General features: G+C 63.4%; 109 protein-coding genes, 3 tRNA genes, 1 rRNA gene and 1 pseudogene (1 of these 114 running past the window's edge). 70 read left to right on the top strand and 44 right to left on the bottom strand.

Going from position 1 to position 112,289, the window contains the following annotated elements; translation table 11 throughout:
- The 3 genes from ABE528_RS00570 to ABE528_RS00560 form a co-directional block, all read left to right on the top strand.
- Positions 1-1,264: the end of an efflux RND transporter permease subunit gene (locus ABE528_RS00570; RefSeq protein WP_346651844.1), read on the top strand. It extends 1,829 nt beyond the left edge of the window; the window shows 1,264 of its 3,093 coding nt (coding positions 1,830-3,093); its start codon lies off the left edge, out of view; its stop codon occupies positions 1,262-1,264.
- Between the two features lie 366 nt (positions 1,265-1,630).
- A tRNA-Leu gene (locus tag ABE528_RS00565) sits at positions 1,631-1,715 on the top strand.
- Between the two features lie 220 nt (positions 1,716-1,935).
- Positions 1,936-2,349 (top strand): DoxX family protein, encoded by a 414-nt coding sequence (locus tag ABE528_RS00560; protein WP_152957088.1) that lies wholly within the window; start codon positions 1,936-1,938, stop codon positions 2,347-2,349.
- A 1-nt stretch (position 2,350) separates the two neighbouring features.
- Here the strand turns inward: ABE528_RS00560 and ABE528_RS00555 are convergent, their stop codons facing one another.
- A complete protein-coding gene (locus tag ABE528_RS00555) occupies positions 2,351-2,545 on the bottom strand; it encodes a hypothetical protein (RefSeq protein ID WP_152957089.1) in 195 nt (64 codons plus the stop codon).
- Between the two features lie 618 nt (positions 2,546-3,163).
- Here ABE528_RS00555 and ABE528_RS00550 point away from each other — a divergent pair.
- Entirely contained in the window at positions 3,164-3,838 is a 675-nt protein-coding gene (locus tag ABE528_RS00550; RefSeq protein WP_152957090.1) for a polysaccharide lyase family 7 protein, read from the top strand.
- A 150-nt stretch (positions 3,839-3,988) separates the two neighbouring features.
- The gene (locus ABE528_RS00545; protein ID WP_346651843.1) at positions 3,989-4,621 is read left to right on the top strand and encodes a polysaccharide lyase family 7 protein; all 633 of its coding nucleotides are present in this window, start codon (positions 3,989-3,991) and stop codon (positions 4,619-4,621) included.
- A gap of 232 nt (positions 4,622-4,853) precedes the next feature.
- Here ABE528_RS00545 and ABE528_RS00540 read toward each other — a convergent pair.
- Positions 4,854-4,927 (bottom strand) — tRNA-Cys (locus tag ABE528_RS00540).
- A 154-nt stretch (positions 4,928-5,081) separates the two neighbouring features.
- Positions 5,082-6,101, bottom strand: coding sequence for a protease SohB (gene sohB, locus ABE528_RS00535; protein WP_346651842.1), 1,020 nt, complete (start codon positions 6,099-6,101; stop codon positions 5,082-5,084).
- Between the two features lie 195 nt (positions 6,102-6,296).
- Here sohB and ABE528_RS00530 point away from each other — a divergent pair, with 195 nt between their 5' ends.
- From ABE528_RS00530 to ABE528_RS00515, 4 genes are all read left to right on the top strand, one after another.
- A complete protein-coding gene (locus tag ABE528_RS00530) occupies positions 6,297-7,007 on the top strand; it encodes a histidine phosphatase family protein (protein ID WP_346651841.1) in 711 nt (236 codons plus the stop codon).
- Between the two features lie 54 nt (positions 7,008-7,061).
- Positions 7,062-7,379, top strand: a complete 318-nt coding sequence (locus tag ABE528_RS00525) for an SCP2 sterol-binding domain-containing protein (protein ID WP_152957092.1) — start codon at positions 7,062-7,064, stop codon at positions 7,377-7,379.
- Positions 7,380-7,563: 184 nt separating this feature from the next.
- The gene (locus ABE528_RS00520) at positions 7,564-8,631 is read left to right on the top strand and encodes a phosphotransferase family protein (protein WP_152957093.1); all 1,068 of its coding nucleotides are present in this window, start codon (positions 7,564-7,566) and stop codon (positions 8,629-8,631) included.
- A 23-nt stretch (positions 8,632-8,654) separates the two neighbouring features.
- The gene (locus ABE528_RS00515) at positions 8,655-9,422 is read left to right on the top strand and encodes an SDR family oxidoreductase (protein WP_152957094.1); all 768 of its coding nucleotides are present in this window, start codon (positions 8,655-8,657) and stop codon (positions 9,420-9,422) included.
- Between the two features lie 71 nt (positions 9,423-9,493).
- Here the strand turns inward: ABE528_RS00515 and ABE528_RS00510 are convergent.
- A pseudogene (locus tag ABE528_RS00510) lies at positions 9,494-9,832 on the bottom strand (hypothetical protein); the annotation flags it as partial.
- 104 nt (positions 9,833-9,936) lie between these two features.
- Here ABE528_RS00510 and ABE528_RS00505 point away from each other — a divergent pair.
- The 5 genes from ABE528_RS00505 to ABE528_RS00485 all read left to right on the top strand — a co-directional run bounded on the left by ABE528_RS00505 (position 9,937) and on the right by ABE528_RS00485 (position 14,533).
- Positions 9,937-10,230 (top strand): RcnB family protein, encoded by a 294-nt coding sequence (locus tag ABE528_RS00505; RefSeq protein WP_346651840.1) that lies wholly within the window; start codon positions 9,937-9,939, stop codon positions 10,228-10,230.
- A gap of 113 nt (positions 10,231-10,343) precedes the next feature.
- A complete protein-coding gene (locus ABE528_RS00500; protein ID WP_152957097.1) occupies positions 10,344-10,526 on the top strand; it encodes a hypothetical protein in 183 nt (60 codons plus the stop codon).
- Positions 10,527-10,600: 74 nt separating this feature from the next.
- Complete coding sequence (locus tag ABE528_RS00495; RefSeq protein WP_152957098.1) at positions 10,601-10,993, top strand: glycine zipper domain-containing protein; 393 nt, start codon at positions 10,601-10,603, stop codon at positions 10,991-10,993.
- Between the two features lie 153 nt (positions 10,994-11,146).
- The gene (locus ABE528_RS00490) at positions 11,147-12,976 is read left to right on the top strand and encodes an SLC13 family permease (RefSeq protein ID WP_346651839.1); all 1,830 of its coding nucleotides are present in this window, start codon (positions 11,147-11,149) and stop codon (positions 12,974-12,976) included.
- 138 nt (positions 12,977-13,114) lie between these two features.
- Entirely contained in the window at positions 13,115-14,533 is a 1,419-nt protein-coding gene (locus tag ABE528_RS00485) for a diguanylate cyclase (RefSeq protein ID WP_346651838.1), read from the top strand.
- A 1-nt stretch (position 14,534) separates the two neighbouring features.
- Here ABE528_RS00485 and ABE528_RS00480 read toward each other — a convergent pair whose 3' ends face one another.
- Complete coding sequence (locus ABE528_RS00480; protein WP_152957101.1) at positions 14,535-15,293, bottom strand: TSUP family transporter; 759 nt, start codon at positions 15,291-15,293, stop codon at positions 14,535-14,537.
- A gap of 99 nt (positions 15,294-15,392) precedes the next feature.
- Here ABE528_RS00480 and ABE528_RS00475 point away from each other — a divergent pair, with 99 nt between their 5' ends.
- Positions 15,393-16,313: a LysR substrate-binding domain-containing protein gene (locus tag ABE528_RS00475; protein ID WP_346651837.1), complete on the top strand. Its 921-nt coding sequence runs from the start codon at positions 15,393-15,395 to the stop codon at positions 16,311-16,313.
- A gap of 116 nt (positions 16,314-16,429) precedes the next feature.
- Here ABE528_RS00475 and ABE528_RS00470 read toward each other — a convergent pair whose 3' ends face one another.
- Positions 16,430-16,624, bottom strand: coding sequence for a hypothetical protein (locus ABE528_RS00470; RefSeq protein WP_152957103.1), 195 nt, complete (start codon positions 16,622-16,624; stop codon positions 16,430-16,432).
- Between the two features lie 578 nt (positions 16,625-17,202).
- Between ABE528_RS00470 and ABE528_RS00465 the strand changes: the two genes are divergently transcribed.
- Positions 17,203-18,246, top strand: a complete 1,044-nt coding sequence (locus ABE528_RS00465; protein WP_346651836.1) for an alpha/beta hydrolase — start codon at positions 17,203-17,205, stop codon at positions 18,244-18,246.
- A gap of 17 nt (positions 18,247-18,263) precedes the next feature.
- Here the strand turns inward: ABE528_RS00465 and ABE528_RS00460 are convergent, their stop codons facing one another.
- From ABE528_RS00460 to ABE528_RS00450, 3 genes are all read right to left on the bottom strand, one after another.
- Positions 18,264-18,980 carry a glycosyltransferase family 25 protein gene (locus ABE528_RS00460; protein ID WP_152957105.1) on the bottom strand — a complete coding sequence of 239 codons (717 nt, stop codon included), beginning with the start codon at positions 18,978-18,980 and terminating at the stop codon, positions 18,264-18,266.
- Between the two features lie 24 nt (positions 18,981-19,004).
- A complete protein-coding gene (locus ABE528_RS00455; RefSeq protein ID WP_152957106.1) occupies positions 19,005-20,378 on the bottom strand; it encodes an oligosaccharide flippase family protein in 1,374 nt (457 codons plus the stop codon).
- Positions 20,379-20,466: 88 nt separating this feature from the next.
- Positions 20,467-21,849, bottom strand: a complete 1,383-nt coding sequence (locus ABE528_RS00450) for an LLM class flavin-dependent oxidoreductase (protein ID WP_346651835.1) — start codon at positions 21,847-21,849, stop codon at positions 20,467-20,469.
- 290 nt (positions 21,850-22,139) lie between these two features.
- On the opposite strand from ABE528_RS00450, the gene ABE528_RS00445 reads away from it, so the two are divergent.
- The 7 genes from ABE528_RS00445 to ABE528_RS00415 all read left to right on the top strand — a co-directional run bounded on the left by ABE528_RS00445 (position 22,140) and on the right by ABE528_RS00415 (position 29,364).
- The gene (locus ABE528_RS00445) at positions 22,140-23,093 is read left to right on the top strand and encodes an ABC transporter substrate-binding protein (protein WP_346651834.1); all 954 of its coding nucleotides are present in this window, start codon (positions 22,140-22,142) and stop codon (positions 23,091-23,093) included.
- Positions 23,090-24,238 (top strand): aminoglycoside phosphotransferase family protein, encoded by a 1,149-nt coding sequence (locus ABE528_RS00440; RefSeq protein WP_346651833.1) that lies wholly within the window; start codon positions 23,090-23,092, stop codon positions 24,236-24,238. Before ABE528_RS00445 ends, ABE528_RS00440 begins: the two co-directional genes overlap by 4 nt.
- A 12-nt stretch (positions 24,239-24,250) precedes the next feature.
- Positions 24,251-25,129, top strand: a complete 879-nt coding sequence (locus ABE528_RS00435) for a rhodanese-like domain-containing protein (RefSeq protein ID WP_346651832.1) — start codon at positions 24,251-24,253, stop codon at positions 25,127-25,129.
- 67 nt (positions 25,130-25,196) lie between these two features.
- The gene (locus ABE528_RS00430) at positions 25,197-27,362 is read left to right on the top strand and encodes a TonB-dependent siderophore receptor (RefSeq protein ID WP_346651831.1); all 2,166 of its coding nucleotides are present in this window, start codon (positions 25,197-25,199) and stop codon (positions 27,360-27,362) included.
- An 18-nt stretch (positions 27,363-27,380) separates the two neighbouring features.
- Complete coding sequence (gene pnuC, locus ABE528_RS00425; protein ID WP_346651830.1) at positions 27,381-27,977, top strand: nicotinamide riboside transporter PnuC; 597 nt, start codon at positions 27,381-27,383, stop codon at positions 27,975-27,977.
- The gene (locus ABE528_RS00420) at positions 27,974-28,762 is read left to right on the top strand and encodes a GntR family transcriptional regulator (RefSeq protein WP_152957113.1); all 789 of its coding nucleotides are present in this window, start codon (positions 27,974-27,976) and stop codon (positions 28,760-28,762) included. Before pnuC ends, ABE528_RS00420 begins: the two co-directional genes overlap by 4 nt.
- The gene (locus tag ABE528_RS00415; protein WP_346651829.1) at positions 28,759-29,364 is read left to right on the top strand and encodes an HAD family phosphatase; all 606 of its coding nucleotides are present in this window, start codon (positions 28,759-28,761) and stop codon (positions 29,362-29,364) included. The genes ABE528_RS00420 and ABE528_RS00415 overlap by 4 nt, the downstream gene beginning before the upstream one ends.
- Positions 29,365-29,406: 42 nt before the next feature.
- Here ABE528_RS00415 and metC read toward each other — a convergent pair whose 3' ends face one another.
- From metC to ABE528_RS00385, 6 genes are all read right to left on the bottom strand, one after another.
- Positions 29,407-32,106, bottom strand: a complete 2,700-nt coding sequence (metC, locus tag ABE528_RS00410; RefSeq protein WP_346651828.1) for a cystathionine beta-lyase — start codon at positions 32,104-32,106, stop codon at positions 29,407-29,409.
- Between the two features lie 76 nt (positions 32,107-32,182).
- On the bottom strand, positions 32,183-32,773 hold the full coding sequence (locus ABE528_RS00405) for a cysteine dioxygenase family protein (RefSeq protein WP_152957116.1): 591 nt from the start codon (positions 32,771-32,773) through the stop codon (positions 32,183-32,185).
- Between the two features lie 29 nt (positions 32,774-32,802).
- The gene (locus ABE528_RS00400; RefSeq protein ID WP_346651827.1) at positions 32,803-33,621 is read right to left on the bottom strand and encodes an amino acid ABC transporter ATP-binding protein; all 819 of its coding nucleotides are present in this window, start codon (positions 33,619-33,621) and stop codon (positions 32,803-32,805) included.
- The gene (locus ABE528_RS00395) at positions 33,611-34,291 is read right to left on the bottom strand and encodes an amino acid ABC transporter permease (protein ID WP_346651826.1); all 681 of its coding nucleotides are present in this window, start codon (positions 34,289-34,291) and stop codon (positions 33,611-33,613) included. The genes ABE528_RS00400 and ABE528_RS00395 overlap by 11 nt, the downstream gene beginning before the upstream one ends.
- Positions 34,281-35,015 (bottom strand): amino acid ABC transporter permease, encoded by a 735-nt coding sequence (locus ABE528_RS00390; RefSeq protein ID WP_152957119.1) that lies wholly within the window; start codon positions 35,013-35,015, stop codon positions 34,281-34,283. Before ABE528_RS00390 ends, ABE528_RS00395 begins: the two co-directional genes overlap by 11 nt.
- Positions 35,015-35,854, bottom strand: coding sequence for a transporter substrate-binding domain-containing protein (locus ABE528_RS00385; RefSeq protein WP_152957120.1), 840 nt, complete (start codon positions 35,852-35,854; stop codon positions 35,015-35,017). The genes ABE528_RS00390 and ABE528_RS00385 overlap by 1 nt, the downstream gene beginning before the upstream one ends.
- Before the next feature lie 245 nt (positions 35,855-36,099).
- Here ABE528_RS00385 and ABE528_RS00380 point away from each other — a divergent pair, with 245 nt between their 5' ends.
- Complete coding sequence (locus ABE528_RS00380; RefSeq protein ID WP_178120099.1) at positions 36,100-36,957, top strand: LysR substrate-binding domain-containing protein; 858 nt, start codon at positions 36,100-36,102, stop codon at positions 36,955-36,957.
- A 195-nt stretch (positions 36,958-37,152) separates the two neighbouring features.
- Positions 37,153-38,400, top strand: coding sequence for an MFS transporter (locus ABE528_RS00375; RefSeq protein WP_152957122.1), 1,248 nt, complete (start codon positions 37,153-37,155; stop codon positions 38,398-38,400).
- Positions 38,401-38,527: 127 nt separating this feature from the next.
- Here ABE528_RS00375 and ABE528_RS00370 read toward each other — a convergent pair whose 3' ends face one another.
- The 7 genes from ABE528_RS00370 to ABE528_RS00340 all read right to left on the bottom strand — a co-directional run bounded on the left by ABE528_RS00370 (position 38,528) and on the right by ABE528_RS00340 (position 43,368).
- Entirely contained in the window at positions 38,528-39,301 is a 774-nt protein-coding gene (locus ABE528_RS00370; RefSeq protein ID WP_346651825.1) for a Fic family protein, read from the bottom strand.
- Positions 39,298-39,561: a hypothetical protein gene (locus ABE528_RS00365; protein WP_152957124.1), complete on the bottom strand. Its 264-nt coding sequence runs from the start codon at positions 39,559-39,561 to the stop codon at positions 39,298-39,300. Before ABE528_RS00365 ends, ABE528_RS00370 begins: the two co-directional genes overlap by 4 nt.
- A gap of 151 nt (positions 39,562-39,712) precedes the next feature.
- Positions 39,713-39,788 (bottom strand) — tRNA-Gly (locus ABE528_RS00360).
- 63 nt (positions 39,789-39,851) lie between these two features.
- Positions 39,852-40,412 (bottom strand): CDP-diacylglycerol--glycerol-3-phosphate 3-phosphatidyltransferase, encoded by a 561-nt coding sequence (pgsA, locus tag ABE528_RS00355; RefSeq protein WP_028626065.1) that lies wholly within the window; start codon positions 40,410-40,412, stop codon positions 39,852-39,854.
- A 33-nt stretch (positions 40,413-40,445) separates the two neighbouring features.
- Positions 40,446-42,269: an excinuclease ABC subunit UvrC gene (gene uvrC / locus ABE528_RS00350; RefSeq protein ID WP_346651824.1), complete on the bottom strand. Its 1,824-nt coding sequence runs from the start codon at positions 42,267-42,269 to the stop codon at positions 40,446-40,448.
- A 6-nt stretch (positions 42,270-42,275) separates the two neighbouring features.
- Positions 42,276-42,914, bottom strand: a complete 639-nt coding sequence (gene uvrY / locus ABE528_RS00345) for a UvrY/SirA/GacA family response regulator transcription factor (protein WP_054884910.1) — start codon at positions 42,912-42,914, stop codon at positions 42,276-42,278.
- A gap of 64 nt (positions 42,915-42,978) precedes the next feature.
- Positions 42,979-43,368 carry a helix-turn-helix domain-containing protein gene (locus ABE528_RS00340; RefSeq protein ID WP_346651823.1) on the bottom strand — a complete coding sequence of 130 codons (390 nt, stop codon included), beginning with the start codon at positions 43,366-43,368 and terminating at the stop codon, positions 42,979-42,981.
- Between the two features lie 525 nt (positions 43,369-43,893).
- Between ABE528_RS00340 and ABE528_RS00335 the strand changes: the two genes are divergently transcribed.
- The 11 genes from ABE528_RS00335 to ABE528_RS00285 all read left to right on the top strand — a co-directional run bounded on the left by ABE528_RS00335 (position 43,894) and on the right by ABE528_RS00285 (position 58,127).
- Positions 43,894-45,201 carry a UDP-glucose/GDP-mannose dehydrogenase family protein gene (locus ABE528_RS00335; protein ID WP_152957127.1) on the top strand — a complete coding sequence of 436 codons (1,308 nt, stop codon included), beginning with the start codon at positions 43,894-43,896 and terminating at the stop codon, positions 45,199-45,201.
- A 91-nt stretch (positions 45,202-45,292) separates the two neighbouring features.
- Entirely contained in the window at positions 45,293-46,822 is a 1,530-nt protein-coding gene (locus tag ABE528_RS00330) for a glycosyltransferase (protein ID WP_178120100.1), read from the top strand.
- A 16-nt stretch (positions 46,823-46,838) separates the two neighbouring features.
- The gene (locus tag ABE528_RS00325) at positions 46,839-48,002 is read left to right on the top strand and encodes a PilZ domain-containing protein (RefSeq protein ID WP_152957128.1); all 1,164 of its coding nucleotides are present in this window, start codon (positions 46,839-46,841) and stop codon (positions 48,000-48,002) included.
- A 21-nt stretch (positions 48,003-48,023) separates the two neighbouring features.
- Positions 48,024-49,475: a sel1 repeat family protein gene (locus tag ABE528_RS00320; protein ID WP_346651822.1), complete on the top strand. Its 1,452-nt coding sequence runs from the start codon at positions 48,024-48,026 to the stop codon at positions 49,473-49,475.
- A complete protein-coding gene (locus tag ABE528_RS00315; RefSeq protein ID WP_346651821.1) occupies positions 49,472-50,926 on the top strand; it encodes an alginate export family protein in 1,455 nt (484 codons plus the stop codon). Before ABE528_RS00320 ends, ABE528_RS00315 begins: the two co-directional genes overlap by 4 nt.
- Before the next feature lie 14 nt (positions 50,927-50,940).
- The gene (locus ABE528_RS00310; protein ID WP_346651820.1) at positions 50,941-52,368 is read left to right on the top strand and encodes an MBOAT family O-acyltransferase; all 1,428 of its coding nucleotides are present in this window, start codon (positions 50,941-50,943) and stop codon (positions 52,366-52,368) included.
- 9 nt (positions 52,369-52,377) lie between these two features.
- Positions 52,378-53,472: an alginate O-acetyltransferase gene (locus ABE528_RS00305; RefSeq protein WP_346651819.1), complete on the top strand. Its 1,095-nt coding sequence runs from the start codon at positions 52,378-52,380 to the stop codon at positions 53,470-53,472.
- Between the two features lie 18 nt (positions 53,473-53,490).
- Positions 53,491-54,120: an alginate O-acetyltransferase AlgF gene (locus ABE528_RS00300; RefSeq protein ID WP_152957132.1), complete on the top strand. Its 630-nt coding sequence runs from the start codon at positions 53,491-53,493 to the stop codon at positions 54,118-54,120.
- Between the two features lie 27 nt (positions 54,121-54,147).
- Positions 54,148-55,551 (top strand): alginate biosynthesis protein AlgX, encoded by a 1,404-nt coding sequence (locus ABE528_RS00295; RefSeq protein WP_346651818.1) that lies wholly within the window; start codon positions 54,148-54,150, stop codon positions 55,549-55,551.
- Positions 55,542-56,669 carry a polysaccharide lyase gene (locus ABE528_RS00290; RefSeq protein ID WP_346651817.1) on the top strand — a complete coding sequence of 376 codons (1,128 nt, stop codon included), beginning with the start codon at positions 55,542-55,544 and terminating at the stop codon, positions 56,667-56,669. The genes ABE528_RS00295 and ABE528_RS00290 overlap by 10 nt, the downstream gene beginning before the upstream one ends.
- Positions 56,670-56,672: 3 nt before the next feature.
- Positions 56,673-58,127 (top strand): right-handed parallel beta-helix repeat-containing protein, encoded by a 1,455-nt coding sequence (locus ABE528_RS00285; protein WP_346651816.1) that lies wholly within the window; start codon positions 56,673-56,675, stop codon positions 58,125-58,127.
- Between the two features lie 64 nt (positions 58,128-58,191).
- Here ABE528_RS00285 and ABE528_RS00280 read toward each other — a convergent pair whose 3' ends face one another.
- Complete coding sequence (locus ABE528_RS00280; RefSeq protein WP_346651815.1) at positions 58,192-58,623, bottom strand: GNAT family N-acetyltransferase; 432 nt, start codon at positions 58,621-58,623, stop codon at positions 58,192-58,194.
- Between the two features lie 116 nt (positions 58,624-58,739).
- Here ABE528_RS00280 and ABE528_RS00275 point away from each other — a divergent pair, with 116 nt between their 5' ends.
- The gene (locus ABE528_RS00275; protein WP_346651814.1) at positions 58,740-59,219 is read left to right on the top strand and encodes a hypothetical protein; all 480 of its coding nucleotides are present in this window, start codon (positions 58,740-58,742) and stop codon (positions 59,217-59,219) included.
- A 111-nt stretch (positions 59,220-59,330) separates the two neighbouring features.
- Here the strand turns inward: ABE528_RS00275 and ABE528_RS00270 are convergent, their stop codons facing one another.
- On the bottom strand, positions 59,331-59,723 hold the full coding sequence (locus ABE528_RS00270; protein WP_152957137.1) for a DUF488 family protein: 393 nt from the start codon (positions 59,721-59,723) through the stop codon (positions 59,331-59,333).
- 121 nt (positions 59,724-59,844) lie between these two features.
- On the opposite strand from ABE528_RS00270, the gene ABE528_RS00265 reads away from it, so the two are divergent.
- The gene (locus ABE528_RS00265; RefSeq protein WP_346651813.1) at positions 59,845-61,461 is read left to right on the top strand and encodes an inorganic phosphate transporter; all 1,617 of its coding nucleotides are present in this window, start codon (positions 59,845-59,847) and stop codon (positions 61,459-61,461) included.
- Here ABE528_RS00265 and ABE528_RS00260 read toward each other — a convergent pair whose 3' ends face one another.
- The 3 genes from ABE528_RS00260 to ABE528_RS00250 form a co-directional block, all read right to left on the bottom strand.
- Entirely contained in the window at positions 61,462-62,157 is a 696-nt protein-coding gene (locus tag ABE528_RS00260) for a glutathione S-transferase N-terminal domain-containing protein (RefSeq protein ID WP_346651812.1), read from the bottom strand.
- A gap of 74 nt (positions 62,158-62,231) precedes the next feature.
- Positions 62,232-62,732 (bottom strand): hotdog domain-containing protein, encoded by a 501-nt coding sequence (locus ABE528_RS00255; protein WP_346651811.1) that lies wholly within the window; start codon positions 62,730-62,732, stop codon positions 62,232-62,234.
- Positions 62,733-62,789: 57 nt separating this feature from the next.
- A complete protein-coding gene (locus ABE528_RS00250) occupies positions 62,790-64,172 on the bottom strand; it encodes an amino acid permease (protein ID WP_152957141.1) in 1,383 nt (460 codons plus the stop codon).
- Between the two features lie 267 nt (positions 64,173-64,439).
- Here ABE528_RS00250 and gcvA point away from each other — a divergent pair, with 267 nt between their 5' ends.
- Positions 64,440-65,339, top strand: a complete 900-nt coding sequence (gene gcvA / locus ABE528_RS00245; RefSeq protein WP_152957142.1) for a transcriptional regulator GcvA — start codon at positions 64,440-64,442, stop codon at positions 65,337-65,339.
- A 102-nt stretch (positions 65,340-65,441) separates the two neighbouring features.
- Positions 65,442-66,692 carry an aspartate aminotransferase family protein gene (locus ABE528_RS00240; RefSeq protein ID WP_152957143.1) on the top strand — a complete coding sequence of 417 codons (1,251 nt, stop codon included), beginning with the start codon at positions 65,442-65,444 and terminating at the stop codon, positions 66,690-66,692.
- A gap of 3 nt (positions 66,693-66,695) precedes the next feature.
- Here ABE528_RS00240 and ABE528_RS00235 read toward each other — a convergent pair whose 3' ends face one another.
- Entirely contained in the window at positions 66,696-66,998 is a 303-nt protein-coding gene (locus ABE528_RS00235) for a hypothetical protein (RefSeq protein ID WP_152957144.1), read from the bottom strand.
- A gap of 131 nt (positions 66,999-67,129) precedes the next feature.
- On the opposite strand from ABE528_RS00235, the gene ABE528_RS00230 reads away from it, so the two are divergent.
- A complete protein-coding gene (locus ABE528_RS00230) occupies positions 67,130-67,555 on the top strand; it encodes a hypothetical protein (protein WP_346651810.1) in 426 nt (141 codons plus the stop codon).
- Between the two features lie 73 nt (positions 67,556-67,628).
- On the top strand, positions 67,629-69,740 hold the full coding sequence (gene fusA, locus ABE528_RS00225; protein WP_346651809.1) for an elongation factor G: 2,112 nt from the start codon (positions 67,629-67,631) through the stop codon (positions 69,738-69,740).
- 66 nt (positions 69,741-69,806) lie between these two features.
- Here fusA and ABE528_RS00220 read toward each other — a convergent pair whose 3' ends face one another.
- Together ABE528_RS00220 and ABE528_RS00215 are read right to left on the bottom strand one after the other, a co-directional pair.
- A complete protein-coding gene (locus tag ABE528_RS00220) occupies positions 69,807-71,249 on the bottom strand; it encodes a SulP family inorganic anion transporter (protein WP_152957146.1) in 1,443 nt (480 codons plus the stop codon).
- Positions 71,250-71,340: 91 nt separating this feature from the next.
- Positions 71,341-72,501 (bottom strand): hypothetical protein, encoded by a 1,161-nt coding sequence (locus ABE528_RS00215; RefSeq protein WP_346651808.1) that lies wholly within the window; start codon positions 72,499-72,501, stop codon positions 71,341-71,343.
- A 144-nt stretch (positions 72,502-72,645) separates the two neighbouring features.
- Between ABE528_RS00215 and ABE528_RS00210 the strand changes: the two genes are divergently transcribed.
- The 16 genes from ABE528_RS00210 (at position 72,646) to nuoN (ending at position 91,378) form a co-directional block, all read left to right on the top strand.
- Positions 72,646-73,410 carry a secretin N-terminal domain-containing protein gene (locus ABE528_RS00210; protein WP_346651807.1) on the top strand — a complete coding sequence of 255 codons (765 nt, stop codon included), beginning with the start codon at positions 72,646-72,648 and terminating at the stop codon, positions 73,408-73,410.
- Between the two features lie 490 nt (positions 73,411-73,900).
- On the top strand, positions 73,901-75,226 hold the full coding sequence (aceA, locus tag ABE528_RS00205; RefSeq protein ID WP_009684219.1) for an isocitrate lyase: 1,326 nt from the start codon (positions 73,901-73,903) through the stop codon (positions 75,224-75,226).
- Between the two features lie 141 nt (positions 75,227-75,367).
- Positions 75,368-76,030 (top strand): lysoplasmalogenase, encoded by a 663-nt coding sequence (locus tag ABE528_RS00200; protein ID WP_152957149.1) that lies wholly within the window; start codon positions 75,368-75,370, stop codon positions 76,028-76,030.
- Between the two features lie 381 nt (positions 76,031-76,411).
- A complete protein-coding gene (locus tag ABE528_RS00195; RefSeq protein ID WP_011534614.1) occupies positions 76,412-76,825 on the top strand; it encodes an NADH-quinone oxidoreductase subunit A in 414 nt (137 codons plus the stop codon).
- Between the two features lie 10 nt (positions 76,826-76,835).
- Positions 76,836-77,513 carry an NADH-quinone oxidoreductase subunit B gene (locus tag ABE528_RS00190; protein WP_027920598.1) on the top strand — a complete coding sequence of 226 codons (678 nt, stop codon included), beginning with the start codon at positions 76,836-76,838 and terminating at the stop codon, positions 77,511-77,513.
- A gap of 79 nt (positions 77,514-77,592) precedes the next feature.
- Positions 77,593-79,374 carry an NADH-quinone oxidoreductase subunit C/D gene (nuoC, locus tag ABE528_RS00185; RefSeq protein WP_027920599.1) on the top strand — a complete coding sequence of 594 codons (1,782 nt, stop codon included), beginning with the start codon at positions 77,593-77,595 and terminating at the stop codon, positions 79,372-79,374.
- A 2-nt stretch (positions 79,375-79,376) separates the two neighbouring features.
- Entirely contained in the window at positions 79,377-79,874 is a 498-nt protein-coding gene (gene nuoE / locus ABE528_RS00180) for an NADH-quinone oxidoreductase subunit NuoE (RefSeq protein WP_003251433.1), read from the top strand.
- On the top strand, positions 79,871-81,235 hold the full coding sequence (nuoF, locus tag ABE528_RS00175; protein WP_152957151.1) for an NADH-quinone oxidoreductase subunit NuoF: 1,365 nt from the start codon (positions 79,871-79,873) through the stop codon (positions 81,233-81,235). The genes nuoE and nuoF overlap by 4 nt, the downstream gene beginning before the upstream one ends.
- Positions 81,236-81,367: 132 nt before the next feature.
- Entirely contained in the window at positions 81,368-84,082 is a 2,715-nt protein-coding gene (nuoG, locus tag ABE528_RS00170; protein ID WP_346651806.1) for an NADH-quinone oxidoreductase subunit NuoG, read from the top strand.
- Positions 84,079-85,086, top strand: coding sequence for an NADH-quinone oxidoreductase subunit NuoH (gene nuoH, locus ABE528_RS00165; protein WP_027920602.1), 1,008 nt, complete (start codon positions 84,079-84,081; stop codon positions 85,084-85,086). Before nuoG ends, nuoH begins: the two co-directional genes overlap by 4 nt.
- An 11-nt stretch (positions 85,087-85,097) precedes the next feature.
- A complete protein-coding gene (nuoI, locus tag ABE528_RS00160) occupies positions 85,098-85,646 on the top strand; it encodes an NADH-quinone oxidoreductase subunit NuoI (RefSeq protein WP_003251442.1) in 549 nt (182 codons plus the stop codon).
- 10 nt (positions 85,647-85,656) lie between these two features.
- Positions 85,657-86,157 carry an NADH-quinone oxidoreductase subunit J gene (gene nuoJ / locus ABE528_RS00155; RefSeq protein ID WP_152957153.1) on the top strand — a complete coding sequence of 167 codons (501 nt, stop codon included), beginning with the start codon at positions 85,657-85,659 and terminating at the stop codon, positions 86,155-86,157.
- 3 nt (positions 86,158-86,160) lie between these two features.
- A complete protein-coding gene (nuoK, locus tag ABE528_RS00150; RefSeq protein WP_008096201.1) occupies positions 86,161-86,469 on the top strand; it encodes an NADH-quinone oxidoreductase subunit NuoK in 309 nt (102 codons plus the stop codon).
- Positions 86,466-88,319 (top strand): NADH-quinone oxidoreductase subunit L, encoded by a 1,854-nt coding sequence (gene nuoL / locus ABE528_RS00145; RefSeq protein WP_152957154.1) that lies wholly within the window; start codon positions 86,466-86,468, stop codon positions 88,317-88,319. Before nuoK ends, nuoL begins: the two co-directional genes overlap by 4 nt.
- Before the next feature lie 49 nt (positions 88,320-88,368).
- Positions 88,369-89,901, top strand: a complete 1,533-nt coding sequence (nuoM, locus tag ABE528_RS00140) for an NADH-quinone oxidoreductase subunit M (RefSeq protein WP_152957155.1) — start codon at positions 88,369-88,371, stop codon at positions 89,899-89,901.
- A gap of 7 nt (positions 89,902-89,908) precedes the next feature.
- Positions 89,909-91,378: an NADH-quinone oxidoreductase subunit NuoN gene (gene nuoN / locus ABE528_RS00135; protein ID WP_152957156.1), complete on the top strand. Its 1,470-nt coding sequence runs from the start codon at positions 89,909-89,911 to the stop codon at positions 91,376-91,378.
- Between the two features lie 43 nt (positions 91,379-91,421).
- On the opposite strand, the gene ABE528_RS00130 is transcribed toward nuoN, so the two are convergent.
- Complete coding sequence (locus ABE528_RS00130) at positions 91,422-91,727, bottom strand: ogr/Delta-like zinc finger family protein (protein ID WP_346651805.1); 306 nt, start codon at positions 91,725-91,727, stop codon at positions 91,422-91,424.
- Positions 91,728-91,928: 201 nt separating this feature from the next.
- Here ABE528_RS00130 and ABE528_RS00125 point away from each other — a divergent pair, with 201 nt between their 5' ends.
- On the top strand, positions 91,929-92,315 hold the full coding sequence (locus ABE528_RS00125; RefSeq protein WP_152957157.1) for a helix-turn-helix domain-containing protein: 387 nt from the start codon (positions 91,929-91,931) through the stop codon (positions 92,313-92,315).
- Positions 92,316-92,317: 2 nt separating this feature from the next.
- Here ABE528_RS00125 and ABE528_RS00120 read toward each other — a convergent pair whose 3' ends face one another.
- Genes ABE528_RS00120 through ABE528_RS00110 form a run of 3 tightly spaced genes read right to left on the bottom strand, consistent with a single transcriptional unit; the run spans position 92,318 to position 93,301 of the window.
- A complete protein-coding gene (locus ABE528_RS00120) occupies positions 92,318-92,680 on the bottom strand; it encodes a hypothetical protein (RefSeq protein ID WP_110639131.1) in 363 nt (120 codons plus the stop codon).
- Positions 92,673-93,044 (bottom strand): head completion/stabilization protein, encoded by a 372-nt coding sequence (locus ABE528_RS00115; RefSeq protein WP_346651804.1) that lies wholly within the window; start codon positions 93,042-93,044, stop codon positions 92,673-92,675. The genes ABE528_RS00120 and ABE528_RS00115 overlap by 8 nt, the downstream gene beginning before the upstream one ends.
- Before the next feature lie 11 nt (positions 93,045-93,055).
- Positions 93,056-93,301, bottom strand: coding sequence for a helix-turn-helix domain-containing protein (locus ABE528_RS00110; RefSeq protein ID WP_152957159.1), 246 nt, complete (start codon positions 93,299-93,301; stop codon positions 93,056-93,058).
- A gap of 230 nt (positions 93,302-93,531) precedes the next feature.
- On the opposite strand from ABE528_RS00110, the gene ABE528_RS00105 reads away from it, so the two are divergent.
- Positions 93,532-95,592, top strand: a complete 2,061-nt coding sequence (locus tag ABE528_RS00105) for a TonB-dependent receptor (protein ID WP_346651803.1) — start codon at positions 93,532-93,534, stop codon at positions 95,590-95,592.
- Positions 95,593-95,599: 7 nt separating this feature from the next.
- Here the strand turns inward: ABE528_RS00105 and ABE528_RS00100 are convergent, their stop codons facing one another.
- Positions 95,600-96,664, bottom strand: coding sequence for an AI-2E family transporter (locus ABE528_RS00100; protein WP_346651802.1), 1,065 nt, complete (start codon positions 96,662-96,664; stop codon positions 95,600-95,602).
- A gap of 129 nt (positions 96,665-96,793) precedes the next feature.
- Between ABE528_RS00100 and yegQ the strand changes: the two genes are divergently transcribed.
- The 6 genes from yegQ to ABE528_RS00070 all read left to right on the top strand — a co-directional run bounded on the left by yegQ (position 96,794) and on the right by ABE528_RS00070 (position 102,588).
- The gene (yegQ, locus tag ABE528_RS00095) at positions 96,794-98,128 is read left to right on the top strand and encodes a tRNA 5-hydroxyuridine modification protein YegQ (protein ID WP_346651801.1); all 1,335 of its coding nucleotides are present in this window, start codon (positions 96,794-96,796) and stop codon (positions 98,126-98,128) included.
- Between the two features lie 78 nt (positions 98,129-98,206).
- A complete protein-coding gene (locus tag ABE528_RS00090) occupies positions 98,207-99,898 on the top strand; it encodes a copper resistance system multicopper oxidase (RefSeq protein WP_346651800.1) in 1,692 nt (563 codons plus the stop codon).
- Positions 99,891-100,634: a copper resistance protein B gene (locus ABE528_RS00085; protein WP_152957164.1), complete on the top strand. Its 744-nt coding sequence runs from the start codon at positions 99,891-99,893 to the stop codon at positions 100,632-100,634. Before ABE528_RS00090 ends, ABE528_RS00085 begins: the two co-directional genes overlap by 8 nt.
- A gap of 14 nt (positions 100,635-100,648) precedes the next feature.
- On the top strand, positions 100,649-101,077 hold the full coding sequence (locus ABE528_RS00080) for a DUF411 domain-containing protein (RefSeq protein WP_152957165.1): 429 nt from the start codon (positions 100,649-100,651) through the stop codon (positions 101,075-101,077).
- Complete coding sequence (locus ABE528_RS00075; RefSeq protein WP_152957166.1) at positions 101,077-101,514, top strand: YqaA family protein; 438 nt, start codon at positions 101,077-101,079, stop codon at positions 101,512-101,514. Before ABE528_RS00080 ends, ABE528_RS00075 begins: the two co-directional genes overlap by 1 nt.
- Positions 101,515-101,589: 75 nt before the next feature.
- A complete protein-coding gene (locus ABE528_RS00070; protein WP_346651799.1) occupies positions 101,590-102,588 on the top strand; it encodes an alpha/beta hydrolase in 999 nt (332 codons plus the stop codon).
- A 27-nt stretch (positions 102,589-102,615) separates the two neighbouring features.
- Here the strand turns inward: ABE528_RS00070 and ABE528_RS00065 are convergent, their stop codons facing one another.
- From ABE528_RS00065 to ABE528_RS00040, 6 genes are all read right to left on the bottom strand, one after another.
- Complete coding sequence (locus ABE528_RS00065) at positions 102,616-103,197, bottom strand: DinB family protein (RefSeq protein ID WP_346651798.1); 582 nt, start codon at positions 103,195-103,197, stop codon at positions 102,616-102,618.
- Between the two features lie 12 nt (positions 103,198-103,209).
- On the bottom strand, positions 103,210-104,319 hold the full coding sequence (gene zapE, locus ABE528_RS00060) for a cell division protein ZapE (RefSeq protein WP_346651797.1): 1,110 nt from the start codon (positions 104,317-104,319) through the stop codon (positions 103,210-103,212).
- Positions 104,320-104,411: 92 nt separating this feature from the next.
- Positions 104,412-105,560: a PQQ-dependent sugar dehydrogenase gene (locus ABE528_RS00055; protein ID WP_346651796.1), complete on the bottom strand. Its 1,149-nt coding sequence runs from the start codon at positions 105,558-105,560 to the stop codon at positions 104,412-104,414.
- Between the two features lie 20 nt (positions 105,561-105,580).
- The gene (locus tag ABE528_RS00050; RefSeq protein WP_152957171.1) at positions 105,581-105,898 is read right to left on the bottom strand and encodes a hypothetical protein; all 318 of its coding nucleotides are present in this window, start codon (positions 105,896-105,898) and stop codon (positions 105,581-105,583) included.
- Positions 105,899-106,034: 136 nt separating this feature from the next.
- Positions 106,035-106,997: an agmatinase gene (gene speB, locus ABE528_RS00045; protein ID WP_346651795.1), complete on the bottom strand. Its 963-nt coding sequence runs from the start codon at positions 106,995-106,997 to the stop codon at positions 106,035-106,037.
- A gap of 25 nt (positions 106,998-107,022) precedes the next feature.
- Positions 107,023-108,102: an extracellular solute-binding protein gene (locus ABE528_RS00040; protein WP_152957172.1), complete on the bottom strand. Its 1,080-nt coding sequence runs from the start codon at positions 108,100-108,102 to the stop codon at positions 107,023-107,025.
- 102 nt (positions 108,103-108,204) lie between these two features.
- Here ABE528_RS00040 and ABE528_RS00035 point away from each other — a divergent pair, with 102 nt between their 5' ends.
- Positions 108,205-109,101 carry a LysR family transcriptional regulator gene (locus ABE528_RS00035; RefSeq protein WP_346651794.1) on the top strand — a complete coding sequence of 299 codons (897 nt, stop codon included), beginning with the start codon at positions 108,205-108,207 and terminating at the stop codon, positions 109,099-109,101.
- 94 nt (positions 109,102-109,195) lie between these two features.
- The gene (locus ABE528_RS00030) at positions 109,196-109,684 is read left to right on the top strand and encodes an LEA type 2 family protein (protein WP_152957174.1); all 489 of its coding nucleotides are present in this window, start codon (positions 109,196-109,198) and stop codon (positions 109,682-109,684) included.
- Positions 109,685-109,692: 8 nt separating this feature from the next.
- Here ABE528_RS00030 and ABE528_RS00025 read toward each other — a convergent pair whose 3' ends face one another.
- A complete protein-coding gene (locus ABE528_RS00025) occupies positions 109,693-109,956 on the bottom strand; it encodes a hypothetical protein (protein WP_152957175.1) in 264 nt (87 codons plus the stop codon).
- A gap of 128 nt (positions 109,957-110,084) precedes the next feature.
- On the opposite strand from ABE528_RS00025, the gene ABE528_RS00020 reads away from it, so the two are divergent.
- On the top strand, positions 110,085-110,405 hold the full coding sequence (locus ABE528_RS00020) for a DUF883 family protein (RefSeq protein ID WP_346651793.1): 321 nt from the start codon (positions 110,085-110,087) through the stop codon (positions 110,403-110,405).
- 4 nt (positions 110,406-110,409) lie between these two features.
- Here ABE528_RS00020 and miaE read toward each other — a convergent pair whose 3' ends face one another.
- Positions 110,410-111,027, bottom strand: coding sequence for a tRNA isopentenyl-2-thiomethyl-A-37 hydroxylase MiaE (gene miaE / locus ABE528_RS00015; protein WP_346651792.1), 618 nt, complete (start codon positions 111,025-111,027; stop codon positions 110,410-110,412).
- A 154-nt stretch (positions 111,028-111,181) separates the two neighbouring features.
- Between miaE and ABE528_RS00010 the strand changes: the two genes are divergently transcribed.
- Positions 111,182-112,045, top strand: a complete 864-nt coding sequence (locus tag ABE528_RS00010; protein ID WP_152957178.1) for a universal stress protein — start codon at positions 111,182-111,184, stop codon at positions 112,043-112,045.
- A 66-nt stretch (positions 112,046-112,111) separates the two neighbouring features.
- Here the strand turns inward: ABE528_RS00010 and rrf are convergent.
- Positions 112,112-112,227 (bottom strand): 5S ribosomal RNA (gene rrf, locus ABE528_RS00005).
- Positions 112,228-112,289 lie beyond the last annotated feature (62 nt).

Raw genomic sequence — 112,289 nt, 5'->3', positions numbered from 1 at the left:
AATGGCTCCGGAATTGCCAGATCCATCTTTCGCCAAGATTGTCGTTCTGACCCAAAACCAAGAGGCTCGTGAGGTCCTCAAGTACCGTCTGCGGGAAGCCGCTGCCGAAGGCCTGGCGCCCGAAGCTCAAGTGCGTGTAACCCAACTGGTCTTCGGCCCCTACTCTCCTTATCCGGTCGCTTATCGCGTCATGGGCCCCGACCCTGCGCAACTGCGCCAGATCGCTGCGCGAGTTCAGGGCGTGCTGCAGGCAAGCCCGATGATGAAGACTGTCAATACTGACTGGGGTCCGCTTGTACCGACCCTTCACTTCGCACTGGATCAAGATCGCCTGCAGGCGGTGGGGCTGACTTCCACCTCGGTATCGCAGCAGCTGCAATTCTTGCTGACCGGGGTGCCGATCACTTCAGTCAGGGAAGATATCCGGTCTGTTCAGCTCGTAGGCCGTGCCGCTGGTCGAGCCAGACTGGACCCTGCCCAGATCGAAAACTTTACCTTGGCAGGCTCAAACGGCCAGCGTGTTCCTGTTTCACAGGTCGGCAAGGTGAGTATACGCATGGAGGATCCGATCCTGCGTCGCCGAGACCGCACGCCCACCATGACAGTGCGCGGTGATATCGCGCAAGGGCTCCAGCCGCCCGATGTTTCCACTGCGATCTGGAAGGAGCTGCAGCCAATCATCACATCGCTGCCACCTGGATACAAAATCGAAATGGCAGGTTCCATCGAGGAGTCGGGCAAGGCCAGCCAGGCGATAGTTCCACTCTTGCCGATCATGATTGCCCTGACCTTGCTGACCATCATTTTGCAGGTGCGCTCGATCTCCGCAATGGCCATGGTGTTCCTGACGTCCCCACTGGGGTTGATTGGTGTAGTGCCAGTATTGCTGCTATTCGGGCAACCGTTCGGGATCAACGCACTGGTCGGACTGATTGCGCTTTCGGGAATTCTGATGCGCAACACGCTGATCCTTATTGGACAGATTCACCACAACCAAACCGAAGGTCTTGAGCCTTTCGACGCCGTGGTTGAAGCAACCGTGCAACGAGCACGCCCCGTCTTGCTGACGGCATTGGCGGCCATCCTGGCGTTCATCCCTCTTACCCACTCAGTATTCTGGGGCACATTGGCCTACACCCTGATCGGGGGCACCTTCGTGGGCACGATCATGACCTTGGTGTTTCTGCCAGCGATGTATTCGATCTGGTTCAAGATTCGCCCCATACAGCGCAAGCACAACCTGGAAGCTGGGCAGCGCGCCTGAGTTCGGGCTTTTCTCTTGTCGCTTTCCGGTAAACGGATAGTTGTACGGGTCAAGCTGTGCAGTTTTTTCGGGCGCATATAAAGCAAAAAGAAAGTGTTAGCTAACAAGCACATTGTTCCCAAGTAAAGCCCCCTCTGCAAAGTGGTAAGGCGTGTCGCTGCCAGCAATATTGATGATGTGCGAAAGAGGCAAACAGGCCGCCCCCCCCTTACAACTCCAGATTTCAGACTTGCCCTCAGGGCAAACCAGCTCGCGAAGTGCGTGCTTTGTAAGATTAATGTTCAAAGCCACAGGCACATTTCTGCACAGCTTCTAAACCGTTGATTTCCGCATAATTTTCGTGTCTAATGCGCAACTTGCTATCGTGCCCCGATGGTGAAATTGGTAGACACATCGCACTTAAAATGCGCCGCCGCAAGGTGTGCCGGTTCGAGTCCGGCTCGGGGCACCAAGCATTGCGCACCCCCTCCCTCTGGCCATCAGCGCCACACTCCATCTGATCTTTCTCTCGCGACTAAGCCTTAAGGCCTTGGCATGCGCTTAGGCGCCAAAAAACGATCAGTGCGTCCGCCTGGACAGCTTGGCAGCTTGCGACGCCTTTTTGCTGCCCGGCAGCAACCTTCTGCGCAACTGCTAAAGTGGAGCTTGTCCCCAGCCACCGGTACGCCGCCATGCGCTACTCCCTGTTCGATGGTCAACGCGACATCATCCTCCTGATCGCCCGCGTGCTGCTCATGATCCTCTTCGTCCTTTCCGGCTGGGCCAAACTGACCGGCTTCGAAGGCACGGTCGGCTACATGACCTCACTGGGCGCCCCTGCCCCGATGCTGGCAGCAGCGGTTGCGGTGATCATGGAATTCGTTGTCGGCATCCTGCTGATCCTGGGCTTCTACACCCGACCGCTGGCCTTCCTGTTTGCCCTGTTCGTGCTGGGGACCGGGCTGCTTGGCCATCCGTTCTGGAACATGGTCGACCCCGAGCGCGCCGCCAACATGACCCAGTTCCTGAAAAATCTAAGCATCTGCGGCGGCCTGCTGGTGCTGGCAGTCAGCGGCCCTGGGCGCTTCTCGGTCGACGGGCGCTGACTCAGTCGTCCAGGTCGTCGTGCCAGGCGGGGTGATCGCGCTCTTCGTCATCGAGGTCATCCAGCAGCGCTTCGTCCTCCTCGACTTCGTCCTCGGCGCCTTGGGCATCTGCTTCAGGGTCGAAGCCCTCATAGAGGAATTCGTGATCGAGCAGGTGATCGTGCTCGGGTTCGTGCAGGTCGTCTTCGTCGCGCATGGTGGCTCCTGGAAATCTGGCACGCCTGTATAGGCGTATCGTTGCCCGTGGTCAATGGATGGCGGTTAATGCTGACTTAACCAGCAGGCCTGAGGCTGTAATCTCTCCCTTCAAAACGTTCGTTGCCCGCCTTCATGGCGGGCTTTTTTTGTGCTCATCAAGGGTATCGACACGCCGTCAACGTGAACTTCACGAGTTTATGACATCCACTTTGGCAATCTGACCCTGCTCCTTATGTTCTTTAGACCCGCCACTGGTTGGCGGGTTTTTCTTTTTTCGGGTATCTGAAATGTGTACGGAAGGTTGACGCATCATTTGCCTGACCGCACCCAGGCGAAATCATCATCGCCAGTAGAACCTGAACACAGCCCGGCCCTGAGCCGGGCTTTTCTTTGCCCGCCAGCCACAGACCTGAGCCACTTTCTTACCCGTCATCACGCTTTACATGATTGCAGGGGTTGAAAAAAGATCACCCCGAGATACTGTATATCCATACAGCATTCATGAACTCCAAATCCTCCTCCTGTGCACTTACGAGTGCCCAGCCGGACGCGGAGGAACACACCTCGGCCGGAAGGCAATCCTGCCAGGCCAATGATTTTATCGTCAGGAGTATTTATGACCGTAAACATCAGCAACCTAACGATCGCTACCCCGGTGGCAGTCTCTTCTACAAACCCCGTCGCGCTTGAGCTCAATGGCGCCGAGGCCATCGCTGAATTCCCTAGCGTGGTTAAAGTGCTCAGCGACGGGTCGGTTCAGTTCACGGCACCGACCAAAGGAGCCTCGAGCAAGAGCACCCACAGAACCCGTTGCGAGTGGTCGGAAACACAGAGCTGGACGCTCGGCAGCGCCCCGGACCACTGGAATCGCCAGACAATGACCCTGACCAAGGTCAACTTGGCGCAGAAGGTAGTCGTCAGCCAGATGCACGTCAGGGGGGATGACAGCCCTCCGGTGAAAGTGTTCTGGAACAAGGGCAACATTACCATGGGCTTCCGGGCGTCCTACAACCAGACCAACCCGGTGAACAGCACCCTCCTGCAAGGCGTGCCGCTCGGTACGAAATTCGACGTGATCATTCACGCCACCTCTGCGGGCGTGGTCAAGGTAACCGCCAGGTGCAACGGCGTCTCCAAGTCATCGCCTGAACTGCAACTCGATGACACCTGGGACACGCGCCTGTTCGAATTCCATGGCGGGATCTACAACCAGGTTGACTACACCGATGCTACGCCGGCTGATGACGGTTCGGTGTGCATCATCAGCGAGCTGTCGCTCAGCCATGGCTGAATGGCAGGCAAAATGAAAAACCCCGCAGATTTTCATCTGCGGGGTTTCTCGAATGGTGGAGGCCGAGGTCGGAATCGAATCGGCGTAGACGGATTAAGTATCCACGATGAACGCTACCCGGCAAGGGCGGCGCCTACTCTGGAGAAAACCATGAAGACTTTTGGCAATATCACCGCGAACGGAAAGGTCTATCTTTATCCAGCTGAGGCGCCAGCAGATCGGCTCTGGATAGACCAGAACGGCCACACCAACTACTGGTGTTCAGTCCAGGACGACACAACGGGTAGCTCCAACTATCCGCGCACAGAGGGCCGGCAAACGCTGCCTGACTCCTCAGCATCGTTCAACTGGGTGCCAGGGAGCGCAAGGCACTCCATGGCAGGCCGGGTACGCGTTGAAGCCGCGCCATCGAGCGGTAAGGTCATCATCGGACAGATTCATGCAGTCAACTCGCCTAACCCATTCCTCATGGTGACCTGGTGGAGCGGAGCGGTGCGAATCGAGTCACGCAATGTGCCGCTCGGGAGCGCACGAACGCTGATTGATAAAGCGGTCCCACTGGGCCAGCCCTTCGACTACAGCGTGCAGGTGGATGAGCTCGGGGAACTGAGTGTTGCTCTCGACGAACTGCTTAGCGCTTCAGCAGTGAGCAGCTCCTGGAAGAAACTACAGTTCTTCTTCAAGGCCGGTGCCTATGTGATCGACAACAAAGGCGCGGCAACCGAGGGAGGGCTGGTTGTGTACGAGACCTTCGACGTATTTAACGGCGCGATGAAGGCCTGAAGTTGAATTTACCCAGGCCGCGCAAAGCCGCCTGCCCCTCCGGCGCTGCCCGCCAGCTCTGGTTTATAGCCGACTATAGAGCCTTTATAGATCGCCTATCGCATGAGCTGGCCGATGTTGCGCAACCGATGGGCAGATGCCCGAGAGGAAGCCAGGGTGAAGGCGAACTCTTGGCTTTTTTGACGCGCAAATAAAAACCCCGCAGACGTTAATCTGCGGGGCTTTCGAATGGTGGAGGCCGAGGTCGGAATCGAACCGGCGTAGACGGATTTGCAATCCGGAGCATAACCACTTTGCTACTCGGCCTCAAAGTTCGGATCTAGCAGCTTGCGCTTCACTATCTCCTTGAAACACTGCACCTTTTTCAAAGTTTGCTGCGTTTCGATGGGCGCCATTATGTCCGCATTCCTTTCACCTTGCAACCCCCTGAACGAAAAAAAATTTCAACGGGTTCAAGGTGTTAGCGCAAGCGCCCGAGTTTACTCCACAAACCTACCAAGGTGTTCTCAACAGTGCCGCTGGCCGCCATGCCGATACGCTCCTGCAAACTCTTGCGCTCGGCATAGTGCAGGTGGAACAGGTTGGCCGTGCGGGCGCGGTCGCTGAGGTACTCGTCACTGGTCTGCAGTGCATCGACCAGCTTGCGGTTCAATGCGGCAACCCCGAGCCAGACTTCACCGGTGGCCACCTCGTCGATGTGCAGCTGTGGGCGGTAGCGGGCGACGAAGTCCTTGAACAGCTGGTGGGTGATGTCCAGGTCTTCCTGGAACTTTTCCCGGCCCTTCTCGGTGTTCTCGCCAAAGACGGTCAGGGTACGCTTGTACTCGCCGGCGGTCAGCACTTCGAAATCGATGTCGTGCTTCTTCAGCAGGCGGTTGACGTTGGGCAGCTGTGCCACCACGCCGATCGAACCCAGCACGGCGAATGGTGCGCTGACAATCTTCTCGCCGATGCAGGCCATCATGTAGCCGCCGCTGGCCGCGACCTTGTCGATGCACACCGTGAGCGGGATGCCGGCCTGGCGGATGCGCGCCAGTTGCGAGGCGGCCAGGCCATAGCTGTGCACCAGGCCGCCGCCGCTTTCCAGGCGCAGCACCACTTCATCGCGTGGGGTGGCGAGGGTCAGCAGTGCGGTGATCTCGTTACGCAGGCTTTCGGTGGCGGAGGCCTTGATGTCACCGTCGAAGTCGAGCACAAACACTCGGTCCTTTTCTTCGGCCTTGCCCTTCTTCTGCTGTTTTTCCGCCTTGGCCTGCTGCTTGCGCAGGGCCTTGAGCTGGGCTTTGTCGAGCAGGCCGCTTTCCAGGCGCTCGCGCAACTCTTTATAGAATTCGTTGAGGCGGGTGACCTGCAACTGCCCACCGGCCTTGCGCCGCCCCTTGCCGCGCAAACCGGCAATGGCGGACAACACCACCAGGATGGCAATCACCAGGGTGGCGGTTTTGGCGAGAAAGCTTGCGTATTCGGCAAGAAACTCCACGTTGACTCCTTATGAACCTGCGCCAGATCGGCGCGAAACTGATGCAAGCATACCGTTGCTCCCGTGCCCTCGCCAGCCGAGGTAAACGCTGGCAACACAGTTCAAACAACCTTTTCAAACGCTTGTATGTTTTTTCGTTGACAGCCTGTCTGGCGCATCCTAACCTCGCAGCAACCCTCAACGCCGGATACCTCAGTGGGCAATCTCTACCTGATCCGACATGGCCAGGCTTCCTTCGGTGCAGACGACTACGACGTCCTCTCGCCCGTTGGTGTGCGCCAGAGCCAGGCCCTGGGCGAACACCTCGCCCAGCTCGGCCTGCGCCTGGACCGCTGCGTGGCCGGTGATCTGCGCCGACAGCAGGACACTGCCCGGCACGCCCTGCAGGCGCTGAACGCCGGGGGGTGTGCGGTACCGGCGATTGAGACCGACCCGGCGTTCAATGAGTTCGATGCCGATGGTGTAATCCGCGCCCTGCTGCCCGGCCTGCTGGCTGAAGAGCCGCATGCCCGGGAGATCCTGCGCAACGGCGCGCAGAACCGCAGCGAGTTCCAGCGCCTGTTCGCCCTGATGGTGCAGCGCTGGCACGCCGGCGACCATGCCGATGACGGCCTGGAAACCTGGCAGGCCTTCACCGCACGGGTCGACGCCGGCCTGCAACGTGTGCTGGGCACTGCTGGCAGTGGCGACAATATCGCCGTGTTCACCTCCGGTGGCACCATCGCCGCCCTGCTCCACCTGGTTACCCGAATCACCCCCAGTCAGGCCTTTGCGCTGAACTGGCAGATCATCAACACGTCGCTCAGCCAGCTGAAGTTCCGCGGCCGCGACGTGGCACTGGCTTCCTTCAACAGCCAAGCCCATGTGCAGCTGTTGAGGGCGCCGGAGCTCATCACCTACCGATGAGCCCGGCCCGTTGTGTCCTTGCGGACGCGAATATCACTTAACAAGGAAAACACCATGAGCGATGTAGCTAAAGCCGTCGAAGCGATGAAAGCAAAATTCAACCCAGCGGCTGCTGAAGGCCTGGACCTGGTGTTCGGCTTCAACATCACTGACGAAGACAAGCACTATGCGCTGCTGGTCAAGGACGGCACCTGCGAAATTCAGGAAGGCGAGAACCCGGATGCCAACTGCACCCTGGTGCTGGACAGCGAAACCCTGAAGGGCATCGTCTCGGGTGAAACCGATGGCATGCAGGCCTTCATGGGCGGCAAGCTGCGCGTCGAAGGCGACATGATGCTGTCGATGAAGCTCAGCGAGCTGTTCCCTTCCTGAGTGAAGGGCACAACGCACGATGAGAAACCGAAGCCTGACCGGCTTCGGTTTTTTTTTGCCTGGCATTCGGTGCGGTGATCGACCAGCAACACCCGCACCTATATGGCGCCTGGCACGCTTGTTCCACAGCCGCCAGGCCATTAGATTAGCCAATAATCCTTGCGCCAGATAATAAGGAAAACGCATGACGCTCACCGACCAGTCCACCCAGGTACGCCCCGGCGAAGAACTCGATGCGGCCGTCATCGATCCTTATCTGAAAGGCCACATCGCCGGCCTCGAAGGCTCGCCGACCATCAGCCAGTTCCCGGGTGGCGCGTCCAACCTCACCTACCTGGTCAGCTACCCGGGCCGTGAGTTTGTCTTGCGCCGCCCGCCGTTCGGCCAGAAGGCCAAGTCGGCCCATGACATGGGCCGCGAGTTCCGCATCCTCAACCAGCTCAACAGCGGTTTCCCGTATTGCCCCAAGGCCTACGCCCACTGCACCGACGCGTCGCTGATCGGTGGTGAGTTCTACGTGATGGAGCGGGTCAAGGGCGTGATTCTGCGCTCGGACATTCCCACCGAGCTGGGCCTGGACGCCAACCGCACCGAGGCCCTGTGCAAAAGCTTCATCGACCGCCTGGTCGAGCTGCACCAGGTGGATTATCACGCCTGTGGCCTGGCCGACCTGGGCAAGCCGGAAGGGTATGTGCAGCGCCAGATCGAGGGCTGGACCAGCCGCTACGAAAAAGCCCTGACCCCCGATGCGCCACGCTGGGAGCAGGTGATCGCCTGGCTGCACGAGAAGATGCCCGCCGACCACCCGCGCCCTGGCATCGTGCACAACGACTACCGCTTCGACAACGTGATCCTCGACGCCGACAACCCCATGCGCATCATCGGTGTGCTGGACTGGGAGATGGCTACGATTGGTGATCCGTTGATGGACCTGGGCAACAGCCTGGCCTACTGGATCGAGGCCAGCGACCCGGCGCCGGTGCAACTGATGCGCCGCCAGCCGAGCAATGCCCCGGGCATGCTCACCCGCCGCCAGTTCGTCGACTACTACGCCGAGCGCGCCGGCATCCGCCTGGACAACTTCGATTACTACTATTGCTACGGCCTGTTCCGCCTGGCCGGCATCGTCCAGCAGATCTACTACCGCTACTACCACGGCCAGACCCAGGACAAACGCTTCGCCCAGTTCATTCACATGAACCGGCTGCTGGAGCAAATGAGCCTGCAGGTCATCGGCAAGTCCACGCTCTGACGCCAGACAACAAGGAAAACAGCATGTCCAAGACCCAACTGTTCGACCTCGACGGCAAGATCGCTTTCGTCTCCGGCGCCAGCCGTGGCATCGGTGAAGCCATTGCCCATCTGCTGGCCCAGCAGGGTGCCCACGTGATCGTCTCCAGCCGCAAGCTGGAGGGTTGCCAGCAGGTGGCCGAGGCCATCATCGCAGCAGGCGGCAAGGCCACACCGGTCGCCTGCCATATTGGCGAACTGGAGCAGATCCAGCAGGTATTCGCCGGCATCCGCGAACAGTTCGGGCGCCTGGATATCCTGGTCAACAACGCGGCCACCAACCCGCAGTTCTGCAACGTGCTCGACACCGACCCGAATGCCTTCCAGAAGACTGTCGACGTGAATATCCGCGGCTACTTCTTCATGTCGGTGGAAGCCGGCAAGCTGATGCGTGAAAACGGTGGCGGCAGCATCATCAACGTGGCCTCGATCAACGGCGTGTCGCCGGGCCTGTTCCAGGGCATCTATTCGGTGACCAAAGCCGCGGTGATCAACATGACCAAGGTGTTCGCCAAGGAATGCGCGCAGTTCGGTATTCGCTGCAATGCCTTGCTGCCGGGCCTGACCGACACCAAGTTCGCCTCGGCCCTGGTGAAGAACGACGCCATCCTCAATGCCGCCCTGCAGCAGATCCCGCTCAAGCGCGTGGCTGACCCGAAGGAAATGGCGGGCGCCGTGCTGTACCTGGCCAGCGATGCTTCCAGCTATACCACCGGCACCGCGCTGAATGTCGATGGTGGCTTCCTTTCCTGATCATGGCTGGCCGGGCTCATAGCGGGGGGAACCCCGCAAAAGCCGGGACAGACAACCAAATAAAAAAACGGTGCCGCCGCCGCCCCGCGCTGCAAAACCACGCCGTCATTCTTCTGCGCGTAGTAATCCACCCGCGTCCCACCCGCCTGCGGATACACATCCACGAACGACTCCGCCTCGCGGGTATAAACAGTCAACCCGCCCTGCTTGCGCGGCTCCAGGTAGCCACTGGCGTCGTCGCCGAACACATCCTCTTTCTGCCAGCTGAACTGAATGCACTGGGCCACCAGCTCCGGCGCCTTGCGCGAGTCGAGCTGGACTGTCGGCTTGCCACCCCGCGCCGCATCCATGGTCGCGCTCGCGCAACCGACCAACACCAGCGCCGCAGCCATCGGCAGAATTGCTCGCATGTTCCATCCTCGGGGCAAAAAAGAAAGCGACTCTAGCACCGCAAATGAATTGTCCCAAGCTGGTTGGTGTCGCATCTATTGCATACCACCTCAAGGAGATTGCCATGAAAGCCCACCACCTTCTGCCAGCACTGCTGCTCGCCAGCCTGCCGATGATGACCCTGGCTGCCCCTTCGGCCGAAGAAAGCGTCAAGGCACCGGAAACCCACAACCGCGAACTCAAGGTCGGCGACAAGGCGCCCGACCAGTACAAACGCGACGACGCGGCCCTGAGTGACTGGAAAGCCAAGGGCCTGCCCGCACCGGAAAAAGAAAGCCACTGGGTGCGCATGGGGGATCACTATGTGCTGGTTCAGACCACTAATGGCGTAGTGCTTGCCATCCACCCTGCGTCCTGAGCGCCATTCATCGCTCACGCAGCAAAATCTTGCGGGTCAAGGAAACCAAATGGATCGATCCCAGTCTCAATAAGTGTCCCGTAAACCTATGCGGATCAAGGACCTATATCGAGATGACCCGCCTTGCAAGCTTTTCGCTGATCGCCGCCTTCCTGCTGTTGTCGGGCTGCTATCACCACCACTACCGTGATGACGATGGCTGGCGCGATGATGACCGCGGCCACCGTCACCACCACCGCCATGATCGCGACGATGACGACGACCGCCAATGGCGCGGTGACCGTTACGATCGCTGAAGCGTCTCCCCTACCCTGACCCGCCGCCCAACCGTGCGGCACCTTAACCTGATGATTCCTTTGAGGTTCCAATCATGCGTCTGACTCTACCTTCCCTTGCTCTTGGCCTGCTGCTGTGCCAGGGCGCTTTCGCCGGTGACGGTACTGCCGCCATTGGCGGTGGCCTGGGTGGTGTTCTGGGCAACGTTGTCGGCCAGCAAATGGGTGGCCGCACTGGCGCAGCCATCGGCGCCGGCGTCGGCGGTGCAGCCGGTAGTGCAGTAGCGGCGAAGAAAGGCAACCGTACCGAAGCCGCCATCGGCGGTGGCCTGGGCTCGGCCGGTGGCTCGCTGCTGGGCGGCGCGGTTGGCGGCAAGACCGGCTCCACCATCGGTGCCGGCCTGGGCGGCGCGGCCGGTGGTGCCCTGGGCAACCACATGGGCGACAACGGTGGCAGCAACAAGCACCACCATCACCGTCGCCACTGAGTGACGACAAGGAAAGGGCCGCTTCGTGCGGCCCTTTTCATTTACCCCACGGGTGCAAACCCTGCAGCACATCAACACCACCTTCACCGCAAGCTGCCAAACTGGCTGCTACTGTCTTTCGTGCCCCCTTGAGTGAAGGAACACCCCCGCCCCATGAACCAGGAACTGCTCTGGGTACTCGGCCTGCTGGCTGTCGTCGTCGTCCTCTTCGTCATCAACCGCCCGCGCATGGACGTGGTCGCCCTGCTGGTGATCCTCGCCCTGCCGCTGTCGGGCATCCTCACCGTGGAACAGGCCCTGGCCGGTTTCAGCGACCCCAACGTGGTGCTGATCGCCGCGCTGTTCGTGATCGGCGAAGGGCTGGTGCGCACCGGCATCGCCTACCGTATCGGTGAATGGATGAGCGAACGGGCCGGTAACAGCGAGGCAAGGCTGCTGGTCTTGCTGATGGTTTCGGTGGCCGGGTTGGGCTCGGTGATGAGCTCGACCGGCGTGGTGGCGATCTTCATCCCGGTGGTGCTCAGCATTGCCGCACGCCTGAAGCTGTCACCCAGCCGGCTGATGATGCCGCTGAGCTTCGCCGGCCTGATCAGCGGCATGCTCAGCCTGGTGGCCACGCCCCCCAACGTGGTGGTGCACAGTGAACTGGTACGCCATGGCGCGCCCGGTTTCAGCTTTTTCAGCTTCACCCCGTTCGGCCTGGTGGTGCTGGTGCTGGGCATCGGTTACATGCTGCTGACCCGCCACTGGCTCAATGGCGAAGTGCGCAAGGACGGCCGCGTGGAAAGCCGCCGCACGCTGCTCGACCTGGTGCTCGACTACAAGCTCAACGGCCGCGAACGGCGCCTGCGCATCCGCCCGCACTCGCCACTGATCGGCCATACCCTGGGCGAACTGGAGCTGCGCACCCGGCACGGCGCCAACGTCATCGGCATCGAGCGCCAGCACAAGTTCACCACCCGGGTGATCGCCGCCGACTCAGGCACCGTCCTGCACCAGGGCGATGTGCTGCTGCTCGACCTGTTCGCCAAGCGCGACGACCTGCGCACCCTGTGCCAGACCATGCAACTGGAGCCGCTGCATTTCAAGGCGGCCTACTTCATCGACCAGTCCCAGGATCTGGGCATGGCGGAAGTGTCGCTGCCGCCGGGCTCGCAACTGATCGGCAAAAGCATTCTGGAACTGGCCTTCCGCACCCGCTACGACCTCAACGTGGTCGGCCTGCGCCGCGAGCAGGCGGCCATTGAAGAGCAACTGGTGGAAGAGAAGCTGCGCCTCGGCGATACCCTGCTGGTGGTCGGCCCGTGGAAGGCTGTGCGCCAGCTGCAGACTCAGCCAAAGGACTTCCTGGTCTTGAGCCTGCCGGCCGAAATCGATCAGGTTGCCCCAGCCCGCACCCGTGCCCCGCATGCCCTGGTCAGCCTGGCGGTGATGGTCGGGCTGATGGTCAGCGGTGCGGTCCCCAATGTCATCGCCGCGCTGATCGGCTGCCTGCTGATGGGTGCCGGGCGTTGCATCGACATGAACAGCGCCTACCGGGCCATTCATTGGCAGAGCCTGGTGCTGATCGTCGGCATGCTGCCGTTCGCCCAGGCGCTGCAGAAAACCGGCGGCATCGACCTGGCCGTGGGCGGCCTGGTCAGCCTGCTGGGCGGTGCCGGGCCGCTGGCCATGCTGGCCTGCCTGTTCGCGGTAACGGCCGTCATCGGCCTGTTCATTTCCAACACCGCCACCGCCGTGCTGATGGCTCCGGTGGCGATCAGCACGGCAACGCAGCTGGGCATGTCGCCCTACCCGTTTGCCATGACCGTGGCCCTGGCGGCATCGGCGGCGTTCATGACGCCGGTGTCTTCACCCGTCAACACCCTGGTGCTCGGCCCGGGCCAATACCGCTTTGGCGACTTCGTGAAAATCGGCGTGCCCTTTACCGTGCTGGTGATGCTGGTGACCGTGCTGATGGTGCCCTGGTTCTTCGGTCTTTAGGCAATCTGGCAAGGAATGGAGGCTATTTGACATCAACTTGCACGATTACGGCAGATTGACATCAAGCACCCGGTGCCAACACACTGACGCGTCAATGTCCCAGGTGCTTATAGCCGTTGTCCTGGATTTCGTTTCCGCTTGTCGGTCGAGCCTATGGTTTTTCCAGCACAGTCGCGCTTGTTGCCCTACCTTGCCTTGTTCGGCCTCACCTTTGCCCTGACCCTCGGCGGGATCCTGGCCCGGCCGATCGAATCGTTATCGCTGTTCTGGCCGGTCAATGCGGTGCTGGCCGGCGTGCTCTTGCGTTACCCCCGCCAGGCCAGCTTCGTCGGCCTTGCCCTGGTGTGGCTGGCGATGGTCGCCGCCGACCTGGCTTGTGGCAGCGCCTGGGCGCCAGCCCTGTGGTTCAACCTGTGCAACCTCAGCGTGGTGGTGACGGTGTGGTGGCTGCTGTCACGCCTGCCCCGCCCGCATCGGCGCATGCGTACCCCGCATGGCGTGCTCAGTGTGTTCGGTGCCTGCGCGGCGGGTGCCGTGGTGGCGGCCAGCATGGCCTGTGTGATGGCCGCACCGTGGTTCGAGAAGTCGCTGCAGGCCACCTGGCTGGCCTGGTTCAGCGAACAGTTCTCGACCAGTGTGCTGGTGCTGCCGGTGCTGCTCACTGCGCCTTCGGCGCGCGTACTGATGCGCAGCGGCGCACAGGCCATCCGCCTGGCGCCCTTGCTGGTGCTGCTGGCCTCACTGGCCTTCAGCATCGCCTTCGGCGGCCCAGGCGCCATCGCCTTCCCGATTGCCGCGCTGCTGTGGTGTGCCTGGACGTACTCGCCCTTCCTGGTGTCGTTGCTGGCACTCACCGCGGGCAGCACGCTGATCGTGGCGGTGGCGCAAAACCTCATGCACTTCAGCGTGCCGCAGAGCGAACCCGGGGTCACCACCCTGATGTCGGCGCGCCTGGGTATCGCCATGCTGGTACTCGGCCCGCTGGTGGTCGCCTGCGTCAGCCAGGCCAATCGCAGCCTGTTGGCGCGCCTGGCCCACCAAGCCACCATCGACCATCTCACCGGCCTGCTCAGCCGCAGCGCCTTCACCCGCCGCGCCAATGCCCTGCTCGACAGCCGTCAGCAGCAGGCGCTGCCGCTGACCTTGATGATGCTCGACATCGATCATTTCAAATCGATCAACGACCGCCATGGCCATGCGGTTGGCGACCAGGTCCTGCGCCAGTTCGCCCGCACCCTGCAGGACCAGCTGCACGAAGAAGAACTGCTGGCTCGCCTGGGCGGCGAAGAGTTCGTGGTCGTGCTCCCGGGGTTGCCACCGGAGCAGGCCAAGTTCACCGCCGAGCGCCTGCGCCGCGCCGTGCAGGACCTGCACGCGGCCCAGGGCGATGCGCGCCTGCAGATCACCGTCAGCATTGGCCTGGCCGGCTGCGCCGCGGACGAAACCGCGCCCAGCCTGGACGAACTGCTGGCACGCGCCGATCAGGCGCTGTACCGGGCCAAGGCGCATGGCCGCAATCGCGTCGAGCAGGCCGAGGCGCAGCGCCAGGCAATCTGAGTCAGGCCAGCAGGTCCCAGGACAGCTTGGCGATCAGTACGCACAGCAGGATCAGGAACAGCCCGCGCACGAAGCCTGCGCCCTTGCGCACCGCCAGCCAGGTCCCGGTCAGGGCACCGAGGATATTGCACGCGGCCATCGGCAGGGCGATGGCGTAAAGCACATTGCCCGACGGCACGAAGAACACCAGGGCTGCCAGGTTGGTGGCAATGTTGACCACCTTCGCCGACGCCGAGGCATGCAGGAAGTCGAGGGCAAAGAAGCGGATGAACAGGAAGATCAGGAAGCTGCCGGTGCCCGGGCCGAACAAGCCGTCATAGAAGCCGATCGCCCCGCCGATCAGCACTGCCAGGCACTGCTCCCGGCGGCCGATTCTGGCCGGCTTGTGCAAGGTGCCGAAGTCTTTCTTGCAGAAGGTGTAGATCGCCATCAGCACGATCAGCACCAGCACCGCCGGGCGCATCACGCTGGGTGGCACCCGTGAAACCGTGGCCGCTCCGGCGAACGACATGACAAAGGCGCTGAGCGCCGCCGGCACGATCAAGCCCCAGTCCAACGTCACCTTGCGAATGAACGAGCGAGCGGCAAAGGCCGTGCCGCATACCGAAGCCAGCTTGTTGCTGCCCAACAATGCCGCCGGCTGCGCCGTGGGCAGCACGTTGAACAGCGCCGGGATCTGAATCAGCCCGCCACCGCCGACGGCGGCATCGATCAGGCCGGCAGCGAAAGCGAACAGGGAAAGTACGGCGATATCCATCATGGCGCGGTTCCGGGCAGTGAAAACAGACGGCAAGGCTAATCAAAACGGCGCGCGTGTGTTGAAATGCCATATTGCGAAAACTGCAACAAGGAGCCCTAGATGGCATTGGACATGCTGCGCGAAATCCAGGCGTTCGTCAGTGTTGCGCACAAGCGCAGTTTCGTCGCCGCCGCACGCGCCCTGGGCCGCTCACCCAGCGCGGTAACCCGTGCGGTGCAAACCCTGGAAGACAACAGCGGGTGCAAGCTGCTCAACCGCAACGCCAGCGCGGTGACCCTCACCGAAGCCGGTGAGCGCCTGCTGCCCCACGCCGAACGCTTGCTGGATGTGCAACGCGACGCTGCTGATGAACTGGCTGCACTCACCGGCAGCGCGCAAGGTTGGGTGCGATTTGCCGCGCCGCAACTGCTCGGCGAGCACATATTGCCTGGCGTGCTGGCCAGCTTCAGCCAGCGCCACCCGCAAGTGACCCTCGACGTGCAGTACAGCGATGCGGCCCTCGACCCGTTGCACGGCAAGCTGGATTTCGTGGTCCGCGGCGCCTTTGCGCAGTCCAGCGAGCTGATTGGTTATCCACTGTGGCGCTACCACCGCCACCTGTATGCCAGCCCGGCCTATGTAGCCCGCTTCGGCATGCCCGAGCAACCGGAGCAGCTGGACCAGCACGCCCTGATCCTGCACACCGCCCCGCGCATCCTCAAAGCCTGGTACTTCTACCGTGACGGCCAGATCACCCGCCTGCGCCCGCACCCACGCTTGCGCCTGGGCTCTGGCGACGCGGTGTACCACAGCACCTTGGCCGGTGCCGGTATCGCACGCCTGGCGGACTGGGTGGCGCAAGCACAGGTGAAGGCTGGACGCCTGGTGCGGGTGTGCGCGGATTACCGGCTGACCTCAAGCACCGGCCAGGACCCGCAGATGCACGCGGTGTACCCTTCCGGCGAGCTGCCGGCCCGCGTGCGTGAGTTGCTGCTGGCCTTGCGCCAGGCTGGCAAAGCCGCCTCTGAACGGGCCGGCTAAATGCTGTTCAAATTCTGCTCAATCTAACAGAGCCCGCAAATTACCTGGCCTGCAGAACTTTATCCACAGACCTACCCACGTTTTTTGTGGACAGATTTCCCCGAGCAATGAAGGACTTATCGCACGCTCAGCAGTGCGACATTCGCCGCCTTGACCAGCTCGATCCATTCCTGCGCGCTGATCACCCCGGTTTGTTCCAGGGACTCGGCACAACGCAGCGCCTGATCGTATTGATCCTCTTCGAGGCTGCCTTCGCTGAGATAACGGCTACGCCACTCCAGCATGGCTGAAGTGCCCTTCTTGCATTCCATCTATGTACGAACTCCCAAAGCAAAAGACTGGGTTCGTTATGTACGACCCATTATGACGCAGGGGGAGACTACACGAGGCTTTTACACTTGAGTACGACTTGCACCTACCGCTAGTCCAGCGGTAGCGCCACGGGAAACTGCCAGGGGCCGGCAGGAATTTGGCCCATCTAGCGAAGTAGACAGGCCGGAGGGCGTGAGGAGAATCAGCTTGGCGGAATGGTGCCCAGCAGGCCGATCAGAACGGTCAACAGCAAAAAGCCACCCAGAAACAGCGCGAGCTTGCCCATCGGAACCTCTTCAGTGTGATAGCAGGGACGAAGAGCATTGTCGGCCTCAGGCTGATACGGTTACAGAGTCAGGTTCGCGTAAAAAAAGCGGATCAGATGGTGCGCCGGGTTCTCCGACCGCCGCCGGATCCTGGACTGTGCTGAGGTAGCGTATGTATCTCAATGTGTAGGAATTGAGACGGGATACACAAGAACTTCCACCGTTACGCCAATGGACACATCCTCGATACAGCGATCGACTTGAATGACTTGCAACCCATAGCGCCGATGGCCTAGCCAAGGAGACGCCCCATGCAAGCCCGCCAAGTATCCGCCGTACCACGCCGCTTCAGCCGTTCCATCCTGTTTGCCTGCACACTGCTGCCATTAGCCCTCGCAGCCGCCGGCAGCCCCCATACGGCGCAGGCACAGCCACAGCCAGCGGTGCAGGCCAGCGATCCCTTCGGCCCGCTGAAACACCTCAAGGCTGGGGTACTGGATGTCGCCTATGTCGAGCAAGGCCCGGCCAACGGACCCGTGGTGATTCTGCTGCACGGCTGGCCCTACGACATCCACAGTTTCGAGGATGTCGCTCCCACCCTGGCCGCCAAAGGCTATCGGGTACTGGTGCCCTACCTGCGTGGCTACGGCGAAACCCGCTTCCTCTCGCCTGACACACCTCGAAACGGCCAACCTTCGGCGCTGGCCAGCGACGTGATCGCCTTCATGGACGCACTGCAGGTCAAGCACGCCGTCCTGGCTGGCTTCGACTGGGGGGCGCGCACTGCCGATATCGTGGCGGCTCTGTGGCCGGAGCGGGTCAAGGCACTGGTTTCGGTCAGTGGCTACCTGATCAGCAGCCAGGAAGCCGCCAAGGCGCCACTCCCTCCCAGTGCAGAGTTGCAGTGGTGGTACCAGTACTACTTCGCCACCGAACGTGGCAAGGCCGGCTACGACAAGAACCGCCACGACTTCGCCAAGCTGATCTGGCAGACCGCATCCCCCAAATGGGACTTCGACGCCGCGACCTTCGAGCGCAGCGCCAAGGCACTGGACAACCCGGACCAGGTCGCCATTACCGTGCACAACTACCGCTGGCGGTTGGGCCTGGTCCAGGGCGAAACCCAGTACGACCCACTGGAAGCCAGGCTGGCCAAGCTGCCCAGCATCGGTGTGCCGACCATCGCCCTTGAAGGCGACGCTAACGGCGCACCCCACCCCCCAGCGGATGCCTACGCGCAGCGCTTCACCGGCAAGTACGAATACCGGCTGATCAGCGGAGGGGTCGGCCACAACCTGCCGCAAGAAGCGCCGCAAGCATTCGCCAAGGCCGTGGTGGATGCCGATCACCTCTGACAAAAGCGCACCGTGCGCTAGCGGGTTCTCCTGAGTTTTTCTGCCTTCAGGCGCCGATAGAGCGCCATCAGCGGCCGCAGCATGGCCAGCCGGTCAAATATCGACAGGGCATGCAGGTCGGTGCGCGAAGGCCTCTGGTAACCCAGGTTCCAGGTGAAGTAGTAGGCCTGGATGTTCTTGTCGGTGTGGATCAGCGTGTTGAGGGCCGCGTCATAGTGCATCGGGCCGCCGTCGGGGTGCCCGGGCGGGCGTTGCAGTATCTGCGCGAGAAAGTCCCGCAGCTTGCCTACGCTCTTGCCATTAACCGCATAGAAATGCGACAGGTGGATGGGGCGATCGACCGGTACCCAGCCAGGCGTATCGGAATTGCCTTCGCAGGAATGGCCAAGGTAGGCAATGTCCCAGTCCATGCCTTGCAGGGACTCGATGGCCTTTTTGCCAAACGGGCCAATGCGCCGGGAAAACTGGATGTCGTCTTCCATGATGAGGATGTTGTCGACATTCAGCCGCACGGCTTCTTCCAGTATCTGCATGTGGCTCATGAAGCAGCCCCGGGCGCCAATGCTGGGGAAGCCCTGTTGGTCAGTAGGCGTCACTGCAGGGAAAAAGCCGATCTTTTCGTCATCGATGTGGAAGCCGTTGCGGGCGAATTCGGCTTCGGTTTCTTCGCGGCGGTCCGTTCTGGACGGGATATTGATGATTCGGGTCCGATCAAAAAAGTCGATCACATTCATCGTTCAGGTCCTTGGTACAGCCGATCAGAAGGCGAACAGATGGCTGATGAACTGGCCACACAGGGCACCGAACAGCATGACGGGCAGCACCACCAGCTCGCGCTTGATACTCAGCATGCCCAGCTGGTGGCTGACCTTGAAGATCAGGAACAGCGTGAAGAAGGTATGCAGGGCCACCCCCCACAACGCATAGGTCACCCCGCCAATGGCCAGCAGCAGCGGCATCAGGGTGAATAGCGCCACCACCCGGATGATGTTGTCCATGGCCATGTACTTGGTCAGCCCCAGGGCCATCCATATCTGTTGCGTCAGGCCGTAGCGCAAGGTGAACAGCGACAACGACAGAATCGCCATCATCTGCCCGGCGTCCTGGTAGCGGGCGTCATAGAGCCAATGAATGATCAGCGGGCTGGCGGTGAACAGGAAGCCGCAGGTGAACAGGGTCAGCACATCGAAGATCAGCCTGAAGCGGAAATACAGGTTGCGCAGGCGCTCCATGTCACCGGTCCTGGCCGCCTCGCTGAAGGCCGGCAAAGCCACCGCCCCGGCCAGCCGCTGCAGGCTGAGCTGGAAGGCCGCCAGAATGCCCACCGCAATCGAATACACCCCCAGCTGCGCCACCGTCATGCTGCCGCCGAACCAGATTCGGTCACCCTGCATGGCCAGCACGCCGACCGCGGACGACAGGAACACCCAGCGGCCGTAGTTGACGATTTCGCGCAGCGCTGCCGGGTCCCATTGCGGGCGGTCCTTGTGCCCCGGGAAAATCAGGTGGCTGAGCACCGTGGTGACCAGGGTGGAGACAAGGCCCGCAGCCACCAGCGCCCAGATGGAGCGGGTGAGGTAGCCGATCACCAGCATCACCACCAGGCCGGCGATTTGCGAAATCAGCTCGACCAGCACCACTTTCTTCTGCTGGAAGGTGCGGATGGCCACGTCGATCTTGGTCGACTGGAAGGCGAAGATGATCGCGAAAAAGCCAGTGACAGCCAGCACCGCAGGCAACTCCGGGGCGGCGTAGGTGGAATGCGCTGGCCACATTTCGAAGTGCTGGGACACCCAGGAGGCCAGCGCCACCAGTTGCATCACCACAAACAGCCCAAGGCCGCGAATGATCTGCAGCGACCAGATGGTGTTGAGGAACAGCGGCTCGTCGCCGCGCGGGCTCTGGATGATGTTCTGCCGCAGGCCCACATCGGACAGCAGCAACAACAACACCGAAACCGTGGTGGCGATGGCCATGAGGCCGAACATTTCCGGCAGCAGCAAGCGGGTGATGATCAGGTTGCCGCCCAGGCGAATGACCTGGGAGGCCACGATGGAGCCGATATTCAGTGCCCCAGCCAACAACACGCGTTTGCGAAGACTTTGCGAGGACGACAGATCGATCGTAGACATGGCACCCACTGACCTGGTTTTTAGACGTTACTATAGTCTCAATCTGCCATGCTGCTATTGCATCAGTGTCGATAGGTCTCGCGCAGGGTCAGCCGGTGCTTGCCGCGCGGAACGTAGCGCCATATGCGCTTGACGGCAAGCGGCTGGCGCCGTCTGCTCTCAACCGGGAACGCAGCGTGCCGCTTTGCGGCTGGGTGCGATAAAGCCCTCGCTTTTGCAACTCTGGCACCACCCATTCGACGAAATCCTCCAGCGTACCTGGGCTGGTCAGCGGGTTGAGCATATAGCCACTGGTGCCGGAAATACGCGCATGCTCTTCAATGCGATCGGCCACCTGCGCCGGCGTACCCACCAGGATCAGGTCGGTGCCCCGCGTGACGTTGGCAAAGCGCTGCCGGACATCACCTGCCGTCAACGGCTTGCCGCTGCCATCGGGGCGCATCATGTAGGACGTGAGGCCTTCGGTATGGGTCGCCAAGGCATCGCTGTCGGCATAACGGCTCAAATCGATACCGGTATCGCCGGCATAGCTGACCAATTGAGCCTCCAAGTGATAGTGGCTCTGCAACGCGTCGTACTTGCGCTGGGCCTCGATCTCGGTTTTGCCCGTGACGATCCGCAACACGGTCAGCGACTGCACATCAGCCCGCGCACGCCCACGCGCTTCGGCCATGCTCCAGATTTCCTCCAGGCCCTGGCGGATCTCCTGTGGGTTCGACTTGGCGATGAAGATCAGCTCGGCATGCTTGGCCGCGAATTCGCGTCCCCTGCCAGACCAGCCAGCCTGGATCAGCAGCGGTGTTCGCTGTGGCGAAGGTGCGGTGAGGTGCGGCCCGGCCACACGATAACGTTCACCCGTGTGGTTGATCGGCTTCACGCCCTCCCCCCGGGCATACACCCGCCGCGCTTTGTCCGCCACCACGGCGTCGTCCGCCCAGCTGCCTTCCCAAAGCTTGTAGGCCACGTCCATGAACTCTTCGGCCCGTTCATAGCGGTCGTCATGCTTGATCATCTGTTCCAGGCCAAAGTTGCGCGCTGCGCTGGAAAGATAAGAGGTAACGATGTTCCAGCCGATCCGGCCATTGCTCATGTGGTCGAGCGTGCTGAACCGCCGGGCGTGGCTGAACGGGTGTTCGTAGGTCGTCGACACGGTAGCGCCGAACGCCAGGTTGCGGGTGATCGCAGCCAGGCCCGGAATGATCATCAGCGGGTCGTTGGCAGGCGCCTCCACTGCCCACTTCACGGCGGCCTCAGCATTGCCGCCGAACACATCGTAGAAGCCCAGCACATCGGCGAAGAACAACATGTCGAGGTTGGCCTGGTCGGCGATGCGCGCCTGGTTTGCCCAGAACTGGAAAGTATTGGCGGCCAGGCGCTCATCAGCCGGGTGTGTCCACAGGCTCGGTGCGCCGCCACAGCCAACACTGGCCTGCTCGTAGAGCGCGAACAAAAGGGGTTTCGGATCGGACATGAGGATTCCTGTAATAACGGGTGTCAGCGCCAGCCAGGCAGAGAGCTTTTAAATATTAAGTAGGAATATAAAAATTATTTGTAATAATATTTAAGAATAACAATATGCGAAGATTGCCCTTTGCCCTGGGAGGCGAAATGCCTCACCGGCCGCCCCCTGGCATGTAACGGAAGCGTCACAGGTTTAACGAACATAAAGAAATTAAAATATCTCTATTTATGCCCAACAGGAATAACCGTATAGCTCACGGATATTGGTATATACCAGACACCTCCCCGTTAAATCGCTCCATGAGCCCTGAGGGCACCAAGGAGCACGACAGGATGATCGCAGTACGGGTAATGCTGGAATATTTTCACCCCTGGCCCAATTCGGCAGGTTTTTACCTCGCCAGGGAGCGCGGCTGGTATCAGGAGGCTGGCTTGTCGGTACACCTTGCTGTGCCGGACCCGTTCCACGGCGACACCTTGGAACACCTGCTCCACGGCCAGGCCGATGTCGGCGTGTTCCCCAGCAACCGCTTGCTGGTCAGGCGCAGCCTTGGCCAGCCGCTGCTGGGCGTCGCGGCCATCAACCACCAAGGGCTCGAATCAATCCAGACGCTCACCGACTTCGGCATTCGCCGCCCCAGAGACCTTGCGGGCAAACGCTTGGCGCTCAACCCTACGCCCCGTGGCCTGGCGATGGTCCGCCATCTGGTGGCCAAGGATGGTGGCGACCCGGATGCCGTCATCATCGTCGACAGCAAGGTGCGCGAGCTGCGTCCCGAGGACCTGGCTGCGGGTATTGCCCACGCCAGCTTCGGCGGCTACTGGGCCTGGGAAGCGCTGATGGACAGCCCGATTCCGGCCGAGCGCCGCGTCGTATGGCCGGTCGATGAGATCGGCGCACCGCGTTACCACAGCTACCTGCTTGGCGGCCAGCAACGCTGGTTCGAGGACAATCCCGAGACTGCCCGCGCCTTCCTCGCCGCCACCGAGCGTGGTTTTCGCGCGGCAGCCGAAGACCCGCAGAGCGCCCTGGCCGCCTATGAGGCCGCCACGCCTTACTTTCCGGGGGAACTGCTCAGCCAGTCGCTACAGCACATCGCACCGACCTGGCTGCACCAAGGGCGCTGGGGCCAGCAACGCGAAGAACTGATCGCACCCTACGCCCAATGGTTGCACTGCCATGGCGTACTGGCCGATGCCGACGCCTGGCGCGGCGCCACCAGCAACCGCTACCTGACGGAGCCGCAGGCATGACCGAGCCCTTGCGTATCGCCCACGGCATGGGCTTGCAACCTGTGCAAGCCGACTGGCCTGCCCTGACACAACAGGCTGTGGAAGACGTGCTGCAGCACTTCCCGCAGGTGGGCGCCGTGCACTCGCTGCACTGGCACAGCCCACGCCCCTTCTCGGCTGCCGCCCAGGTGCGCACGGCGCACGGGGAAGTGTTCGTCAAGCGCCACCACCGCCGGGTCCGCCAGCCCGCCTGGCTATTGGAGGAACACCGCTTCGTTCACTACCTCGAACAGCGTGGTGCACCGGTTGTCACGCCATTGCTCGACCGCAACCGGCGCAGCGCCATCGCCCTGGGGGAATGGACCTACGAAGTGTTGCCGCTCGCCCAAGGCCAGGACCTGTACCGTGATGCGCTGTCGTGGACCCCGTTCCTTACCCTGGCCCATGCCCACGCGGCGGGCGCGGCCCTCGCTCGCCTGCACCAGGCTGCAGAAGGCTTTGGCGCGCGAGCCCGGCGCACCCCGGTGCTGGTCGCCAACCTGCGCCTGTTTGGCAGCAGCGCCCCGCTGGCGTCGATCGAAAAGGCTCTGGCGCAGCAGCCGGCGCTGAGCCAATACCTCGCGGGCAAGCACTGGCAGCAGGCACTACGCGAACTCTACCTGCCCCACCATCAGGCCCTGCTGCCGCTGCTCGGGCACCAGGCCCCCTTGTGGACCCACAACGACTGGCATGCCTCCAACCTGCTGTGGACCGAACCAGGAAGCAGCGCCCAGGTGCACAGCATCCTTGACTTCGGCCTGAGCGACCTGACCTTCGCCATGTTCGACCTGGCCACCGCACTGGAGCGCAATTGCATCCCCTGGCTTGAGCTCGATGCCGGCGGTCGCGCCAGCGCCGACCTCGACGCAGTCGATGCGCTGCTGCAGGGCTACAACAGTCAGCGCGCGCTGACCCAAGCCGACCTGCTTACGCTGAAAGCGCTGCTGCCGCTGGTGCATGTGGATTTCGCCCTTTCGGAAATCGACTACTTCCAGGGCATCGTCGGCTCCCGGAGCAACGCCGACATCGCCTACCACAACTTCCTGATCGGCCATGGCCGCTGGTTTGGCGACAGCGAAGGCGTGCGCCTGCTCGATCACCTCGACCGCATCGCCCGCACGCGCTGACAGGAGCACGCCATGCCCGACATCCTCATTTCACCCCATGCCTTGCAACAGGGCCTGCAGCAGCCGGGGCTGGTGGTACTCGACGCCAGCGTGGAGCTGGCCGCCGCGCGCTTCGATGGCGACTATCGCGTGGCCAGCGGGCATGCGGCCTGGCTGGCCGGACATATTCCAACCTCACGGCATGCCGACCTGACGCGCGAGCTGGCCGATACCTCGGCACCCTACAGCTTTGCCCTGCCCTCGCCAGCGGCTGCCCAGGATGCCTTGGCACGCCTGGGCATCGCCGAGGCACGGCAGATCGTGATCTACGACCGGCACGACGGCTTTTGGGCGGCGCGCCTCTGGTGGATGTTACGCAGCATGGGCATTGCCGCCTCGGTACTCGACGGCGGCCTGAAGGCCTGGCGCCAGGCCAACCTGGCGCTCGCCCAAGGCCAGCAGACCCAGGGCGCGGCGCCGGGCTCAGCCGTGGCCCTGACCATTCAGCCCGGGCATTGGGCAAGCCGCGAAGACGTGCTGGCCGTGCTCGAGGGCCAAGCCCCGGGCACGCTGGTCTGCGCGCTCGGCAAAGGGCTGTTCGAGGGCAGCGCGGTGAGCCGTTATGCCCGACGCGGCCATATCCCCGGCAGCCTCAACCGGCCAGCCCGCGAACTGTTCGACCCACAGGGCCACTACCTGCCACCGCCGGCGCTGGCCAAAGCCCTCGGCTCAGCGCTGCTCGAAGGCGATCAACCGCTGATTCTCTATTGCGGTGGCGGCATTTCCGCCGCCGCCACTGCCCTGGCCCTCACGCGCCTGGGGCGCCAGAACGTTTCGATCTACGACGGCTCGCTCCAGGAATGGGCCGCCGACCCTGCGTTGCCAATGACCAGCGGAGCAACTGCGCACTAAGGCTTCACCCCTGCACACATCTACCCGTTTTTCGGTGCCACGCCGCTGGTCACCCAGGAGTTTGTCCATGGCTTCATCCCTGTCCCTGCAACACCGCCACGGCCTCTTGTCAGGGCTGCTGAGTTTGTCAATGAGCCCGGCCCTGGCATGGGCGGACAGCACCCTGCTGGAGGCCGTCACGGTCACCGCCGAACAACCCGACAGCTACCGCGCCAGCACTGCCGCCGTGAGTGGTTTCGGCGAGGCGCCCCTGCTCGATACCCCGGCCTCGGTCGCGGTGTTTACCGAGCAACTGCTCAAGGATCGCCAGGCCCGGCTGCTGAGCGAAGTGCTCAGCAACGATGCCTCGACTGGCGAAAGCTATGCACCCATCGGCTACTACGAGAACTTCGTGGTTCGAGGGTTTTCCCTGAACGCCGCCAACAGTTACAAGATCAACGGCAGCACCATCACCGGCGAACAGAACGTGGCGCTGGAAAACAAACAGCAGGTCGAGCTGCTCAAAGGCCTCTCTGGCCTGCAGAGCGGTGTTTCCGAGCCAGGCGGCCTGGTCAACTACGTCACCAAGCGCCCGCAGAATGTGCGTTCGGTCACCGTGGCGAGCAATGAATCGGGCGAACGCTACATGGCCACCGACCTTGGCGGCTGGCTCGACAGCGAGCAGCGCCTGGGCGTGCGCGCCAACTTCGCCCATGAAGACATCCGCTCCTATGTGGACAACTCCGACGGCAAACGTGATTTCGCCTCCCTGGCCGTGGACTGGAACATCAGCGATGCCGCCCTGCTGCAACTGGATGCCGAATACCAGACCCGCGAGCAGCGTTCGGTACCGGGCTACCAGTTGCTTGGCGGTAACGTGGTGCCCAGCGGCATCGACCCCAAGGACCGCCTGGCCGACCAGCACTGGTCGAAACCGGTGGGTATCGACTCGCTCAACCTTGGCAGCCGCTTCGAGTACCGCTTTGACGATAACTGGAGCGCCAACCTGAGCGCTTCGCGCAGCCGGGTGGTGATCGACGACTACAGTGCCTTCGCCTGGGGCTGCTATGGCGCCCCGAGCTGCGCCAGCTCCGCCGTGCCGAATTACTTCAGCCCCGAGGGCGACTACGATGTGTATGACTTCCGCAGCCCCGACGACACCCGCCGCAACGACGAGCTCCAGGCGAGCCTGAGCGGGCGCTTCGACAGTGGCCCCTTGCAGCATGAGCTGACCCTCGGCAGCAGCGCCTTGCGCCGGCTCGTCGACCGCCGCGACGCGGTCAACGAATGGGTGGGCAGCGCCAACATCTACCAGCCCGTACCCGACTTTGCGCCGAGCAGCGCATCGCCGGGGCATACCTATCGACGCCTGGACAGCCGCCAGTACGGCCTGTTCCTCACCGACCGGCTGAGCTACGGCGAACACTGGCAGGCCATTCTCGGCGGCCGCCAGGTCCGCCTCGACGAGAAAACCTTCGACATCGACGGCAATACCACGCGCCATACCCAGCGCTCGGAGTTCCTGCCCAATGTGGCACTGATCTACAAACCCAGCCCGGACATTTCCCTGTACACCAGCTACAGCAAGGGCTTGTCCCTGGGCGGCGAAGCGGCTTGGTTCACCACCAATGCCTACGAGATCCTGCCGCCCACGGTGTCACGCCAGCTGGAGCTCGGCGCCAAGCGTGACTGGCAGGGCCTGAGCTTCGGCGCCGCGCTGTTTCGCATCAGCAAGGCCTATCAGTACTCACGCCCCAATGACGACGGCAGCTTCACCTACGTGCAACAAGGCGACCAGGAGAACATCGGCCTTGAGCTTTCCGCCAATGGCCGCCTGACCGAGCAGTTGCAGGTGGCGGCCAGTGCCGCGGCCATCCGCGCCCGGGTCGAGGACAGCGGCACCGACCGCTACGAAGGCCATCAGGCGATCAACGTGCCGAAGGTGCGCGCAAGCCTGCACGCCGACTACAGCATCGCCAGCGTCAAGGGCCTGGCCCTGCTCGGCGGCCTGCGCTACAGCGCCAGCAAGTATGCCAGCCAGGCCGGCAACGCGAAGGTCGAGGGCTACACCGTGTTCGATGCCGGCGCACGCTACACCCTCGACCTGGAGGGCTATGAAACGGTAGTGCGCCTGACCGTGGACAACCTGTTCGACAAGCGCTACTGGCGCGATGTGGGCGAGTACATGGGCGACGGCTACCTGTTCCAGGGCGCACCGCGCACCGCCCGCCTGTCCGCGACCGTGAATTTCTGAGTTGCCCTGGAGGCGCCTATGTCACCGTTGGAAACTGTCGCCGTGCTGTTCAATATCCTCGGCGTGTGGCTGACCACCCAGCGCATTCGCTGGTGCTGGCCGGTCAGCGTGGTTGCCGTGTTGCTCTATGCCTGGATTTTCTTCGAGGTGAAGCTGTATTGCGACATGCTGCTGCAACTGGTCTTCGCCGTGCTGCAGGGCTACGGCTGGTGGCGCTGGAGCCAGGGCTACAGCGCCGCCGGCAAGGTCGGGGTACAACGCTTGCCACGCCGCGAAGCCATCACCAGCCTGGCGACCGGGCTTGCCGGTGCGGTAGTGCTGGGGGCGCTCATGCAGCGCTACACCGATGCTTCATCGCCCTGGATCGACGCGCTGCTGAGTTCGCTGAGCCTGGTGGCGAGCTTCTGGGCGGCACGCAAGTATGTCGCCAGCTGGGGGCTGTGGATCGTGCTCGACAGCGCCTATGTCGGGCTGTTCCTGTCCAAGGACCTGCAACTCACGGCCGCCCTGTACGCCGGTTTCGTGGTACTGGCCGGCTACGGCCTGTTGGCCTGGCGCAACGAGCTGCTGGCCCGGCAACGGCCACTGCCTGTGGGCGTCGAGGGGGTGCAATGAACCCGTTTCGGACCTCGTTCGTCAGCGAGTCGCAGCCGCCAGCCACCTGGCGCGCCTCCCAGCCCCATTACCTGCGCATCCGCGATCAACTGGCCAGCGAGCTGGCCCAGTGCTGCCTGCCTGCCGACAGCAAACTACCCGCGGAACGGGACATGGCCGAGCGCTTCGGCTGCACCCGCGTGACCCTTCGCCAGGCCCTGCAGTTGCTGGAAACCGACGGCGTCATCTACCGCCAGGACCGCCGCGGCTGGTACGTCAGCCCGCCACGCATCCGCTACGACCCGACCGGCATCATCGGCTTCATGGAATACGTCGCCACCCAGGGGCGCACGCCACGCACCGAGTGCCTGCACGCCGAACGCCGCCCGGCCGGGGCCTGGCTGGCCAAGCGCATGGGCCTGGAACACCCGGAGGAACCGGTGTTCTACCTGCAGCGCCGCCGCTGGGTCGACCAGCGTCCGGTACTGCTGGAGTGCAACGTGCTGGTGGCTGACTGGTGCCCCAGGTTGCTCGACGCCGACCTCAACACCTCGCTGACCGCCCTGCTGCGCGAACGTTTCGGCCGCGTGCAGTCGCGCAGCGAGCTGTGCATGCACCCCGAGACGATGAACGACTTTCAGGCTGACCTGCTGCAGGTTTCCCCAGGCTCGAGCAGCTTTTACCTGGAGCGCCTGAGCTTCGGCGAACGCGGCCAGCCGGTCGAATTCGACCAGGAGTTCTGGCGCCCGGATGCGCTCGCGGTGGTGTTGCAAACCCGCTATCCCGGCCAGGGCGAGGCGCCATGAACGGCCTGTCCGACGCCGCGCTGGAAGCACTGCTGCAGGCCGCCGACGGCTTGATCTTCGACTGCGATGGCACCCTGATCGACAGCCTGCCCGCCTATGCTGCTGCCTGGCGCGAGGGCTTCGCCGGGTCTGGCAAAATCATGGACGGCGCATGGCACGCCGCCCGCTGCGGCCTGTGCGAGACGCAACTGATGGCACAATTCGAACACACTTATCAGGTCACGCTGGATCGCCCCAGGGTGGTGGCGACCATGCGCCAGCACTACCTGGCCAACCTGTCGCGGCAGGTGCGGGAGATTACCTGGGTGACGGCAATCGCCAGGCGGTTCGCCGGGATCAAGCCCATGGCGGTGGCGTCCAGCGGCTCTCGGCAGATCGTCCTGAGTTCACTGGCCGCCCTGGGCTTGGCCGAGTTGTTCGACACCATCGTCACCTTCGACGATGTCGGCAAGGCCAAGCCCGATCCCGCCATCCATCTGCAAGCCGCCCGGCAACTGGGGCTGGCCCCTGCGCGGTGCCTGGTGTTCGAGGACAGCGAGCAAGGGTTGCAGGCCGCACGACGTGCGGGCATGCCGGTAGTGGACGTTACAAGACCCGGTTGATTACCTAGGCCAGCCGCAGCTACGCAGGCCGATTGGCGCGGTTCAATACCGTGCTTGCAGGGCCTGCTGCAGATCCCGGCGCAGCGACCCGACATCCTCCAGCCCGACATGCAAACGCACCAGCGTGCCCTGCAGCGGCGTGGCAAAGCGCCGATCGCCGAGGTCGCCAAGCGTCACCAGGCTTTCGTAGCCGCCCCAGGAAGCGCCGATGCCGAACAGCCGCAGGCGATCGGCGAACGCCTCTGCCCGGCCCAGGCTGCCATCGCTCAACAGCAGGCTGAGCAGCCCGTTGCTGCCCTTGAAGTCCCGCTGCCACAAGGCATGACCAGGATGCTCCGGCAACCCTGGGTGGTACACCTGCGCCACCTCCTCGTGGGCTTGCAGCCAGCGGGCGATTTCCAGGCCCTGACGTTCATGCACCGCCATGCGGCTGGCCAGGCTGCGGGCACCCCGTAGCACCAGCCAGGCGTCATCCGGGCTGACCGTGCAGCCGCAGGTATCGCTGCTGCGCGACAGCGCGGCGAAGGCCTCGCGGGTGGTGCAGACACTGCCCATCATCACGTCGCTGTGGCCGGCGAAGTACTTGGTCAGGGCCATCACCGAGATGTCCGCCCCCAGGGCCAGCGGCTGGTGCAGGTAGCCCGAGCCCCAGGTATTGTCCACCGCCAGCAGGATCCCGCGCGGCTTGCACAAGGCGGCCATGGCCGGCAGGTCGTTGAGCTCGTACAGCAGCGAACTGGGGCTTTCGCTGTAGACCATGCGCGTATTCGGTTGCAACGCCGCTTCCAGCCCCTGGCCATCGGCGGCGAAGTACTCCACCGCGATGCCGAACGGCTGCAACAGTTCACGCGCCAGGCGCCGCACCGGGCCATAGACACCATCGCTGAGCAGCAGATGATCACCCGGGCGCAGGTAGGCGAGGAAAGTCTGGCTGATCGCCTGCAGGCCGGTGGCGAACAGTTTGCAGCGGTAGCCGCCCTCCAGTTCGCTGACCAGGTCCTCCAGGGCGAAAGCCGTGGGGTTGCCCCGCGCCCCGTAGCTCAGCACCCGCTGCTGGTCGCGCTTGCCACGGGCCGCACGCTGCTCGGCGACGCTGTCGAACAGCACGGTGCTCAGGCGGCTGACCGGCGGGTTGACGCCATGGGCACCAGGGCCTGGCTCGCCGCGTCCGCCATGCACCAGCCGGGTGGCCGACGGGTCGCTGTGGGTCAGCGGGGTGAAACTGGCGATCTCGGCCGGGTGCATCTGCGCGATCAGGCCGGTCTCCCAGGCGAGGTAACGACGGGCCGCGTCCTTGTTGCCAGCGTGGCGGTCGTGAACGAAGAACAGGAAATCGATGCAGTCGGCGTCGGCCAGGCTGCTGTCGCCGTCGACCTGCGGCCATTCGCCCAGCAATGCCTGGGGGAACAGCCCTGCGCTCTGGCGCTGGGCGGCGGGCAGTTCACTGGCGGCCAGCTCGGCGATGCGTGGATCGTCGCAGATGAACACCAGGGGGCGGCGCTCTGCCCTCACCTGCTCGGCCAGGGTCGGGCGGATCGCCCACTTCGCGCCGTGCAGGTGGCGCTTGCGGTAGGCGCTGCTCGGGCGCAGGTCGAGCAACAGGGCGCCGTCCAGCCCGGAGGCGTCGACCTCGGCCAGGGTCAGTGGCACAGCAGCCGGGCCGGACAACGCCAGGCCGCTGGCCAGGCCGTTTTCAAGCACATGGGCGTCATGCCCCATCTGCCGCAGCCAGCTGGCCACTACCGGAGCGCGCACGCCGTCGTCATCGAACAGCACGACCCGCGCATGGCGCACGCCGATGTACAGGTCGGTGCCCTGGATCAGCTGGCCACCTGGGCAATGCTGGGCGCCGGGCAGGCTGCCCGCAGCGTATTCCTCGGGGGTACGCACGTCGCAGAGGAACAGGCTGCGCTGCGGGTCTTGCTGCCACTGGCGCACCTGCGCCGCCGATACCCTGCGGACCCCTGCCTTGCGGGCCAGGGCTTCGGCGCGGGCGTGCTGCTGCTTGAGTGCGCTACCGCTGTGCGGTGGATAATGTCGCTGGGCGCCATGCTCCAGCGGCAGGTCCGCCAGGAACCAGCCCTGGGTACCGTTTTCCAGGGCATACACCGGGTTGTCTATGCCCAGGTTGATCAGGGTCTGCGCGCCGATGATGCTGCGGGTGCGGCCGGCACAGTTGATCACCACCGGCGTATGCGGGTCGCTGACCAGGTCTTCCAGGCGATAGCTCAGCTCACCATTGGGGCAGCAGGTGGCGCCGGGGATGTTCATCTTGGCGAATTCGTCCAACGGCCGGCCGTCGAGCAGCACCAGCGGCCTGCCCTGGCGCTGCCAGTCCGCCAGCTCCCGCGGGGTGATGCACGGGGTGTGGCAGGTGTGCTCGACCAACTCGCCGAACGCCTTGGACGGCAGGTGCACCCCGGCGAACAGTTCGAAGCCTGCGCCCTGCCAGCCCAGGCTGCCGCCCTCCAGGCAGTGCACGGCACTGTAACCCAAGGCCTGCAAGCGCCGGGCTCCGCGCTGGGCCAACTCGCCGCCGCGTTCGTCATATACCACCACCCTGACTGCCGGGTTCGGCGCCAGGCGCGGGGCTTCGATCTCAAGGTGGCTGTAAGGCAGGTTGACGGCGTGGAACAGATGGGCCTCACCATATTGACCATGCTCGCGCAGGTCGAACAGGGCGATTTCCCGTCCGTCGAACAGCCAGGTGTGCAGCAGCGCTGGGGTGATGCTGGGAATCATGGGACGCAGTCCGTGGTCGTTTTCTGAAGGGGAGCGCTGGCCTGCCAGCCGCCTTCTGGCGGGCAGGCAGCACCTGTCAAAGGCCGTAGGCCTGGATCGAAGGCGTCATCTGCGACTTGTTGTAGTTCACCACGCTGCCGTCGTCCTTGACCCCGTAGCGGTTCTCCAGCGACTCCAGCGGGCGGCCGTACAGGTGAAAATGCAAGGTCGGGCTGTCGCCCTCGACGCGAATGCCGTGCAGGTCTTCACCGAGGAACGCCACGGATGTACCCGGCTGCACCACGATCTCGCGTTCCAGCGCAAGGCGTGCACGGCGCGGGTCGCTGCCGTCGTCCTCGCGGCGGTACACGCGGTTGAGCTCCTGGCCCTCGACGGCGACGATGATCGCCCAGGTTTCATGGTTGTGCGGCAGGGTCGCCTTGCCCGGCAACAGCGAGTTGACGTACAGCGTCGGCGCTTCTCCGTCGTCATTCAGGCGGTAGCGGAACTGGGTCTCACCGGTGGCTGCATCAGGCGCCGGGAAGCGCTCGAAGTTGAACAGCTCGCGGCGCTCGGCCAGGCCTTCGAGCAGCACGACAATCTGCTGCAGCGCGGCGCGGTCGACACCGTGTTCATGGATGGCGCGCACTTGCGCGAGGAACGGCTCGATCACGGAATCACGTAACATGGTCGGTCTCTCTTCTGGGAAAACGGGCATCACACACTGAGGCTGTAACGCCCCAGGTTGCTCAACACATCGGGCGCCGGTCGGCTGGGGCGGTGGCCGCCCTCGCCCAGCGCATGCTGGAGGAACGCGCGGGTGCGTTCGTGGGTGGGGGCGCGAAACACCTGCTCTGCGCTGCCATGCTCGACAATGCGACCGTGCTCGGTGAAATACACCTGGTCGCTGATCTCCTCGGCAAACCGCATTTCATGGGTGACCAGCACGCAGGTCATGCCCTCCTCGGTCAGCTCGCGAATCACTGCCAGCACCTCGCCGACCATCTCCGGGTCCAGCGCCGAGGTCACCTCGTCGAACAGGATCAGCCTGGGACGCATGGCCAGGGCGCGGGCAATGGCCACCCGCTGCTGCTGCCCGCCCGACAGCTCGCCCGGGAAGGCAGCAGCCTTGTGCCCCAGGCGCACCTTCTCGAGCAGCGCCAGGGCCTGTTCGCGGGCCAGCGCGCGGTCACGGCCAAGTACCTTGGTCGGCGCGATCATCAGGTTGTCCAGCACGCTCAGGTGCGGGAACAGGTTGTATTGCTGGAAGACGAAGCCCACCTGCTTGCGCAGGGCAATCAGCCCGGCCTCGCCGCGCAGTCGCTCGACCTGGGTGCCGCCGATGCGGATGCTGCCGTGCTGGGGCCGCAGCAGGCCCGTCATGCAGCGCAGGATGGTCGACTTGCCAGAGCCGGACGGGCCGATGATCGACACCGCCTGGCCGGCCTGCACGTCCAGGTCGATGCCGCGCAGTACCGGGGTGTCGGCAAAAGCCAGGTGCACGTCACGCAACTGGATCAGGGGTTCAGAAGGCATAACGGCGCTCCAGGCGTTGGGTCAGGCGGGCAATCGGGTAGCAATAGGCGAAGAACAGCGCCAGCACGCTGAAGTAAACCAGCACCGTAAAACCGCTGCGGTTGACCGTGTTGGCGGCAATCTGCGCGCTGTCGATCAGGTCGTGCACCCCCACCAGCGAAGCCAGCGCGGTGCCCATGGTTACCACCGCATACAGGTTCATCCACGGCGGCAGCATGCGCCGCAGGCACTGCGGCAGGATGATCGAACGAAAAATCTGCCCGCGGCTGAAGGCCAGCGAGCGCGCCGCCTCCCACTGGGTGCCCGGGATCGACGCGACCGCGCCGCGGAAGATCTCGGCCACGTTGGCGCTGGCCGGCAGGGCCAGACCGACGGTGACCTTCAGCCAGTCGGGAAATGCCACCCAGGTGCCAGCCACCTGAATGTCGAAGGGGAATACATAAGAGGTGAAATAGATCAGCACCAGCCAGGGCGCGTTGCGAAACACTTGCACCCAAAGCCGCGCCAGCACACGCAACGGTGCCAAGGGCGACAGCAGCAAGGTGCCCACCACCAGCCCCAGCAACGTGCCTAGGCCGATGGCGCCGACGCTGATCTGGATATTCTGCACAAGCCCTGCGCCCAGGGTCGGCGACCAGTGCCACAGGGTGGCAAGGTTCTCAATGGCCATAGCCAGGCATCCTCAGGCGCGCCTCCAGGGCGCGGCCGGCACAGTTGACTGCAAGGCTCAGCAGCCCGAAGAAGGCCAGGATCAGGATCATCAGCTCGATGACATTGTCACCTTGGGTCCAGATCATGATCGCGGCGTAGGTGATGTCGTTGACGGCGATGGCTGAAGCCACGGCGGTCATCTTCACCAGGTCGATGAGGTTGTTGACCAACGCCGGCAAGGCAAAGCGCAGCGCCAGCGGCAATTGCACCTGCAGCAGTTGCTGGCGGCGGCTGAAGGCCAGCGAGCAGGCCGCCTCCAGGGTCACCACCGGCACAGCCTCAATGCCGGCACGCAGGGCCTCGGCATGGAAGGCACCTTTGTGCAGCGAGATCACCAGCACCACCCAGGCGAATGGCGTCATGGGGTTGGCGCTGCCCAGGCTTTGGTTGATCAGCATGTTCAGCACCAGGAAGGCGCAGTACAGCTGCACCAGGGTCGGGGTGTTGCGGGTGACCTCGATGAAGGCCCGCGCCGGCCAGGCCAGCCAGCGGCGTCCGGTGGTCACCGCCGCAGCCAGCAGCACACCCACCAGCAGGCTGCCGGCGATGCCGCACAGGCACAGCCACAGCGTGGTCAGCGCGCCATCCAGCAACTTGCCGCTGGCGTAGGCGTCGAACACAAAGCTGTAGTCCAGACCAAGTCGGGCAAGCTGCCCGACCAGCCAGTGCAGGACATCGCTCATCAAGCGCCTTCACCCTGCAGCTTGGCGCGCAGTTCCACCAGCGCGGGCGAAGCCGGGGTAATGTGGTTGGCCTGCTCACGCTCGATCAGCCAGCCGCTGCGGTGCCACTGCTTGACGAAAGGGTCCAGGCGCTGCTGGGTATCGGTCTCGCCCAGGCGTGTCCAGATCACCGAAGGCGCCGGGTTGAGCTCGGGGGTGAGGGCTCGGTAGCCGCTCCATTCACCGCCCTTGGCCAGCAGCGGGTTGATCAGCGTGGCGTCGTGCACGGCGGCCACGCAATTGTTGCCGCGCAGGGCCAGCAGCGATTCGGCGGAGGTCTTGAAGGCCTTGATGTCGGCGCCCAGGTTTACCAGGGCCTGGGTGTAGCTGCTGCCCTGGCTGGTGCACACCGGCTGGCCCTTGAGGTCGGCCCAGGCCTTGACCGGGCTGCCGTCGGCCAGCACGGCGGTGCCGCCGACGCGGTAGAAGGGGGTGGGCACGTGGCCCAGCAGCTTGTCGCGCTCGGCAGTCCATTCCATGTTGGCGATCAGCAGGTCGACCTTGCCCTGCTGCAGGAACTGCACGCGGTTGGCTGGCTGTACGGCCACCAGGTCCACTTCGACGCCCAGCTGGCGAGCCAGGTCGCGAGCCAGGTCGACACTGAAGCCGATGGGCTGGCGGCTGACCGGGTCGATGGCACCAAACGGGCCCCCGGACAGCACCACCCCCACCGACAGCTTGTGGCGTTGCTGTATCTTGTCCAGGGTGGCGTCGGCCTGGGCCATGCCGCTGGCGGCCAGGGTGGCAGTGGCCAGCAATGATGCAAACAACCCGCGACGGGCGACGGTGGACAGCGACATGGTGGAGCTCCTCATCCCGGCAGCCGGAACGCCCGGCCAGTGAGGGCGCATGCTAGGAAGTTGCCGAGGTGAGGGGAAATTCAAATATTGACTATCCTTATAACTCAGACGATATAGAAACGCTTAAAAAATGGAATAAGCCAGTAAATACGGGCTCCTGTAGACGAGCACTTCTATCCCTGCCACTCTAAACATAATGATTCTTTATCTTTTTTCGTCAGCCCTTGATGCAAAGATGCCTGCCCATGACCACACCTGCTCTGGACCTCGACCTGCTGCGCACCTTCGTCGCCATCGCCGACCACACAAGCTTCGCCGAGGCCGGCCGCCATCTGGGCCGCACCCAGGCCTCGGTGACCCAGCACATGCAGCGCCTGGAGCAGCAGGTGGGCGTGGCGCTGCTGCGCAAGCAGGGCCGGCAGAAATCCCTTACCGATGCAGGCCGTCAGTTGCTACGCCACGCCCGGCAGATGCTCGCGCTCAACGACGAGGCACTGGCCGGCCTGCGTCACGACAGCCTGAGCGGCGTGCTGCGTATCGGCTCGCCCCACGACATCGCCGACACCATCCTGCCTCCGCTGCTCAGCCACATCGCCCGCTCGGCGCCCAACCTGCGCCTGGAGATCGACGTTGGCCGCAGCCCGTTCCTGATGGATGACCTGCAGCGCGGCAAAGTCGACATGGTCATCTCCACCCGTACCGCGCCGGGCCTGGAAGGCTTCGCACTGCGTGCCTCGCCGGTGTGGTGGATATGCGCGGCCCACTATCAGCACCTGCCAGGGGAGCCCTTGCCACTGGTGCTGGTGGACGAACCCAGCCTGTACCGCAAGCTGGCGCTCGAAGCGCTGGAGCACGCCGGCATCGCCTGGCGCCAGACCTACCTGGCATCCAATCTGATCGGCGTCAAGGCAGCGGTGCGTGCCGGCCTGGGCATTACTGCGCGCAGCCAGGAAATGGTCGGCCCCGACATGCGCGTGCTCGGACAAAGCGATGGCCTGCCGGCGCTGCCTGACGTGACTTACTACCTGTGGGTGCGGGCCAACAGTGCCAACCCGCTGGTGCGCCAGGCTTACGCGATGGTGCGCGCCAGCGTCGGGGCCTGATACGCATGCCCCGTAAAGCATCAGGCCGCAGGCCGTGCCAGGGCGAGCGGTCGCCAGCCCTGACTTGTGCCCGGCGAGGTACGAGCGCCTGGGCCAGGAACCTATCGCCCACCCTGGCAGTCCTTTAACCAGAGCGGGCCACGCCCCGCATGCCGGCTGCTGATTGCACCCCATGGCGTTTACGAGATTGCATCCTTGACCTCTTCAAAGCCCCTCGCCTCACATCACCGTGCCCTGGACTGGCTGAATTTCTTCCTCGCCGACGTACGCGACGGCCTGGGGCCGTACCTGGCCATCTACCTGCTTGCCGTGCACCAGTGGCAACCAGCGAGCATCGGCCTGGTGATGAGCCTGGCGGGCATCGTCGCGCTGCTGGCGCAAACGCCGGCCGGAGCGCTGATCGACAGCACCAGGGCCAAGCGCGCGGTGGTGGTGATCGCCGCCCTGCTGGTGACCGGCAGTTGCCTGCTGCTACCGTGGATCTCGTCGTTCGCCGGGGTAGCCTTGACCCAGACGGTCGCGGCCCTGGCAGGCTCGGTGTTCGCGCCAGCGATTGCCGCCATATCGCTCGGCATCACCGGCCCCAAGGCATTCACCCGCCGGGTCGGCCGCAACGAAACGTTCAACCATGCCGGCAATGCCTGCTCGGCGCTGCTGGCCGGCGGCCTGGCGTACCTGTTCGGCCCGGTGGTGGTGTTCTACCTGATGGCGGTCATGACCGTGGCCAGCATCGTGGCCACGGTCCGGGTACCCGCTGCGGCCATCGACCACCAGCTGGCTCGCGGCCTTGGCCATGGCCCGATGGCGGCTGACCACCCTGCCGGGCTGAGGGTGCTGCTGCACAACCGCACCCTATTGATATTCGCAGTGTGCTGCGCGTTGTTTCACCTTGCCAACGCGGCGATGCTGCCGCTGGTCAGCCAGAAGCTGTCACAGATCGACCTGCGCCTGGCCACACCGCTTACCTCTGCCTGCATCGTCGCGGCGCAGTTGGTGATGGTACCGATGGCCATGCTGGTGGGGGCCAAGGCCGAGCAGTGGGGGCGCAAGCCGTTCCTGCTGGCCGGCTTTCTCATCCTGCCGATACGGGGTGCGCTCTACGTGGTTTCCGACAACCCGTTCTGGCTGGTCGGCGTGCAATTGCTCGACGGCATCGGCGCCGGCATTTTCGGTGCCCTGTTACCGATCGTGGTCAAGGATCTGACCGAAGGCAGCGGGCGCTTCAATGTCAGCCTCGGCGCGTTGACGACGATGTTCGGGCTGGGCGCGGCGCTGAGCCCTGGTCTCGCTGGGCTGGTGCTGCAGGCCGCTGGCTACGATGCTGCGTTTCTTGCCTTGGCGGCAATTGCCGCAGTCGCCTTCGTGCTGGTGCTGGTGGCGCTGCCGGAAACCCACCCCGGCGCGTCGCCGTCGTCCTCGGCCACGCCTGCCGAATCGACCTGAACAGCTTGGAATGTGCGGATTGCAGAAATTTTTCGCAGAAACGAAAAAAGGCCCCGAAGGGCCTTCTTACTTGCCTTGCCGAAATACTTCGGCAAGGCCAATTTGGAGAGGGAAACGAGACTCGAACTCACGGCTCAATTTCGGTTTTCGGTTCACCCGTCATAGGGGCGTGTGCAGCTGTACGATAGGTTTTGTAGATCTGCTGAACTTCTGGATCATCGAGGCTTTCGTACGTAATCCCCTCTTTGTCCATTCCATCCAGCCCTTTGATATCACTGATGACCCCCGGCCACTCATCCCGGCTGCAAATGTCGATCACATACGGCTGCAGATAGCGATCAAGATGGCCGGTCGACGGCTCGCGAATTTCGTCACTGAGAGCACGCAGGTACAGGTCTTTCTGTGTTTTCGACCAATCGATGGCAAAACCTGCTCGGAACGAGAGCTCCATGAACACCAGCAAGATAGTGCGCCCATTACCGTCCAGAAATGGGTGAGCAAATGCCAGTTGCCCCATGACCTCGCCAGGGCGGTCCCGAAAGCGTCCACTATTGCCCGCCAATTGGAGCGCGTAATCCACAGCCCGCCTAACCTGTGCAGGATGCTCAAATACCGTACTGCCGGGATCACCATGCATGCCTTTGAAAACGGCAAGATGCGGCACCAGTTCGTTCCGGTCTCTACCCGCCCAGTGGTAAAAGGCTGAAAAGAGAATTTCATGGACCTTGAGCACAGCGCCATAGTCGATCAAAGGCTCATTCTGGAGAAACGCGAGCGCATCTTCGATACTGGCCTCGAACGACAAATGCTCCGACTCTTTAACCTCGATAGGATCTTTTAGCTGCAGCGCGTTCTGCAGATAACCTGCCGTCTCGAAATCTCCGAACGGGTCGAAGGTCATGCGCTGATCGGTTTGCTGGTACGCCGTTTTTCAGCGAGATAGCGCCCTTGAAGTGTCATGATCTCAACCTTGCTGAGCACGCCTTTTCTTTTAAGGTTCACCAGCAACTGTTCGACAACGTCCAAGTTGATCATATCGCCAGCTAGACGACTAATAGTCACAGCCATGCCACTCACCCCGTCACGCTCGGCGGTAACGTTGTGCTTTTTGGCCAGCTTTCGTACTTCAGTGGCAACACTGACATCAGAAGATCGGGTCATCTCAGGTCTCCATTCACCCCCAAATCTTAGCATGGGCTCGGTCAAGCAGACAGGCGTGGCGGCGGAGGCCAATGGGCATATGACAGAAACGAAAAAAGGCCCCTAAGGGCCTTCTTTCTTGCCTTGCCGAAAGTATTCGATAAGGCCAATTTGGAGCGGGAAACGAGACTCGAACTCGCGACCCCGACCTTGGCAAGGTCGTGCTCTACCAACTGAGCTATTCCCGCGTCGTGATGGGTGCCATTCTAACGATATCTGAAACGGCGTCAACCCCTTGATTCAAAAAAGTTTTATTTTTGCTCGGAGCCTTCGCGCAGGTGCGGCCAGGCGGCCACCAGGTAGTGCACCATCGACCACAGGGTCAGCGCCGCCGCCACCAGCAGCAGGCCGTAGCCCAGTACCACCCAGAAGCTCACCACCGGCGGGTTGGCCAGCAGGATCACCAGCGCCAGCATCTGCGCCGCGGTCTTCCACTTGCCGAGGTTGGACACCGCCACATGCGCCCGCGCGCCCAGTTCGGCCATCCACTCGCGCAGCGCCGACACGACGATTTCACGGCCGATGATCACTGCCGCCGGCAGGGTCAGCCAGAAGTTGGCGTGCACCTGCACCAGCAGCACCAGGGCCACGGCCACCATCAGCTTGTCGGCCACCGGGTCGAGGAAGGCGCCGAACGGGGTGCTCTGCTGCAGGCGACGCGCCAGGTAGCCGTCCAGCCAGTCGGTGGCGGCAGCGATGGCGAACACCGTGCTGGCGGCCATGTAGCTCCAGTGATAGGGCACATAGAACAGCAGGATGAAGATCGGGATGAGCAGGACGCGTAGAACGGTGAGCAGGTTTGGAATATTCATCGGTACGACTGGCTGCGGGTTGAGCCCGGCATTCTACTCGCTATGCAGGCTGGCATAAATCGACTCGGCAAGCTTTTTACTGATGCCGGGGGCTTTGGCGATCTCATCGATGCTGGCGCGGTTGAGCTCCTGCAGGCCGCCGAAGTGTTTCAGCAGGTCGCGGCGGCGCTTGGGCCCTACCCCGGCGACGTCTTCCAGGCTTGATGTGCGGCGGGCCTTGCCGCGCCGGGCACGGTGGCCGGTGATGGCAAAGCGGTGGGCTTCGTCGCGGATCTGCTGGATCAGGTGCAGCGCCGGGTTGTCGCCCTTGAGGGTGAACTCGTGGGCCACGTCGTTGAGGTAAAGGGTCTCGAAGCCGGCCTTGCGGGTCACACCCTTGGCCACGCCGAGCAGGGTCAGGTCGGTGAAGGCCAGCTCCTGCATCACTTCGCGGGCCATGTTCAGCTGGCCCTTGCCACCGTCCACCAGCAACACATCGGGCAACTTGCCCTCGCCGTCCTTGATCCGCCCGTAGCGACGGGTCAGGGCCTGGTGCATGGCAGCATAATCGTCGCCCGCGGTGACGCCTTCGATGTTGAAGCGGCGGTAATCCGACTTGATCGGGCCCTCCGGGCCGAACACCACGCAGCTGGCGACCGTGGCTTCGCCGCTGGAGTGGCTGATGTCATAGCATTCCAGGCGCTGCGGCACTTCATCCAGGCCGAGCACTTCGGCCAGGGCCTCGAAGCGCGCGGCCATGTGCTGGCGGTTGGCCAGGCGGGCATTGAGTGCCTGTTCGGCGTTGGTCACCGCCAGTTGCTGCCAGCGCGCACGGGTGCCGCGCACGCGGTGGCTGATGGTCAGCTCGCGGCCACGCAGGCTCTGCACCGCGTCGGTGATGGCCTCGAAGTCTTCGTGCACCACATTGACGATCAGCTCGCCAGGCAGTTCGCGCTCGGCATTGCCCAGGTAGTATTGCGACAGGAACGCGGCCATGACTTCGGCCACCTCCTCCTCGATGCCCACCTGCGGGAAGAAGTTCTTGCTGCCCAGCACACGGCCGCCGCGCACGCTGATCAGGTGCACGCAGGCACCGCCCGGGTTGACGAAGGCGGCCACCACATCGACGTCGCCGGAGCCACCTTCGATGTACTGCTGGTCCTGGACCCGGCGCAACAGGGCAATCTGGTCACGCAGCTCGGCGGCCTTCTCGAAGTTGAGGGCCATCGCCGCCTTTTCCATGGCTTCGTTGAGCTCGTTGCCCAACTGCTGGCTGCGGCCCTCCAGGAACATCACCGAGTGACGCACGTCCTCGGCATACTCTTCGGCGGTGACCAACTGGGTGCACGGGCCTTTGCAGCGCTTGATCTGGTATTGCAGGCACGGTCGGGTGCGGTTGGCGAAGTAGCTGTCTTCGCACTGGCGCACGGAAAATGCCTTCTGCAACAGGCTGAGGCTCTCGCGAATGGCGCCCGCACTGGGGTACGGCCCGAAGTAACGCCCCTTGGCTTTCTTCGCCCCCCGGTGAATGCCCAGGCGCGGGAATTCGCCGTCCGACAGGAACACGTACGGGTAGGACTTATCGTCGCGCAACAGAATGTTGTACGGCGGGCGCCACTGCTTGATCAGGTTCTGCTCCAGCAGCAGCGCCTCGGTCTCGTTGGCGGTGATGGTGGTTTCGACCTGGGCGATGCGCCCCACCAGCGCGGCGGTTTTCGGCGCCAGGCCGGTCTTGCGGAAATAGCTGGCCAGGCGCTTCTTGAGGTTCTTGGCCTTGCCCACATAGAGCAGCCGCGCCTCGGCGTCGAACATCCGGTATACGCCCGGGCGACCACTGCAGGTCGCCAGGAACGCGCTGGCATCAAAGACTTGTGACATGAGGGTTTACAGGCTTGCGTCAACCATACCGTGGCGAACGGCCAGCAAGGTCAGTTCGACGTCGCTGGTGACCGAGAGTTTTTCGAAGATCCGATAACGATAAGTATTGACGGTCTTGGGCGACAGACACAACTTGTCGGAGATGATCTGCACTTTCTGGCAGCCGACAATCATCAGGGCGATCTGGATTTCCCGCTCCGACAGCGCATCGAACGGCGACGCTTGCGGCTGGAACGACTTGAGCGCCAGCTGCTGGGCGATCTGCGGGCTGATATAGCGTTGGCCGGCAAAAGCCAGGCGAATGGCCTGGACCATTTCGTCCAGCCCGGCGCCCTTGGTCAGGTAACCGGCGGCGCCAGCCTGCATCAGGCGGGTGGGGAACGGGTCTTCTTCACATACGGTAACCGCCACCACCTTGATGTCGGGGTGGCTGCGCAGCAGCTTGCGGGTGGCTTCCAGGCCGCCGATCCCAGGCATCTTCACGTCCATCAGCACGACGTCAGGCTTCAGTTCCCGGGCGAGTTTCAGCGCCGACTCGCCCGAATCCGCCTCACCCACCACCTGCAGGCCGTCGATATCGGCCAGCATGCGAGTAATACCGGTTCGAACCAGATCGTGATCGTCGACCACTAGGACCCTAATCAAGCAGACACCTCGTCAACAGGGGCGATTGGATCCCGCCACCTTAACAAAATTTTTCATGGCGGACCTAGCGTAAAACTTCCTTCAGAAACGTCTGACGCTCATGGCGGGGCTGCCGTGCCAATTCACCCCCGCTGCCCTCACCCACCAGGCGCCCCAGCAGATGCCACAAAGCCGCCTTGTCTTCCGCCGGCAAACGCCGAAACGCGCCCAGCAGACCGGTTTCATCCGCCGACAGGCTTTCCAGCGTTGGCGGCGTGCGCTCACCGCTGAGCACATACAGCGCATCCACGCCCTTGGACGCCAACGCCGCCAGGTAATCCGCCCGAGGCGTACGCTCACCACTTTCGTATTTGCCCTGGGCGTTAGGCTCGACGCCACCGATATCACCGAATACCCGCTGGGTCATGCCCAGCCGTTCACGCTCTTCGCGCAGCCGTGGACCGAGTCCTTTCATATGACGTTTCTCCTGGTTCCTTTGCCGTCATGGGGGCTGCTCACAATCCTGTGAGCAGTTGCAGACTGTGCGGTCACTATGCCCATCGGCGGCCAGCGTCGCAAGCCAGTATTGCGCCATCACCCTACCTGCGAGGCCTTGATTTACAGGGGTTTTATACGCCCCAGCCGCGCCACTGAGGCCCAACAGCGCAAGGGGAAAACCCGCATGGCGCCACACCTTTGGCGCCACTTTATTGCCAGTCGCAGGGTTATCATTTTTTTGACGCCCAACTAACAACAACTTTAAGTCGTTGATTTGTAACGGTTTTTAAACTTTCACAGAGAACATGCAAGTTATTTTCAAACCAGCGAATATCAAAGCTTGCAATAAAAATAAGAACGCCATTAGGCTGTAAAAAGACCAACTAGAAACAGCCTGCAACGCCACTTCCGAGCGCGGCTTACTTCTGCGCGTCTGCCATTTTGACAACTTCATGAACGATGTATCTCGGCCGGCTTTGCCGTGCCCCAGGGAGAGGGACCTATGAACATCAGTATCTTTGGACTTGGCTATGTTGGCGCAGTCTGCGCGGGCTGCCTGTCGGCCCGCGGCCACAATGTGCTGGGGGTGGACATTTCCCCGGCCAAAATCGACCTGATCAACCAAGGCAAGTCGCCGATCGTCGAACCGGGCCTGGAGCAGCTGCTGCAGGAAGGCGTCAGCATGGGCCGCCTGCGCGGCACCACCGACGTGCAGGCGGCGATCCTCGCCACCGACCTGTCGCTGCTGTGCGTCGGCACCCCGAGCAAGAAGAACGGCGACCTGGACCTGGTGTACATGGAAGCGGTCTGCCGGGAAATCGGCACCGCCCTGCGCGACAAGGGCAACCGTCACACCGTGGTGGTGCGCAGTACCGTGCTGCCAGGCACAGTAAAGAACGTGGTGGTGCCGATCCTTGAGCAGTACTCGGGCAAACAGGCTGGCGTCGACTTCGGCGTGGCGGTCAACCCGGAATTCCTGCGCGAAAGCACGGCGATCCAGGACTACGACTTCCCGGCCATGACCGTGATCGGCGAACTGGACAGCCAGTCCGGCGACCTGCTCGAGTCGCTGTACAACGGCCTTGATGCCCCGGTGATCCGCAAGTCGATCGAAGTCGCCGAGATGATCAAGTACACCTGCAACGTCTGGCACGCGACCAAGGTCACCTTCGCCAACGAGATCGGCAACATCGCCAAGGCTGCCGGCGTCGATGGCCGCGAGGTGATGGATGTGGTCTGCCAGGACCACAAGCTCAACCTGTCGCGCTACTACCTGCGCCCGGGGTTCGCTTTCGGCGGCTCGTGCCTGCCCAAGGACGTGCGTGCCCTCACCTACCGCGCCGCCAGCCTGGATGTGAAGGCGCCGCTGCTTGACTCGCTGATGGCCAGCAACGTCTCGCAGGTGCAGAACGCCTTCGACCTCATCGAGCGCCAGGACAAACGCAAGATCGCCCTGCTCGGCCTTGCCTTCAAGGCCGGCACCGACGACCTGCGCGAAAGCCCGCTGGTGGAACTGGCCGAACGCCTGATCGGCAAGGGCTACCAGCTGAACATCTTCGACGAGAACGTCGAGTACGCCCGCGTGCACGGGGCCAACAAGGAATACATCGAAGCGAAGATCCCGCACGTTTCGTCGCTGCTGCACAGCGACCTGCAGCAGGTGATCGATGACGCCGAGGTGATCGTCCTGGGCAACAACGACCCGCGCTTCGCCAGCGCCCTGCAAGCCGGCCACGGCAAACAGGTGATCGACCTGGTCGGCTTCATGCCCGGCCTGAGCGACAGCCGCACCCAAGGCATCTGCTGGTAACCGACCCGGCACCCACCGCGCTCCACCCGCCACAGGCTAACGCCTGGGCGGTGTGGCGCGCGGGCACCGCAAAAACAGGAGTCAAGCCGACATGGATCGACAGCAACCACCCTTCGTGGCACCCGGCTACCTGCGCGCAGCCGCCAGCTTCTTCGGCTGGGCATGCCTCGCCGGGCTGATCGCGCTGGCGTCGGAGATGGTCGCGCCGCAGTACCTGGACCCGAACCACCACCTGTTCATCTTCATCATCGGCACGCTGGGCATGTGGCGTTATGGCAACGCCATTGTCCACTACCTGCGCGGCATGTACTTCCTGCACTGGAAATTCCCGCGCCTGCGCCGGCAGGTCGAGCGCCTGGGCGATGCCGCGCTGCCCTCGCACATGTTCATGGTGGTGACCAGCTTCCGCATCCCCACCACGACCACGTTCAAGGTCTACCAGTCGGTGTTCCAGGAAGTACAGCGACTGAAAGTGCCATGCACGGTGATCGCCTCGATCGTCGAGAAAGGCGACGAGACGTTCATCAAGGACATCATGCGCAACGAGGTCAAGGACCGCGACGACATCAAGCTGGTGATCGTCCGCGCCCGGGGCACCGGCAAGCGTGACGGCCTGGCCCATGCCTTCCGCGCGCTGTCGCGGCAGATGCCGCTGAATGACGCAGTGGTCGGCGTGGTCGACGGCGACACCATGATGCTGCCTGGCTGCGTCGAGCGTGCGGTCAAGCTGTTCGCCGTGCTGCCGGACGTGGGCGGCCTGACCACCAACGAATTCTGCGAAGTCGAAGGCAGCCGCTGGATGCGCCAGTGGCACTCGATGCGTTTCGTCCAGCGCCACATCAACATGTGCTCGATGGCGCTGTCGCACCGGGTGCTGACCCTGACCGGGCGGCTGTCGTTCTTCCGCGCCGAAGTGATGACCGACCCCGAGTTCATCCGCGACGTCGAGGCCGACTTCCTCGAACACTGGCGCCTGGGCCGCTTCCAGTTCCTCACCGGCGACGACAAGTCGAGCTGGCTGAGCCTGATGCGCGCCGGCTGGAACACCTTCTACGTGCCCGACAGCCACACCCTGACCGTCGAGCACCCGCCCAGCGACAGCTTCCTGGTCGCCACCCGCCAGCTGATGTTCCGCTGGTATGGCAACTCGCTGCGGCAGAACTTCCGCGCCACCGCCCTGCTCGGCCGCGCCCGCCTGGGGCTGTTCACCCTGTACGTGCTGCTCGACCAGCGCGTATCGATGTGGACCTGCCTGATGGGCCTGACCGCCTCGGTGGTGGCTGGCCTGGTGTTCGGCATCCAGTACCTGCTGGTGTACCTGTTCTGGGTACTGATCTCGCGCAGCCTGGTGACGGTGCTGTTCGTCTTCGCCGGCCACCCGGTCAGCCCGATGTACCCCTTCGTTCTTTATTACAACCAGATCGTCGGTTCGCTGATGAAGGTCTACGCGATGTTCCACATGGACCAGCAAAGCTGGACGCGGCAGAAGACCACCCTGGCCACTGGCAGCGTCGACTTCGACGCCAGCCTCAACCGCTGGTCCTCGAAGGCGATGCTGTGCTCGTCGATCGCGATCTTCTTCGGGGTCATCACCGTTCTTCTAGAACTCTCGCAACGTTAAGGAAAGGCGCCTGCACATGAGTACCACGAACATTCCCGCGGCCCCGGGCAAGACAGCGGCCAACATCGTCCACGAGGCGGTCGACGAGCGCCAGTACGTGCGCACCCGGATGAACGCACGGGTGCGCCTGTCCAGTGCCGGCCAGGCCCCGTTCGAAGTGGCCCTGCAGGACATTTCGCTGGGTGGCCTGGGCCTGACCCACGACGCACCGCTGAAAGTCGGCACGCTGTACGACGCCTCGATCCGCCTGCGCCTGAACCAGGTCGACCTGAACATCGACAGCAAGATCCGTATCGTCTCCCAGCGTGGCAGCGAAGTGGGGGCGCAGTTCGTCGAGCTCGATGCACAGAAGCGCGACATCCTGCGCTACCTGATCAGTGCCTACATGTCCGGCGAGATCGCCGACATCAATGGCCTGTTCAATGTCATGCAGCGCGAGAACTACATCAAGGAGCGCAAGCACAAGCACGTCAGCGCACGTACCCCGGGCGCCCGCCTCAAGGCCCTGACCGGCACCTTGCTGTACACCGCCGCCGGCGTCGCCGCACTGGCCTTCGTCGGCTACAAGGGCTACCTGCTGTTCTTCCGCATCCCGGCGCTGCAGGCCCAGGTGGCGACCAACGCCCAGGTCATCAGCATGCCCGACAACGGCTATGTGAAGTACCTGCTGCCCGCCGGCGCCACCGAAGTGCAGGCCGGCCAGCCGCTGGCCAGCATCTCCACGCAGCTGGCCACCAGCTTCACCAGCCCGGCCGACATGAAGGCGGTTGCCGACCTGTCGCCGGGTGACCTGCAAACCCTGCTCGGCCGCGCCACCATCGAGACGGTGATCAACAGCCCGTGCGACTGCACGGTCTACTACCCGAGCCAGCGCCTGGATGGCTACGGCTACAAGGACGCCCCGCTGCTGCACCTGCTGCCCAAGGACCAGGGCCTGTTCGTGCGCGCCAACGTGCCGTTCGACAAGCTCGCCGATGTCGACCGGGTGAAGTCGGTGGACATGCAGGTGTTCGGCCTCGACCAGCATTACAGCGGCAAGGTGGTCGACGCCCGAGTCGACGAGGTCAACCGCAACCTGGCGCTGACCATCCAGCCTGACAGCCCACTGCCGGCCGCGGCCTACCAGAAAGCGGTGGCAGTCGACCTGTTCATGGGCCTGCCGTTCGGCGCAGCGCGCTAAACGGCCGAGGACGATGACGCCATGACCGCCAATATGCCCCCCCGCCTGCTGCTGGCCGGCCTGGCCCTGGCCTGCGCCAGCACGGCCAGTGCCGGGCAGAGCCTGGAGCAGATCCGCTACGCGCTGTACAAGGACCCGTCGGCCGAGGTCACCACCGACCTGCGCGAACTGGCTGCCCGTGGCGACCTGGCCAGTACCCTGCTGCTTGGCGATGTACTGGCCGGGCGCGAAGATGCCAGCCGCGCGGAAGTGGTGGCGCTGTACCAGAAGGCCTTTGCCGACGGCCATGGCATGGTCCCGGCACTGGCTTCGCTGGCCCGCCTGATCGACCGCACCCCGAACCTGCGCGAGGCGCAGCGGCCGTGGATGGCGCAGGCACTGACGCGCTACCCGGCCAACCTCGACCCACGCAACACCAGCACCACGCTGGAAGTGTTCCTGACCTACCCGGAGCTGGTCGACACCGCCCAGGCGGCCCAACTGCTGGCCCTGTACGAACAGGCCTGCCTGCTCAACTGCCGTCCCGAGCTGTACCACGCCGTGCTTGCCGAACGCCAGGGCGACCGCGCCAGCGCCGAGCGCTGGTATCGCCAGGCCGTGCGCGTGGACGTGCGCGCCCTGGACCGCTACTACGCCTTCCTCGGCGAGCAGCAGGACCGCCTGTTCCCGCCCTTCGCCGACCAGCTCGAACCTGAGCGCGAGCAGTTGCCGGTGGAGATCATCCACCGCGTCGCCGCGCTGCTCGACAGCATCACCAACGTGCAGCGCGCCGAACTGGACGCCGACCGCTACGAGAACCAGGCCGCTGCACCGGCTGCCGAAAAGCTGCCGCCAACGCCCGAGCAACTGGCCCGCGAAAAAGCCCAGGACGACGCGCTGAACCTGGCCACTGCCCGCGTCCAGCGCTGGCGCGATGTGGCCGTGGCCCGTGGCTTCGTGCCGGCCATGGTGTCCAAGGCCAACTACATGATCTCCAACCCGACCGAGCACAACGCCGAGGAAACCCAGGCGCTGATCGACCATGTGCGCGAGCGCGAACCGACCCGGGCCAAGGCCCTGCAAGCGCAGTTCTACATGGTCAACAACTGGCTGACGATGGACCCGGACAAGGCCCGCGCATTGATCGACGAGCTGCATGCCAGCGGCTACCCCGGTGCCGGCCTGCTGCTGGGCGAGTACTACAGCAAGGGCGTGGAAGACCAACCTGACCAGGAAAAGGCCCTGGCGCTGTTCCAGGCCGAAGCCGACAAGGGCAACACCGCCGCCTGGTACCGCATGGCCACCCTGCACGCCTATGGCCGTGCCCTGTGCCACGACCCGGTCAAGGCCTACACCTACGCCCGCGTCGCCCTCGACCTGGGCGAACGCAGCGCGCGCAGCCTGATCAAGCGCCTGGAAAAGACCCTGCCAAAGGATGACATCGAGCGCGCCCTGGCCGCTCGCAACGGGCTATTCAAGGAGGCCACCCTGTGAAAGCGCATCACCCTCTGTTCGGCGCCCTGCTGGCCCTGGCGCCGCTGCCAGCGGCCCTCGCCGCAGAAGAAATCACCGGCCCCGAAGCCGACAGCAACGCACCGGTGCGCGTCGCCGCACTGGATGGCAGCGAGCCGGTGATCACCTCGGAAGTGTTCAACAAGCTCACCGTGCAGACCGGCTACGGCCCCGAGGACTCGCAGGTCGGCAGCGACCGTGAGATGTTCTACAGCCTGCGCTACGAGCCGTCGTTCGCCTGGTACTCGCCGGAAAAGCGCTGGGCCAAATGGATGGTCTACGGCCGCCTGTGGTTGAACTACGATTCCAGCCAATCGAGCAACCTGACCAACGAAGCGTCCAACGCCAACGAACGCGAGCAGCCCGAAGGCTGGTACGCCGAACTGCGCGAGCTGTACGTCAAGCGCAACCTGATCGGCGACGACCCGCGCTTCTCCGCCTCGTTCGGCCGCCAGCGCTTCTATGACGACTACGGCATCTGGTGGGATGACAGCCTCGAGTCGCTGCGCTTCAACTACCAGGACACCTTCAGCGAGGCGTTCTTCGCCGTCGGCCAGAAGTTCCACAACTACAACACCGACGTCAATCGCCTGGCCGACAGCGAAGAACGCACCACCTACCTGATGGGCCAGTACGCCTACCGCTGGAGCCAGAACAACCAGGTCGGTGTGCGCCTGATGCACGAGAACGACCACAGCGGCCACGACGCCGGCGACCGTTACGACTTCAAGGGCATGCGCTACGGGCTGTTCTTCAAGGGTGACAACCTCGCCTACCCGGTGCTCAGCGACTACCACCTGGAACTGGCGGCGCTGGACGGCAAGATGGACAACACCGACGGCAACGGCGTCACCACCACCGGCCACAGCAGCAACGGCTGGGCAGTGCTGGGCGAAGTCGGCAAGCGCTTCGACAGCCTGGCGTGGACCCCGCGCTTGGCGCTGCGCGGCGGCCTGACCGACAAGCCCAGCGACGAGAATGATGGCTTCCGCCTGAACGCCATCCAGTCCGACCGCATCACCCGCACCGGCTCCTACAGCACCCGCCTGACCAGTTCGTTCGTCGCCCTCGACCTGCGCAACCTGAGCTACTACGGCTTTGCCGTGGAGACCCGCCCCACCCCGCGCAGCGCGCTGGACCTGCGGGTAACCCAGCTTGAATTGCGCGACGCCGACGGCACCCTGCCGATCCGCATGAACGGCGACCAGCGCTCAGCGCGCAACCGCGCCATCAACCAGGGCACCAACGGCAACGGGCGCAACGTCGGGCAGATGATCGACCTCAACTACTACTGGAAGATGTTTCCGGTGGCTATCGATGGCAAGCACCTGGATGTCAACGCGCTGGTCAGCGCCAGTTACCTCAATGCCGGCAGTGCATTGGAAACCGGCGATGACTACCAGCTGAGCGTCGGCGTGGTGATCAGTTACTAAGGAAGGGCCGTGCCATGATCTTCGCCTCCAATGTGTTCCTGTTCCTTTATCTGCCGCTGTTCCTGGCCGTGTATTTCCTGGCCAAGGCGCAGTGGCGCTCGACGGTGATCGTGGCCGCCAGCTACATCTTCTACGCCTGGTGGCGGCCGGACTTCCTGCTGCTGTTCGTCGGCATCACCTACTGGAACTACTGGTTCGGCCTGCGTATCAAGGCACGCCTGGATGCTGGCGACAAGCGCCTGGCCCTGCGCCTTCTGTGGATCGGCGTGGCCGGCAACCTGTCGACCCTGGGCTACTTCAAGTACGCCAACTTCGGCGCCGAGGTGCTGGCCATGCTGCTGGCGCCGCTGGGCATCAACACCTGGACGCTGGAGAACATCTTCCTGCCGCTGGGCATTTCGTTCTACGTGTTCCATGCCCTGAGCTACATCGTCGACATCTACCGCAAGGACGCTACGCCCACGCGCAACTTCATCGACTTCGCCGCCTTCGTCGCGCTGTTCCCGCACCTGGTGGCCGGGCCGATCCTGCGCTACAGCCAGCTGGCGCCGCAGCTGCGCGAACGCACCCATTCGCTGGAGCTGTTCTCGCTGGGCGTGTGCCGCTTCATGCTCGGCTTCATCATGAAGGTGCTGATCGCCGACCGCCTGGCGCCGATCAACATGCTGTTCGTCAGCGAAGGCGCGCTGCAGTTCAGCGACGCCTGGTTCGGCCTGGTGATCTCGACCCTGCAGCTGTACTTCGACTTCGCCGGCTACAGCCACATGGCCCTGGGCCTGGCGTTGATGATGGGCTTCCGCTTCCCGGAGAACTTCAACCAGCCCTACGTGGCGCAAAGCATCACCGAGTTCTGGGCACGCTGGCACATGACCCTGGCGCATTTCCTGCGCGACTACGTGTACATGCCGCTGGTGCGTAAACGCGTGGCCGGCGCCCTGCCCGCGCTGATCTGGACCATGCTGCTGTCGGGCCTGTGGCACGGCGCGAGCTTCGCCTTCATCTGCTGGGGCCTGTTCTTCGGCGTGGGCATGGTCATCGAGCGCAAGTTCAACCTGGCGACCAAGGTCACCACGCCCTACCACCTGGGCCGCAACCTGCGCACCGGGGTGCTGATCCTGCTGAGCATGCCGCTGTTCTTCACCATGGACCTGCGCCACAGCATCGACATCTACAAGGCGCTGTTCGGCTTCAACGGTTTCGGCTCATTGGAGCTGTACGTGCTCGGCGCCTCGAAGATGGCCATGGCCTTCGCCCTGGTGGCGCTGGCCTGGCTGGTGCTGGCCGGGATCAACAACGTGCGTTTCTACGCCGGCAACAAGGAAGGCTACTTCATGCGCCATGTCGGCGCGCTGCACAGCGTGCTGCTGTGGGGCGGTTTCCTGCTGGCGCTGAGCAGCCTGGCGGCCAACTCGTTCTCACCCTTCCTGTATTTCCAGTTCTAGGAGCGTGCCATGTACCCGGTGATGAATTCGGCCAGCAAGGCCAATGGCATTCTGTTCGTGGTGGTGCTGGCGGCGATGTTCGTCTATTCGCTGCCGCCGGTGTTCAGCTTTGCCCGCACCTCGACCGACACCTGGAACCTGTTCGTCGACGGCAAGCTGCTGCGCAAGTTCGAGCAGGCCTACGACAAGCGCTTCTTCCTGCGCGAGCCGTCGGTGCAGATGTGGGCCGATGCCCAGTTCCACCTGTTCGGCGAAGGCACCAAGGGTGTGGTGCTGGGCAAGGATGGCTGGCTCTACACCAACCAGGAATACCGCGTGCCCAACGACCTTGAGGCCAATGTGGCGAGCCAGCTGGAGCAGATTGCCAAGGTCCGCACGCAACTGGCCGAGCACGGCAAGCAGCTGGTGATCCTGCCACTGCCGATGAAGCTGGATGTGTACGCGGCGCATGCCCAGCATGCCTTCGACCCGCGGGTGACCAGCCTCTACGACCACTTCGTCGGTGAGCTGCAAAACCGCCAGCTGGACGTGGTGCCGTTGCGCGCGGCGTTCCTCGCCAACCTCGAAGGCCCGCAGCTGTTCCTCAAGTCGGACACCCACTGGAGCCCGGAAGGCGCACGGCTGTCGGCCTACGAACTGGCGCGCCAGCGCCCGCAACTGCTGGGTGACCAGGTGTATGTGTCGCACAAGGCCGGTGAGAAGAACATCAAGGGCGACCTGATGAACTACATCCAGTTCGACCATGCGCGCCTGGCGCCACAGTTTGGCCCCAACCCGATCGCCCTGTACGAAACCCTCAAGGCCACGCAAGGCGCCGAGGACCTGTTCGCCGAGGAAAACCAGAGCCTGCTGCTGGTCGGCACCAGCTACAGCAAGATCGACGACTGGAACTTCGTCGGCTTCCTCAAGGAGGCCCTCAACCGCGACCTGCTGAGCATTGCCGTGGAAGCCCGCGGCCCGTTCGAGGCGATGAACCAGTTCCTTGCCAGCGACCAGCTGGCCAACACGCAGATCGACACCGTGGTCTGGGAATTCCCCCTGCGCACCCTGCTCGCCCACCGCCCCGGCTCGCTCAGCCGCAGCGCTGCGCCCCAGCATTTCTGACCATTCAAGGAGAGCCTGATGAAACTTACCCAGCTGTTCACCGCCATCGCCCTGGCCGCTGCCAGCCATGCCGCCCTGGCCGCCGAAGGCAACGCCGACCTGTACGATGCCGTGGCCCCGGCCGACTCGGCGTTCGTCCGCGTGCTGAACCTGTCCGACAGCAACATCGACGTCAGCCTCAGCGGCAAGGTCAACCCGCAGCGGGTGGCCGCCGGCCAGCTCAGCGGCTACCGCTTCACCCCTGCCGGCCTGCACAAGATCGCCGTCGGCGGCAAGTCGATCGAACCCCAGCTCAAGGCCAATGCGGCCAGCACCGTGGTCTACGACGGCAAGCAGTTGAAACTGATCAGCGACAAGTACGTCAACGAGCCGAAGAAGGCGCAGATCGCCTTCTACAACCTGACCACCAACCAGACCGCGCTGAAGACCGCCGATGGCAAGCACGAAGTCGTCGAAGCCCTCGGCAACGGCGAGACCGGCACGCGCATGGTCAACGAGATCAAGATCGACTTCGCCGCCTACCAACAGGACACCAAGGTCGCCAGCTTCGACGAGCAGTTCCTCAAGAAGGGCCGCTCGTACAGCTACGTGCTACTGCCCGGCAACCGCAGCATGACCCTGGCCAACAGCATCGACCCGACCGAGTGATGAATGCCCTGCAAGGATGAATGGCACATGAAGACCCTTGTACCTTTTGGCCTGAGCGCTGCCCTGGCCTTGCTCAGCCTGCCCGGCCAGGCCGCGCAGCCGGCCCAAGCGACCAAGCCTGGCTGCGAGAACCTGCAGTGCATGGTTTGCCCGGCCTTGAGCGACCCGCAACGCTATGCCGAAGGGCGCATGAAACTGATGCGCGAGATCGTGCCTGGCAAGGACCGCTGGCTGTTCCGTTCGGCCGTCGACCTGACCAATGACTTCGGCATCCCCGCGCCGATGCGCCCGGAGTTCGCCCGCCTGATGCAGGCCTTCGAACGCCAGGGCATTCATGTGGCCATGGCGATCCAGCCGACCCGCGGGCTGATGCACCGCGACAAGCTGTTCGCCGACCAGTTGCATGGCTTCGACTATGCCCGCGCCAGCAACAGCCTCAGTGCCTACCTTGGCCAGTTGCGCCAGGGCGGCGCAGTGGTGGCGCCGATGATGCAGCTGGTGCAGCAACCGCCGAAGGGCGAGTACTTCTTCCGCCGCGACCACCACTGGACGCCTGCCGGCGCCGAGGCCACGGCGAAACTGATGGCCGAGGAAATCCGCCGCCAGCCGTTCTATGCCGGGCTGACCAAGAAGGAGTACCGCACCGAGCCGGGCGTGATGGTGCCCAAGGACGGCACCCTGAACCTGGCGATGAGCAGCATCTGCGGCAACAACTACGGTTTCCAGTATGTGCGCGGCTACCAGACCATTCCGCTGGCTGCCAGCGCCGATGCGCTGTTCGACGAGGCGCCGGACCCGCAAGTGATCCTGGTCGGCGACAGTAACGCCGCGGCCCGTGAGGACGAGAGCAAGCAGTTCAACTTCGATGGCTACCTGAAGCAGTACCTGAACGTCGACATCCTCAACTACGCCCTGCCTGGGGTGGGCGAGGATGGCTCATTGCTGGAATACCTGTTGTCGAGCGACTACAAGCCCAAGGCGCCGCCCAAGCTGATCGTCTGGGAGCTGCCGGCCAACTACCGGCTCGACTCGCCGTTGATGTATCGCCAGCTGGTGCCGGCGGTCCAGGGTGGTTGTTCGGCAAGCCGGGAAGTGCTCGGCGCGAAACTGCAGCGCCCGGCGTTGAAGGTGGGTGAACGCATCGAGCTGCTGAGCAATGCCGGCAGTGGTCGCCAGGCGCTGTCAAAGGGCTTCCTAGACATTCGCTTGAGCGACAAGAACGTCAAGGACTTCTACATCATCGTCTACTACGACAACGGTGCACGGGACAAGGTGTGGTTCCGCCGTGACGCGGTGGTCACCGGTGGGCAGTACTACCTGGAGCTGAGCAAGGCACCGGAGTTTGCCGGGGCCAACCTGTTGTCGGTATTCATGGAGCCGACCAAGCCAGGAACTGCGGCGACCGATGTGGAGACTCGCCTGTGCCTGTGAAGACTGTATTGCCATGCCTGGGGCTGCTCGCCCTGGGGCTATCAACCCCCCAGGCCCAGGCAGCCCAGTCCATCTGGCCCGCCCACAGCACCCCACAATCGGCCATGATCGCCGACTACCGGACCCTGGCCTGCCCCCAGGAACCGCCGGCGCCCTACATCGGTAGCCTGCGCCTGGAAAGCAAGTACGACCAGCGTGACGCCAGCAAGTCGACCCTGCGCAGCATCCCCGATGCCAACAGCGAAGAGGTCGCAAAGCAGGTCAAGCAGTTCGTCGGCGGCCTGATCTACGCCAGCAAGCGCTTCCAGCGGGCGAAGAAGCCGCAGGACGCCAACCTGGCCCTGGCCTGCCAGGATCAATGGCTGCAGGCGTGGGCCGAAGCCGGTGCGCTGCTCAACCCCGATGCCAGCGGCACCGGCAGGGCTGCCCGCAAGTGGGCCCTGGCAGCCATGGCTGGCAGCGTGCTGCTGACCCAGTCCGCCGCCGACGGCAAGCTGCAACTGAGCGCAGCGCAGCGCAGCTGGTTCACCCGCCTGGGTGAGCAGGTGATCGCCGAATATGACCCACGCCGCGGTGCTGCCGGGATCAAATTCAACAATCACGACTACTGGGCGGCCTGGGCCGTAGCCGCCACCGGCATGCTGCTCGACCGCGACGACTTCATCCAGTGGGCCGACGGCAACCTGCGCCGCGGCCTGGCCCAGGCCGTGCGCTCCGGTGATGCCAGCTACGCCTATCTGCCGCTGGAAGTGGAGCGCAGCAAACTGGCCGCCACCTACAGCCAGTACGCGTTGGTACCACTGGTGCTGCTGGCGGAATCGGCTCGCGCCAATGGCCTGCCATGGAGCGCCGACGATCAGCAGACCCTCGACCTGCTGGCCAACTTCGCCGCCCGCAGCGTGCTCGCCCCCGATGAGCTGCCCGAACTCGGCGGCAACGCCCAGGTGGAGGTCGCGCCCTACAAACTGGCCTGGCTGATCCCGTTCCTGCAACGCAACCCCGGCCATGCCCTGGCGCGCCAGCTGTACGACAGCGAAGACGGCGAGGTGGACAACTACAGCCAGCTCGGTGGCCCGATCAAACCGTTCTATCCCCCACTGCCCGGATCAAGGAGCTGACCCATGGCTGCCCTCGCCCGCTTTTCCCTTACCTGCCTGGCCGCCTTGTGCCTGGCCGGCGCGGCCCAGGCCGCCAGCCAATCGCTGCCGGTCAACCAGACCGTGGACACCCTGCCCCGTGAGCAACGCCAGCTCAAGGCCGACCAGTTGCGCCAGCAGGTACGCCAGGCCGTGGCCTTCCAGCAGGCTGAACGGCAACGCCCGGCCGGGCGCGCCAGCGTCAGCCTGCAGCCGATGTTCTCGTCCCAGGCCGGCAGCTGGCCGTTCGAGCCCTTCGTCAATAATGGCCTGTTCCGCGCCATCGCCGGTTACCAGGCACACCACCCGCAGGTGGTGATGCTGCGCGGTGGCAGCATCACCCTGGCGCAGTTGCACGACGCACTGAGCGACCCGCGCATCCTCAAGCGCTACAAGGATGGCTACCTGCTCAGCTACCCGCTGATGATCGCCGGCGACGCCGGGCTGGTAATGGAAGGCACCAGCCTGTACCTGTCGAGTCTCTCTGGCACGGCGCTGATCAACCAGGGCTGGCTCGGGCTCAACCAGTCCAGCCTGGAGAGCATGGCCGGCGACACGCCGGGCAGCACCGATCGCGCCTGGCGCCCGTTCGTGGTGGCCTGGGCCGGCAGCCATACCCAGGTGATCGGCTCGACGCTCAAGCGCCTGGGCTACAACGCCAACCTTTCCCGTGGCCTGAGCACCGCCTTGAGCACCCAGCAGGCGGCCAGCACGCGCCCGGCCACGGTGATCATCCGCAACAGCCAGTTCAGCGAGATGTCCAGCGCGGTGGAGCTGCAGCACAGCCAGGCGACCATCACCGGCAGCCAGTTCGAGCAGTCGCAGCAATTCGCCATCGATGTGCAGAACAGTCAGGTCAAGCTGCAGGGTAACCAGCTGCGCGGCATCGACAACAACAGCGGCGTGCGCCTGCGTGGCCAGACCCGCGCCCTGGTCGAAGGCAACCTGATCCTCGGCGCGACCAAGGCCGCCATCGAAATCAGCGAGCAACAGGGCGCGGTACTGCTGGCAGGCAACCGCATAGGCGACAGCCGCGGCAATGGCATCCAGCTGCGTAACCTGGCACCTACCGTGGCAGCGCCGCTGGTGATCGACGACAACCTGCTGGCCAGCAGCCAGGGCAGCGCGGTGGATGCCAGCGAGGTGGGCGCCTTGGCGCTGCTCGACAACCGCATCGGCAACACCACGGAATATGCGATCAGCGTGCGCAATGCCACGCCACTGGCCGGGCCGCTGGTGCTCAGCGGCAACCGCCTGGGCCAGGTCGGCAAGGCACTGGTGCGGGTGGAGGGTGTGCAGGATGTGGTGCTGGGGGGCAACAGCTTCGATGGCAAGCCGTTGTTGCAGAACCTGTTGATCGGGGATTTGTTGCCGTTGCAGGGCCAGTTGCTCGAGGCCACGGTTCGCCAGGGTGAGACTGTGCGGGTGAGGCAGCAGTGATCCAGCATTTGCTTTAACTGCACCGGCCTCTTCGCGGGTAAACCCCCGAAGAGGCCGGCACAGGTCAACCGATAACCCGCTGCATCCTCACAAAACAATCATCCTCACCCATCTCGACAAACCCGTGGCGCAGGTACAGTTGCCGCGCCGGGTTGCTCTTGAACACCATCAGCCTCAACAGCGGCAGCCGCCGCTGCGCCGCCCAGCCAGCCAGCGACTCCAGCACCTGGCTGCCCACCCCGCGCCCACGCTGTTCCGGCACCAGGTGCAACTCACGAATGAACAACGCCTGCCGATCCTGGCTCAGGCTGCAGAAACCCAGCACGGTTTCGCCTTCCTTGATCAGCCACTGTTCACGCCAACCCCAGGCTTCATCGAACGCTTCCTCGATCCACAGCAGGCCGTATTCGCGGTAGTACGGCAGCATGGCGCGGCGGGTGAGGTCGCGGGCAAACGCCAGGCTTGTAGCCTCCGCGGGAACTAGCTCGACACGCATGGTACAGCCCTCTGCTACCTGAGCCAGGGTGCAAAACTATCACTTTTGCCAGTTTCGGAAAACGCTCGATGCGATAAAGATAAGTGTGCCCGCAATTTCCCACGCAGGAAGAAATCATGAAAAACACCACGGCACATTTAAAGAATAGCGAGTTCCTGAAAAACGGTGCGAAAGCCAGCGGAACTTATGAAATAAAAGGCCAACAGAAAAAAGAATTCAATGCCACGAAAGGGGCACTGTATCTTCTTGGCCCAGACGATCCAAAACAACAAGTATTGTATTTCGGCGTGACTTTCACAGTTAAAGACGATGCAAAAAAGAGCGAGCAGTCTCTGAGCCTGGCATTCAAAATGCCCCGACTGATCCCCGTGGATGTTGAATATGAATTCCCTGAAGGCCCTATAGATATCAAAGCCCTGTTGATTCACCCAAGCGCTGAGGCTGACAAGGCAGAACAGGAAGCTGTCAAGGGTAAACTTAAATGCGTTGCACGCGACGACAATGGCGTAATAGCCACGGCCCAGTGTGCATTTGAAAGCAGCCAGTGGATTGCCGCCATATCATTCCAAGTCGACACCCTCACAGTGTCCCGCTGAAAGCGCCTTTTCACAGAGATTAAAACGCAATTCCACAGGTTCTACGCGCCTTGGAACGTCGCAGCTCCACTCCGCGGGGGGGGGGGCCTTACAGCTACCCCCTCCTCTCTATTACTCGTAACGCAGGTAACACACCGGCGAACTTCCCACCTCCTTTCGATCCGCCTCACCTTCAAGCCAGTCCGCTAGCACGCGTGCATTGTTATGTTCCCTGTCCTTGCCCGCATACAGCAGGGTGAGGTTGCCTTTAGCTGCAAGGTCCAACAGGGGATACCAGTGCTCAGGATGCGCCGCCAGCTCCTGCTGATAACGCTGGGTAAACCCGGCGAAATCCACCTCGCCCTGGTGGAACGCCTTGCGCAAATCAGGGGATGGCGCCACGTCGCGAAACCACTCGGCATGCAGTTCGTCCTTGCGTTTGTTGCGCGGCCACAGGCGGTCGACCAGCACGCGCTGGCCATCTTGCTGCTCTGGCGCGTCGTAGACGCGCTTGCAACGAATCATGGGGTTCTCCTGCCCTTACCGTCTGTCTCGAGACTAGGTGATTCCTTGATCAAGGTCATATCCATGCGAGGAATTGTTTCTATGCTCAGAGCCACTTTCGCCGACGCCAATCGGAGCCCCCATGGCAACCCCGTCCCTGGCCAGCCAGCAGCCACTGGTCCACAGCGATGCTCGCCCGCAGCTTTCACACAAACCCGGGCGCGCCACCCTCGTGCTGTTCTTCGGCCTGCTGCTGGCCGGCATCACCTACACCGCCTGGAGCCTCAAGCAGGACGTGACCGCCAGCGGCACGGTGATCACCACCGTCACGCCGTTCCTGCTGCTGGGCCTGGCGCTGCTGATTGCCTTGGGCTTCGAATTCGTCAACGGTTTCCATGACACCGCCAACGCGGTGGCCACGGTGATCTACACCCACTCGCTGCCGGCACCGGTGGCGGTAGTCTGGTCCGGCTTGTGCAACTTCCTGGGCGTGCTGCTTTCCAGCGGCGCAGTGGCGTTCGGCATCATCGCCCTGCTGCCAGCAGAGCTGATTCTACAGGTCGGCTCCACGGCTGGCTTCGCCATGGTCTTCGCCTTGCTGCTGGCGGCGATCATCTGGAACCTCGGTACCTGGTGGCTGGGGTTGCCGGCGTCCTCGTCGCACACCTTGATCGGCTCGATCATCGGCGTTGGCGTGGCCAACGCACTGATGCATGGGCGTGATGGCACCAGCGGGGTCGACTGGGCCCAGGCCAGCAAGGTCGGCTATGCCCTGCTGTTCTCACCGCTGATCGGCTTTGCCTGTGCCGCCTTGTTGCTGCTGGCGCTGCGCGCACTGGTCAAGCGCAAGGCGTTGTACCAGGCGCCGGAAGGCTGCACGCCGCCCCCGTGGTGGATCCGCGGGATTCTGATCCTGACTTGCACCGGCGTGTCATTCGCCCATGGTTCCAACGACGGGCAGAAAGGCATGGGCCTGATCATGCTGATTCTGGTCGGCACCCTGCCGATGGCCTATGCACTGAACAAGACCATGCCCAGCGAGCAGGCGCTGCAGTTCTCCGCTGTTGCCGAAGTGACCCGCCAGGCATTGGTGCACACAGCACCTGGGCCGGCCCCCGGCGACCCGCGCCAGGCGCTGACTGCATTCATCGCCGAGCCCAAGGCCACCCCCCAACTGGTGCCGGCACTGGCCGCGCTCACCGGCATGATCGGTGACCAGGTCAAAGGCTACGGCTCACTGAAGCGCGTGCCGGCCGAAGCCATGGCCAACGTGCGCAACGACATGTACCTGACCAGCGAAACCATCCGCCTGATCGAGAAGAAACAGTTGGTGGCGTTCGACGCCGATACCCGCAGCCAGGTGCTGTTGTTCAAGACCCAGCTGGACGACGCTACCCGCTACATCCCGCTGTGGGTCAAGGTGGCCGTGGCCATCGCCCTGGGCCTGGGGACCATGGTCGGCTGGAAACGTATCGTGGTGACGGTGGGCGAGAAAATCGGCAAGACCCACCTGAGCTATGCCCAGGGGGCTTCGGCGGAAGTGGTCGCCATGTGCACCATCGGTGCGGCGGACATGTTCGGGCTACCGGTGTCGACCACCCACGTGCTGAGCTCGGGGGTGGCGGGTGCCATGGTCGCCAACGGTTCGGGGATTCAAAAGCGCACGCTGATCAACCTGCTGATGGCCTGGGTGCTGACCTTGCCGGCGGCGATGCTGTTGGCCGGGAGCCTGTACTGGCTGCTGAGCCAGATTTTCTGATCAGCCGGGGATTTTCAGGCCACGTTGCACCGCTGGCCGCTCGAGGAATTTCGCCAGCACCCGCTGCACGTCCTTGAACGCATCGAAGCCCACCAGCTCGCGAGCGTTGTAGCGCTCCACCAGGTTGCGCACCCAAGGGAAGATGGCGATGTCGGCGATGCTGTATTCATCGACCATCCACTCACGCCCCTTCAGGTGCCGGTCCAGCACACCCAGCAGGCGCTTCGATTCGTTGACGTAACGGTCACGCGGGCGCTTGTCTTCGTATTCCTTGCCGGCAAAGAAATGGAAGAAGCCGACCTGGCCGAACATCGGCCCGATGCCGCCCATCTGGAACATCAGCCACTGCAGCGTCTGGTAGCGCTGGGCCGGGTCCTGGCTCAGTAGCCGCCCGCTCTTCTCCGCCAGGTACTGCAGGATCGCGCCCGACTCGAACAACGGCAGCGGCTGGCCGCCCGGGCCGTTGGGGTCGAGGATCGCGGGGATCTTGTTGTTGGCACTGAGCGAGATGAATTCGGGACTCAGCTGGTCATCGTTGTCGAAGCTGACCTTGTGCGGCTCGTAGGCCAGGCCGATCTCCTCCAGCATGATCGAGACCTTGACGCCATTGGGCGTGGGCAGCGAGTAGAGTTGCAGGCGCTCGGGATGCTTCGCGGGCCATTTACGGGTGATGGGGAAAGCGCTCAGATCGGTCATGGTCAACCTTGGGCTTGGATGGGAACCTGTCACTCTAGAGACATCCTGGCTGGCTGACCATCACCCACCGTTGATCAGCTGGCCTGGCCATGCGCCTTGAGCTTGAGCTTTTCGGTGTCCACCCGCACGAACACCGAGTCGGCGCTGACCGTCAGTACATCGCCCGCCCAGACCTCGCAGATAACCCGGGTCTTGCGCCCGACTTCACCTTCCACGCGCGCCTTGAGCAGCAGCTCGACGCCCATTGGGGTGGGTTTGAGGTAATTCAGCCCAAGGCTGCCGGTGACACAATCAATACGCGGCAGGCTGCCCGCTTCGCGGCCTTCGGCGCGGTAGTGGTAGGCCATCGCGGTCCAGTTGGAATGGCAGTCGACCAGCATCGCCAGCAGGCCGCCATAGACCAGGCCGGGCCAGCCGATGTAGGTGCTGTCGGGTGAGTGCCGGCACAGCAGGTGGATACCGTCGGCGTCCCAGTGGCTTTGCAGGTGCAGGCCGCAGGGGTGGGAACAACCGCAGCCGAAGCAAGTGCCTTCGGGGGCGGCGAGGGCCTGGAGGGAAAGGGGGTAATCGTTCATACGCTGCCTGTGGTTGTTGGAATGGGGGCGCGAAACGCCCCCATTAAAACAGAAACCTCAAGCCGGCTGGGCAACCACCTTGCCGCCCTTCTGGGTCAGCGACACCAGCAGGATGAACAGGGTCACGCCAGCGGTCATCAGCGTCTCGTAGCGGTAGGCATCGCTGAACAGCATGTAGCCCAGGACCATGACGATGGTGCCGATCACCAGCCAGGTCAGCCACGGGAACAGCCACATCTTCAGTTCCAGCGGGCGCCCCTCACGTTCGGCCCGGGCGCGCATGCGCAGTTGCGACACGGCGATCACCAGGTACACCAGCAAGGCGATGGCGCCAGTGGTGGACAGCAGGAAACCGAACACCTTGCCCGGCAGCACATAGTTGACGAAGCAACCGACGAAGCCGGCCAGGGTCGAGAGGATCACCGCCACGGTCGGCACGCCAGCACCGGAAATGCGCTTGGTCATGCTCAGCGCCTGGCCGCGGGCACCCAGCGAATAGAGCATCCGCGAAGCCGTGTAGAGGCCGGAGTTCATGCAACTGGTCACCGCCACCAGCACCACCAGGTCGACCAGCAACTTGGCGCCCGGCACGTTGAGCACTTCCAGCACACGCTGGAACGAGCCCACCGCTTTCAGGCTTGGGTCGTTCCAGGCCACCAGCGACACCACCAGGAAGATCGAGGCCAGGTAGAAGATCGCGATGCGGTACACCACCAGGTTGGTGGCACGGCGGATCTTGTCTTTCGGGTTGGCGGTTTCGTCAGCGGCAATGGTGACGATCTCGGCACCGAAGAACGAGAAGATGGTGATCAGCACGCCACCGAGCACGGTGCCGAACCCGTTGGGCATGAACCCGCCGCTGTCCCACAGGCGGCTGATGCCGGACACCTCGGCCAGCGGCCAGAAGCCGAACACGGCCAGGCTGCAGACCGCGATGAAGGCGATGATCGCGACCACCTTGACCAGCGCGAACCAGTACTCGAACGCGCCGAAGTTCTTCACGCTGACCAGGTTGCTGCCCGACAGCACGACCATGATCAGGAAGGCGAACAGCCAGGACGGCACACCCGGGAAGTAGGCATGCAGGATGTCTGCACCGGCGATGGCCTCGACCGGAATGATCAGCACCCAGAACCACCAGTACAACCAGCCGATGGTGAAGCCGGCCCAGGGGCCGATGGCCTCCGAGGCGTAGGTGGAGAACGAACCGCTGTTAGGGTTGGCGATGGCCATTTCACCCAGCATGCGCATCACCAGCAGCACCAGCAGGCCGGTCATGGCGTAGGAGATGAGAATGGCCGGGCCCGCAGTGGCGATGGCGTTGGAAGAACCGATGAACAAGCCGGCACCGATGATGCCGGCAATGGAAATCATGGACACCTGACGCGAGGTCAGGCCGTGCTGCAAGGAACGCTGTTTGTTGTTGTGTAGCGAAGCCATGGAGAACCCTCGAATGGGTCGGCCGGCGTGCGGCTGGCGAGCCGTAGTCGGCTGAAAAGTTGGAGCAGAATTCTTGTAGGTCGTGGTGCTGTTTTTTGTTTTTTTATATCGCCGGTCGCGCTGTTACCTCCTCTTCGCCGTACCGGTTGTAAACGTTGATCGAGGTCAGTATTAATCTATAGGGCGAGGTCAACAAACGACCTTTTCGAAGCACATGATTCCAGTACGGAATGAACTCCATCCTTTTTTGCTCGGTACGCGCCTGCCATGTCCAAACGCCTGATGCCCTCGACCACCGCCCTGCAGTGCTTCGAAGCCGCCGCCCGGCACCTGAGCTTCACCCGTGCGGCACAGGAGCTGCACCTGACCCAGAGCGCCGTCAGCAAGCAGGTTGCGCAGCTCGAGGACATGCTGTCGCATTCGCTGTTCCAGCGCATTCGCCGGCGCCTGCACCTGACCCCGGCAGGGGCGCTGTACCTCGCCGAAGTGAACAAGATCCTTACCCAGATCGACATTTCCAGCCGCTACATCCTCAGCTACGGCGACGAGACCGAGGTGCTGCGCATCGCTACCCAGCCGACCTTTGGCGCGCGCTGGCTGGTGCCCAGGCTCAAGGGCTTTGGCGACCGCCACCCGCGCATCCACCTGGACATCCGCAACGAACTGGAACCGTTCGACCTGGTGCAGGCCAAGGCTGATATCGCGTTCTTCTTCGGCCAGGGCACCTGGCCGGGGGCCACCTGCATCGAGCTGTTCAGCGAGGAAGTGGTGCCGGTGTGTGCGCCCGAGTTGCTGGCCCGGCACCGATTCGACAGCGCCGAGGCGCTCACCGAACACCGGCTGCTGCAATGCGCATCACGGCCGGAGGCGTGGCACGAGTGGTTCCTGGGCTTGGGCCTGCACAGCCAGAACAGCTACCACGGGCCGCGTTTCGACACGTTCTACCTGTGTATCCGCGCGGCCATCGCCGGCTGTGGCATTGCCCTGATTCCGCGCTACCTGGTGGCCGAAGAATTGAGCGAAGGCAAGCTGGTGGTGGCCTGGGACCACCCGGTGGCGAGCAATGGCCGGCATTTCATCGCCCATGCAGAACATGCCGCCGAAGTCCCCAAGGTCAAGGCCTTCGTGCAGTGGATTCGCGAGCGGGTGGCTGAGGAAGATCGGTAGAGTTCACGAATCCAGGGAATGACCGCAATCGAATAATTCGTTTGCGGAATAATACCGCGGCGCGCTTGGATAGTAAGAAACTCGAACAAGGTCTGCGTGCCCATGAATCTGGAAAGTATCAGCCAATCCATCGCCATCGTTCATCCGATCACACTTTCCCATGGCCGCAATGCCGAAGTCTGGGACACCGACGGCAAACGTTACATCGACTTTGTCGGCGGTATCGGCGTGCTCAACCTGGGCCACTGCAACCCGGCCGTGGTCGAAGCAATCCAGGCCCAGGCCAGCCGCCTGACCCACTACGCCTTCAACGCCGCGCCCCATGGCCCGTACCTGGAGCTGATGGAGCGCCTGCGCCAGTTCGTCCCGGTCAGCTACCCGCTGGCCGGCATGCTCACCAACAGCGGCGCGGAAGCGGCAGAAAACGCCCTGAAAGTTGCCCGCGGCGCCACCGGCAAACGCGCCATCATCGCCTTCGACGGCGGCTTCCACGGCCGCACCCTGGCCACCCTGAACCTCAACGGCAAGGTCGCGCCGTACAAGCAGCGGGTCGGCGAATTGCCGGGGCCGGTGTACCACCTGCCCTACCCCAGCGCCGATACCGGCGTGACTTGCGAGCAGGCGCTCAAGGCCATGGAGCGTCTGTTCAGCGTCGAATTGGCGGTGGAGGACGTGGCGGCGTTCATCTTCGAGCCGGTGCAAGGCGAAGGCGGCTTCCTCGCCCTAGACCCCGCGTTTGCCCAGGCGCTGCGGCGCTTCTGCGACGAGCGCGGGATCCTGATCATCATCGACGAGATCCAGTCCGGCTTTGGCCGCACCGGCCAGCGCTTCGCCTTCCCGCGCCTGGGGATCGAACCGGACCTGCTGTTGCTGGCAAAGAGCATCGCCGGCGGCATGCCGCTGGGCGCCGTGGTCGGGCGTCAGGACTTGATGGCGGCACTGCCCAAGGGCGGCCTGGGGGGCACCTATTCGGGCAACCCGATCGCCTGCGCGGCGGCGCTGGCGAGCCTGGCACAGATGACCGACGAGAACGTCGCCACCTGGGGTGAGCGCCAGGAGCAAGCGATCGTTGGCCGCCACGCCCGCTGGAAGGCCTCTGGCCTGAGCCCGTACATCGGCCGCCTGACCGGTACCGGGGCCATGCGCGGCATCGAGTTCGTCAACGCCGACGGCAGCCCGGCGCCAGCCCAGTTGGCCAAGGTGATGGAAGCGGCGCGGGCCAAGGGGCTGCTGCTGATGCCCAGCGGCAAGGCGCGGCACATCATTCGCCTGCTGGCACCGCTGACCATCGAGGCCGAGGTGCTCGAGGAAGGGCTGGATATCCTCGAGCAGTGCCTGGCTGAACTGAACTGAGGCTTACAGGCCCAGTTCTTCAGGGGTGAGCATGTCGGACTCGAAGGCGATCCAGCCGCCTTCGAGTTCGGCGTGGCCGTTGACGATCGGGCCGTAGTAGGTCAGGCCGTTCTCCAGGGTCACGCAGATGTGCGTGGCGTTTTTTTCGGGGGCCGCGAGCGTACCGACGAAATGCACCTTTTTCAGGGTTTCGGTCACCGCTTCCAGACCGACGCGCATGCCCGGGTTTTCCGAAGCTTCGGTGTCACCCCCGCGGTCTTCGGCGCTGATTGTCACGGTGGCGGTGTAAGGGTACTTGATGCTCAAGCGGGGTTACCTCAAAAGGGTGTCTGGGTAGATGGGCGCGTAGAGTACGCGCAAGAGGCCGGGCCTGCAAAAGATGCCCCGATCTGTTAGGGTGCCCGCCGATGCACGCCACACCACACGAGGACACCTGAGTGAGCGCCGAACAACCCCTGATCGCCGACCTGTTCGAGGTCGACAAACGCCTGACCCTCAAGCCCGTCGTGGATTTCAACAGCTACCTGCGCAACGCCTTCGGCGAAGGCCCGTGCCACTGCTACCGCTGCGCCGAAGGCAGCGACCAAAGCAGCTACAGCCACGCGCACAACTTCACCTTCGAAGGCCGCCCGTGGCACCGCCGCTTTGCCAGCACCGCCGGCAGCGACGTCGCCCAGGTGCTTAAAAAGGCGTGGCTGTCGTACACCAAGGCCGACCTTGCACTGATCGGCGTGCTGGACCTGGCCACCCTCAAGACCTTTACCGAAGCCGCCCTGCACGAGCGCCTGCTGGCCCTGCTGCCGGCCAGCGGCCTGGCCCGCGAAATCGACGGCCAATGGATGCTGCAAGCCCAGGCTGACTGACGGCCCGGCGGTCAGGCAGGATTCCCCCGCTCTGCTACCGTGGGGGAATCCGCCCATCCGCAGGTAGTCCGCCATGGCCCGTACAACGCCCATCGAGCTGTACCGCAATATCGGCATCGTCGCCCACGTCGACGCCGGCAAGACCACGACTACTGAACGCATCCTGTTCTACACCGGGGTCAACCACAAGATGGGTGAGGTGCACGATGGCGCCGCGACCATGGACTGGATGGCCCAGGAACAGGAACGCGGCATCACCATCACCTCGGCGGCGACCACGGCCTTCTGGCAAGGCTCGACCAAGCAGTTTGCCGACAAGTACCGCTTCAACATCATCGACACCCCCGGCCACGTCGACTTCACCATCGAAGTGGAGCGTTCGCTGCGCGTGCTCGATGGCGCGGTGGTGGTGTTCAGCGGCGCCGACGGCGTCGAGCCGCAGTCCGAGACAGTCTGGCGCCAGGCCAACAAGTACCACGTGCCGCGCTTGGCCTACATCAACAAGATGGACCGCCAGGGCGCCGACTTCCTGCGCGTGGTCAAGCAGATCGACCAGCGCCTGGGCCACCACCCGGTGCCCATTCAGCTGGCCATCGGCAGTGAAGAGAACTTCATCGGCCAGATCGACCTAGTGAAGATGAAGGCGATCTACTGGAACGACAACGATCAGGGCACCAGTTACCGCGAAGAAGACATTCCCGCCGAACTGCAGGCGCTGGCCGACGAATGGCGCGCGCACATGATCGAGGCCGCCGCCGAAGCCAATGATGAGCTGACCATGAAGTTTCTCGAAGGCGAGGAGCTGAGCATCGATGAAATCAAGGCTGCCTTGCGCCAACGCACCATCGCCAATGAAATCGTCCCGACCATTCTCGGCTCGTCGTTCAAGAACAAGGGCGTGCCGCTGATGCTCGACGCGGTGATCGACTACCTGCCTGCGCCCTCGGAAATCCCAGCGATCAAGGGCACCGACCCGGACGACGAAGAAAAGCACCTGGAGCGTCACGCCGACGACAAGGAGCCCTTCTCCGCCCTGGCCTTCAAGATCGCCACCGACCCCTTCGTCGGCACCCTGACCTTCGCCCGGGTGTATTCCGGCGTGCTCAGCTCAGGCAACGCCGTGCTCAATTCGGTGAAAGGCAAAAAGGAGCGCATTGGCCGCATGGTGCAGATGCACGCCAACCAGCGTGCCGAGATCAAGGACGTGTGCGCGGGTGACATCGCCGCGCTGATCGGCATGAAGGACGTCACCACTGGCGACACTCTGTGCGACATGGACAAGCCGATCATCCTCGAACGCATGGACTTCCCCGACCCGGTGATCTCGGTGGCGGTGGAGCCGAAGACCAAAGGCGACCAGGAGAAGATGGGCATCGCCCTGGGCAAGCTGGCCCAGGAGGACCCGTCGTTCCGTGTGCGCACCGATGAAGAAACCGGCCAGACCATCATCTCCGGCATGGGCGAACTGCACCTGGACATCATCGTCGACCGCATGAAGCGCGAGTTCAATGTCGACGCCAACATCGGCAAGCCGCAGGTGGCCTACCGCGAGAAGATCCGCAACACCTGCGAAATCGAGGGCCGTTTCGTTCGCCAATCCGGCGGGCGCGGCCAGTACGGCCACTGCTGGATCCGCTTCGCCCCTGGCGATGAAGGCAAGGAAGGCCTGGAGTTCGTCAACGAGATCGTCGGTGGCGTGGTGCCACGCGAGTACATCCCGGCGATCCAGAAAGGCATCGAAGAGCAGATGAAGAACGGCGTGCTGGCCGGTTATCCGCTGATCAACCTCAAGGCCGCCGTGTTCGACGGGTCTTACCATGACGTCGACTCCAACGAGATGGCGTACAAGATCGCAGCGTCGATGGCCACCAAGCAGCTGTCGCAGAAAGGCGGCGCGGTGTTGCTGGAGCCGGTGATGAAGGTCGAGGTGGTGACGCCGGAGGAGTATCAGGGCGATATTCTCGGCGACTTGAGCCGGCGTCGCGGGATGATCCAGGACGGTGATGAAACACCGGCGGGCAAGGTGATCCGCGCCGAAGTGCCGCTGGGCGAGATGTTCGGCTATGCCACTTCGATGCGCTCGATGACCCAGGGGCGGGCGAGCTTTTCGATGGAGTTCACCCGCTATGCCGAGGCACCGGCGAGCATTGCTGATGCCATCGTGAAGAAGAACCGCGGGGAATGAGGTTCTCTTGTGCCGGCCTCTTCGCGGATTTCGCCGGCAAGAGGCCGGCACAGGCAGCACACATCTTCAGTGCTGCTCACCAGCCCGCTTGAGCAGCTTCTTGCAACGCTCCGACAGGTGCACCACGCGCAAGTGCTTGCCCGCCTTGGCATAACGCTCACGCAAGGTCTTCAACGCCGCAATCGCCGAATAATCGACAAAGCTCAAATGCTGGCAATCGAGGGTAACCTTGGCCGGGTCATTGGCCGGGTCGAACTGATTGAGAAACGGCATGGTCGAGGCGAAGAACAGCGTGCCATGCACCTGGTAACGCTTGCCGCCTTCGCCGTCCTCGTGGCTGTCGGCATACAGCTCGCGGGCATGCTGCCAGGCAAAGTTCACGGCCGCGATGACGATACCGAACAGCACCGCCGCAGCCAGGTCGGTGAACACCGTCACCACGGTCACCGCGATGATCGCCAGCACATCGCTCACCGGCACCTTGTGCAGCACCCGCAGCGAGGCCCAGGCAAAGGTCTGCTGGGCCACCACGAACATCACCCCGACCAGCGCCGCCAGCGGAATGCGCTCGATCAGCGGTGACAGGAACAGTACGAACAGCAGGATCATCACTCCGGCCACTACCCCCGACAACCGGCCACGGCCATTGGAACTGAGGTTGATCACAGTCTGGCCGATCATCGCGCAGCCGCCCATGCCACCGCACAGGCCGGAAATCATGTTGGCGGCACCCAGGGCCACGCATTCGCGGTCCGGGTAGCCGCGGCTTTCGGTGATTTCATCGGTGAGGTTGAGGGTCAGCAGGGTTTCCAGCAGGCCGACCATGGCCATCAGCACCGCGTACGGGGCGATGATCTTCAGGGTTTCCAGGTTCCACGGCACCGCTGGCAGCGCCAACTGCGGCAGGCCACCGGCGATGTGCGCCATGTCACCGAGGGTGCGGGTCGGCAGGTCGAGCATATACACCAGCACGCCAACCCCGAGAATCGCCACCAGCGCCGGCGGCACCGCACGGGTCAGTTTGGGCAACACGTAGACCACCAGCATGGTCAGCGCCACCAGGCCGATCATCAGGTACAGCGGTGCGCCACTGAGCCAGTGCCCACCGTCCTTGAAGTGCTCGAGCTGGGCCAGGGCGATGACGATCGCCAGGCCGTTGACGAAGCCGAGCATCACCGGGTACGGCACCAGCCGCACCAGTTTGCCCAAACGCAGCAGGCCGAACAGGATCATCACCACCCCGCCCAACAGGACTGTGGCCAGCAGGTATTGCACACCGTGCTGCACCACCAAGGCAACGATCACCACCGCCATGGAGCCCGCAGCACCGGAAATCATCCCGGGGCGGCCGCCGAACAGCGCCGTCAGGGTGCAGATGATGAAGGCGCCATACAGGCCCATCAATGGATTGAGGTGGGCCACCAGGGCGAAGGCGATGCACTCGGGCACCAGGGCGAACGAAGTGGTCAGGCCGGCGAGCAGGTCGGCACGTAGTCGGGCGGGTTTCATGGGCATCCTGTGGTGCTGTCCGGGCGGACGGTACAAAAACAAGGGGCGCGATGTTACGGAAATTGTCTGACAGCGGCCACAGAAAGGCGTGTCATCGGCCTGCGCGGGTCAGCCACTGCGCCATGGACGCGTCCTCCAGGGCATACTCGCCTCGGTTGGCCTTCCATACCAGTTCCTTGTCGCGCAGGGCATCCAGGGCCTTCTGCACATTGGGCGTGCTGGCGTTGACGTCGGCCCCGGCCTGCTCCAGCTTGCGCGCGACATCGATCAAGGTCTGCTCGGTGAACGGCGAGAATGGCTGCCGCCCGTGTGCGCGTTCGGCCATGACTTCAAGCACAGCCCGTTGCAAGGGTGACAGCTCGCTACAGGCACTTTCGTAGTCACTCCATACCCCGGCCTGGTGATTAAGCGCCCCAGTGCGCAACAACTCGCCCAGGTTGGCCGCCTCGCCCAACCCCACACTGACCTCGGCCAGCAAGTTGTTGAGCATTTCCGGCCGCCGTCCCACCAGCTCGAAGGCGTATTCCAAATCATCGGGTTTGAACTGATTGCTGTCGGCCAGTCGGCGGTTCCACAGCTCGGTAATGAAGCCGACATACTCGCGCCCAAGCAGAGGGAACGGAGTGATGCTGACACCGAATAATGGCTGCTTGCTCTTGAGCACCAGGTTGGCGAGCTTGTCACGGCTGGAGCCGGTAAACACCAGGCGCAGACCGTCCGGGCGGTCCCCGCGATTGAGGTGGTCACGCGCCGCCTTGAGGGCGAACATGGCATTGAGGCCGTCTTCGCTGTTGAGCGCGTGCTGTGCTTCATCGATGATCAATACCACCATCTGCCCTGATACCTGGTGCAGCACCGCCAGCGCCTGGGCCAGGGTGGTGCCGGCGGGCAGTTGCGGGCGAGTGAAGTCCCAGCTGAGGGTGCGCAGCAGGTTGATCTTGTCGATGCCGGCCTTCTTCGCGGCCTTGGCCAGCGCACTCTGGAAACTACCCAGGGCTGTGCCGATCGCGCCGCTGATCAGGTCGGCCGGAGCGGCGTCGCGGTCCGACCACAGGTCGACATACACCGGCAGCCAGCCACGCTGCACGCACTCGGGGATGAAGTCGTTGTTGAGGAAGGTGCTCTTGCCGGTACGCCGAGGTGCAGCCAGGAACATACCCGAGCTGTAATCGACCAACGACTCGCCGGCGAGGTCCTGGGCCAGGGCTTTGGCCAACTGATCGCGACGCAGCAGCGGACGGGAGGGTGACATGCCATTATCCTAAATTATCTTCACAACTATAATTTATAGCCTACAAGATAAAATGAGATAAAACACCCTTCTCCCCTTCCATGGCAGCCATGCATACGGACAGCTGTGATCCAGGCCCGGCAAACACCTGACAAATTTGCCATCATGTTGATTCCATCTGCGGAGATCATGGACATGCCGCTACGCCCCCTCTTCACTGCCCTGCTGCTGGCCGCCAGCCTCACTGCCCAGGCCGCCACCGAGGTGGTGCCCCTGCAGCATCGCAGCAGCGCCGAACTGTTGCCCGCCGCCCAGGCCTTCATCGGCCGCGACGGCACGGTCAGCGCCTTCGAGAACAAGCTGATCGTCAATGCCAGCCCCGAGCGCATCGATGACCTGCGCACCCTGCTGCAACAGCTGGACACCGCGCCCAAGCGCCTGCTGATCAGCGTCGACAACAACGACAGCAATTACCAGGACAACCGCGGCAACGGCCAGGTTATCCGCTACGGCACCAGCAACCGCGACGGCGGTTTGCAGCAAATCCAGGCCAGCGAAGGTCAACCGGCACTGATCCAGATCGGCCAGAGCATCCCGATCACCAGTACCAGCACCGACGGCTACGGGCGCATCCAGAGCGACACCGAGTACCGCAATGTGACCCAGGGTTTCTACGTTACGCCAAGCCTGAGCGGTGACACGGTTCGTCTGCAAATAAGCACCAATAATGACCGAGTGAGCCAGGAACGTGCTGATGTAGTGAAAGTGCAAAGTACCGACACGACAATCACTGGCAGGCTCGGCGAGTGGATCACCCTGGCCGGCTACAACCAGCAGAGCCAAGCCGACCGCAACCCCTCTAGCCGCACTTACAGCACGCAACGGGGTGAAAACATGACTTTGCGCGTCAAAGTCGACCTTCTGGACTGATCCCAGGCAATTCAAGGCCTCGACCAAAGGCCTTGAAACTGACCGCCAAGTCGCATTAGACCAAAGATGTAGTAAGTGAAAAAAAGCACTACAAAGCAATTGACAGGGTCTTTTTCCCAAGGGCATGATGGCCTCGCTCCCGCTAATCAGGGGCCCTGGCAAGGGCCTTCGAGGCGTACTCCTGCCACCCCTGGAGGCACCTCGTGTCTATACGGCCCACAAGGCGGTTCGACGGGATTGCGACTGCAACGAAGAAGTTGTCCCGAGGGACGGAAGCGCATCACCGCAGTTCTGGCAATCGCGTAGCACCGCAGCAAGGCAACCACGAGCCGACCTGCCGGAGCACACTTGCGCCTGACCTGCACCACCTTCCCCTTCGAGCCTTCGCGTTCGCCGCCGCCTTCCCCCGGACAGGACAGCCGCCAGGTCCCTGATCGGCCCCGAGCATCAGCACAATTAACCCAAGATCGATGCGACGAGGTTTATTTCCATGGCACTGACACGCGAACAGCAAATTGCAGCCCTCGAGAAAGACTGGGCCGAGAACCCGCGCTGGAAAGGCGTGACCCGTACCTACACCGCCGCTGATGTCGTTCGCCTGCGTGGCTCCGTGCAACCTGAGCACACCTTTGCCCGCCAGGGTGCAGAAAAACTGTGGAAGCTGGTCACCGAAGGTGCCCACCCGTCCTTCCGCCCAGAAAAAGATTTCGTCAACTGCATGGGCGCCCTGACCGGTGGCCAGGCAGTGCAGCAGGTCAAGGCCGGCATCCAGGCCATCTACCTGTCTGGCTGGCAGGTGGCCGCCGACAACAACTCGGCCGAGTCCATGTACCCTGACCAGTCGCTGTACCCGGTCGACTCGGTACCGACCGTGGTCAAGCGCATCAACAACGCGTTCCGCCGCGCCGACCAGATCCAGTGGAAAGCGGGCAAGAACCCAGGCGATGAAGGCTACATCGACTACTTCGCACCGATCGTGGCCGACGCCGAAGCCGGTTTCGGTGGCGTGCTGAACGCCTACGAACTGATGAAGAACATGATCGAAGCGGGCGCCGCCGGCGTGCACTTCGAAGACCAGCTGGCCTCGGTGAAAAAATGTGGCCACATGGGTGGCAAGGTACTGGTGCCGACCCAGGAAGCCGTGCAGAAGCTGGTGGCCGCGCGCCTGGCAGCCGACGTTTCGGGTGTGCCAACCATCATCCTGGCCCGCACCGACGCCAACGCCGCTGACCTGCTGACCAGCGACTGCGACCCGTACGACCAGCCGTTCGTGATCGGCGAGCGTACCCGCGAAGGCTTCTACAAAGTGCGCGCCGGCCTCGACCAGGCCATCGCCCGCGGCCTGGCCTACGCCCCGTACGCTGACCTGATCTGGTGCGAAACCGCCAAGCCGGACCTCGACGAAGCCCGTCGCTTCGCCGAAGCCATCAAGAAGGAGTACCCGGACCAGATCCTATCGTACAACTGCTCGCCTTCCTTCAACTGGAAGAAGAACCTGGACGACGCGACCATCGCCAAGTTCCAGCGCGAGCTGTCGGCGATGGGCTACAAGCACCAGTTCATCACCCTGGCCGGCATCCACAACATGTGGCACGGCATGTTCAACCTGGCGCACGACTACGCCCGCAATGACATGACCGCCTATGTGAAGCTGCAGGAGCAGGAATTCGCTGACGCCAGCAAGGGCTACACCTTCGTGGCGCACCAGCAGGAAGTCGGCACCGGCTACTTCGACGACATGACCACTGTGATTCAGGGTGGCGCTTCGTCGGTGACTGCGCTGACCGGTTCGACCGAGGAAGAGCAGTTCCACTGATAGTGGGTTGCTGACCGAGGCCCGGGGCTTGCCAAAGCCCCGGGCCTTTGTTTTTGCTGTACCGGCCCTGTCGCGGCTATAGACAAAGCAGAATTCGCGATAAGGGCTATGCTTCTGGCAGCCCAGCAGCAAGGACCGCCCATGCCCCGTCCAAGCCACCTGATGATGCTCGCCCTGGCCGCCGCTGCCCTCTATATATATGCACTGGCCAGCGACAACGCCCTGCTCGGCCTGCTGGCCAAGCCCATTCCAGTCATGGCGTTGATGGCCTGGCTATACACAGCCCCCGTCACCCCCTATCGCCGCTGGATCACCCTTGGCCTGGCCTTTTCGGTACTCGGCGACATCCTCCTGGCAATCCCTGCCGACCTGTTCGTATTCGGCCTGGCCGCCTTCCTCTGTGCCCACCTGGCCTACCTGCGCGCCTATTGCGGCAAGACCACGCGCCTCGCCCTGCCCGCACTGCTGTTGAGCGCCATCACCGGCATCACCCTGTTCGGCGTGCTTGCCAGCCACGGCCTTGGCCCGCTGCTGCTCCCGGTGTCGGTCTACGCACTGGCGATCAGCGCCATGCTCTGGCGCGCCCTGGCCTGCGGCGGTGTTGCCGCATTGGGCGCCTGCCTGTTCGTGTTCTCCGACAGCCTGATCGGCATCGACCGCTTCGTCAGCCCGTTCGCTGCCGCGCCGTACCTGATCATCCTCGCCTACTGGCTCGGCCAGTGGGCGATCGCTTCGTCAGCCCGTCATCGCGCAACCGATAAAGTATTGACCCAGAGCGGTGCGCGCGGCGTCGGAAGCTGCTAGAACACGAGTCTTTCGCATTTACAAGTAGGGGGAATCTGCAGATGAACTTTACAAGGCACAGAACAGCCAAAATCAAAGGCATCAGATCAAATGATATTAATTATCATTACGAAGCTTGTAATTCGTTACCAGTCGCAAGAAACATAATTAACAAAACCGCATGCAATGCCCGAATCTCAAGGCTTTCAGCCAGTTAGGAGCGGGTATTGTTCTAAATCCTACGAATAAATTTGCAACGGAAATTTTACTTGCACCGGGTTTACCCATAAAATCAGCGCGATTGATTCAGCTGCGACATTTGGTCACTGCACCTGCGACACCACGTCGCCGCTCTACTTATTTCAGACTGCAGAGCTGGGTCTCTGTATAAGGATTTCTAGCATGTCCGATTCGGCAGGACTCATCGCCCACAACTGGGGCTTTGCCATCTTCCTTCTGGGTGTCGTCGGCCTGTGTGCCTTCATGCTCGGCCTCTCCAGCCTGCTCGGTAGCAAGGCCTGGGGCCGCGCCAAGAACGAACCCTTCGAATCCGGCATGCTGCCCGTCGGTAGCGCCCGCCTGCGCCTGTCCGCCAAATTCTATCTGGTCGCGATGCTGTTCGTGATCTTCGATATCGAAGCCCTATTCCTGTATGCATGGTCTGTGTCCGTCCGAGAAAGTGGCTGGACCGGATTCGTCGAAGCACTCGTTTTCATAGCAATTCTGTTGGCTGGTCTTGTCTACCTATGGCGCGTCGGAGCTCTTGACTGGGCACCCGAAGGTCGCCGCAAGCGGCAAGCGAAGCTGAAACAATGAGGCTTTGGCAATGCAATACAATCTCACCAGAATCGATCCGGATGCGCCCAACGAGCAATACCCGGTAGGTGATCGGGAAACCGTCACCGACCAGCTGCTCGAGGACCAGGTCCACAAGAACATCTTCATGGGCAAGCTTGAAGATGTGATGCGTGGCGCGGTCAACTGGGGTCGCAAGAACTCCCTCTGGCCGTACAACTTCGGCCTGTCCTGCTGCTACGTGGAAATGACCACGGCCTTCACGGCACCCCACGACATCGCCCGCTTCGGCGCCGAAGTCATCCGGGCCTCGCCGCGTCAGGCCGACTTCATGGTCATCGCCGGTACCTGCTTCGTCAAAATGGCGCCGATCATCCAGCGCCTGTACGAGCAGATGCTCGAGCCGAAGTGGGTCATCTCCATGGGTTCGTGCGCCAACTCCGGTGGCATGTACGACATCTACTCGGTCGTTCAGGGGGTCGACAAGTTCCTCCCCGTGGACGTCTATGTGCCTGGCTGCCCGCCACGCCCTGAGGCTTTCCTGCAAGGCTTGATGCTGCTGCAGGAGTCGATCGGCCAAGAACGACGCCCGCTTTCCTGGGTGGTTGGTGATCAAGGCATTTACCGTGCCGAGATGCCAGCCCAGAAAGACTTGCGTCGTGAACAGCGCATTGCGGTAACCAACCTGCGCAGCCCCGACGAAGTCTGATCCAGCGACCTGCCGCCCGCTCCCGAAGGAGCCGGCGGCCTGGCTTCATTCTTAACGCTGACCCAAAGCGACCGAGACCATGACAGCGGACAACGCTATTTTCATTCCGCCCTACAAGGCTGACGACCAGGATGTGGTCGTCGAACTGCACAACCGTTTTGGCGCCGACGCATTCGTCGCCCAGGAAACCCGCACCGGCATGCCCGTGCTGTGGGTCAAGCGCGCCCAGCTCAAGGAAGTGCTCAGCTTCCTGCGCGGCGTGGCCAAACCGTACAGCATGCTGTACGACCTGCACGGCGTCGACGAGCGCCTGCGCACCCAGCGCCGTGGCCTGCCAGCCGCCGATTTCAGCGTGTTCTACCACCTGCTGTCGGTCGAGCGTAACAGCGACGTGATGATCAAGGTGTCGCTCAGCGAAGGCGACCTGAACCTGCCAACCGTCACCGGCATCTGGCCAAACGCCAACTGGTACGAGCGCGAAGTCTGGGACATGTTCGGCATCGACTTTGCCGGCCACCCGCACCTCAGCCGCATCATGATGCCGCCGACCTGGGAAGGTCACCCGCTGCGCAAGGACTACCCTGCCCGCGCCACCGAGTTCGACCCCTACAGCCTGACCCTGGCCAAGCAGCAGCTTGAAGAGGAATCGGCGCGTTTCAACCCGGAAGCCTGGGGCATGAAGCGTCAGGGCGCCAACGAGGACTACATGTTCCTCAACCTCGGCCCGAACCACCCTTCGGCCCACGGTGCCTTCCGTATCGTCCTGCAGCTGGACGGTGAAGAGATCGTCGATTGCGTACCGGACATCGGCTACCACCACCGTGGTGCCGAAAAAATGGCCGAGCGCCAGTCCTGGCACAGCTTCATCCCCTACACCGACCGTATCGACTACCTCGGCGGGGTGATGAACAACCTGCCGTACGTGCTCGCGGTCGAGAAGCTGGCCGGCATTCAGGTGCCACAGAAGGTCGACGTGATTCGCATCATGCTGGCCGAGTTCTTCCGCATCACCAGCCACCTGCTGTTCCTGGGTACCTACATCCAGGACGTCGGCGCCATGACCCCGGTGTTCTTCACCTTCACCGACCGCCAGCGCGCGTATACCGTGATCGAAGCGATCACCGGCTTCCGCCTGCACCCGGCCTGGTACCGCATCGGTGGCGTCGCCCACGACCTGCCCCGCGGCTGGGACAAGCTGGTCAAGGACTTCGTCGAATGGCTGCCCAAGCGCCTCGACGAATACACCAAGGCTGCCCTGCAGAACAGCATCCTCAAGGGCCGTACCATTGGCGTTGCCGCGTACAACACCAAGGAAGCCCTGGAATGGGGCACCACCGGTGCCGGCCTGCGCGCCACCGGTTGCGACTTCGACCTGCGTAAAGCCCGCCCCTACTCCGGCTACGAGAACTTCGAGTTCGAAGTACCGCTGGCCCACAACGGCGATGCCTACGATCGCTGCATGGTCCGTGTCGAGGAGATGCGCCAGAGTATCCGCATCATCGACCAGTGCCTGCGCAACATGCCGGAAGGCCCGTACAAGGCGGATCACCCGCTGACCACGCCGCCGCCGAAAGAGCGCACCCTGCAGCACATCGAGACCCTGATCACGCACTTCCTGCAAGTCTCGTGGGGCCCGGTCATGCCGGCCAACGAGTCGTTCCAGATGATCGAGGCGACCAAGGGCATCAACAGTTACTACCTGACGAGCGATGGCGGCACCATGAGCTACCGCACCCGGATCCGTACCCCGAGCTACCCGCACCTGCAGCAGATCCCTTCGGTGATCAAAGGCAGCATGGTCGCCGACCTCATTGCGTACCTGGGCAGTATCGACTTCGTTATGGCTGACGTGGACCGCTAAGCATGAACAGCACGCTTATCCAGACAGACCGTTTCGCCCTGAGCGAAACCGAGCGCTCGGCCATCGAGCACGAAATGCATCACTACGAGGACCCGCGCGCGGCGTCCATCGAAGCCCTGAAGATCGTCCAGAAGGAACGTGGCTGGGTGCCGGACGGCGCCATCCACGCCATCGGCGAAGTGCTGGGCATCCCGGCCAGCGATGTCGAGGGTGTGGCCACCTTCTACAGCCAGATCTTCCGTCAGCCGGTTGGCCGCCACATCATCCGCGTGTGCGACAGCATGGTCTGCTACATCGGCGGCCACGAATCGGTGGTCAGCCAGATCCAGAGCGAACTGGGCATCGGCCTCGGCCAGACCACCGCAGACGGGCGTTTCACCCTGCTGCCGGTGTGCTGCCTGGGCAACTGCGACAAGGCCCCGGCGCTGATGATCGACGACGACACCTTCGGTGACGTGCAGCCGGCTGGCGTTTCCAAACTGCTGGAGGGTTACGTATGACCATTACTTCCTTCGGCCCGGCCAACCGCATCGCGCGTTCGGCCGAAACCCACCCGCTGACCTGGCGCCTGCGTGACGACGGCGAGCCGGTCTGGCTGGCCGAGTACCAGTCGAAGAACGGCTACGCCGCTGCCCGCAAGGCACTGGCCGACATGTCCGCCGACGACATCGTGCAAAGCGTCAAGGACTCCGGCCTCAAGGGCCGTGGTGGCGCAGGCTTCCCCACTGGCGTGAAGTGGGGCCTGATGCCCAAAGACGAATCCATGAACATCCGCTACCTGCTGTGCAACGCGGACGAAATGGAGCCGAACACCTGGAAGGACCGCATGCTGATGGAGCAACAGCCCCATCTGCTGGTCGAGGGCATGCTGATCAGCGCCCGCGCCCTGAAGGCCTACCGTGGCTACATCTTCCTGCGTGGCGAATACACCACCGCGGCGAAGAACCTCAACCGCGCCATCGACGAAGCCAAGGCCGCCGGCCTGCTGGGCAAGAACATCCTCGGCAGCGGCTTTGATTTCGAGCTGTTCGTGCACACCGGTGCCGGGCGCTACATCTGCGGTGAAGAAACCGCACTGATCAACTCGCTGGAAGGCCGTCGCGCCAACCCGCGCTCCAAGCCGCCCTTCCCTGCCGCCGTTGGCGTCTGGGGCAAGCCGACTTGCGTGAACAACGTCGAAACCCTGTGCAACGTTCCGGCCATCGTCGCCAACGGCAACGACTGGTACAAGTCGCTGGCCCGTGAAGGCAGCGAAGACCACGGCACCAAGCTGATGGGCTTCTCCGGCAAGGTGAAGAACCCGGGCCTGTGGGAACTGCCGTTCGGCGTCACCGCCCGTGAGCTGTTCGAAGACTACGCCGGTGGCATGCGCGACGGCTTCAAGCTCAAGTGCTGGCAGCCAGGCGGCGCCGGTACCGGCTTCCTGCTGCCCGAGCACCTCGACGCACAGATGTACGCCGGTGGCATCGCCAAGGTCGGCACCCGTATGGGTACCGGTTTGGCCATGGCGGTCGACGACAGCATCAACATGGTCTCACTGCTGCGCAACATGGAAGAGTTCTTTGCCCGCGAGTCGTGCGGCTGGTGCACGCCATGCCGTGACGGCCTGCCGTGGAGCGTGAAGATGCTGCGCGCACTGGAGAAAGGCCAGGGCCGCGCAGAAGACATCGAGACGCTGCTGGGGCTGGTCAACTTCCTCGGCCCAGGCCGTACCTTCTGTGCTCACGCACCGGGTGCCGTCGAGCCATTGGGCAGTGCCATCAAATACTTCCGCTCGGAGTTCGAGGCAGGTGTCGCTCCAGCGGGTGCTGGTGATGCTTTGCGCCCGAACCTGGCGAAGCCGATCGTGGTCGGCGCATAACAAGATGATTAGGCGGGTGGCCGGTGCCACTCGCCAGCTTGCCGGCAGGCCCGAGCGATCGTGGCGTGTCGCAAGCTCACCGATTTCCATTAGCCACGCCCGCTCACGCGGGCCAACGAAGAACTTTGAACAATGGCCACTATCCACGTAGACGGCAAAGCGCTCGAAGTCAACGGTGCGGACAACCTGTTACAGGCGTGTCTGTCACTCGGCCTCGACATCCCTTATTTCTGCTGGCACCCGGCGCTCGGTAGCGTCGGCGCCTGCCGGCAATGTGCGGTCAAGCAGTACACCGACGAGAACGACACCCGTGGTCGTATCGTCATGTCCTGCATGACCCCTGCCTCCGACGGCACCTGGATCTCCATCGACGATGACGAGTCCAAGGCGTTCCGCGCCAGCGTCGTCGAATGGCTGATGACCAACCACCCGCACGACTGCCCGGTGTGCGAGGAAGGCGGTCACTGCCACCTGCAGGACATGACGGTAATGACCGGCCACAACGAGCGCCGCTACCGTTTCACCAAGCGTACCCACCAGAACCAGGACCTCGGCCCGTTCATCGCCCATGAGATGAACCGCTGCATCGCCTGCTACCGCTGCGTGCGCTACTACAAGGACTATGCCGGTGGTACCGACCTGGGCGTGTACGGCGCCCACGACAACGTGTACTTCGGCCGCGTCGAAGACGGCGTGCTGGAAAGCGAGTTCTCCGGCAACCTGACCGAGGTCTGCCCGACCGGCGTGTTCACCGACAAGACCCACTCCGAGCGCTACAACCGCAAGTGGGACATGCAGTTTGCCCCAAGCATCTGCCACGGTTGCTCCAGCGGCTGCAACATCAGCCCGGGCGAGCGCTATGGCGAACTGCGTCGCATCGAGAACCGCTTCAACGGTTCGGTCAACCAGTACTTCCTGTGTGACCGCGGCCGCTTCGGCTACGGCTACGTCAACCGCAAGGACCGCCCGCGCCAGCCACACCTGGCCGACGGCACCAAGCTGAGCCTGGACGCCGCCCTGGACAAGGCCGCCGACCTGCTGCGCGGCCGCACCATCGTCGGTATCGGCTCGCCACGCGCCAGCCTCGAAAGCAACTACGGCCTGCGTGAGTTGGTCGGCGCCGACTACTTCTACTCCGGTATGGAAGCTGGCGAACTGGCCCGCGTGCGCCTGGCCCTGAACGTGCTGAACAACAGCCCGCTGCCAGTGCCGACCCTGCGCGACATCGAAGACCACGACGCCGTGTTCGTGCTCGGTGAAGACCTGACCCAGACCGCTGCCCGTGTGGCCCTGGCCGTGCGCCAGTCCACCAAAGGCAAGGCCGAGGCCATGGCCGAAGCCATGAAGGTGCAGCCGTGGCTCGATGCCGCCGTGAAGAACATCGGCCAGCACGCGCTGTACCCGCTGTTCATCGCCTCGCTGGCTGAAACCAAGCTCGACGACGTTGCCGAAGAATGCGTGCACGCGGCCCCCGCCGACCTGGCCCGCATCGGTTTCGCCGTGGCCCACGCCATCGACCCGAGCGCACCGGCAGTCGCCGGCCTGGACGACGAAGCCAAGGCCCTGGCCCAGCGCATCGCCGACGCCCTGGTCGCCGCCAAACGCCCACTGGTGATCGCCGGTACCTCGCTGGCCGACCCGGCGCTGATCGAAGCCGCCGCCAACATCGCCAAGGCCCTCAAGCTGCGCGAGAAGAACGGTTCGCTGAGCCTGGTGGTGCCTGAGGCCAACAGCCTCGGCCTGGCCATGCTGGGTGGCGAGTCGGTCGATGCCGCACTGGACGCCGTCATCAGCGGCAAGGCCGACGCCATCGTCGTGCTGGAAAACGACCTGTACGCCCGCGTAGCGGCCGCCAAGGTCGACGCAGCCCTGGCCGCGGCCAAGGTGGTGATCGTCGCCGACCACTCCAAGACCGCCACTGTCGACCGCGCCCACCTGGTGCTGCCGGCCGCCTCGTTCGCCGAAGGCGACGGTACCCTGGTCAGCCAGGAAGGCCGCGCCCAGCGCTTCTTCCAGGTGTTCGACCCGCAGTACCTGGACAGCAGCATCCTGGTGCACGAAGGCTGGCGCTGGATGCACGCCCTGCGTGCCACCCTGCTCAACAAGCCGGTCGACTGGACCCAACTGGACCACGTCACCAGCGCCTGCGCCGAAGCTGCCCCGCAACTGGCTGGCATCGTCAACGCCGCACCAAGCGCCGCGTTCCGCATCAAGGGCATGAAGCTGGCCCGTGAGCCGCTGCGCTACTCCGGCCGTACCGCCATGCGCGCCAACATCAGCGTGCACGAGCCACGTACCCCGCAGGACAAGGACACCGCGTTCGCCTTCTCCATGGAAGGCTACTCGGGTTCGGCCGAACCGCGCCAGCAGGTGCCGTTCGCCTGGTCGCCGGGCTGGAACTCGCCGCAAGCCTGGAACAAGTTCCAGGACGAGGTCGGTGGCCACCTGCGTGCCGGTGACCCAGGCGTGCGCCTGATCGAATCGCAAGGCGATCGCCTGAACTGGTTCAACGCCATCCCGGGCGCCTTCAACCCGGCCCGTGGCAGCTGGACTGCAGTGCCGTTCTTCCACCTGTTCGGCAGCGAAGAGACCTCCTCGCGCGCCGCCCCGGTGCAGGAGCGCATCCCGGCCGCCTACGTGGCCCTGGCCAAGTCCGAAGCCGACCGCCTGGGTGTCAACGACGGCGCCCTGCTGAGCCTTAACGTTGCCGGTGTGGCCCTGCGCCTGCCGCTGCGCATCAATGAAGAACTGGGCGCTGGCCTGGTTGCCCTGCCCAAAGGCCTGGCCGGCATCCCGCCTGCCATCTTCGGTGCATCCGTCGAAGGTCTGCAGGAGGCAGCACAATGAGCTGGTTCACCCCCGAAGTGATCGATGTGATCCTCACCGTGGTCCGGGCCGTCGTGGTCCTGCTCGCGGTGGTGGTCTGCGGCGCGCTGCTCAGCTTCGTCGAGCGGCGCCTGCTGGGCTGGTGGCAGGACCGTTACGGTCCGAACCGCGTCGGCCCGTTCGGCATGTTCCAGATCGCTGCCGACATGCTGAAGATGTTCTTCAAGGAAGACTGGAACCCGCCCTTCGTCGATCGCATGATCTTCACCCTGGCGCCGGTCGTGGCCATGAGTGCCCTGCTGATCGCCTTCTGCGTGATCCCGATCACCCCGCTGTGGGGCGTCGCCGACCTGAACATCGGCCTGCTGTTCTTCTTCGCCATGGCCGGCCTGTCGGTCTACGCGGTGCTGTTCGCCGGCTGGTCGTCGAACAACAAGTACGCCCTCTTGGGCAGCTTGCGTGCCTCGGCACAGACCGTGTCGTACGAAGTGTTCCTGGGCCTGGCGCTGATGGGCGTGGTGGTGCAGGTGGGTTCGTTCAACATGCGCGACATCGTTGAATACCAGGCCCAGAACCTGTGGTTCATCATTCCGCAGTTCTTCGGCTTCTGCACCTTCTTCATCGCTGGCGTCGCCGTGACTCACCGTCACCCGTTCGACCAGCCGGAAGCGGAGCAGGAACTGGCCGACGGCTACCACATCGAGTATGCCGGCATGAAATGGGGCATGTTCTTCGTCGGTGAGTACATCGGCATCATCCTCATCTCGGCGCTGCTGGTGACCCTGTTCTTCGGCGGCTGGCACGGCCCGTTCGGCATCCTGCCGCAACTGTCGTTCCTGTGGTTCGCCCTGAAGACCGCGTTCTTCATCATGCTGTTCATCCTGCTGCGCGCCTCGATCCCGCGCCCGCGTTATGACCAGGTGATGGACTTCAGCTGGAAGTTCTGCCTGCCGCTGACCCTGATCAATTTGCTGGTGACCGCTGCGATCGTGCTCTACAACACGCCAGCCGTCGCGGCCCAGTGAGGATTTGACCCATGTTCAAGTATATCGGCGACATCGTTAAGGGCACCGGCACCCAGCTGCGCAGCCTGGCAATGGTGTTCTCCCACGGGTTCCGCAAGCGCGACACCCTGCAGTACCCCGAAGAACCCGTGTACCTGCCGCCGCGCTACCGCGGCCGCATCGTCCTCACCCGCGACCCCGATGGCGAGGAGCGCTGCGTGGCGTGCAACCTCTGCGCGGTGGCCTGCCCGGTCGGCTGCATTTCGCTGCAGAAGGCCGAGACCGAGGACGGCCGCTGGTACCCGGAGTTCTTCCGCATCAACTTCTCGCGCTGCATCTTCTGCGGCCTGTGTGAAGAAGCGTGCCCGACCACCGCGATCCAGCTGACTCCGGATTTCGAAATGGCCGAGTTCAAGCGTCAGGACCTGGTGTACGAGAAAGAAGATCTGCTGATCTCCGGCCCCGGCAAAAACCCTGACTACAACTTCTACCGTGTTGCGGGTATGGCGATCGCTGGCAAGCCGAAGGGCTCTGCACAGAACGAAGCCGAGCCGATCAACGTGAAGAGCTTGCTCCCATAAGGACCGAAAGATGGAATTCGCTTTCTACTTCGCATCCGGGATCGCCGTGGTCTCCACCCTTCGGGTGGTGACCGGGACCAACCCCGTGCACGCCTTGCTTTACCTGATCATTTCGCTGATTTCCGTGGCCATGATCTTCTTCGCCCTGGGTGCGCCGTTCGCCGGCGCCCTGGAAGTGATCGCCTACGCTGGCGCCATCATGGTGCTGTTCGTCTTCGTGGTGATGATGCTCAACCTCGGGCCGGCCTCGGTCGCCCAGGAAAGGGGCTGGCTCAAGCCCGGCATTTGGGCCGGGCCAGTGATCCTGGGCGCCCTGCTGCTGCTGGAGCTGCTGTACGTGCTGTTCGTCTCGCCAAGCGGCGCGGCCATCAGCGGTACCACCGTCAGCCCGAAAGAAGTGGGTATCAGCCTGTTCGGCCCGTACCTGCTGGTGGTCGAACTGGCGTCGATGCTGCTGCTCGCTGCAGCCGTCACCGCCTTCCACCTGGGCCGCAACGAGGCGAAGGAGTAAATCATGGGTGCTATCCCTCTCGAACATGGTCTGGCAGTCGCCGGCATCCTGTTCTGCTTAGGTCTGGTTGGCCTGATGGTCCGCCGCAACATCCTCTTCGTGCTCATGAGCCTGGAAGTCATGATGAACGCCTCTGCCCTGGCGTTCATCGTCGCCGGTGCCCGTTGGGTCCAGCCCGACGGCCAGGTGATGTTCATTCTGGTGATCAGCCTGGCAGCCGCCGAGGCCAGCATTGGCCTGGCGATCCTGCTGCAGCTGTATCGCCGCTTCCACACTCTCGACATCGATGCTGCCAGTGAGATGCGCGGATGAACCTTCTCTTCCTGACTTTCGTCTTCCCCCTCGTCGGCTTCCTGCTGCTGTCGTTCTCGCGCGGGCGGTTCTCGGAGAACCTGTCCGCGCTGATCGGCGTCGGCTCGGTGGGCCTGTCGGCCGCCACCGCCGCCTATGTCATCTGGCAGTTCAACGTCGCCCCGCCTGAAGGCGGCGCGTACAGCCAGCTGCTGTGGCAGTGGATGTCGGTGGACGGCTTCGCGCCGAACTTCACCCTGTACCTGGACGGCCTGTCGGTCACCATGCTCGGCGTGGTCACCGGTGTCGGCTTCCTGATCCACCTGTTCGCCTCCTGGTACATGCGCGGCGAAGCCGGTTACTCGCGCTTCTTCTCGTACACCAACCTGTTCATCGCCAGCATGCTGTTCCTGATCCTCGGCGATAACCTGCTGTTCATCTACTTCGGCTGGGAAGGCGTGGGCCTGTGCTCGTACCTGTTGATCGGTTTCTACTACAGCAACCGCAACAACGGTAACGCGGCACTCAAGGCGTTCATCGTCACCCGTATCGGCGACGTGTTCATGGCCATCGGCCTGTTCATCCTGTTCGCCCAGCTGGGTACCCTGAATGTGCAGGAACTGCTGGTGCTGGCACCGCAGAAGTTCAAGGCTGGCGACACCTGGATGGTGCTGGCGACCCTGATGCTGCTGGGTGGCGCGGTCGGTAAATCGGCCCAGCTGCCCCTGCAGACCTGGCTGGCCGACGCGATGGCGGGCCCGACTCCGGTTTCGGCACTGATCCACGCGGCAACCATGGTGACCGCGGGCGTGTACCTGATCGCCCGTACCAACGGCCTGTTCCTGCTGGCGCCGGACATCCTGCACCTGGTCGGCGTCGTCGGTGGCGTGACCCTGGTACTGGCCGGCTTTGCTGCGCTGGTACAGACCGACATCAAGCGTATCCTCGCCTACTCGACCATGAGCCAGATCGGCTACATGTTCCTGGCCCTGGGCGTGGGTGCCTGGGACGCGGCGATCTTCCACCTGATGACTCACGCCTTCTTCAAGGCCCTGCTGTTCCTTGCCTCCGGTGCGGTGATCGTTGCCTGCCACCACGAGCAGAACATCTTCAAGATGGGCGGCCTGTGGAAGAAACTGCCGCTGGCCTACGCCAGCTTCGTGGTCGGTGGCGCTGCCCTGGCAGCCTTGCCGATCGTGACCGTGGGCTTCTACTCCAAGGACGAGATCCTCTGGGAAGCCTTCGCCAGCGGCAACACCGGCCTGCTGTACGCCGGTCTCGTGGGCGCCTTCATGACCTCGCTGTACACCTTCCGCCTGATCTTCATCGCCTTCCACGGCGAAGCGAAGACCGAAGCCCATGCTGGCCACGGCATCAGCCACTGGCTGCCGCTGGGTGTGCTGATCGTGCTGTCGACCTTCGTCGGCGCCTGGATCACCCCACCACTGGCCGGTGTGCTGCCGGAAAGCGCCGGCCATGCCGGTGGCGAAGCCAAGCACGCGCTGGAGATCACCTCGGGTGCCATCGCCATCGCCGGTATCCTGCTGTCGGCCCTGCTGTTCCTCGGCAAGCGCCGCCTGGTCAGCGCGATCGCCAACAGCGGCATCGGCCGTGTGCTGTCGGCCTGGTGGTTCGCCGCCTGGGGCTTCGACTGGATCTACGACAAGCTGTTCGTCAAACCTTACCTGCTGATCAGCCACGTCCTGCGCAAGGATCCGGTTGACCGCAGCATCGGCCTCATCCCTCGCCTGGCGCGCGGCGGCAACGTCGCCATGAGCAAGACCGAGACTGGCCAGCTGCGCTGGTACACCGCTTCGATCGCCGTTGGCGCAGTGCTGGTACTCGGCGCTGTGGTAGTGGCAGCGGTATGACCATGAACTTTGCGAACCTTGCGACTCTGCGAAAGGAAACCAACCCGTCATGATTTTGCCTTGGCTGATCCTGATCCCCTTCATCGGCGGCCTGCTGTGCTGGCTGGGTGAGCGCTTCGGCGCCACCCTGCCGCGCTGGATCGCGCTGCTGACCATGTCCCTGCTGCTCGGCATTGGCCTGTACCTGTGGGGCACCGGCGACTACACCCTGGCCCCCGCTCCGGGTGGCGAGCCTGCCTGGGCCCTGGAATACAAAGTCCAGTGGATCCAGCGCTTCGGCATCAGCATCCACCTGGCCCTCGATGGCCTGTCGCTGCTGATGATCCTGCTCACCGGCCTGCTCGGTGTGCTGTCGGTACTGTGCTCCTGGAAAGAGATCCAGCGCCACGTCGGTTTCTTCCACCTCAACCTGATGTGGATCCTCGGCGGCGTGGTCGGTGTGTTCCTGGCCCTGGACCTGTTCCTGTTCTTCTTCTTCTGGGAAATGATGCTGGTGCCGATGTACTTCCTCATCGCGCTCTGGGGTCACAGCTCGGCGGATGGCAAGAAGACCCGGATCTACGCGGCGACCAAGTTCTTCATCTTCACCCAGGCCAGCGGCCTGATCATGCTGGTGGCGATCCTCGGCCTGGTGCTGGTCAACTACAGCAACACCGGGGTGATCACCTTCAACTACAGCGACCTGCTCAAGGCCGACCTGCCGGCCGGTACCGAGTACCTGCTGATGCTGGGCTTCTTCATCGCCTTCGCGGTGAAGCTGCCGGTGGTGCCGTTCCACTCCTGGCTGCCTGACGCTCACGCCCAGGCACCGACCGCAGGTTCCGTGGACCTGGCCGGTATCTTGCTGAAGACGGCGGCCTACGGCTTGCTGCGCTTCGCCCTGCCGCTGTTCCCGAACGCCTCGGCCGAGTTTGCACCGTTCGCCATGACCCTGGGCCTGATCGGTATCTTCTACGGTGCCTTCCTGGCCTTCGCGCAAACCGACATCAAGCGCCTGATCGCCTTCTCCAGCGTCTCGCACATGGGCTTCGTGCTGATCGGTATCTACTCCGGCAGCCAGCAGGCCCTGCAAGGTGCGGTGATCCAGATGCTGGCCCACGGCCTGTCGGCTGCCGCGCTGTTCATCCTGTCCGGCCAGCTGTACGAGCGCCTGCACACCCGTGACATGCGTCAGATGGGCGGCCTGTGGCACCGCATCGCCTACCTGCCAGCCATCAGCCTGTTCTTTGCCGCCGCGTCGCTGGGCCTGCCAGGCACCGGCAACTTCGTCGGCGAGTTCCTGATCCTGATCGGCAGCTTCGTGCATGTACCGTGGGTCACCGTGATCGCCACCACCGGCCTGGTATTCGGCTCGGTGTACTCGCTGATCATGATCCACCGCGCCTACTTCGGCCCGGCCAAGGCCGACACCGTACTGGCCGGCATGGACGGTCGCGAGCTGATCATGGTGCTGGGCCTGGCGGTACTGCTGATCCTGCTGGGCGTGTATCCGCAGCCGTTCCTCGACACCTCTGCCGCCACCATGACCGGCGTGCAGCAGTGGCTCGGTTCCGCTTTCACTCAACTCGCTTCGGCCCGGTAAGAGCGCTATGGAATTCACCACTCAACACTTCATCGCATTGGCGCCGATGCTGATCACCACCATCACCACCGTGGTGGTGATGCTGGCGATCGCCTGGAAGCGCAACCACTCGCAGACCTTCCTGCTGTCCACCGTGGGCCTGAACCTGGCCCTGCTGTCGATCTTGCCGGCGCTGAAGGTTGCGCCACTGGCGGTCACCTCGCTGATCACCATCGACAAGTTCGCCTGCCTGTACATGGCGATCATCCTGGTCGCCACGCTGGCCTGCGTCACCCTCGCCCACGCCTACCTCGGCGAAGGCTCCAAAGGCTTCCCGGGCAACCGTGAAGAGCTGTACCTGCTGCTGCTGATGTCTGCCCTCGGTGGCCTGGTGCTGGTCAGCGCCAACCACCTGGCCGGGCTGTTCATCGGCCTGGAGCTGCTGTCGGTACCGGTCTACGGCCTGGTGGCGTATGCGTTCTTCAACAAGCGCTCGCTGGAAGCCGGTATCAAGTACATGGTGCTGTCGGCCGCAGGTTCCGCGTTCCTGCTGTTCGGCATGGCCCTGCTGTACGCCGACGCTGGCAGCCTGACCTTCGACCAGCTGGGCAAGGCCCTGGCCGCCACCAGCATGCCAAGCCTGCTGGCCCAGCTGGGCCTGGGCATGATGCTGGTCGGCCTGGCCTTCAAGCTGTCGCTGGTACCGTTCCACCTGTGGACCCCGGACGTGTATGAAGGCGCCCCGGCGCCGGTCGCCGCGTTCCTGGCCACCGCCAGCAAGGTTGCCGTGTTTGCCGTGGTCGTGCGCCTGTTCATGCTCTCCCCTGCTGCCAGCAGCGGCGTTCTGAGCACTGTCCTGGCCGTGATCGCCGTGGCTTCGATCCTGATCGGTAACCTGCTGGCGCTGACCCAGAGCAACCTCAAGCGCCTGCTCGGTTACTCGTCCATCGCCCACTTCGGCTACCTGGTCATCGCCCTGGTCGCCAGCAAGGGCCTGGCCATGGAAGCCATGGGCGTGTACCTGGTCACCTACGTGATCACCAGCCTTGGCGCCTTCGGTGTCATCACCCTGATGTCCTCGCCTTACGGCGGCCGTGACGCCGACGCGCTGTACGAGTACCGCGGCCTGTTCTGGCGCCGCCCGTACCTGACCGCAGTGCTGACCGTGATGATGCTGTCGCTGGCAGGCATCCCGCTGACCGCCGGCTTCATCGGCAAGTTCTACATCATCGCCACCGGCGTCGAGTCGCAGCTGTGGTGGCTGGTCGGTGCCCTGGTGATCGGTAGCGCCATCGGTGTGTACTACTACCTGCGCGTCATGGTCACCCTGTACCTGGTCGAGCCGAACCTGCGTCGCCACGACGCCCCGCTGAAGTGGGAACAGCGCACCGGCGGCGTGATGCTGCTGGCCATCGCCATTCTCGCCTTCGTCCTCGGTGTGTACCCGCAGCCACTGCTGGACATGGTTCAGCACGCCGGCCTGCAACTGCTTGGCTGATCACAGCTGAAAAACAAACACCCCGCATATGCGGGGTGTTTTTTTATCTGCGTTTGGTGGCCGCCTCGATGGGCTTTCCCAGCCCAGAGCCACCAGGCGAGCCTTCATTGCGCGCCAGGACAGCAGACTTGCGCAGTTCCTTAGTGGCCAAGGGCAAGTGCACTTCCGGGTTGGGCATGCCACTGGGCGAAAGTTCGTGGGTCATTTCAAACTCCGCCCTCACCGACCAGCCGCAGGCCTCATTGATACATTGCAAGTAGGCTACGCGCAGAAAGATATGCCGACCTTCACTGGTCCGAATGCGCATACGGCTGTTGCAGTGGGGGCAGACAAGCTTGTAGGTACTCACGCAATGTACCTGCGCGTGCTGCTTGAACCATCACGCTGTAGGAAAAGCCCGCTATCGGCGCGAGCATCGACTACGGTTTTAGAAAGGTTTTTCATCATATTACTTCTCATGCCAAGATATCTCCTCAAATCGAATGGCAAATATTCATAACGAGTATTCTAAGCCCAGGGAATGTTGTTAAACCAGTCATGGATATTTGTTATGAGTAGCCACTTGTTTGCATCGGTGCTGGCACGCCTTAAGCTACTGACCGGCTCGGATACCGACGTTCAGCTGGCAAGGGCTCTGGCAGTCAGCCCGCAGACCCTGAGCAGCTGGAAGGTACGCGACAGCATTCCATACTCACTTTGCATAGAGCTTGCCCAGCAGCACCGCTGCTCGCTGGATTGGCTGCTTCTGGGTGAGCGCGATGACAGCCGTGCGCTGGAAAGCCAGGACAGCTGGCAGAGCGACATGCTCGACCGGCTGCGCGAGCTTTCCCATTCAGATCGCCAGTCAGTGCTGCTGTACATCGAAGACAAACAACGTATCCGTCAACTCGAGCGGCAATTGCAGGAGCTGACAAAGCGCTCGCCTGCTGCACAGTAAGGTCAGCCTCGGCGGCGCCAGCGCTGGATGAGCTCGCGCAGGTCTACCGAGTCCAGCCAGACCAGCACCTTCAAGGTAATCGGGATAACCACTACCGCAGCGGCGAACGCGGCCATGCCACGGGATAGCATTGGCGCCATCGCGTGCAACAGCGGCTCGAACAGGTAACCGACCCCCAGGGTCAGGAACACCAGCAACACCTGCTTGCGGGCAGACAGGCGCTTGCGCGAAACGATGATGAACCGGTCCCGGGCCGCGCTTACCAGCAAGGCCCCCAAAAGCGCACCGAACAACGCCCTGCCCTCGGTATCCAGCAATTCGTAGAAGGCAGCGATGGCGGCCTCCATCAGATAGGGCTCATCCATGTGCAGTTCCTCCGCCGGCTGCCGGCTCGGCACGCAGGTCACGCCTTACCGCAGCCGCGATGAAGTACCGATAGCAGACTGACAGCGCCCTGCCGCTGGCATGCCCGGCCACCTCTTCAAGGCGCCGGTAACCACGGCAACGCAATGCGCTACGCCAGCTGGCGAATTCGCTGGCGGCATCGATGGCGGCGCAGCGCGCGGCCAAGGCAAGGCGCGCCTCACTGACCTCCTCGCCAAGCTGCAGGTGTGCACGTAACACGCTCAGTTCGATGCGTGGCCAGAAGGGATCGTGACAATCAGGAAACCGTGAAGCACTGAACGAAGGCTCGATTGAAGATTGCGGAGTTATGTGTTCTGCACGCATGTCGTTCCTCACTACTCGGCCAGCATGCCGTAGCGGATGGCTTTGATGACGGCTGCGACGCGCGTGGGAACATCGAACTTGCGCAGCAGGTTGGAGACGTGAAAGTTCACCGTCGACTCTTTGCACTGCAGGATCTGGCCGATCTCCCATGAAGTCTTGCCGTAGGCGCACCACAACAGCACTTGCTGTTCGCGCGGTGTCAGGTGAATCGGCGCATCGGTATGGCTTTCAGGTGTCCGTCGAAGGTTGGTTTCCATCACTGAGTTCCCCAAGTAGTCGCCAGAGTGGGCAGCGCGGAGTGCTGCCGCCAATAGGGCCACCTTACGGACGCCGGCCGTGCCGGCTCCAGCGATGCAACTTGTAGAGAACCGTCTTACACATCCGTCCAACACGTACTACACAGGAAAATTTCTTATCGCCGTGCTTCGATCGGCTTTTCGCGCGTCACAACGCCGTTGTCCGTCCGCCTATCGCCTGGAGTTGTACGATGCGTCCCGTTTCACCCCTCTCGTCTTACCTTGGTCTGCTGGCCCTCTTCACCGTCAGCCCGCACGCCACGGCAGCGCCTGCCGTCGAACTGGGCCAGGTGCTGATCAATGACGAGGAACAAAGCGAACTGGACGACGCCCGCGAACGCCTGCAAGCAGTGCCTGGCGCCAGTAACCTGGTGGACATGCAACGTGTCGGGCAAGGCCGGGTCGCCAGCAATCAGGATGTGCTGGCCTACCAGCCCGGCGTGTTTGCGCAGTCGGCGGGTAACGATGGCATCAAGTTGTCGATCCGCGGCTCGGGCATCAACCGTGCCCCTGGCGCCCATGGCTCCGGGGTCTACACGATGTTCGACGGCCTGCCCCTTACCGGCCCGGGCGGTACGCCCTACGAGCTGTTCGAACCCCTGTGGCTGAGCCGCGCCGAAGTGCTGCGCGGGGCCAATGGCTTCGATCAGGGCTCGCTGGCCCTGGGCGGGGCCATCAACTACGTGACCCACACCGGCTACGACGCTGCGCCGCTGCAGGTGCGCTATGAAGTCGGCAGCCGTGGCTACCAGCACCGCCACATCAGTTCCGGGCAGGTGCTGGGCAACCTCGACTACTACGTGGCCCTGACCGATTCGGAGTACGACGGCTACCAGGCGCACAGCAGCGGCAGCGCCAAGGGCATCGCTGCCAACGTCGGCTACCGTTTCAACCCCAACCTGGAAACGCGCTTCTACCTGCGTTATCGGGAAACCGAAAACGAATTGGCCGGGCGCCTGACCAAAGACCAGATCAAGCACGACCCGCGCGCCGCCAACCCGGGCTATCTGTCGCGCAACGACAGCCGTCCGCAACCCGGCAGCACCTGGGTGGGCAACAAGACCACCTTCTTCCTCGACGATGATTCGCGCCTGGAGGCCGGACTGGTCTATCACGACTACCCGATGGACCTGCGCGAGGGTGCCATGCGCCTGAAGGTGGCCTACACCGATGTCAGCGGCACGCTGAACTACTTCCGTCGTGACACCCTGCTCGGCCATGAGAGCAAGACCACCCTTGGCTGGCGCACCACCAAGCACCTGCCCAACAGTGGCGCCTCGCAGTTCTCGCGAGTCAATGACGTGGTCGGCGCGCGCACGCGTGACTTCACCTACCAGGGTTCGGACACCGTGCTGCATGCGGGCAATGATCTGGAACTGATCCCCAACCTGTGGCTGACCACGGGCCTGGCGATGATCTATACCCGCCGTGAAAGTGATGTGACTTACCCGGCCACCGGCGGCAAAGTCAGCCAGCATGATTGGGACTATGCCCCGCGTGTGGGCCTGCGTTACGACATTCGCCCGGACCTGCAGGTTTACGGCAATCTCAGCCGCTCGGTGGAGCCGCCGCACCCATGGTCGCTTATCTGGAGCGCGCCAACCAAGTTCCAGCCCATCGAGATGCAAAATCAGACAGCCACCACGCTTGAACTCGGCGCCCGCGGTGATTCGCTGATCGGCCGCTGGGACCTTGCCTGGTACTACGCCCAGGTGCGTCATGAACTGCTGGCAGTGGAGCTCGCCCCAGGCATCACTGGCGAATACAACGCCAGCCCCACCGTGCACCAAGGCCTCGAAGCCGGCCTGGACAGCCTCCTCTGGGAGCAACCCGGCACTGGCAAGCTGAGCCTGCGCCAGGCTTATACCTTCAGCGACTTCCACTACCGTGACGACGACAAATTCGGCGACAACCGCCTGCCCGGCATCCCCATGCACTACTACCAGGCCGAACTGCGCTACGACTGGCCGAGCGGGTTCTACGCCGGGGTCAACACGCAGATGGCGTCAAAGGTGCAGGTCGACTACGCCAACAGCTACCATGCCGACGAATATGCCCTGCTTGGCGCGCGCCTGGGCTGGGACTCGCCGAAGCAGGACTGGCAGGCCTGGCTGGACCTGCGCAACCTGACCAACAAGCGCTACGCAGCAACCGTGACCCCGGGGTACAACGATGGCGGCCAGGACATTGCCCGCTCGACACCGGGCGAAGGCTTCGCCGTGTACGCTGGGGTTTCGTACAGCTTCCGCTGAAAACTACTCAGGACGGTAACTGCACCTGTGGCTTGGTCGCAGCGAAAATCGCCCAGCTGGAAACGAACAACGCCGCGATCAACGGCCCGATCACGAAGCCGTTGAGCCCGAATACCGCCAGCCCGCCCAGGGTGGACACGAGAATCAGGTAATCGGGCATCCGCGTGTCCTTGCCCACCAGGATCGGTCGCAACAGGTTGTCTACCAGGCCGATCACCAGCATGCCGAACGCGGTCAGGATCACCCCCGGCAGAATCGCCCCGGTCAGCAGGAAATAGGCCGCCACTGGTGCCCAGACAATCCCCGCCCCCACCGCCGGCAGCAGCGACAGGAACGCCATCAGCACCGCCCACACCAGCGCACTGGGAATATCCAGCACCCAGAAGATAAAACCGCCCAGCGCACCCTGGGTGACGGCCACCAGCACATTGCCCTTGACCGTGGCCCGCACCACCCGGTTGAACTTCAATTGCAGGCGGCGCTTCTGGTGTTCCGGCAGCGGCACGGCAAGGCGCACCCGGCGCGCCACGTCGGCCCCCTCGCGCAGGAAGAAGAACAGCAGGTACATCATGATGCCGAAGCTCACCAGGAACTCGAAGGTGCCCTGGCCAAAGTTGAACGCCTGGCTCGCCAGCACCTGGCCGCCCTGGGTCGCCCACTTGGTGATCTTGTCGCGCAGGCCGTCCAGGTTGCCCATGCCCATGCGGTCCAGGCCATGCTGGGCAAAGGCCGGAAGCATGTCCTTGCCGCGCTCGACGTAGCCGGCGATGTCCAGCTGCCCGCTCTCGATTCGCTGGTACAGCGTGGCGCCTTCCTGCACCAGCAAGGCACTGGTGATGATCACCGGCAGCACGGCGACCAGCAGGCACACCAGCACGGTGCAGCCCGCCGCCAGGTTGCGCCGGCGGCCGAAGCGGATCAGCAGGTGACGCTGCAATGGCGCAAACAGGATGCCGAGAATCACCGCCCAGAAGATCGCGCCGTAGTACGGCAGCAGGATCCACACGAAGGCAATGGTCACAAGTGTCAGGAGTACTGCCAGGGCTTTGTTCTGCAGGGCGTCGTGGTTCATGGCGGCTCCTTGGGTGTCATGGTTATTAGTGCATGCCATCTGCGCAAAAGTGCCACCCTGACCTTGATTCAAATCAATACCACGGCCCCGCTCAGCCGGTAGCATCCGCGCCTTTGCCCCGGTGCGCCCATGACCCTACCCGCCAAGCCCGAACTGCTTGCCCCCGCCGGCAGCCTCAAGACCCTGCGCTATGCCTTCGCCTACGGTGCCGACGCGGTCTACGCCGGCCAGCCGCGCTACAGCCTGCGGGTGCGCAACAACGAGTTCGACCACGCCAACCTGGCGCTGGGCATCAGCGAGGCGCATGCCTTGGGCAAGCGTTTCTATGTGGTGGTCAACATCGCGCCGCACAACGCCAAGTTGAAGACCTTCCTCAAGGACCTGGCACCGGTGATCGCGATGGCACCCGATGCGCTGATCATGTCCGACCCCGGGCTGATCATGCTGGTGCGCCAGCACTTTCCACAGATGCCGGTGCACCTTTCGGTACAGGCCAATACGGTGAACTGGGCCAGCGTGCAGTTCTGGCAACAGATGGGCTTGAGCCGGGTGATCCTGTCGCGCGAGCTGTCGCTGGAGGAGATCGAGGAAATCCGCCAGCAAGTGCCAGACATGGAGCTGGAAGTGTTCGTCCACGGCGCACTGTGCATGGCCTACTCCGGCCGTTGCCTGCTGTCCGGTTACCTGAACAAGCGCGATGCCAACCAGGGCACCTGCACCAATGCCTGCCGCTGGAAATACCAGGCCACCCCCGCCACGGAAAACGCCACCGGCGACATCGTCCGCGAAGTCGAGCCGACCCTGGGCCTTGGCGCCCCCACCGAGCAGGTGTTCCTGCTGCAAGAGAGCAACCGCCCAGGCAGCGAGATGCCAGCCTTCGAGGACGAGCATGGCACCTACATCATGAACGCCAAGGACCTGCGCGCCATCCAGCACGTCGAGCGCCTGGCTGCCATGGGGGTGCACTCGCTGAAGATTGAAGGCCGGACCAAGAGTCACTTCTACTGCGCCCGGGCCGTGCAGTCCTACCGCAAGGCCATCGACGACGCCGCAGCCGGAAGGCCGTTCGACAGGGACCTGATGGACAACCTCGAATCGCTGGCCCAGCGCGGCTACACCGAAGGCTTCCTGCGCCGCCATGTGCACGATGAATACCAGAACTACCTGCGCGGCAATTCGCTGTCCGAGCGCCAACAGTTCGTCGGCGAGCTGACGGGGGTGCGCGTCGATGGCCTGGCCGAGGTCAAGGTGAAGAACCGCTTCGCCCTGGGTGACCACCTGGAGTTGATGACCCCACGTGGCAACTACCACTTCGACCTGCACCGCCTGTTCGACCGCCAACAGCACGCCATCGAGGTGGCGCCCGGTGACGGCCATGTGGTGTACCTGCCGATTCCCGAGCAGGTTGCGCTGGAGTACGGCCTGCTGATGCGCGACCTGGGCGACGCTGAACAGGCTGCCTGACAAGGCTGTAATCGGCGCCTCAGCCAACTGACAGGCGCAACCGGCGAGGATCGTGGCTCTACCGCATGAGGCCACGCCATGTTGCGCAACCCTACCCGCCGCACCTTCGTCAAAGGCCTGGGCGCCGCCACCACACTGGCCGGCCTGGGCCTGTGGCGGCCACTGGCCCAGGCCAGCGATGGCCGCGAGCTGGCCGGCCAGCACTTCGAGCTGTTGATTGGCCAGACGCCGGTCAACATCACTGGCCGGCCACGCACCGCGCTGACCGTCAATGGCAGCCTGCCCGGCCCGCTGCTGCGGTGGCGCGAAGGCGACACGGTGACCCTGCGCGTGCGCAACCGCCTCGACCAGGACACCTCGATCCACTGGCACGGCATCCTCCTGCCGGCCAACATGGACGGCGTGCCGGGCCTGAGTTTCGCCGGCATCGCGCCGGGTGGCGACTACCTGTACCAGTTCACCCTGCGCCAGAGCGGCACCTATTGGTACCACAGCCATTCCGGCCTGCAGGAGCAGGCCGGGGTCTATGGTGCGATCGTCATCGAGCCGCGCGCGCCGGAACCGCATGCCTACCAGCGTGACCATGTGCTGCTGTTCAGCGATTGGTCCGACCAGGCGCCCGAAGCGTTGCTGGCGACGCTGAAAAAACAGTCCGACGCCTTCAACTACCACAAGCGCACGCTCGGCGACTTTGTCAGCGACATTGCCGACAAAGGTTGGGGCAATACTGTCGACGAACGCCTGGCCTGGGCGCGCATGCGCATGAGCCCGACCGATCTGGCCGACATCAGCGCCGCCAGCTACAGCTACCTGCTCAACGGCCAGCCCCCGGACGGCAACTTCACCTGCCTGTTCCAGCCCGGCGAAACCGTGCGCCTGCGCCTGATCAATGCGTCGGCCATGACCTACTTCGACTTCCGCATTCCAGGCCTTTCGTTGACCGTAATCGCCGCCGACGGCCTGCCGCTGACGCCAGTGACCGTTGATGAACTGCGTATCGCGGTGGCCGAAACCTACGACGTGCTAGTGACCGTCGGCGACCTGCCCGCCTATACCCTGTTCGCCCAGAGCATGGACCGCAGCGGCTACGCCCGCGGCACCCTGGCCCGCGCCATGGGCCTGCAGGCGGTGGTGCCAGAGCCAGACCCGCGCCCGGTGCTGAGCATGGCCGACATGGGCCACGGCAATATGGCCGCGATGGATCACAGCAACATGGCCGGCATGGACCACGCCAGCATGAACAGCCTGCAAGGCCACCCCACCAGCGAAACCGACAACCCGTTGGTGGACATGCAGACCATGGCGCCTCGCGCCAACCTGGCCGACCCCGGCATCGGCCTGCGTGATAACGGCCGCCGGGTGCTGACCTATGCCGACCTGCGCAGCCCCTACCCGGACCCGGATGGCCGCGAACCTTCACGGGATATCGAGCTGCACCTGACCGGACACATGGCGCGCTTCGCCTGGTCGTTCGACGGGGTCAAGTTCAGTGATGCCGCACCGTTGCGCCTGACCTACGGCGAGCGGGTGCGCATCACCCTGGTCAACGACACCATGATGACCCACCCCATCCACCTGCACGGCATGTGGAGCGACCTGGAGGACGAACATGGGCGCTTCCTGGTACGCAAGCATACGATCGACATGCCGCCTGGCAGCCGCCGCAGCTACCGGGTCACAGCCGACGCCCTGGGCCGCTGGGCCTACCACTGCCACCTGCTCTACCACATGGAGACCGGCATGTTCCGCGAGGTACGGGTCGATGCATGAGATCAACAACCGGCGCCTGGTAACCGCTGTCGCCCTGACCGCACTGCTGGCCAGCGAACGGGCCATGGCCGAGCCCCCACACCTGGCGGGCCATCAGGTGCATGATCGCGCCGTCAATTGGGCAGTGATCGTCGATCAGCTGGAGTACCAGAACTTCGAAAGCAGCAGCGCCCTCAAGTGGAACGCCACGGCCTGGGTCGGTGGTGACATCGATCGCCTGTGGCTGCGCAGCGAGGGTGAACGGCAACAAGGCAAGACCCACAAGGCCGAGCTTCAGGCGTTGTGGGGCCATGCGATCAGCCCCTGGTGGGAGTTGGTCGGCGGCCTGCGCCAGGACTTCAAGCCGGCCAGCGGGCAGACCTGGGCCGCCTTCGGCATCCAGGGCACCCCGCTGTATGGCCTGGAACTGCAAGCCACCGCCTATGCCGGCGAGCGACAACAGAGCGCGCTGCGCCTGGAGGCCGCTTACGCTATCCTGCTGACCAACCGCTGGATCCTCGAGCCGAACCTGGAAGCCAACTTCTACGGCCGCAACGATACCGGCCACGAACAGGGGGCGGGGCTTGCCGACAGCGAAGTCGGCCTGCGCCTGCGCTACGAAATCAGCCGAGGCTTCGCGCCCTATGTCGGGGTAAGCTTCGAGCGCCTGCATGGCAACCGCGCCAGCCAGGCCCGTGAGGACGGCGAAGACCTCGGCCAGACCCGTCTGGTGGCAGGCATCCGCCTGCGTTTCTAAGGAGTTGTTCGACCATGCTGCGTAAACACCTGATCACCTTCGGCCTGCTGGCCATCACCGGCCTGGCCCAGGCCGGCGAAACCATCGATGTCTACCGCGACCCCAACTGTGGCTGCTGCAAGGCCTGGATCAGCCACCTGCGCGACAACGGCTTCACCGTCAACGACCACGTCGAACCGAACATGAGCGCCGTCAAGCAGCGCCTGGGCGTGGCGCCGCGCCTGGCGTCGTGCCACACCGGGGTGATCGACGGCAAGTTCGTCGAAGGCCATGTGCCCGCCGAGCAGGTGCGCCTGCTGGCCAAGCGCAACGACCTCAAGGGCCTGGCCGTGCCGGGCATGCCCATGGGCTCGCCTGGCATGGAAATGGGTGACCACAAGGATGCCTACCAGGTCATCGGCGTGACCCAGGATGGCCAGGATACCGTGGTCGCCAGCTACTGATGCTGAGCCTCTGGGCGCTGTTTCTCAGCGCCTTCGGTGCCGCCACCCTGCTGCCGCTGCAATCGGAGGCGGTGCTGGTCGGCCTGCTGCTGCGCGAGCCCGATGCCTGGCTGACCTTGCTGCTGGTGGCCACCGTGGGCAATGTGCTCGGTTCGCTGGTCAACTGGCTGCTCGGTCGGGCCATCGAGCACCTGCGCGAGCGGCGCTGGTTCCCGTTCAGCGCCAGCCAGCTGGAACGCGCGCAACAGCGCTACCAGCGTTGGGGGCAATGGTCGCTGCTGCTGAGCTGGATGCCGGTGATCGGCGATCCGCTGACCCTGATTGCCGGCATCATGCGTGAGCCGTTCTGGCGTTTTCTGCTGCTGGTGACCCTGGCCAAGGGCGGGCGTTATAGCATCGTGGCGATGATTACCCTGGGCTGGTTTCATGCCTGGTAACACCTTTAACGTTTAAGGTGTTCCGCTGACTGCTAAAGTCGCCAATTCCTACATGGTCCTACATGGAGTGCCCCCATGCTGCGCGCAACCGCCCTGGCCCTGGCCTGCCTCGCCGGCGCCCCGGCCATCGCTGCCGAATCGCCTGCCTACGGCAAACAGCTCGAAGGCTTCAGCTACCCTCACCCACTCCAGCATTTCGACTTCCAGTCCCAGGGCCAGCACCTGCAAATGGGCTACATGGATGTGCCGGCCCAGGGCCAGGCCAATGGCCGCAGCGTAGTGCTGATGCACGGCAAGAACTTCTGCGCGGCCACCTGGGAGACCACCATCGACGCCTTGAGCCAGGCGGGCTACCGGGTGATCGCCGCGGACCAGATCGGCTTCTGCACGTCGAGCAAGCCGGCGCATTACCAGTACAGCTTCCAGCAACTGGCGGTGAACACCCATGCCCTGCTCGGACAGCTGGGTGTCAAACAGGCTATCGTGCTCGGCCACTCCACCGGCGGCATGCTCGCCACTCGCTATGCACTGATGTATCCGCAACAAGTCGAGCGCCTGGCGATGGTCAACCCGATCGGCCTGGAGGACTGGAAAGCCCTCGGCGTGCCCTACCGCACGGTGGACCAGTGGTATGCCCGCGAGCTCAAGCTCGATGCCGAAGGCGTGCGCGAGTATGAGCGCAAGACCTACTATGCAGGGCGCTGGAAGCCCGAGTACGAACGCTGGGTGCAGATGCTGGTGGGGCTGAACAAGGGGCCGGGGCATGAGGCAGTGGCGTGGAACTCGGCACTGATCTACGACATGATCTTCACCCAGCCGGTGTACTACGAGTTCAAGGACCTGAAGATGCCGACCCTGCTGCTGATCGGCGACCAAGACACCACGGCGATCGGCAGCGACATTGCTCCGCCTGAAGTGAAGGCCAAGCTGGGCAAGTACAAGGAACTGGGGCCGCACGTGGCCAAGCTGATTCCACACGGCGAGTTGGTGACCTTCGAGGGCATGGGGCATGCCCCGCAGATCGAGGAGCCGCGGCGCTTCAACCGCACGCTGGTGGAGTGGCTCGGGCGCTAAACGGGCCAATGGGGGCGCTGTGCGCCCCTACAATTTCCAGACCTGCGCTTCGCTCCAGCCGAGTTCGGCGAAGTCCAGCGCCCGCAGGTCGGCTTCCTCTTCACAGAAAAACTCATCCAGCTGCGGCGGCCTTACCGCCGTATCACTGAGCATCGCATGCACCTGCCCACGGTGATGGATCTGGTGCTCGAACAGGTGCGCGAGCAGGCGCAGGCGCTGTTCGCGCTGGATCCGCTCGGGCCGCACGATGCTCACATAGCGCGTCAGCTGATCATCCTGCAACAGGCTGCAATAGGCGATCAGCCGGTGGTCGGCCTGGGCCTGCTCGGCATGCAGGTCGGTACAGGTGGCGAACGGTTGCTCAGGCTCGAAGAAACGCTCGCCGTCCGGGTTCGGTGCTTCACCGCGCTGCTCGCACTCGAGCATGTCCAGATAGAACCAGTCCACCGTCAGCAGATGGTTGAGGGTGGCCTTGATCGACGGGAAGAAGCTGCAACGGGGGGCGACGAACTCATCAAAGGTCAGTTGCAGGCAGGCCTTGTACAGGCGGTGGTTGGCCCATCCATTGTTGTAGGCCTGGGTCAGCAGATGATGCGACAGCGGCTCCATGGCTCGGCTCCTTCAGGCGAAGCGTTGCAGTTGCATCTCCCGCAGCCGGCTCAGGGTCCGTTGGTACGGGAACGCCAGATACCCTTGAGTGTAGAGCGCATCGAGCGGAACCTGCGCCTCCAGGTACAGGGCCACCCGGCGGTCGTAGCATTCGTCGACCAGGGCGATGAAACGGCGCACGGCGTCATCCTTGGGTGACAGCATCGGCAATTCCCGGTCGCCTGCCACGACACGCGCTGCACCATCTTCTGTGCCGCGGGCGATGCGCCCGGCCTGCTGTTCACCGCCCAGAGCCGGGATACCTTCGACCAGGATCGCCGGAAACTGATCGCACAAGGCCATGAACTCCATGGCGGCCAAGGGCCGTTCGCAGAGTTCGGTAAAGTGGCACCAGAGGGCTTGGGTGCTTCGCCGGATCACCTCGACCTGCCGCGAGCCGATCAGCAGGGGGGCGTTGCTGCCGGGGTCATCCGGGCTGAGCTGCACGAATACGGCTTCCAGCGCGCCGCCTTTGCTCCCCGCTTCGGCCACCCAGTAACGCTGGCACTGGGCGCCCGGATGCAGGCGATGGTCCTGCTCGCCGGCCACCGAAAGCACCTGCATGTGCCGCTCGATGGCGCTGATGGCCGGCAGGAAGCGCTCGCGATTGAAGCCGTCGCGGTACAGTTGTTGCGGCGGCTGATTAGAGGTGGCGACCACCACCACGCCGTGATCGAACAGCACCTGGAACAGGCGGCCGAGGATGATCGCATCGCCAATGTCGCTGACGAACAGTTCGTCGAAGCACAACACACGAATCTGCCCGGCCAGTTCCCGCGCCAGCGCCTTCAAGGGGTCGGCAGTGCCGTTGAGCTGGAACAGGCGCTGGTGGACCCAGGCCATGAAATGGTGGAAGTGCTGGCGCCGGGACGGGACGCTGAGGCAGCGGTGGAACAGGTCCATGAGCCAGGTCTTGCCGCGGCCGACCGGGCCCCAGAGGTAGAGGCCCTGGGGGCGATGCCCCTGTTCTATGGCCTGAAAGCAGGTCTGCAGGGCATCGACTGCGCGCCCTTGAGCCGGGTCTTGGGCATAGCCCTGCTCGCTGAGTGCTTGGTTATAGAGGGTTTTCGGATCAATGGGCATGGCAGTTCGCTTGGCCTGTCAGAGCCCTATTGTCTGCACTGGCTCTATCGCCGGCAAGCCGGCGATAGAGCCAGAGAAGGCATCCGTTGCCTTCAGCCCTCGCTCAACCCCACCTTCAGCAGTGCGCCATCCTTGGCATCGGTCAGCACATACAGGTAGCCATCCGGCCCCACCCGCACATCACGGATGCGCGCCTTCAAGTCGCCCAGCAAACGCTCTTCGTGGACGATCTTGTCGCCATCGAGCTGCAGGCGGATCAACTCCTGGGTCGCCAGCGCGCCAATGAACAGGTTGTGATCCCAGGCCTTGAAGGTCGGGCTGTCATAGAAGGCCATGCCGCTGATGCCGGGTGACTTTTCCCAGACATGGTGCGGGTCGACCATACCGTCGACATGCTTGCCCTCGGCTTCCGGGATGGGCATCAGCGAGTAGTTGATGCCGTGCGTGGCGATCGGCCAGCCATAGTTCTTGCCCGGCTCCGGGATGTTGATCTCGTCGCCGCCACGCGGGCCGTGTTCATGGGTCCAAAGCTTGCCGGTCCAGGGGTTGAGCGCTGCGCCCTGCTGGTTGCGATGGCCGAACGACCAGATTTCCGGGCGCACGTCCTGCTTGCCGACGAAGGGGTTGTCCTTCGGTACTTCGCCATCAGGCAGGATCCGCACGATCTTGCCCTGCAGCTTGTCCAGGTCCTGGGCTGTCGGGCGCTGGTTGTTCTCGCCCAGGGCGATGAATAGGAAGCCGTCGCGGTCGAATACCAGCCGCGAGCCAAAGTGATTGCCTTCGGAGAGCTTGGGTTGCTGGCGGAAGATCACATTGAAGTGCTCCAGCCGTGCACGGTCCTCGGACAGCTGGCCACGGCCCACTGCCGTGCCGGCCTTGCCATCACTGCCCTCCTCGGCGTACGACAGGTAGACCGTGCGGTCCTTGGCAAACCCAGGCGACAGCACCACGTCGAGCAGGCCACCCTGGCCTTCGGCCCAGACCTTGGGCACGCCGCTGATGGGTGGGCCAACCTTGCCCTCGGCGCTCACCACGCGCAGGTTGCCGGGGCGCTCGGTGACCAGCATGTCCTTGCCGCCCGGCAGGAATGCCAGTGCCCAAGGGTTGCGCAGGCCATCGGCCACGGTGCTGACCGTGAGTTGCCCCTCTTCGCTGGAAAATTGCTGCTCAGGGGCAGCATGGGCCAGCAGCGGCAACAGCGCAGCAGCGGTCAAGGCAGTCAGCCAGTGGGTTCGGGTCATGCAGGATTCCTTTCTATGGGTCAGGGCGCACGCTGGCTATCACGCGGTGGCCGCGTCGGCTCCAGATTGGGCGCCTGCTGCTGGCGGCGCAGGTTGTCACCATTGCCGATGCCGCGGTTGTCCAGGCTTGGCGTGCGGTAGATGGGCTGGGTGGACGGGCCGCGCACGGGCGGTGTGGCCGGCATGCTGCCCTGGCGGCTGTTGGGGTTGGCGCGCTGGATCGGACTGTTGTACGGGTTGTTGTTGCTGGCGGCGAGCTGCAGTGGCTGCGCAGGAGCTGCCTGCACCGACAAGCCCAGCGTCAAGCCGATGATCAAGGTTGGCACTCTAAGACCCATGCTTCACCTCCTGTACGAAAAAGCGCGCCTTGTGCGTTTGGATAGCCTAAGGCGCGAAGGGTTCGCGGCAAAAGTGTGAATGCGATTCCTGATGTTTCAGTATGGGCCTGATGGCGCAGTGCATCAGGCCCGCCGATCACCGGGCGGCATCGACCTTGTACCGTGCCGCGTACAGGCACAGCATCTCCATGGCCAGGGTGGCTCCGGCCAGCGCGGTGATATCAGCGTGGTCATAGGCCGGCGCCACCTCCACCAGGTCCATGCCCACCAGGTTGATGCCGCGCAGGCCACCGAGGATCTCCAGCGCCTGCACCGTGCTCAAGCCACCGCATACCGGGGTGCCGGTGCCGGGCGCATAGGCCGGGTCGAGGCAGTCGATGTCGAAGGTCAGGTACACCGGTCGGTCGCCGACCCGTTGGCGGATCGCTGCGATGATCGCTTCGGTGCCCTGGCGATGCACCTGCCGGGCATCGAGGATGGCGAAGCCCTGGCTGTCGTCATTGGTGGTGCGCAGGCCGACCTGCACCGAGCAGGACGGATCGACCAGGCCCTCGCGTGCGGCATGCCAGAACATGGTGCCATGGTCGATGCGGCCCTCCTCGTCCGGCCAGGTGTCGCTGTGCGCATCGAAATGGATCAGCGCCAGCGGGCCATGGCGCCGGGCATGGGCCTTGAGCAGCGGGTAGCTGATGAAATGGTCACCGCCCAGGGTGAGCATGGCGCAACCGGCTTCAAGAATGTGCTCGGCGTGGGCCTGGATGCTGTCCGGGACCGACTGCGGGGTGCCACTGTCGAAGGCGCAGTCGCCATAGTCGATCACCGCCAGCTGGTCGAACGGGTCGAACGCCCAGGGCCAGTGGCGTGCCCAGGCCTGCTGCACCGAGGCGGCGCGGATTGCGCGCGGCCCGAAGCGCGCGCCGGGGCGGTTGCTGGTGGCGGTGTCGAATGGCACACCGCTGACCACCACATCCACCCCACGCAGGTCGCGACTGTAGCGGCGACGGGAGAAACTGGTGATACCGGCGTAGGTACTTTCTGCTGCGGTACCGTACAGGCTGTCGCGGGTCATGGCCTGGTCGTTGTTCTGGGCTTGTTCCACGGTGGGGCTCCTTGGTATTTATCGGTCACTGGCGGCTGCGGAAAGCCGTCCACAAGCGGTTGCGCTGGCGCAGGTCGGACAGCGCCATGCTGCGGTCGGCATACAAGCGCTCACGCACATTGGCAGGAGGGTAGATATCCGGGTCATTGCGCACGGCGTCATCGACCAGAGGCGTCGCTGCCTGGTTGGCATTGGCGAAGAACAGCGTATTGGTCAGCGCTGCCACCGACTCCGGTTTCAACATGAACGCGATGAACGCCCGGGCGGCTTCCGGGTGCGGGGCGTCCTTGGGTATGACCAGGTTGTCCTGCCACACCAGCGTGCCTTCACGGGGGATGCGGTAGATCAGCTCGAAGGGCTTGCCGGCGCGGCGCGCCTGGTCGGCGGCCATGGCCGCATCGCCGTTGTAGGTCAACGCCAGGCACACGCTGCCGTTGGCCAGGTCGCTGATCTGCCGGCCATTGGCGACATAGCTGATCGACGGTTGCAGCTGGTTCAGCAGCTTCTGCGCCGCCGCGAGGTCGGCCTTGTCCTGGCTGTAAGGGTCTTTGCCAAGGTAATTGAGGGCGACGCCGATCACTTCCTGCGGCGAGTCTGGCATGGCGATGCCGCACGCCTTGAGGCGGCTGGCGTACTCAGGCTTGAACAGCAGGTCGAGGCTATCCAGCGGCACATCGCCCAAGCGCTGGCGCACGGCCTCGACATTCACCCCCAGGCCCAGGGTGCCCCAGGTGTAGGGCACCGCGTAACGGTTGCCTGGGTCGGCCTCGGCCAGCTTGGCCAGCAGGTCCTTGTCGAGGTTGGCGTAGCCGGGCATGCCTTGCGCGTCGAGCGGTTGCAGGGCATTGGCCTTCAGCGCCCGGGCCAGCACGGTGGCTGACGGCACGACCACGTCGTAGCCGCTACGGCCAGTGAGCAGCTTGGTTTCCAGGACTTCGGTAGTGTCGAAGGTGTCGTAACGCACCTTGTAGCCGGTTTCCTTTTCGAAGCGCTGAAGGGTTTGCGGGGCGACGTAGTCAGCCCAGCTGTAGAGATTGACGACCTTTTCTTCGGCCTGCAGCGGCAGGGCCAGGATCAAGGACAACAGGCACAGCGATCGACGCATGACGGGCACCTCGGCAAGTGGGTGGATGCCGCCAGCATGCCAGCCGGGTAACATTGCAAGAATGGCAAGTTTGCAAAGCTGACATTCATCAGGAGCAATGTGATGCTCGGACAACTGCACGACCCCGACCTGCACTTGCTGCGGCTGTTCGTCACTGTAGTAGAGGCCGGCGGCTTCAGTGCCGCCCAAGGCGTACTGGGGCTGAGCCAGCCCACTATCAGCCAGCGCATGGCGCAGCTGGAAACGCGCCTGGGCTACCGCCTGTGCAGCCGTGGCAAAGGCGGTTTTCGCCTGACCGACAAGGGCGAGCGGCTGCTGGAGGCTGCCCGTGGCCTGTTGCTGAACATCGAGTTGTTCCGACAGCAGGCCAACGGCGTGGCCGGGCGCCTGCTGGGAACGGTGCGGGTGGGGATGGCCGAGAACCAGGATGCGGCCGTGAGCCTGCGCCTGGCCACGGCTATTTCACGCTTTCGCGGGCGTGAGGAAGCGGTGCAGGTGGAGCTGATCAGCGCACCACCGGCGGAGCTGGAGCGGCTGCTGTTGGAGCAACGGCTGGACTTTGCCATCAGCTATTTTTCCGGCAACCAGGCAGCCTTCGACTATCAGCCATTGTTCGAAGAACGCCAACGCCTGTACTGCGGCAAGGGGCATGCGCTGTTCGATCAGGCCGAGGTAACGCACGAGCAATTGCTGGAGGCGGACCAGGTGCGCCATCCCTACCGCTTTCTCAAAGACGGCGAGCCGTTCCAGAGCCGGCGCAGCATGGCGGTGGCGGAGCAGATCGAGAGCGTGCTGACGTTGATTCTTTCGGGGCGGCATATTGGCTATCTGCCGTGTCACTGCGCGGCGAGCTGGGAAGATCAGGGGATGTTGCGGGCGCTGGATCCGCTGCTGGATTTCGTGGTGCCCTTCACCTTGGCTCGGCATCGGGCACAGGTGCCTGGGGAGGCGCAGCAGGCGTTTTTGGAGGACCTGCTGGTGGTGTTTATCGGGTGTTAACGAGAAACGGTCTCGCTCACAAGACCCAACACTTTCAACGCGACCGTGCATTTGCCACACTGCAGGCACCACTTCGTCGGCAAGGACCTTACCCATGGCTGCCCGTTTGCGCCGCTCCCTTCGCCTGCCGCTGGTACTGATGCTGGCTGGCGCGCTCAACGCCTGCGCACTGTTCCAGGCTCGCGACCCGCTCAATATCAGTGTGATCGGCATCGAGCCGCTGCCGGGCCAGGAGCTGGAAATGCGCATGGCGGTGAAGATGAGGGTGCAGAACCCCAACGAGTCGGCCATCGACTACAACGGCGTTGCGCTGAACCTGGAGGTGAACGGTCAGCCGCTGGCAGCTGGGGTCAGTGATCAGCAAGGGCACATCGGCCGTTACGACGAAGCCGTGATCGTGGTGCCCGTGAGCATCACGGCGTTCGCCTTCCTGCGCCAGGCCTACGGCCTGGGCAAGCTCGATTCACTGCAAGGGATGCCTTACAAGCTGCGCGGCAAACTGGCCGGCGGGCCGTTGGGCACCGTGCGCTTCACTGACGAGGGCAAGCTGGACCTGCCCAAGGAGGGCAGCCTGTACAGGTAGGGGATGGATCAGCGACTGGCGCTGGCGGCAGCCATCATCTTGTTGACCTCGCTGCGGACCATGCTGGCGAATTCCGGCGGCGACATAGCGTCCAGTTCGGCACGCACCCATTCAGCCCACTTGCCTTTGCGGCGTGGCTTTTCGGCGATCAGCCGCGCAGCTTCGCCTTTGGCTTTGCCCAGGTTGTTCTGCCACATCTCGAACAGCCGGGCCTTTTCCGCCTCGATCTGCGCCCGTTCCTCGAAGCTCATGTTGGCCAGATTGAAAGTCATGAAGGTTCCTGCCTGTTGAAAATGGCCGCTATCTTACACCCTGGCGTCGCATCATCGGCAAAGCCATCGCAACTTTCCCGGCGCGCTGGCATCCATTGTTCAACCACCCCATCGACGAGGACGTGTTCATGGCCCGAAAAACCGCAGCACTGGCCGACAGTGATCAGATCAAGGACCAGGTTTTCAGTGAGCTGCAGTCATTGATCGAAGAGTCAGAAAAACTGCTTAGCGAAAGCGCCGCGCTGGTTGGCGAAGAAGCCGAGACCCTGAGAGCGCAGGTGAGCCTGAAATTGCGCCAGGCCCGTGAGGCCGCCGGCCAGGTGCGCGCCAAGGCGCAACCGGTGGTCGACGCCACCCAGGACTATATCGGTGGCCATCCATGGCAGACCGTGGCTGTGTCCGCAGGCTTCGGCCTGGTAATTGGCCTGCTGCTGGGGCGCCGCCACTAGGTGTTCAGGCCGCCTGCGCCATCGGGATACCGCTGTGGAAACGGAGCTCCTGATCGGGAGACTGGATCAGCTCCGCTTCCGCTGCGCGCACCAGTTCGACGCGACGGGTGATGTCCGCCTCGTCCCCGTACTGGTGGGCCAGTTTCAGGTAACCCTGATAGTGGCGGGCTTCGCTTTTCAGCAAGCCGTGATAGAAGGTGCCGAGCTCTTCATCAAGGTGCGGCACCAAAGCGGCAAAGCGCTCGCAACTACGGGCTTCGATGAATGCTCCGACCACCAGTGTATCCACCAGCTTCACCGGCTCGTGGGCGCGCACCAGACGGCGCAGGCCAGACGCATAGCGCCCTGCCGAGACCGGCCGCAGCGGCACGCCACGGCGCTTCATCAGCCGCAGTACCTGCTCGTGATGCACCAGCTCTTCACGGGCCAGGCGCGACATCATGTTGATCAGGTCCAGGTGAGTGTTGTACTTGGCGATCAGGCTCAGGGCGGTGCTGGCCGCCTTGAACTCGCAGTTCTTGTGATCGATCAGCAGGGTTTCCTGGTCGGCGAGTGCCGCTTCGATCCAGGCATCTGGGGTCGGGCAGCCGAGGAAGGCATCGATTTCGGGGATCAGCGACATAAGCGAACAACCACACTGGACAGGCAAGACCGGCGATTATACCGGGGGCGGCAGGTAGCACCAGTGGCTATGCTTGATGTACGTCAAGCGGCGACGCGGGAGGCGCCGACTATAGTCAGGCATTGGTCGCAACCTTTGAACGGAGTTAACGCCCATGCAAGCTGTCCGCAGCATCCTCGTCGTCCTCGACCCCGAACATGCCCATAGCCGTGCGCTGACTCGGGCCAAGCTGATCGCCGGCGTGACCGGTGCTCGCCTGCATCTGCTGATGTGTGACAAGAAGCATGATCACAGTGCGTTGCTCAGCTTGCTCAGCAGCCAGTTGCATGATGATGGCTATGATAACGTGACCCATGAACAAAAATGGCAGGAAAGCCTGCACGAGTCGATCATCTATGTGCAGCAGGCAGAAGGTTGTGAGCTGGTGATCAAGGAGCACCGGCCCGACAACCCGTTGAAAAAGGCCCTGCTGACGCCTACCGACTGGAAGCTGCTGCGCCAGTGCCCGTGTGCGGTACTGATGGTCAAAAGCGAACGATCGTGGACCGGCGGCGTGATCCTGGCAGCGGTGGACGTGGGCAACCAGGACGAAGATCATCGCCACCTGCACGCCAGCATCATCGACCACGGCTATGCGATTGCCGGTTTGGCCAAGGGCGACCTGCATGTCGTCAGTGCGCACCCCTCCCCGATGCTGTCGGCGTCAGACCCGGTTTATCAGCTGAGTGAAACCATCGAGAAGCGCTATCGGGAGGCCTGCAGTGCGTTCCAGGCCGAGTTCGATATCAGTGAAGACCGCCTGCATGTCGCGGAAGGGCCAGCAGATGTGCTGATTCCCCATTTCGAGAAGCAACTCGATGCCGTGGTCACGGTAATCGGCACTGTCGCGCGCACCGGGATTTCCGGGGCCCTGATCGGTAATACTGCGGAAGTGGTGCTCGATTCGCTGGAAGGCGATGTGCTGGTGCTCAAGAGCGAAGAAGCGACGGCGCACCTGGCGGAATTGGCCCGGGGCTGAAGGTTTCCTGGGCCGGAAAGACAAAACCCCTACCTGCATGCGCAGATAGGGGTTTTGCGAAATGAATCTTGACGATGACCTACTCTCACATGGGGAAACCCCACACTACCATCGGCGATGCATCGTTTCACTGCTGAGTTCGGGATGGGATCAGGTGGTTCCAATGCTCTATGGTCGTCAAGAAATTCTGTAGCCAGAATGTCCAGATGGACAGCCCAGCGAATTCGGATATGCGATATTTGTG

Source organism: Pseudomonas sp. TWI628 (genome assembly GCF_039673865.1).
In the GTDB taxonomy this organism is placed as follows: Bacteria; Pseudomonadota; Gammaproteobacteria; order Pseudomonadales; family Pseudomonadaceae; genus Aquipseudomonas.
This window is presented reverse-complemented; position numbering and strand designations above follow the sequence as displayed.

What these genes read in the sequence shown, in the direction of transcription:
- ABE528_RS00560 (WP_152957088.1), top strand. Translation starts at nt 1,936, where the DNA reads ATGCGCTACTCCCTGTTCGATGGTCAACGCGACATCATCCTCCTGATC.
- ABE528_RS00555 (WP_152957089.1), bottom strand. Translation starts at nt 2,545, where the DNA reads ATGCGCGACGAAGACGACCTGCACGAACCCGAGCACGATCACCTGCTC.
- ABE528_RS00550 (WP_152957090.1), top strand. Translation starts at nt 3,164, where the DNA reads ATGACCGTAAACATCAGCAACCTAACGATCGCTACCCCGGTGGCAGTC.
- ABE528_RS00545 (WP_346651843.1), top strand. Translation starts at nt 3,989, where the DNA reads ATGAAGACTTTTGGCAATATCACCGCGAACGGAAAGGTCTATCTTTAT.
- ABE528_RS00525 (WP_152957092.1), top strand. Translation starts at nt 7,062, where the DNA reads ATGAGCGATGTAGCTAAAGCCGTCGAAGCGATGAAAGCAAAATTCAAC.
- ABE528_RS00520 (WP_152957093.1), top strand. Translation starts at nt 7,564, where the DNA reads ATGACGCTCACCGACCAGTCCACCCAGGTACGCCCCGGCGAAGAACTC.
- ABE528_RS00515 (WP_152957094.1), top strand. Translation starts at nt 8,655, where the DNA reads ATGTCCAAGACCCAACTGTTCGACCTCGACGGCAAGATCGCTTTCGTC.
- ABE528_RS00505 (WP_346651840.1), top strand. Translation starts at nt 9,937, where the DNA reads ATGAAAGCCCACCACCTTCTGCCAGCACTGCTGCTCGCCAGCCTGCCG.
- ABE528_RS00500 (WP_152957097.1), top strand. Translation starts at nt 10,344, where the DNA reads ATGACCCGCCTTGCAAGCTTTTCGCTGATCGCCGCCTTCCTGCTGTTG.
- ABE528_RS00495 (WP_152957098.1), top strand. Translation starts at nt 10,601, where the DNA reads ATGCGTCTGACTCTACCTTCCCTTGCTCTTGGCCTGCTGCTGTGCCAG.
- ABE528_RS00490 (WP_346651839.1), top strand. Translation starts at nt 11,147, where the DNA reads ATGAACCAGGAACTGCTCTGGGTACTCGGCCTGCTGGCTGTCGTCGTC.
- ABE528_RS00480 (WP_152957101.1), bottom strand. Translation starts at nt 15,293, where the DNA reads ATGATGGATATCGCCGTACTTTCCCTGTTCGCTTTCGCTGCCGGCCTG.
- ABE528_RS00475 (WP_346651837.1), top strand. Translation starts at nt 15,393, where the DNA reads ATGGCATTGGACATGCTGCGCGAAATCCAGGCGTTCGTCAGTGTTGCG.
- ABE528_RS00470 (WP_152957103.1), bottom strand. Translation starts at nt 16,624, where the DNA reads ATGGAATGCAAGAAGGGCACTTCAGCCATGCTGGAGTGGCGTAGCCGT.
- ABE528_RS00465 (WP_346651836.1), top strand. Translation starts at nt 17,203, where the DNA reads ATGCAAGCCCGCCAAGTATCCGCCGTACCACGCCGCTTCAGCCGTTCC.
- ABE528_RS00460 (WP_152957105.1), bottom strand. Translation starts at nt 18,980, where the DNA reads ATGAATGTGATCGACTTTTTTGATCGGACCCGAATCATCAATATCCCG.
- ABE528_RS00455 (WP_152957106.1), bottom strand. Translation starts at nt 20,378, where the DNA reads ATGTCTACGATCGATCTGTCGTCCTCGCAAAGTCTTCGCAAACGCGTG.
- ABE528_RS00450 (WP_346651835.1), bottom strand. Translation starts at nt 21,849, where the DNA reads ATGTCCGATCCGAAACCCCTTTTGTTCGCGCTCTACGAGCAGGCCAGT.
- ABE528_RS00445 (WP_346651834.1), top strand. Translation starts at nt 22,140, where the DNA reads ATGAGCCCTGAGGGCACCAAGGAGCACGACAGGATGATCGCAGTACGG.
- ABE528_RS00440 (WP_346651833.1), top strand. Translation starts at nt 23,090, where the DNA reads ATGACCGAGCCCTTGCGTATCGCCCACGGCATGGGCTTGCAACCTGTG.
- ABE528_RS00435 (WP_346651832.1), top strand. Translation starts at nt 24,251, where the DNA reads ATGCCCGACATCCTCATTTCACCCCATGCCTTGCAACAGGGCCTGCAG.
- ABE528_RS00430 (WP_346651831.1), top strand. Translation starts at nt 25,197, where the DNA reads ATGGCTTCATCCCTGTCCCTGCAACACCGCCACGGCCTCTTGTCAGGG.
- pnuC (WP_346651830.1), top strand. Translation starts at nt 27,381, where the DNA reads ATGTCACCGTTGGAAACTGTCGCCGTGCTGTTCAATATCCTCGGCGTG.
- ABE528_RS00420 (WP_152957113.1), top strand. Translation starts at nt 27,974, where the DNA reads ATGAACCCGTTTCGGACCTCGTTCGTCAGCGAGTCGCAGCCGCCAGCC.
- ABE528_RS00415 (WP_346651829.1), top strand. Translation starts at nt 28,759, where the DNA reads ATGAACGGCCTGTCCGACGCCGCGCTGGAAGCACTGCTGCAGGCCGCC.
- metC (WP_346651828.1), bottom strand. Translation starts at nt 32,106, where the DNA reads ATGATTCCCAGCATCACCCCAGCGCTGCTGCACACCTGGCTGTTCGAC.
- ABE528_RS00405 (WP_152957116.1), bottom strand. Translation starts at nt 32,773, where the DNA reads ATGTTACGTGATTCCGTGATCGAGCCGTTCCTCGCGCAAGTGCGCGCC.
- ABE528_RS00400 (WP_346651827.1), bottom strand. Translation starts at nt 33,621, where the DNA reads ATGCCTTCTGAACCCCTGATCCAGTTGCGTGACGTGCACCTGGCTTTT.
- ABE528_RS00395 (WP_346651826.1), bottom strand. Translation starts at nt 34,291, where the DNA reads ATGGCCATTGAGAACCTTGCCACCCTGTGGCACTGGTCGCCGACCCTG.
- ABE528_RS00390 (WP_152957119.1), bottom strand. Translation starts at nt 35,015, where the DNA reads ATGAGCGATGTCCTGCACTGGCTGGTCGGGCAGCTTGCCCGACTTGGT.
- ABE528_RS00385 (WP_152957120.1), bottom strand. Translation starts at nt 35,854, where the DNA reads ATGTCGCTGTCCACCGTCGCCCGTCGCGGGTTGTTTGCATCATTGCTG.
- ABE528_RS00380 (WP_178120099.1), top strand. Translation starts at nt 36,100, where the DNA reads ATGACCACACCTGCTCTGGACCTCGACCTGCTGCGCACCTTCGTCGCC.
- ABE528_RS00370 (WP_346651825.1), bottom strand. Translation starts at nt 39,301, where the DNA reads ATGACCTTCGACCCGTTCGGAGATTTCGAGACGGCAGGTTATCTGCAG.
- ABE528_RS00365 (WP_152957124.1), bottom strand. Translation starts at nt 39,561, where the DNA reads ATGACCCGATCTTCTGATGTCAGTGTTGCCACTGAAGTACGAAAGCTG.
- pgsA (WP_028626065.1), bottom strand. Translation starts at nt 40,412, where the DNA reads ATGAATATTCCAAACCTGCTCACCGTTCTACGCGTCCTGCTCATCCCG.
- uvrC (WP_346651824.1), bottom strand. Translation starts at nt 42,269, where the DNA reads ATGTCACAAGTCTTTGATGCCAGCGCGTTCCTGGCGACCTGCAGTGGT.
- ABE528_RS00340 (WP_346651823.1), bottom strand. Translation starts at nt 43,368, where the DNA reads ATGAAAGGACTCGGTCCACGGCTGCGCGAAGAGCGTGAACGGCTGGGC.
- ABE528_RS00335 (WP_152957127.1), top strand. Translation starts at nt 43,894, where the DNA reads ATGAACATCAGTATCTTTGGACTTGGCTATGTTGGCGCAGTCTGCGCG.
- ABE528_RS00330 (WP_178120100.1), top strand. Translation starts at nt 45,293, where the DNA reads ATGGATCGACAGCAACCACCCTTCGTGGCACCCGGCTACCTGCGCGCA.
- ABE528_RS00325 (WP_152957128.1), top strand. Translation starts at nt 46,839, where the DNA reads ATGAGTACCACGAACATTCCCGCGGCCCCGGGCAAGACAGCGGCCAAC.
- ABE528_RS00320 (WP_346651822.1), top strand. Translation starts at nt 48,024, where the DNA reads ATGACCGCCAATATGCCCCCCCGCCTGCTGCTGGCCGGCCTGGCCCTG.
- ABE528_RS00310 (WP_346651820.1), top strand. Translation starts at nt 50,941, where the DNA reads ATGATCTTCGCCTCCAATGTGTTCCTGTTCCTTTATCTGCCGCTGTTC.
- ABE528_RS00305 (WP_346651819.1), top strand. Translation starts at nt 52,378, where the DNA reads ATGTACCCGGTGATGAATTCGGCCAGCAAGGCCAATGGCATTCTGTTC.
- ABE528_RS00300 (WP_152957132.1), top strand. Translation starts at nt 53,491, where the DNA reads ATGAAACTTACCCAGCTGTTCACCGCCATCGCCCTGGCCGCTGCCAGC.
- ABE528_RS00295 (WP_346651818.1), top strand. Translation starts at nt 54,148, where the DNA reads ATGAAGACCCTTGTACCTTTTGGCCTGAGCGCTGCCCTGGCCTTGCTC.
- ABE528_RS00285 (WP_346651816.1), top strand. Translation starts at nt 56,673, where the DNA reads ATGGCTGCCCTCGCCCGCTTTTCCCTTACCTGCCTGGCCGCCTTGTGC.
- ABE528_RS00280 (WP_346651815.1), bottom strand. Translation starts at nt 58,623, where the DNA reads ATGCGTGTCGAGCTAGTTCCCGCGGAGGCTACAAGCCTGGCGTTTGCC.
- ABE528_RS00275 (WP_346651814.1), top strand. Translation starts at nt 58,740, where the DNA reads ATGAAAAACACCACGGCACATTTAAAGAATAGCGAGTTCCTGAAAAAC.
- ABE528_RS00270 (WP_152957137.1), bottom strand. Translation starts at nt 59,723, where the DNA reads ATGATTCGTTGCAAGCGCGTCTACGACGCGCCAGAGCAGCAAGATGGC.
- ABE528_RS00265 (WP_346651813.1), top strand. Translation starts at nt 59,845, where the DNA reads ATGGCAACCCCGTCCCTGGCCAGCCAGCAGCCACTGGTCCACAGCGAT.
- ABE528_RS00260 (WP_346651812.1), bottom strand. Translation starts at nt 62,157, where the DNA reads ATGACCGATCTGAGCGCTTTCCCCATCACCCGTAAATGGCCCGCGAAG.
- ABE528_RS00255 (WP_346651811.1), bottom strand. Translation starts at nt 62,732, where the DNA reads ATGAACGATTACCCCCTTTCCCTCCAGGCCCTCGCCGCCCCCGAAGGC.
- ABE528_RS00250 (WP_152957141.1), bottom strand. Translation starts at nt 64,172, where the DNA reads ATGGCTTCGCTACACAACAACAAACAGCGTTCCTTGCAGCACGGCCTG.
- gcvA (WP_152957142.1), top strand. Translation starts at nt 64,440, where the DNA reads ATGTCCAAACGCCTGATGCCCTCGACCACCGCCCTGCAGTGCTTCGAA.
- ABE528_RS00240 (WP_152957143.1), top strand. Translation starts at nt 65,442, where the DNA reads ATGAATCTGGAAAGTATCAGCCAATCCATCGCCATCGTTCATCCGATC.
- fusA (WP_346651809.1), top strand. Translation starts at nt 67,629, where the DNA reads ATGGCCCGTACAACGCCCATCGAGCTGTACCGCAATATCGGCATCGTC.
- ABE528_RS00220 (WP_152957146.1), bottom strand. Translation starts at nt 71,249, where the DNA reads ATGAAACCCGCCCGACTACGTGCCGACCTGCTCGCCGGCCTGACCACT.
- ABE528_RS00215 (WP_346651808.1), bottom strand. Translation starts at nt 72,501, where the DNA reads ATGTCACCCTCCCGTCCGCTGCTGCGTCGCGATCAGTTGGCCAAAGCC.
- ABE528_RS00210 (WP_346651807.1), top strand. Translation starts at nt 72,646, where the DNA reads ATGTTGATTCCATCTGCGGAGATCATGGACATGCCGCTACGCCCCCTC.
- aceA (WP_009684219.1), top strand. Translation starts at nt 73,901, where the DNA reads ATGGCACTGACACGCGAACAGCAAATTGCAGCCCTCGAGAAAGACTGG.
- ABE528_RS00200 (WP_152957149.1), top strand. Translation starts at nt 75,368, where the DNA reads ATGCCCCGTCCAAGCCACCTGATGATGCTCGCCCTGGCCGCCGCTGCC.
- ABE528_RS00195 (WP_011534614.1), top strand. Translation starts at nt 76,412, where the DNA reads ATGTCCGATTCGGCAGGACTCATCGCCCACAACTGGGGCTTTGCCATC.
- ABE528_RS00190 (WP_027920598.1), top strand. Translation starts at nt 76,836, where the DNA reads ATGCAATACAATCTCACCAGAATCGATCCGGATGCGCCCAACGAGCAA.
- nuoC (WP_027920599.1), top strand. Translation starts at nt 77,593, where the DNA reads ATGACAGCGGACAACGCTATTTTCATTCCGCCCTACAAGGCTGACGAC.
- nuoE (WP_003251433.1), top strand. Translation starts at nt 79,377, where the DNA reads ATGAACAGCACGCTTATCCAGACAGACCGTTTCGCCCTGAGCGAAACC.
- nuoF (WP_152957151.1), top strand. Translation starts at nt 79,871, where the DNA reads ATGACCATTACTTCCTTCGGCCCGGCCAACCGCATCGCGCGTTCGGCC.
- nuoG (WP_346651806.1), top strand. Translation starts at nt 81,368, where the DNA reads ATGGCCACTATCCACGTAGACGGCAAAGCGCTCGAAGTCAACGGTGCG.
- nuoH (WP_027920602.1), top strand. Translation starts at nt 84,079, where the DNA reads ATGAGCTGGTTCACCCCCGAAGTGATCGATGTGATCCTCACCGTGGTC.
- nuoI (WP_003251442.1), top strand. Translation starts at nt 85,098, where the DNA reads ATGTTCAAGTATATCGGCGACATCGTTAAGGGCACCGGCACCCAGCTG.
- nuoJ (WP_152957153.1), top strand. Translation starts at nt 85,657, where the DNA reads ATGGAATTCGCTTTCTACTTCGCATCCGGGATCGCCGTGGTCTCCACC.
- nuoK (WP_008096201.1), top strand. Translation starts at nt 86,161, where the DNA reads ATGGGTGCTATCCCTCTCGAACATGGTCTGGCAGTCGCCGGCATCCTG.
- nuoL (WP_152957154.1), top strand. Translation starts at nt 86,466, where the DNA reads ATGAACCTTCTCTTCCTGACTTTCGTCTTCCCCCTCGTCGGCTTCCTG.
- nuoM (WP_152957155.1), top strand. Translation starts at nt 88,369, where the DNA reads ATGATTTTGCCTTGGCTGATCCTGATCCCCTTCATCGGCGGCCTGCTG.
- nuoN (WP_152957156.1), top strand. Translation starts at nt 89,909, where the DNA reads ATGGAATTCACCACTCAACACTTCATCGCATTGGCGCCGATGCTGATC.
- ABE528_RS00125 (WP_152957157.1), top strand. Translation starts at nt 91,929, where the DNA reads ATGAGTAGCCACTTGTTTGCATCGGTGCTGGCACGCCTTAAGCTACTG.
- ABE528_RS00120 (WP_110639131.1), bottom strand. Translation starts at nt 92,680, where the DNA reads ATGGATGAGCCCTATCTGATGGAGGCCGCCATCGCTGCCTTCTACGAA.
- ABE528_RS00115 (WP_346651804.1), bottom strand. Translation starts at nt 93,044, where the DNA reads ATGCGTGCAGAACACATAACTCCGCAATCTTCAATCGAGCCTTCGTTC.
- ABE528_RS00110 (WP_152957159.1), bottom strand. Translation starts at nt 93,301, where the DNA reads ATGGAAACCAACCTTCGACGGACACCTGAAAGCCATACCGATGCGCCG.
- ABE528_RS00105 (WP_346651803.1), top strand. Translation starts at nt 93,532, where the DNA reads ATGCGTCCCGTTTCACCCCTCTCGTCTTACCTTGGTCTGCTGGCCCTC.
- ABE528_RS00100 (WP_346651802.1), bottom strand. Translation starts at nt 96,664, where the DNA reads ATGAACCACGACGCCCTGCAGAACAAAGCCCTGGCAGTACTCCTGACA.
- yegQ (WP_346651801.1), top strand. Translation starts at nt 96,794, where the DNA reads ATGACCCTACCCGCCAAGCCCGAACTGCTTGCCCCCGCCGGCAGCCTC.
- ABE528_RS00090 (WP_346651800.1), top strand. Translation starts at nt 98,207, where the DNA reads ATGTTGCGCAACCCTACCCGCCGCACCTTCGTCAAAGGCCTGGGCGCC.
- ABE528_RS00085 (WP_152957164.1), top strand. Translation starts at nt 99,891, where the DNA reads ATGCATGAGATCAACAACCGGCGCCTGGTAACCGCTGTCGCCCTGACC.
- ABE528_RS00080 (WP_152957165.1), top strand. Translation starts at nt 100,649, where the DNA reads ATGCTGCGTAAACACCTGATCACCTTCGGCCTGCTGGCCATCACCGGC.
- ABE528_RS00075 (WP_152957166.1), top strand. Translation starts at nt 101,077, where the DNA reads ATGCTGAGCCTCTGGGCGCTGTTTCTCAGCGCCTTCGGTGCCGCCACC.
- ABE528_RS00070 (WP_346651799.1), top strand. Translation starts at nt 101,590, where the DNA reads ATGCTGCGCGCAACCGCCCTGGCCCTGGCCTGCCTCGCCGGCGCCCCG.
- ABE528_RS00065 (WP_346651798.1), bottom strand. Translation starts at nt 103,197, where the DNA reads ATGGAGCCGCTGTCGCATCATCTGCTGACCCAGGCCTACAACAATGGA.
- zapE (WP_346651797.1), bottom strand. Translation starts at nt 104,319, where the DNA reads ATGCCCATTGATCCGAAAACCCTCTATAACCAAGCACTCAGCGAGCAG.
- ABE528_RS00055 (WP_346651796.1), bottom strand. Translation starts at nt 105,560, where the DNA reads ATGACCCGAACCCACTGGCTGACTGCCTTGACCGCTGCTGCGCTGTTG.
- ABE528_RS00050 (WP_152957171.1), bottom strand. Translation starts at nt 105,898, where the DNA reads ATGGGTCTTAGAGTGCCAACCTTGATCATCGGCTTGACGCTGGGCTTG.
- ABE528_RS00040 (WP_152957172.1), bottom strand. Translation starts at nt 108,102, where the DNA reads ATGCGTCGATCGCTGTGCCTGTTGTCCTTGATCCTGGCCCTGCCGCTG.
- ABE528_RS00035 (WP_346651794.1), top strand. Translation starts at nt 108,205, where the DNA reads ATGCTCGGACAACTGCACGACCCCGACCTGCACTTGCTGCGGCTGTTC.
- ABE528_RS00030 (WP_152957174.1), top strand. Translation starts at nt 109,196, where the DNA reads ATGGCTGCCCGTTTGCGCCGCTCCCTTCGCCTGCCGCTGGTACTGATG.
- ABE528_RS00025 (WP_152957175.1), bottom strand. Translation starts at nt 109,956, where the DNA reads ATGACTTTCAATCTGGCCAACATGAGCTTCGAGGAACGGGCGCAGATC.
- ABE528_RS00020 (WP_346651793.1), top strand. Translation starts at nt 110,085, where the DNA reads ATGGCCCGAAAAACCGCAGCACTGGCCGACAGTGATCAGATCAAGGAC.
- miaE (WP_346651792.1), bottom strand. Translation starts at nt 111,027, where the DNA reads ATGTCGCTGATCCCCGAAATCGATGCCTTCCTCGGCTGCCCGACCCCA.
- ABE528_RS00010 (WP_152957178.1), top strand. Translation starts at nt 111,182, where the DNA reads ATGCAAGCTGTCCGCAGCATCCTCGTCGTCCTCGACCCCGAACATGCC.